Annotated in this window: 119 protein-coding genes, 1 tRNA gene, 1 pseudogene and 1 other annotated feature (2 of these 122 only partly in view); of the genes and pseudogenes, 33 read left to right on the top strand and 88 right to left on the bottom strand. The window is 47.4% G+C overall.

Features of this window, described 5'->3' with window-relative positions; all coding sequences use genetic code 11:
• The 27 genes from ileS to KTG14_RS01855 form a co-directional block, all read right to left on the bottom strand.
• Nucleotides 1-2,464: the 5' portion of an isoleucine--tRNA ligase gene (gene ileS / locus KTG14_RS01725; protein WP_216968809.1), read on the bottom strand. 299 nt of this gene lie to the left of the window's left edge; the window shows 2,464 of its 2,763 coding nt (coding positions 1-2,464); it begins with the start codon at nt 2,462-2,464; the stop codon falls past the left edge of the window.
• Between the two features lie 43 nt (nt 2,465-2,507).
• Nucleotides 2,508-2,716: a binding site (T-box leader), on the bottom strand.
• Nucleotides 2,717-2,765: 49 nt separating this feature from the next.
• Complete coding sequence (locus KTG14_RS01730; RefSeq protein ID WP_211654496.1) at nt 2,766-3,293, bottom strand: DivIVA domain-containing protein; 528 nt, start codon at nt 3,291-3,293, stop codon at nt 2,766-2,768.
• Nucleotides 3,294-3,382: 89 nt separating this feature from the next.
• On the bottom strand, nt 3,383-4,168 hold the full coding sequence (locus KTG14_RS01735; RefSeq protein ID WP_216968812.1) for a YlmH family RNA-binding protein: 786 nt from the start codon (nt 4,166-4,168) through the stop codon (nt 3,383-3,385).
• A 152-nt stretch (nt 4,169-4,320) separates the two neighbouring features.
• A complete protein-coding gene (locus KTG14_RS01740; protein ID WP_216968814.1) occupies nt 4,321-4,584 on the bottom strand; it encodes a YggT family protein in 264 nt (87 codons plus the stop codon).
• Nucleotides 4,585-4,602: 18 nt separating this feature from the next.
• A complete protein-coding gene (locus tag KTG14_RS01745; protein WP_216968816.1) occupies nt 4,603-5,106 on the bottom strand; it encodes a cell division protein SepF in 504 nt (167 codons plus the stop codon).
• Nucleotides 5,103-5,774, bottom strand: coding sequence for a YggS family pyridoxal phosphate-dependent enzyme (locus KTG14_RS01750; RefSeq protein WP_216968818.1), 672 nt, complete (start codon nt 5,772-5,774; stop codon nt 5,103-5,105). Before KTG14_RS01750 ends, KTG14_RS01745 begins: the two co-directional genes overlap by 4 nt.
• 205 nt (nt 5,775-5,979) lie before the next feature.
• Nucleotides 5,980-7,170, bottom strand: coding sequence for a cell division protein FtsZ (ftsZ, locus tag KTG14_RS01755; protein WP_058383516.1), 1,191 nt, complete (start codon nt 7,168-7,170; stop codon nt 5,980-5,982).
• 58 nt (nt 7,171-7,228) lie between these two features.
• Nucleotides 7,229-8,518, bottom strand: coding sequence for a cell division protein FtsA (gene ftsA, locus KTG14_RS01760; RefSeq protein ID WP_216968820.1), 1,290 nt, complete (start codon nt 8,516-8,518; stop codon nt 7,229-7,231).
• Nucleotides 8,519-8,622: 104 nt separating this feature from the next.
• Nucleotides 8,623-8,985: a small basic family protein gene (locus tag KTG14_RS01765; RefSeq protein ID WP_216968823.1), complete on the bottom strand. Its 363-nt coding sequence runs from the start codon at nt 8,983-8,985 to the stop codon at nt 8,623-8,625.
• A gap of 2 nt (nt 8,986-8,987) precedes the next feature.
• Nucleotides 8,988-9,704, bottom strand: coding sequence for a DUF881 domain-containing protein (locus KTG14_RS01770; RefSeq protein ID WP_216968825.1), 717 nt, complete (start codon nt 9,702-9,704; stop codon nt 8,988-8,990).
• A 2-nt stretch (nt 9,705-9,706) separates the two neighbouring features.
• A complete protein-coding gene (locus KTG14_RS01775) occupies nt 9,707-10,444 on the bottom strand; it encodes a DUF881 domain-containing protein (protein ID WP_216968827.1) in 738 nt (245 codons plus the stop codon).
• Nucleotides 10,422-11,204, bottom strand: coding sequence for a cell division protein FtsQ/DivIB (locus KTG14_RS01780; protein WP_216968829.1), 783 nt, complete (start codon nt 11,202-11,204; stop codon nt 10,422-10,424). The genes KTG14_RS01775 and KTG14_RS01780 overlap by 23 nt, the downstream gene beginning before the upstream one ends.
• Before the next feature lie 18 nt (nt 11,205-11,222).
• A complete protein-coding gene (murD, locus tag KTG14_RS01785) occupies nt 11,223-12,587 on the bottom strand; it encodes a UDP-N-acetylmuramoyl-L-alanine--D-glutamate ligase (RefSeq protein ID WP_216968830.1) in 1,365 nt (454 codons plus the stop codon).
• Complete coding sequence (gene mraY, locus KTG14_RS01790) at nt 12,588-13,556, bottom strand: phospho-N-acetylmuramoyl-pentapeptide-transferase (protein ID WP_216968832.1); 969 nt, start codon at nt 13,554-13,556, stop codon at nt 12,588-12,590.
• Nucleotides 13,557-13,593: 37 nt separating this feature from the next.
• Entirely contained in the window at nt 13,594-15,846 is a 2,253-nt protein-coding gene (locus KTG14_RS01795) for a penicillin-binding protein (RefSeq protein ID WP_254177915.1), read from the bottom strand.
• Between the two features lie 71 nt (nt 15,847-15,917).
• A complete protein-coding gene (gene ftsL, locus KTG14_RS01800) occupies nt 15,918-16,277 on the bottom strand; it encodes a cell division protein FtsL (RefSeq protein WP_068462971.1) in 360 nt (119 codons plus the stop codon).
• A 12-nt stretch (nt 16,278-16,289) separates the two neighbouring features.
• Nucleotides 16,290-17,228 carry a 16S rRNA (cytosine(1402)-N(4))-methyltransferase RsmH gene (gene rsmH / locus KTG14_RS01805; RefSeq protein WP_216968837.1) on the bottom strand — a complete coding sequence of 313 codons (939 nt, stop codon included), beginning with the start codon at nt 17,226-17,228 and terminating at the stop codon, nt 16,290-16,292.
• Between the two features lie 21 nt (nt 17,229-17,249).
• The gene (mraZ, locus tag KTG14_RS01810) at nt 17,250-17,681 is read right to left on the bottom strand and encodes a division/cell wall cluster transcriptional repressor MraZ (protein WP_216968839.1); all 432 of its coding nucleotides are present in this window, start codon (nt 17,679-17,681) and stop codon (nt 17,250-17,252) included.
• Nucleotides 17,682-17,828: 147 nt separating this feature from the next.
• A complete protein-coding gene (gene bshC, locus KTG14_RS01815; protein ID WP_216968841.1) occupies nt 17,829-19,448 on the bottom strand; it encodes a bacillithiol biosynthesis cysteine-adding enzyme BshC in 1,620 nt (539 codons plus the stop codon).
• Between the two features lie 75 nt (nt 19,449-19,523).
• Nucleotides 19,524-19,904, bottom strand: coding sequence for a DUF3397 family protein (locus tag KTG14_RS01820; RefSeq protein ID WP_216968842.1), 381 nt, complete (start codon nt 19,902-19,904; stop codon nt 19,524-19,526).
• Entirely contained in the window at nt 19,904-20,761 is an 858-nt protein-coding gene (locus KTG14_RS01825) for a ketopantoate reductase C-terminal domain-containing protein (RefSeq protein ID WP_216968844.1), read from the bottom strand. The genes KTG14_RS01820 and KTG14_RS01825 overlap by 1 nt, the downstream gene beginning before the upstream one ends.
• Before the next feature lie 109 nt (nt 20,762-20,870).
• Nucleotides 20,871-22,421 (bottom strand): acyl-CoA carboxylase subunit beta, encoded by a 1,551-nt coding sequence (locus KTG14_RS01830; RefSeq protein WP_216968846.1) that lies wholly within the window; start codon nt 22,419-22,421, stop codon nt 20,871-20,873.
• A gap of 28 nt (nt 22,422-22,449) precedes the next feature.
• On the bottom strand, nt 22,450-22,665 hold the full coding sequence (locus KTG14_RS01835; protein ID WP_121297770.1) for an acyl-CoA carboxylase biotin carboxyl carrier protein subunit: 216 nt from the start codon (nt 22,663-22,665) through the stop codon (nt 22,450-22,452).
• Nucleotides 22,662-24,011 carry an acetyl-CoA carboxylase biotin carboxylase subunit gene (locus tag KTG14_RS01840; RefSeq protein ID WP_216968854.1) on the bottom strand — a complete coding sequence of 450 codons (1,350 nt, stop codon included), beginning with the start codon at nt 24,009-24,011 and terminating at the stop codon, nt 22,662-22,664. The genes KTG14_RS01835 and KTG14_RS01840 overlap by 4 nt, the downstream gene beginning before the upstream one ends.
• A 162-nt stretch (nt 24,012-24,173) precedes the next feature.
• Entirely contained in the window at nt 24,174-24,926 is a 753-nt protein-coding gene (locus KTG14_RS01845) for an enoyl-CoA hydratase/isomerase family protein (RefSeq protein ID WP_216968856.1), read from the bottom strand.
• A gap of 103 nt (nt 24,927-25,029) precedes the next feature.
• Entirely contained in the window at nt 25,030-25,206 is a 177-nt protein-coding gene (gene rpmF / locus KTG14_RS01850) for a 50S ribosomal protein L32 (RefSeq protein ID WP_082799159.1), read from the bottom strand.
• A gap of 24 nt (nt 25,207-25,230) precedes the next feature.
• Nucleotides 25,231-25,767 (bottom strand): YceD family protein, encoded by a 537-nt coding sequence (locus tag KTG14_RS01855; RefSeq protein ID WP_216968858.1) that lies wholly within the window; start codon nt 25,765-25,767, stop codon nt 25,231-25,233.
• Between the two features lie 127 nt (nt 25,768-25,894).
• Between KTG14_RS01855 and KTG14_RS01860 the strand changes: the two genes are divergently transcribed.
• Nucleotides 25,895-27,109 carry a nucleotidyltransferase gene (locus tag KTG14_RS01860; RefSeq protein ID WP_216968860.1) on the top strand — a complete coding sequence of 405 codons (1,215 nt, stop codon included), beginning with the start codon at nt 25,895-25,897 and terminating at the stop codon, nt 27,107-27,109.
• Here the strand turns inward: KTG14_RS01860 and KTG14_RS01865 are convergent.
• From KTG14_RS01865 to rsmD, 3 genes are read right to left on the bottom strand one after another with little or no spacing between them, the layout of a single operon-like run.
• On the bottom strand, nt 27,082-28,107 hold the full coding sequence (locus tag KTG14_RS01865) for a SepM family pheromone-processing serine protease (RefSeq protein WP_216968862.1): 1,026 nt from the start codon (nt 28,105-28,107) through the stop codon (nt 27,082-27,084). The genes KTG14_RS01860 and KTG14_RS01865 overlap by 28 nt on opposite strands.
• A 55-nt stretch (nt 28,108-28,162) precedes the next feature.
• Complete coding sequence (gene coaD, locus KTG14_RS01870; protein WP_216968864.1) at nt 28,163-28,642, bottom strand: pantetheine-phosphate adenylyltransferase; 480 nt, start codon at nt 28,640-28,642, stop codon at nt 28,163-28,165.
• Complete coding sequence (gene rsmD / locus KTG14_RS01875) at nt 28,635-29,210, bottom strand: 16S rRNA (guanine(966)-N(2))-methyltransferase RsmD (RefSeq protein ID WP_216968872.1); 576 nt, start codon at nt 29,208-29,210, stop codon at nt 28,635-28,637. The genes coaD and rsmD overlap by 8 nt, the downstream gene beginning before the upstream one ends.
• Before the next feature lie 83 nt (nt 29,211-29,293).
• Between rsmD and KTG14_RS01880 the strand changes: the two genes are divergently transcribed.
• Nucleotides 29,294-29,674: a DUF7147 family protein gene (locus tag KTG14_RS01880; RefSeq protein WP_216968874.1), complete on the top strand. Its 381-nt coding sequence runs from the start codon at nt 29,294-29,296 to the stop codon at nt 29,672-29,674.
• On the opposite strand, the gene KTG14_RS01885 is transcribed toward KTG14_RS01880, so the two are convergent.
• Nucleotides 29,675-29,947, bottom strand: coding sequence for a YlbG family protein (locus KTG14_RS01885; protein ID WP_216968876.1), 273 nt, complete (start codon nt 29,945-29,947; stop codon nt 29,675-29,677). It abuts the gene before it with no gap.
• A 126-nt stretch (nt 29,948-30,073) separates the two neighbouring features.
• Here KTG14_RS01885 and KTG14_RS01890 point away from each other — a divergent pair, with 126 nt between their 5' ends.
• Nucleotides 30,074-30,988: a glycerophosphodiester phosphodiesterase family protein gene (locus KTG14_RS01890; protein ID WP_216968878.1), complete on the top strand. Its 915-nt coding sequence runs from the start codon at nt 30,074-30,076 to the stop codon at nt 30,986-30,988.
• A gap of 38 nt (nt 30,989-31,026) precedes the next feature.
• Here the strand turns inward: KTG14_RS01890 and KTG14_RS01895 are convergent, their stop codons facing one another.
• On the bottom strand, nt 31,027-31,473 hold the full coding sequence (locus KTG14_RS01895) for a YlbF/YmcA family competence regulator (protein WP_308461981.1): 447 nt from the start codon (nt 31,471-31,473) through the stop codon (nt 31,027-31,029).
• Nucleotides 31,474-31,574: 101 nt separating this feature from the next.
• A complete protein-coding gene (locus KTG14_RS01900) occupies nt 31,575-32,639 on the bottom strand; it encodes a CAP domain-containing protein (RefSeq protein WP_216968888.1) in 1,065 nt (354 codons plus the stop codon).
• Nucleotides 32,640-32,779: 140 nt separating this feature from the next.
• Here KTG14_RS01900 and KTG14_RS01905 point away from each other — a divergent pair, with 140 nt between their 5' ends.
• Complete coding sequence (locus KTG14_RS01905; protein ID WP_101190595.1) at nt 32,780-33,145, top strand: YugN family protein; 366 nt, start codon at nt 32,780-32,782, stop codon at nt 33,143-33,145.
• A gap of 87 nt (nt 33,146-33,232) precedes the next feature.
• Nucleotides 33,233-34,291 (top strand): sporulation integral membrane protein YtvI, encoded by a 1,059-nt coding sequence (gene ytvI / locus KTG14_RS01910; protein WP_216968890.1) that lies wholly within the window; start codon nt 33,233-33,235, stop codon nt 34,289-34,291.
• A gap of 51 nt (nt 34,292-34,342) precedes the next feature.
• On the opposite strand, the gene KTG14_RS01915 is transcribed toward ytvI, so the two are convergent.
• The 7 genes from KTG14_RS01915 to cyoE all read right to left on the bottom strand — a co-directional run bounded on the left by KTG14_RS01915 (nt 34,343) and on the right by cyoE (nt 40,849).
• A complete protein-coding gene (locus KTG14_RS01915) occupies nt 34,343-34,804 on the bottom strand; it encodes a DUF420 domain-containing protein (RefSeq protein ID WP_216968892.1) in 462 nt (153 codons plus the stop codon).
• A gap of 20 nt (nt 34,805-34,824) precedes the next feature.
• Nucleotides 34,825-35,751: a cytochrome c oxidase assembly factor CtaG gene (gene ctaG / locus KTG14_RS01920; RefSeq protein ID WP_216968894.1), complete on the bottom strand. Its 927-nt coding sequence runs from the start codon at nt 35,749-35,751 to the stop codon at nt 34,825-34,827.
• A gap of 148 nt (nt 35,752-35,899) precedes the next feature.
• Nucleotides 35,900-36,232: a cytochrome c oxidase subunit IVB gene (gene ctaF, locus KTG14_RS01925; RefSeq protein WP_216968896.1), complete on the bottom strand. Its 333-nt coding sequence runs from the start codon at nt 36,230-36,232 to the stop codon at nt 35,900-35,902.
• A gap of 1 nt (nt 36,233) precedes the next feature.
• Nucleotides 36,234-36,860 (bottom strand): cytochrome (ubi)quinol oxidase subunit III, encoded by a 627-nt coding sequence (locus KTG14_RS01930; protein WP_058383482.1) that lies wholly within the window; start codon nt 36,858-36,860, stop codon nt 36,234-36,236.
• A complete protein-coding gene (locus KTG14_RS01935; protein ID WP_216968898.1) occupies nt 36,847-38,760 on the bottom strand; it encodes a cytochrome c oxidase subunit I in 1,914 nt (637 codons plus the stop codon). The genes KTG14_RS01930 and KTG14_RS01935 overlap by 14 nt, the downstream gene beginning before the upstream one ends.
• 25 nt (nt 38,761-38,785) lie before the next feature.
• Complete coding sequence (gene coxB / locus KTG14_RS01940) at nt 38,786-39,877, bottom strand: cytochrome c oxidase subunit II (protein WP_216968900.1); 1,092 nt, start codon at nt 39,875-39,877, stop codon at nt 38,786-38,788.
• Nucleotides 39,878-39,931: 54 nt separating this feature from the next.
• Nucleotides 39,932-40,849 carry a heme o synthase gene (gene cyoE / locus KTG14_RS01945; protein ID WP_216968902.1) on the bottom strand — a complete coding sequence of 306 codons (918 nt, stop codon included), beginning with the start codon at nt 40,847-40,849 and terminating at the stop codon, nt 39,932-39,934.
• 346 nt (nt 40,850-41,195) lie between these two features.
• Here cyoE and KTG14_RS01950 point away from each other — a divergent pair, with 346 nt between their 5' ends.
• On the top strand, nt 41,196-42,113 hold the full coding sequence (locus tag KTG14_RS01950; RefSeq protein ID WP_302054918.1) for a COX15/CtaA family protein: 918 nt from the start codon (nt 41,196-41,198) through the stop codon (nt 42,111-42,113).
• Nucleotides 42,114-42,149: 36 nt separating this feature from the next.
• Here the strand turns inward: KTG14_RS01950 and pyc are convergent, their stop codons facing one another.
• From pyc to KTG14_RS01965, 3 genes are all read right to left on the bottom strand, one after another.
• Nucleotides 42,150-45,590, bottom strand: coding sequence for a pyruvate carboxylase (gene pyc / locus KTG14_RS01955; protein ID WP_216968904.1), 3,441 nt, complete (start codon nt 45,588-45,590; stop codon nt 42,150-42,152).
• Between the two features lie 15 nt (nt 45,591-45,605).
• The gene (locus KTG14_RS01960) at nt 45,606-46,772 is read right to left on the bottom strand and encodes an FtsW/RodA/SpoVE family cell cycle protein (protein WP_216968906.1); all 1,167 of its coding nucleotides are present in this window, start codon (nt 46,770-46,772) and stop codon (nt 45,606-45,608) included.
• Nucleotides 46,773-46,841: 69 nt separating this feature from the next.
• Complete coding sequence (locus tag KTG14_RS01965) at nt 46,842-47,123, bottom strand: Fpa/YlaN family protein (RefSeq protein WP_058383475.1); 282 nt, start codon at nt 47,121-47,123, stop codon at nt 46,842-46,844.
• A gap of 164 nt (nt 47,124-47,287) precedes the next feature.
• Between KTG14_RS01965 and KTG14_RS01970 the strand changes: the two genes are divergently transcribed.
• The 3 genes from KTG14_RS01970 to KTG14_RS01980 are packed head-to-tail and all read left to right on the top strand — an operon-like array spanning nt 47,288 to nt 48,458.
• Complete coding sequence (locus tag KTG14_RS01970; RefSeq protein WP_216968908.1) at nt 47,288-47,794, top strand: peptidyl-prolyl cis-trans isomerase; 507 nt, start codon at nt 47,288-47,290, stop codon at nt 47,792-47,794.
• Between the two features lie 11 nt (nt 47,795-47,805).
• The gene (locus tag KTG14_RS01975) at nt 47,806-48,009 is read left to right on the top strand and encodes a YlaI family protein (protein ID WP_216968910.1); all 204 of its coding nucleotides are present in this window, start codon (nt 47,806-47,808) and stop codon (nt 48,007-48,009) included.
• Nucleotides 48,009-48,458, top strand: a complete 450-nt coding sequence (locus KTG14_RS01980; protein ID WP_216968912.1) for a hypothetical protein — start codon at nt 48,009-48,011, stop codon at nt 48,456-48,458. The genes KTG14_RS01975 and KTG14_RS01980 overlap by 1 nt, the downstream gene beginning before the upstream one ends.
• Here KTG14_RS01980 and KTG14_RS01985 read toward each other — a convergent pair.
• Together KTG14_RS01985 and typA are read right to left on the bottom strand one after the other, a co-directional pair.
• The gene (locus KTG14_RS01985) at nt 48,452-48,781 is read right to left on the bottom strand and encodes a YlaH-like family protein (RefSeq protein WP_216968914.1); all 330 of its coding nucleotides are present in this window, start codon (nt 48,779-48,781) and stop codon (nt 48,452-48,454) included. The genes KTG14_RS01980 and KTG14_RS01985 overlap by 7 nt on opposite strands.
• A gap of 23 nt (nt 48,782-48,804) precedes the next feature.
• Nucleotides 48,805-50,652, bottom strand: a complete 1,848-nt coding sequence (gene typA / locus KTG14_RS01990) for a translational GTPase TypA (protein WP_216968916.1) — start codon at nt 50,650-50,652, stop codon at nt 48,805-48,807.
• Nucleotides 50,653-50,759: 107 nt separating this feature from the next.
• Here typA and KTG14_RS01995 point away from each other — a divergent pair, with 107 nt between their 5' ends.
• Nucleotides 50,760-50,969 carry a DUF5325 family protein gene (locus KTG14_RS01995; protein ID WP_216968918.1) on the top strand — a complete coding sequence of 70 codons (210 nt, stop codon included), beginning with the start codon at nt 50,760-50,762 and terminating at the stop codon, nt 50,967-50,969.
• A 162-nt stretch (nt 50,970-51,131) separates the two neighbouring features.
• Here KTG14_RS01995 and KTG14_RS02000 read toward each other — a convergent pair whose 3' ends face one another.
• The gene (locus tag KTG14_RS02000; protein ID WP_216968919.1) at nt 51,132-51,929 is read right to left on the bottom strand and encodes an inositol monophosphatase family protein; all 798 of its coding nucleotides are present in this window, start codon (nt 51,927-51,929) and stop codon (nt 51,132-51,134) included.
• A 90-nt stretch (nt 51,930-52,019) separates the two neighbouring features.
• Complete coding sequence (locus KTG14_RS02005; protein ID WP_216968921.1) at nt 52,020-52,214, bottom strand: hypothetical protein; 195 nt, start codon at nt 52,212-52,214, stop codon at nt 52,020-52,022.
• 154 nt (nt 52,215-52,368) lie between these two features.
• Here KTG14_RS02005 and KTG14_RS02010 point away from each other — a divergent pair, with 154 nt between their 5' ends.
• Nucleotides 52,369-53,013 carry a YktB family protein gene (locus tag KTG14_RS02010; protein WP_374939887.1) on the top strand — a complete coding sequence of 215 codons (645 nt, stop codon included), beginning with the start codon at nt 52,369-52,371 and terminating at the stop codon, nt 53,011-53,013.
• 12 nt (nt 53,014-53,025) lie between these two features.
• Here the strand turns inward: KTG14_RS02010 and KTG14_RS02015 are convergent, their stop codons facing one another.
• Nucleotides 53,026-53,301: a UPF0223 family protein gene (locus KTG14_RS02015; RefSeq protein WP_216969104.1), complete on the bottom strand. Its 276-nt coding sequence runs from the start codon at nt 53,299-53,301 to the stop codon at nt 53,026-53,028.
• Nucleotides 53,302-53,310: 9 nt separating this feature from the next.
• The gene (locus KTG14_RS02020) at nt 53,311-54,282 is read right to left on the bottom strand and encodes an NAD(P)H-dependent flavin oxidoreductase (protein WP_216968925.1); all 972 of its coding nucleotides are present in this window, start codon (nt 54,280-54,282) and stop codon (nt 53,311-53,313) included.
• Between the two features lie 188 nt (nt 54,283-54,470).
• Here KTG14_RS02020 and KTG14_RS02025 point away from each other — a divergent pair, with 188 nt between their 5' ends.
• Complete coding sequence (locus KTG14_RS02025; RefSeq protein ID WP_216968927.1) at nt 54,471-55,940, top strand: aminotransferase class I/II-fold pyridoxal phosphate-dependent enzyme; 1,470 nt, start codon at nt 54,471-54,473, stop codon at nt 55,938-55,940.
• 52 nt (nt 55,941-55,992) lie between these two features.
• Here the strand turns inward: KTG14_RS02025 and KTG14_RS02030 are convergent, their stop codons facing one another.
• From KTG14_RS02030 to KTG14_RS02055, 6 genes are all read right to left on the bottom strand, one after another.
• Nucleotides 55,993-56,868, bottom strand: a complete 876-nt coding sequence (locus KTG14_RS02030) for a polysaccharide deacetylase family protein (protein WP_216968929.1) — start codon at nt 56,866-56,868, stop codon at nt 55,993-55,995.
• Nucleotides 56,869-56,959: 91 nt separating this feature from the next.
• The gene (gene lpdA / locus KTG14_RS02035; protein WP_216968931.1) at nt 56,960-58,369 is read right to left on the bottom strand and encodes a dihydrolipoyl dehydrogenase; all 1,410 of its coding nucleotides are present in this window, start codon (nt 58,367-58,369) and stop codon (nt 56,960-56,962) included.
• Between the two features lie 5 nt (nt 58,370-58,374).
• A complete protein-coding gene (locus KTG14_RS02040; RefSeq protein WP_216968933.1) occupies nt 58,375-59,766 on the bottom strand; it encodes a dihydrolipoamide acetyltransferase family protein in 1,392 nt (463 codons plus the stop codon).
• Nucleotides 59,767-59,937: 171 nt separating this feature from the next.
• Nucleotides 59,938-60,915 carry an alpha-ketoacid dehydrogenase subunit beta gene (locus KTG14_RS02045; RefSeq protein ID WP_216968936.1) on the bottom strand — a complete coding sequence of 326 codons (978 nt, stop codon included), beginning with the start codon at nt 60,913-60,915 and terminating at the stop codon, nt 59,938-59,940.
• Between the two features lie 3 nt (nt 60,916-60,918).
• Nucleotides 60,919-62,031, bottom strand: a complete 1,113-nt coding sequence (gene pdhA / locus KTG14_RS02050; protein WP_216968938.1) for a pyruvate dehydrogenase (acetyl-transferring) E1 component subunit alpha — start codon at nt 62,029-62,031, stop codon at nt 60,919-60,921.
• Nucleotides 62,032-62,287: 256 nt separating this feature from the next.
• Complete coding sequence (locus KTG14_RS02055; RefSeq protein WP_216968940.1) at nt 62,288-62,932, bottom strand: YkyA family protein; 645 nt, start codon at nt 62,930-62,932, stop codon at nt 62,288-62,290.
• Between the two features lie 146 nt (nt 62,933-63,078).
• Between KTG14_RS02055 and def the strand changes: the two genes are divergently transcribed.
• Nucleotides 63,079-63,651 (top strand): peptide deformylase, encoded by a 573-nt coding sequence (def, locus tag KTG14_RS02060; protein WP_216968942.1) that lies wholly within the window; start codon nt 63,079-63,081, stop codon nt 63,649-63,651.
• A 64-nt stretch (nt 63,652-63,715) separates the two neighbouring features.
• On the opposite strand, the gene KTG14_RS02065 is transcribed toward def, so the two are convergent.
• Nucleotides 63,716-64,498 (bottom strand): Cof-type HAD-IIB family hydrolase, encoded by a 783-nt coding sequence (locus tag KTG14_RS02065; RefSeq protein WP_216968944.1) that lies wholly within the window; start codon nt 64,496-64,498, stop codon nt 63,716-63,718.
• 279 nt (nt 64,499-64,777) lie between these two features.
• Here KTG14_RS02065 and KTG14_RS02070 point away from each other — a divergent pair, with 279 nt between their 5' ends.
• Both KTG14_RS02070 and rnjA read left to right on the top strand, forming a co-directional pair.
• On the top strand, nt 64,778-64,993 hold the full coding sequence (locus tag KTG14_RS02070; protein ID WP_216968946.1) for a DNA-dependent RNA polymerase subunit epsilon: 216 nt from the start codon (nt 64,778-64,780) through the stop codon (nt 64,991-64,993).
• Entirely contained in the window at nt 64,993-66,660 is a 1,668-nt protein-coding gene (gene rnjA, locus KTG14_RS02075; protein ID WP_216968948.1) for a ribonuclease J1, read from the top strand. The genes KTG14_RS02070 and rnjA overlap by 1 nt, the downstream gene beginning before the upstream one ends.
• A gap of 38 nt (nt 66,661-66,698) precedes the next feature.
• Here rnjA and KTG14_RS02080 read toward each other — a convergent pair whose 3' ends face one another.
• Both KTG14_RS02080 and KTG14_RS02085 read right to left on the bottom strand, forming a co-directional pair.
• Entirely contained in the window at nt 66,699-67,358 is a 660-nt protein-coding gene (locus tag KTG14_RS02080; RefSeq protein WP_216968950.1) for a potassium channel family protein, read from the bottom strand.
• 69 nt (nt 67,359-67,427) lie between these two features.
• Nucleotides 67,428-67,724, bottom strand: coding sequence for a hypothetical protein (locus KTG14_RS02085; RefSeq protein ID WP_216968952.1), 297 nt, complete (start codon nt 67,722-67,724; stop codon nt 67,428-67,430).
• A gap of 359 nt (nt 67,725-68,083) precedes the next feature.
• Between KTG14_RS02085 and KTG14_RS02090 the strand changes: the two genes are divergently transcribed.
• The 6 genes from KTG14_RS02090 (at nt 68,084) to KTG14_RS02115 (ending at nt 73,723) form a co-directional block, all read left to right on the top strand.
• Nucleotides 68,084-68,623 carry a helix-turn-helix domain-containing protein gene (locus tag KTG14_RS02090; protein WP_216968954.1) on the top strand — a complete coding sequence of 180 codons (540 nt, stop codon included), beginning with the start codon at nt 68,084-68,086 and terminating at the stop codon, nt 68,621-68,623.
• 15 nt (nt 68,624-68,638) lie between these two features.
• A complete protein-coding gene (locus KTG14_RS02095) occupies nt 68,639-69,742 on the top strand; it encodes an ABC transporter ATP-binding protein (protein ID WP_216968956.1) in 1,104 nt (367 codons plus the stop codon).
• Nucleotides 69,735-70,559 (top strand): ABC transporter permease, encoded by an 825-nt coding sequence (locus KTG14_RS02100; protein WP_216968958.1) that lies wholly within the window; start codon nt 69,735-69,737, stop codon nt 70,557-70,559. The genes KTG14_RS02095 and KTG14_RS02100 overlap by 8 nt, the downstream gene beginning before the upstream one ends.
• A complete protein-coding gene (locus tag KTG14_RS02105; RefSeq protein WP_216968960.1) occupies nt 70,543-71,349 on the top strand; it encodes an ABC transporter permease in 807 nt (268 codons plus the stop codon). Before KTG14_RS02100 ends, KTG14_RS02105 begins: the two co-directional genes overlap by 17 nt.
• Nucleotides 71,346-72,422: an ABC transporter substrate-binding protein gene (locus KTG14_RS02110; RefSeq protein WP_216968962.1), complete on the top strand. Its 1,077-nt coding sequence runs from the start codon at nt 71,346-71,348 to the stop codon at nt 72,420-72,422. Before KTG14_RS02105 ends, KTG14_RS02110 begins: the two co-directional genes overlap by 4 nt.
• A 107-nt stretch (nt 72,423-72,529) precedes the next feature.
• Nucleotides 72,530-73,723: an MFS transporter gene (locus KTG14_RS02115; protein WP_216968964.1), complete on the top strand. Its 1,194-nt coding sequence runs from the start codon at nt 72,530-72,532 to the stop codon at nt 73,721-73,723.
• Between the two features lie 58 nt (nt 73,724-73,781).
• Here the strand turns inward: KTG14_RS02115 and KTG14_RS02120 are convergent, their stop codons facing one another.
• The 6 genes from KTG14_RS02120 to fadH form a co-directional block, all read right to left on the bottom strand.
• Nucleotides 73,782-74,897, bottom strand: coding sequence for an N-acetyldiaminopimelate deacetylase (locus KTG14_RS02120; protein ID WP_216968965.1), 1,116 nt, complete (start codon nt 74,895-74,897; stop codon nt 73,782-73,784).
• 11 nt (nt 74,898-74,908) lie between these two features.
• Nucleotides 74,909-75,622, bottom strand: a complete 714-nt coding sequence (gene dapD, locus KTG14_RS02125; protein ID WP_216968967.1) for a 2,3,4,5-tetrahydropyridine-2,6-dicarboxylate N-acetyltransferase — start codon at nt 75,620-75,622, stop codon at nt 74,909-74,911.
• Between the two features lie 66 nt (nt 75,623-75,688).
• Nucleotides 75,689-76,564 (bottom strand): transcriptional regulator CcpC, encoded by an 876-nt coding sequence (locus tag KTG14_RS02130; protein ID WP_216968969.1) that lies wholly within the window; start codon nt 76,562-76,564, stop codon nt 75,689-75,691.
• Nucleotides 76,554-78,032 carry an MDR family MFS transporter gene (locus tag KTG14_RS02135; RefSeq protein ID WP_216968971.1) on the bottom strand — a complete coding sequence of 493 codons (1,479 nt, stop codon included), beginning with the start codon at nt 78,030-78,032 and terminating at the stop codon, nt 76,554-76,556. Before KTG14_RS02135 ends, KTG14_RS02130 begins: the two co-directional genes overlap by 11 nt.
• Before the next feature lie 64 nt (nt 78,033-78,096).
• Nucleotides 78,097-78,540: a cyclic-di-AMP-binding protein CbpB gene (gene cbpB, locus KTG14_RS02140; protein WP_216968973.1), complete on the bottom strand. Its 444-nt coding sequence runs from the start codon at nt 78,538-78,540 to the stop codon at nt 78,097-78,099.
• A gap of 100 nt (nt 78,541-78,640) precedes the next feature.
• Nucleotides 78,641-79,408 carry a 2,4-dienoyl-CoA reductase gene (fadH, locus tag KTG14_RS02145; RefSeq protein WP_216968975.1) on the bottom strand — a complete coding sequence of 256 codons (768 nt, stop codon included), beginning with the start codon at nt 79,406-79,408 and terminating at the stop codon, nt 78,641-78,643.
• A 128-nt stretch (nt 79,409-79,536) separates the two neighbouring features.
• Here fadH and KTG14_RS02150 point away from each other — a divergent pair, with 128 nt between their 5' ends.
• The gene (locus KTG14_RS02150; RefSeq protein WP_216968977.1) at nt 79,537-79,998 is read left to right on the top strand and encodes a YkyB family protein; all 462 of its coding nucleotides are present in this window, start codon (nt 79,537-79,539) and stop codon (nt 79,996-79,998) included.
• A 33-nt stretch (nt 79,999-80,031) separates the two neighbouring features.
• Here the strand turns inward: KTG14_RS02150 and KTG14_RS02155 are convergent, their stop codons facing one another.
• Both KTG14_RS02155 and KTG14_RS02160 read right to left on the bottom strand, forming a co-directional pair.
• On the bottom strand, nt 80,032-80,901 hold the full coding sequence (locus KTG14_RS02155; protein ID WP_216968979.1) for an NAD(P)-dependent oxidoreductase: 870 nt from the start codon (nt 80,899-80,901) through the stop codon (nt 80,032-80,034).
• Between the two features lie 226 nt (nt 80,902-81,127).
• Nucleotides 81,128-81,316 (bottom strand): hypothetical protein, encoded by a 189-nt coding sequence (locus tag KTG14_RS02160; protein ID WP_216968981.1) that lies wholly within the window; start codon nt 81,314-81,316, stop codon nt 81,128-81,130.
• Nucleotides 81,317-81,453: 137 nt separating this feature from the next.
• Here KTG14_RS02160 and KTG14_RS02165 point away from each other — a divergent pair, with 137 nt between their 5' ends.
• A complete protein-coding gene (locus KTG14_RS02165; RefSeq protein ID WP_216968983.1) occupies nt 81,454-82,068 on the top strand; it encodes a CPBP family intramembrane glutamic endopeptidase in 615 nt (204 codons plus the stop codon).
• Between the two features lie 84 nt (nt 82,069-82,152).
• Here KTG14_RS02165 and KTG14_RS02170 read toward each other — a convergent pair whose 3' ends face one another.
• The 3 genes from KTG14_RS02170 to KTG14_RS02180 form a co-directional block, all read right to left on the bottom strand.
• Nucleotides 82,153-82,596, bottom strand: a complete 444-nt coding sequence (locus tag KTG14_RS02170; protein ID WP_216968985.1) for a MarR family winged helix-turn-helix transcriptional regulator — start codon at nt 82,594-82,596, stop codon at nt 82,153-82,155.
• A gap of 81 nt (nt 82,597-82,677) precedes the next feature.
• The gene (locus tag KTG14_RS02175) at nt 82,678-84,027 is read right to left on the bottom strand and encodes a TrkH family potassium uptake protein (protein ID WP_216968987.1); all 1,350 of its coding nucleotides are present in this window, start codon (nt 84,025-84,027) and stop codon (nt 82,678-82,680) included.
• Between the two features lie 223 nt (nt 84,028-84,250).
• Nucleotides 84,251-85,552 (bottom strand): anti-sigma-I factor RsgI family protein, encoded by a 1,302-nt coding sequence (locus tag KTG14_RS02180; RefSeq protein WP_441343186.1) that lies wholly within the window; start codon nt 85,550-85,552, stop codon nt 84,251-84,253.
• On the opposite strand from KTG14_RS02180, the gene KTG14_RS02185 reads away from it, so the two are divergent.
• A complete protein-coding gene (locus KTG14_RS02185; RefSeq protein ID WP_216968992.1) occupies nt 85,506-85,670 on the top strand; it encodes a hypothetical protein in 165 nt (54 codons plus the stop codon). The two genes, KTG14_RS02180 and KTG14_RS02185, sit on opposite strands and share 47 nt — an antisense overlap.
• A 49-nt stretch (nt 85,671-85,719) precedes the next feature.
• On the opposite strand, the gene sigI is transcribed toward KTG14_RS02185, so the two are convergent.
• The 7 genes and pseudogenes from sigI to KTG14_RS02220 form a co-directional block, all read right to left on the bottom strand.
• Complete coding sequence (gene sigI / locus KTG14_RS02190; RefSeq protein ID WP_216968994.1) at nt 85,720-86,466, bottom strand: RNA polymerase sigma-I factor; 747 nt, start codon at nt 86,464-86,466, stop codon at nt 85,720-85,722.
• A 187-nt stretch (nt 86,467-86,653) separates the two neighbouring features.
• Nucleotides 86,654-87,417, bottom strand: a pseudogene (locus KTG14_RS02195) (TerC family protein).
• A gap of 217 nt (nt 87,418-87,634) precedes the next feature.
• Nucleotides 87,635-88,714, bottom strand: a complete 1,080-nt coding sequence (locus KTG14_RS02200; RefSeq protein ID WP_216968996.1) for an SDR family oxidoreductase — start codon at nt 88,712-88,714, stop codon at nt 87,635-87,637.
• Nucleotides 88,715-88,812: 98 nt separating this feature from the next.
• Entirely contained in the window at nt 88,813-91,899 is a 3,087-nt protein-coding gene (locus tag KTG14_RS02205; RefSeq protein ID WP_216968998.1) for an efflux RND transporter permease subunit, read from the bottom strand.
• 191 nt (nt 91,900-92,090) lie between these two features.
• Nucleotides 92,091-93,659 carry a peptide chain release factor 3 gene (locus KTG14_RS02210; RefSeq protein WP_216968999.1) on the bottom strand — a complete coding sequence of 523 codons (1,569 nt, stop codon included), beginning with the start codon at nt 93,657-93,659 and terminating at the stop codon, nt 92,091-92,093.
• 146 nt (nt 93,660-93,805) lie between these two features.
• On the bottom strand, nt 93,806-95,269 hold the full coding sequence (locus KTG14_RS02215) for a UDP-N-acetylmuramoyl-L-alanyl-D-glutamate--2,6-diaminopimelate ligase (RefSeq protein WP_216969001.1): 1,464 nt from the start codon (nt 95,267-95,269) through the stop codon (nt 93,806-93,808).
• A gap of 17 nt (nt 95,270-95,286) precedes the next feature.
• The gene (locus KTG14_RS02220; RefSeq protein WP_216969003.1) at nt 95,287-96,336 is read right to left on the bottom strand and encodes a M42 family metallopeptidase; all 1,050 of its coding nucleotides are present in this window, start codon (nt 96,334-96,336) and stop codon (nt 95,287-95,289) included.
• 103 nt (nt 96,337-96,439) lie between these two features.
• Between KTG14_RS02220 and KTG14_RS02225 the strand changes: the two genes are divergently transcribed.
• Nucleotides 96,440-98,011 (top strand): ATP-binding protein, encoded by a 1,572-nt coding sequence (locus KTG14_RS02225; protein WP_216969005.1) that lies wholly within the window; start codon nt 96,440-96,442, stop codon nt 98,009-98,011.
• 53 nt (nt 98,012-98,064) lie between these two features.
• Here the strand turns inward: KTG14_RS02225 and KTG14_RS02230 are convergent, their stop codons facing one another.
• The 6 genes from KTG14_RS02230 to KTG14_RS02255 form a co-directional block, all read right to left on the bottom strand.
• The gene (locus KTG14_RS02230) at nt 98,065-98,565 is read right to left on the bottom strand and encodes a PepSY domain-containing protein (RefSeq protein ID WP_216969007.1); all 501 of its coding nucleotides are present in this window, start codon (nt 98,563-98,565) and stop codon (nt 98,065-98,067) included.
• A gap of 191 nt (nt 98,566-98,756) precedes the next feature.
• Nucleotides 98,757-99,473: a PepSY domain-containing protein gene (locus KTG14_RS02235; RefSeq protein ID WP_216969009.1), complete on the bottom strand. Its 717-nt coding sequence runs from the start codon at nt 99,471-99,473 to the stop codon at nt 98,757-98,759.
• 2 nt (nt 99,474-99,475) lie between these two features.
• Nucleotides 99,476-100,846, bottom strand: a complete 1,371-nt coding sequence (locus tag KTG14_RS02240; RefSeq protein ID WP_216969011.1) for a sensor histidine kinase — start codon at nt 100,844-100,846, stop codon at nt 99,476-99,478.
• Nucleotides 100,830-101,525, bottom strand: coding sequence for a response regulator transcription factor (locus tag KTG14_RS02245; protein WP_216969013.1), 696 nt, complete (start codon nt 101,523-101,525; stop codon nt 100,830-100,832). The genes KTG14_RS02240 and KTG14_RS02245 overlap by 17 nt, the downstream gene beginning before the upstream one ends.
• Nucleotides 101,526-101,593: 68 nt before the next feature.
• Nucleotides 101,594-102,982, bottom strand: coding sequence for an aldehyde dehydrogenase (locus KTG14_RS02250; protein ID WP_216969015.1), 1,389 nt, complete (start codon nt 102,980-102,982; stop codon nt 101,594-101,596).
• 18 nt (nt 102,983-103,000) lie between these two features.
• Complete coding sequence (locus KTG14_RS02255) at nt 103,001-103,921, bottom strand: Gfo/Idh/MocA family protein (protein ID WP_216969017.1); 921 nt, start codon at nt 103,919-103,921, stop codon at nt 103,001-103,003.
• Nucleotides 103,922-104,018: 97 nt separating this feature from the next.
• Between KTG14_RS02255 and KTG14_RS02260 the strand changes: the two genes are divergently transcribed.
• From KTG14_RS02260 to KTG14_RS02275, 4 genes are all read left to right on the top strand, one after another.
• Entirely contained in the window at nt 104,019-104,156 is a 138-nt protein-coding gene (locus tag KTG14_RS02260; RefSeq protein ID WP_216969019.1) for a hypothetical protein, read from the top strand.
• A gap of 143 nt (nt 104,157-104,299) precedes the next feature.
• Complete coding sequence (locus KTG14_RS02265) at nt 104,300-105,019, top strand: thermonuclease family protein (RefSeq protein WP_216969020.1); 720 nt, start codon at nt 104,300-104,302, stop codon at nt 105,017-105,019.
• A gap of 16 nt (nt 105,020-105,035) precedes the next feature.
• The gene (locus KTG14_RS02270; protein ID WP_216969022.1) at nt 105,036-105,542 is read left to right on the top strand and encodes a hypothetical protein; all 507 of its coding nucleotides are present in this window, start codon (nt 105,036-105,038) and stop codon (nt 105,540-105,542) included.
• A 97-nt stretch (nt 105,543-105,639) separates the two neighbouring features.
• Nucleotides 105,640-105,712 (top strand) — tRNA-Val (locus tag KTG14_RS02275).
• A gap of 121 nt (nt 105,713-105,833) precedes the next feature.
• Here KTG14_RS02275 and KTG14_RS02280 read toward each other — a convergent pair.
• From KTG14_RS02280 to KTG14_RS02295, 4 genes are all read right to left on the bottom strand, one after another.
• Nucleotides 105,834-107,867, bottom strand: coding sequence for a TRAP transporter permease (locus KTG14_RS02280; protein ID WP_216969024.1), 2,034 nt, complete (start codon nt 107,865-107,867; stop codon nt 105,834-105,836).
• The gene (locus tag KTG14_RS02285) at nt 107,860-108,384 is read right to left on the bottom strand and encodes a DUF1850 domain-containing protein (RefSeq protein WP_216969026.1); all 525 of its coding nucleotides are present in this window, start codon (nt 108,382-108,384) and stop codon (nt 107,860-107,862) included. Before KTG14_RS02285 ends, KTG14_RS02280 begins: the two co-directional genes overlap by 8 nt.
• A 76-nt stretch (nt 108,385-108,460) precedes the next feature.
• Nucleotides 108,461-109,438, bottom strand: a complete 978-nt coding sequence (locus KTG14_RS02290) for a TAXI family TRAP transporter solute-binding subunit (protein ID WP_216969028.1) — start codon at nt 109,436-109,438, stop codon at nt 108,461-108,463.
• A gap of 129 nt (nt 109,439-109,567) precedes the next feature.
• On the bottom strand, nt 109,568-110,152 hold the full coding sequence (locus tag KTG14_RS02295) for a phosphatidylglycerophosphatase A family protein (protein WP_216969030.1): 585 nt from the start codon (nt 110,150-110,152) through the stop codon (nt 109,568-109,570).
• A 107-nt stretch (nt 110,153-110,259) separates the two neighbouring features.
• On the opposite strand from KTG14_RS02295, the gene KTG14_RS02300 reads away from it, so the two are divergent.
• The 3 genes from KTG14_RS02300 (at nt 110,260) to KTG14_RS02310 (ending at nt 112,005) form a co-directional block, all read left to right on the top strand.
• A complete protein-coding gene (locus tag KTG14_RS02300) occupies nt 110,260-110,982 on the top strand; it encodes an alpha/beta hydrolase (protein WP_216969032.1) in 723 nt (240 codons plus the stop codon).
• A 75-nt stretch (nt 110,983-111,057) separates the two neighbouring features.
• On the top strand, nt 111,058-111,576 hold the full coding sequence (locus tag KTG14_RS02305; protein ID WP_216969034.1) for a YjcG family protein: 519 nt from the start codon (nt 111,058-111,060) through the stop codon (nt 111,574-111,576).
• On the top strand, nt 111,577-112,005 hold the full coding sequence (locus KTG14_RS02310) for a GNAT family N-acetyltransferase (protein WP_216969036.1): 429 nt from the start codon (nt 111,577-111,579) through the stop codon (nt 112,003-112,005). It begins immediately after the preceding gene.
• Nucleotides 112,006-112,049: 44 nt separating this feature from the next.
• Here KTG14_RS02310 and fabI read toward each other — a convergent pair whose 3' ends face one another.
• Entirely contained in the window at nt 112,050-112,820 is a 771-nt protein-coding gene (gene fabI / locus KTG14_RS02315; protein ID WP_216969038.1) for an enoyl-ACP reductase FabI, read from the bottom strand.
• A gap of 104 nt (nt 112,821-112,924) precedes the next feature.
• Nucleotides 112,925-114,295 carry a magnesium transporter gene (gene mgtE / locus KTG14_RS02320; RefSeq protein ID WP_216969040.1) on the bottom strand — a complete coding sequence of 457 codons (1,371 nt, stop codon included), beginning with the start codon at nt 114,293-114,295 and terminating at the stop codon, nt 112,925-112,927.
• An 87-nt stretch (nt 114,296-114,382) separates the two neighbouring features.
• Between mgtE and prpE the strand changes: the two genes are divergently transcribed.
• Nucleotides 114,383-114,777: the 5' portion of a bis(5'-nucleosyl)-tetraphosphatase PrpE gene (gene prpE / locus KTG14_RS02325; protein WP_216969042.1), read on the top strand. It continues 343 nt past the right edge of the window; only the first 395 of its 738 coding nucleotides appear in the window; it begins with the start codon at nt 114,383-114,385; its stop codon lies off the right edge, out of view.

Below are 114,777 nucleotides of genomic sequence, written 5' to 3' on the forward strand. Positions count from 1 at the left end.
CGATTGTTTTCGCTGCACGTGCTTCTTCCAAAGCTTTCAAGACATCGTCGCGGACGTCCATGAAACGGCTCCATTTTTCTTCTAGGTCCTTGAATTCAGGACGTTCTGCGGCTTCTGGGAAGTCCGTCAACTGAACGCTTTCTTCAGTAGCGGCTTCCAAGTATGACCACATTTCATCTGCCGTATGCGGAATGATTGGCGACGCAAGTTTCACAAGCGCCATCAAGCTATCGTACATGACCGTCTGCATCGCACGGCGATGTGGATGATCTGCACGTTCGATGTAAACGACATCTTTTGCGACATCCAAGTAGAACGAGCTGAGATCATTCGCGCAATAGCTGTTTAATGCCAAGTAAACTGACGAAAATTCATAATTCTCATAGCCTTTTGTTGCTGTTTTGATCAATTTATTCAATTTCATGACCATATACTGATCCATCTCGCGCATATCTTCAAATGCCACGCGGTCTTTTGTTTCATCGAAATCAGCCAAGTTGCCGTGAAGGAATTTCAGTGTATTGCGGATTTTGCGGTACACTTCGGAAACTTGTTTGAAGTTGTCATCCGATACGCGCACATCCGCTGTATAGTCGACTGACGACACCCAAAGACGCAGGATGTCCGCTCCCATTTGGTTCATGACTTTCGCTGGCACGATTGTATTGCCAAGCGATTTGCTCATCTTGCGCCCATTGCCATCCAATGTAAAGCCGTGGCTCAAGACGCCTTTATACGGAGCGATGCCGTTGATGGCGACGCTCGTCGTAAGCGATGAGTTGAACCAGCCGCGGTATTGGTCAGAACCTTCGAGATAAAGGTCAGCCGGGTATTGAAGGTCTTCACGCTCATCGAGCACTGCCTGATGGGACGAACCGGAATCGAACCAAACGTCCATGATATCCATTTCTTTCGTAAAGATGCCATTCGGGCTGCTCGGGTGCGTAAAGCCTTCCGGCAATAATTCCGCTGCCGTGCGCTCGAACCAGATATTCGATCCGTGCTCACGGAATAGGTCGGCGATATGCGCAATCGTTTCTTCTGTGATGACCGGATCGCCGTTTTCTGCATAGAATACAGGAATCGGCACGCCCCATACGCGCTGGCGGGAAATGTTCCAGTCGCCGCGGTCGCGCAGCATATTGTACAGGCGGGTTTCGCCCCATGCCGGAGTGAATTCCGTTTCGTCGATCGCTTTTAGGATCTGGTCGCGGAACGCATCGATCGATACGAACCATTGCGCAGTCGCACGGTAGATGACCGGTTTTTTCGTACGCCAGTCATGTGGATAGGAGTGGGTGATGAATGACAAGGCTTCTAGTGCGCCTGCTTCATCGAGCGCTTCAGTGATCGATTTATTCGCTTTGTCGTAGAACTCGCCCGCAAATCCTGGCGCTTCTTCTGTCATGACGCCACGCTCATCGACTGGACACAATACATCCAAACCATATTTTTTGCCGATCAAGAAGTCATCTTCCCCGTGTCCAGGAGCGGTATGGACACAACCTGTACCGGAATCGGTCGTAACATGGTCGCCAAGCATGACGAGTGACGTACGGTCATACAATGGGTGTTTCGCCTGGATATGCTCCAGTTCCTGGCCTTTCACTGTGCGGACCACTTCATAATCCGTCCATTCCAGCTCTTTCGCCACTTCTTCGAGCAAATCTTTCGCGACGACGAATTTCGAACCGCCGTGAGCGACTTCCACGTAATCCAGATCCGCATGTACAGAAATCCCAAGGTTGGCAGGGATCGTCCAAGGCGTTGTTGTCCAGATCACCAGCTTGACACCTTCATCCAATACGCCTTTTCCGTCTGTAACAGGGAAGGATACATAGATCGATGGTGACTTTTTGTCGTGATACTCGATCTCCGCTTCAGCAAGTGAAGATTCACTTGACGGGGACCAGTAGACCGGCTTCAAGCCTTTATAGATATAGCCTTTATTGGCCATTTTACCGAACACTTCGATTTGACGTGCTTCGTAAGACGGTTTCAACGTGACGTATGGGTTTTCCCAATCGCCGCGCACGCCGATCCGCTTGAATTGCGAGCGCTGGCTGTCAATTTGTTCGTACGCGTACTCTTCGCACAGCTTGCGGAATTCCGCCAAAGACAATTCTTTGCGGTTGACGCCTTTATTGGTTAATGCTTGCTCGATTGGCAAACCATGTGTATCCCAGCCCGGAACGTACGGGGCATGGAAGCCCATCATGCTGCGCGAACGAACGATCATGTCCTTCAATACTTTGTTCAATGCATGACCCATGTGAAGGTCACCGTTTGCATATGGCGGCCCGTCATGAAGCACGAAGAACGGACGGCCTTTTGTCCGGTCCTGGACTTTTTTATAGATATCCATTTCTTCCCATTTTTTTTGCATGTCAGGTTCCCGGTTCGGCAAATTGCCGCGCATCGGAAACTCGGTTTTTGGCATTAATAATGTATCTTTATAATCCATTTTCCATTCCTCCTGTAAGCATAATAAAAAGCCCCCATCCCTGGAAAGGGACGAGAAGCTCGCGGTACCACCCTTGTTGCAGCTGTGTGCTGCCAACTCTACACCGTAACGTGGCGGGGACGGGCCCGGTTACTTGCGTTCACCGGTCCAGCTCAGGAGTGATTTTCCAAGACGGCCCCGCGCCAGGCTTCCACCACCCCCGGCTCGCTCGATCGGATTTCCGTTTCGTACTGTCTCCATCAATGCGTTTATAAGTATGTCGTAATTATAGAAGCAGAATAGGCCTCCGTCAAGAGCGGGCTTATTCCTTCGCCGCGCTTCCGGATTCTTTCTTTTCGAGCTGGTCGATATTTTCTGTATCCAGGTCGTATTCGAGCAAGGTGTTCCAGTCTTCCGTTTCGATCAAGTCCAGCTGTGCTTCCACCAGCATTTTGAAACGATTGCGGAATATTTTCGATTGCTTTTTCAACTCTTCGATTTCAGTCGCGATGCGGCGTGCTTTGGCAAGCGACTCATTGACGATACGGTCTGCATTTTTCTCTGCTTCCTGGACGATCAAATCCGCTTCCTTTTGCGCGTTGCGGCGGACTTCTTCTGACGCTTCTTGCGCGACGAAGATGGATTTTTGCAAAGTCGTCTCAAGGTTTGTGAAATGGCCCATGCGCTCATCTGTCGATTTCATGCGCTCTTCCATTTCCGTTCTTTCTTTAATCACTTTTTCGTAATCTTTCATGATTTGTTCGAGGAATTCATTGACCTCGTCTTCTTGATAACCGCGGAATGCGCGGCTGAACTCTTTATTATGTATATCTAATGGTGATAAAGGCATCGTATCTCTCCTTACTCTCTGCATAGTTACACTCATTATACCGCTCATGGCGAGAAATTTCAGTAATATTCACCACATTCGCCGGTGTTTTATTTTTTCAATTCCAATTTGCCGACTTGCAGGCGAATTTTATCTTTTTTTGTGCGCCCTTCAATCGCGATGATTTGCACACGGCCAAAGCCTCTGGCTGAAATTAAATCGGATTCGTGCAATTCGAATGAGACGCTTTCTTGTGCTGTCCAATTGACTTTCACTTTTCCGCCATTGATCAAGGACGCGGCTTTTTGGCGGGAAATTTTATAGACTGAGCTCATGACTGTATCAAGCCGTAGCGAACTGACCGTATGCGCTTCTTCCGCCCACTCCTCAATAACTGGGAGATAGTCGATGGGATCGTCCACTTCTTCGAGTTGAACTTTCACTTTCCCCGCACTGGTGAAGTTTGCGCGCAAATACGGGGCGATTTCTGTCATCACTGCGAGCTGGACGGTGCCTTCGCCGATCCGGATGTCCCCAAATTTCCCTCGTTCCAAACCAAGCGACATAAGTGCACCGAGAATGTCCGGATGCTTCAAGGTGACGAATTTCACCGGATAGCGCAATTCGAACATGGTGACTTGGAAATCACTTTCTTCCGGCACATAATACGCGGGATGCAGCAAGACACGCTCTCGCTCTGCCTGGTTGAACAAGCCGGAAGCTGCCATTTCCACATCACGTGATCCGATCAGTGATTTAACGATAAAACGCTGCCGCGGGTCCAGAAAGTCAGTGAGCTTCGGTGCGTACATATCTTCTACATCTCGCAGCCAGTCGGATGCCTGCTCGATAAATTGTTGTTCGTCTTTGCGGAAATGCTGGAATATCTCTTCCATGGGCCGTTCCCTCCGGTTCTTGGATTCATTCGTTGTTTAACAAGCATTCTACAAACAGAAGAAAAACCCTCTCGCTGTTTGTCGCAAATAAAAAAGACAGAGAAATGGATTCTCCGTCTTCCTATATCAGCTGCTGTTGGTTCAGCTTCTTATCAGAGAAGGTACTCAGCCAATGTGAGGATTCCTTGGCTCGCGAGGCTCAAGAAGAAAATAGCCACAATAGGCGAGATATCGATCATGCCGATCGGCGGGATAAAGCGGCGGAAAATATCCAGATAAGGATCGGTGATGCGGGAAATGGCCTGCCCGAAAGCAGATTCCTTGATACTCGGCACCCAGCTCATGAAGACGCTGATGATCAGCAAATAGAAATAAATGTTTATAGCTCCAAGTAGTATATTGATAAGAAGAATCATTCGATTTTTAGCACCTTTCTATTGTTGATCGTCGTGATAATAATCGGAGATGGCGCCATCCACTTCGACCGTGTCCGGCACGCACAGGAAAATGTCAGTCCCAATGCGCTGAATGTCCCCGCCTAGTGCATAGACAGTGCCGCTCAGGAAGTCGATGATCCGGAGGCCCTGGTCCCGTTCAATGCGCTGCAAATTGACCACGACGGCCTGTTTTGTTTTCAAGCTCTCCGCAATATCCTGCGCTTCCGCATAGACACGCGGTTCCGCCAAGCTGACTTTTGATGAAGAAGCAGATGAATTCTGCAAATTGACTATATTCTGCACGGTAGGTTCCTCCAAATTCTCACGGCGTTCTTTCATTGGCTTTGGTGATTTTGGTGCTTTCTTCTGCGGCTGTTCGGCAGCTGCCGGGGCCGGCTTTTCATAACGCTGCACAGGACGCTGCTTGCGTTCTTCCTGGACAGGCTCTTCCTCGTACTCGTCCAGATAAAAGAAATTTTTGAATTTATCCTTCATGCTCATCTTTCCGCCTCACTTTCCGACCCTACCAATGCGGTCCCGACGCGGACAAACGTCGCGCCTTCTTCAGCCGCAATCAGGTAATCATTCGACATGCCCATCGACAATTCCGTACAGGGGGCGTGCGCCCATTTCTTGGCTGCAACTTGCTGCTGCAACTCTTTCAATCCTTTAAAAGTCGCTCTCAATAAAGCTTCATCTTCTGTGTTCGGCGCCATGGTCATCAAGCCGACCACACGCACCATATCGAATTCCTTCAAGGATTCGATAACAGCAGGAACTTCCTCAGGAGAAAAGCCGCTTTTGGAATCCTCACCGGAAACATTGACTTGGATAAAGCAATTGACAGGCTGATCTGCACGTTTTTGAATTTCTTTCGCCAAACTCATACGGTCCAGGGAATGAAGATAATCTATGAGACCGATCACGTCCTTGACTTTCCGTGACTGAAGCGTGCCGATATAATGCCAAACGACATCGCCTTTGATTTCTCCGTGTTTCAGCTTGAGGCCTTCCGGACGGTTTTCACCCAGGTGGCGGATACCCGCATCGACGGCTTCCTGTGTTCTGTCGATTCCAACTTGTTTTGTGACTGCGACGATTTCAATGCCACTATTGATTTCATTTAATGTATGGGCCATTTCTTCAAATATCGGTTTAATCGCTTTCATATACTCACAACTTTTCTATAGACGTTCACTTTATTGTACCAAGCTAAAGCTGATTTATCAATTCAGCCTTTCATGAAAACGATAAAGCTGCCTATTTTTCAACGAAATTATGAAGGATACGTGGCAGCTGGAGCTAAAAGCCAAGTAAAGATTTGTTCAAGCAAAAAAACAGCTGCCGGTTGGGCAGCTGTTTTCTTCACAATTATTAACGGCGTTTTTGTCTATTGCGCAGGAATGTCGGGATATCCAATGCGTCTTCACTTTGCTTATCCTGGCGTTGAGGCTCCTGGTTGTAGTAAGGAGTTTGCTCTTCGCGGCGTTGGGACTGTTCTTCGCGGCGTGCTTCACGGATGGAAGGAGCCGGGTTTTGCTGTTGGATCGATTGGATGCGGTTTGCGTTCAATCCAGATCCACGCGGTGCGCGTCCAGCAGGGTTCAATTGTTCTTCATTGAATCCAGTAGCGATGACCGTTACGACGATTTCATCTTTCAAGTTGTCGTTGATGACGGAACCGAAGATCATGTTTACTTCTTCATCTGAAGCGGATGCGACGATATCGGCTGCTTCTTGGACTTCATACAAGCTCAAGTTCGATCCACCTGTAATGTTCATCAAGACGCCTTTTGCTCCATCGACAGATACTTCAAGCAATGGGCTTGAAACAGCTTTCTTGGCAGCTTCAGCAGCTCGGTTTTCTCCAGAAGAAACACCGATCCCCATAAGTGCAGAGCCTTTATTTGACATGATTGTTTTCACGTCGGCAAAGTCAAGGTTGATGAGACCAGGAACTGCGATCAAATCAGAGATACCTTGTACACCTTGACGCAAGACATTATCCGCTTCACGGAATGCTTCAAGCATCGGCGTGTTTTTGTCGACGATTTCGAGTAGACGGTCATTCGGGATGACGATCAATGTATCGACTGATTCTTTCATCGTCGCGATTCCGCCGATAGCCTGAGTCGAACGCTTGCGCCCTTCGAATGTGAACGGGCGAGTAACGACGCCCACTGTCAATGCGCCAAGTTCTTTAGCGATGCCTGCGATGACAGGTGCAGCACCCGTACCGGTGCCTCCGCCCATGCCGGCAGTTACGAATACCATATCAGCTCCGCGCAAAGCTTCTTCGATTTGTTCTTTGCTTTCTTCTGCTGCTTTTTTACCGACATCCGGGTTAGCGCCGGCGCCAAGACCACGCGTCAATTTCCCACCGATTTGCAGTCGTGTTTCTGCTTTCGAAAGGTTCAAGGCTTGCGCGTCTGTGTTGACAGCGATGAATTCCACCCCTTGAACTCCATGTTCGATCATCCGGTTGACTGCGTTGTTTCCGCCGCCACCGACACCAATGACTTTAATTACGGCTAATGCATCGATATTTGTATCAAATTCCAACATTCTTTTTTCCTCCTAAAATTGCTCAGCTTTTGAACATAAGCCGGACACAATGATGATTTTATTCAAAAAAACGATCAAACATTTTTTTGGCTTTGCTTACGACACCTTCGTTATCCTGTTTCGGTTGTTTCGGCTGTTTTTGCTTTTTCGGCTGCTGCTCCACATACTCAGGTTTCTGCGAATGTGCAGCTGCTGAACTATGGCCAACGTTTCCGTAGAACAAATCTTCTGCGTAAGCGTATTGGATCAATCCAACCGCTGTTGTATATTGCGGCTCGCGAACTCCGATAAATTCAGGAGTGAACAGGCGCACCCGCGTTTGGAGAATGCTTCTTGCCAATTCAGGAAGGCCATCCATTTTGGCCATTCCGCCTGTCAATACGACACCGCCAGGTAATTCATCGACGCCGAGACGGTATAACTCATCCAAAATCAATTCGAAAAGTTCTTCCATGCGAACTCCGATTATTTCAGATATGTATTTTTGGCTGTATTGTTCTCTCGAATCCGAACCGATCACCGGCACTTCGAATACTTCTTCTTCAGAAGCGTCGTCGAAAAACGCGTGGCCATGTTCGAGCTTGATTTTTTCAGCTTGCTCTGTCGGGGTTTTTAAGACAATCGATAAATCTTTCGTCACATGGTCGCCTCCGACGGGAATGACCGATGCCGCACGAAGATGGCCATCGCGGAATACTGCGATTGAAGTCGATCCACCGCCAATATCGATGCAGGCCGTTCCGTGGTTCTTTTCATCTTCAGTCAACGCATAACCTCCGGCTACTAGCGGCTGGACATAAATCTCACGAATTTCAAGGCCCGCGCGTTCAACACAGCGAAGCACATTGTGCAAGACCGTTTTTGAAGTCGTCACCATTGTACCATCCATTTCCAAACGGATGCCGATCATGCCTCTAGGGTCTTTGATCTCGCCGAGGTGATCGACGACATATTCTTCAGGAATGATATTAACCAACTCACGTTCTGGTGGAATCGACATCACTTGTGCCGCTTCCAAAACGCGTTCTAGATCCTCATCCGTGATTTCACGATTCTCGCTGTTTACTGCAACGATTCCTTTAACCGGCTGCAATGCCACTTGATTGGCTGGAATGCCCAGCACGACTTCGTGGATTTCTTTGCCGATCATTCGCTCTGCCTGATCGACAGCTTTTTTGATGGACTGGACAGTTGCATCTATATCAACAATCGCACCTTTTTTAATTCCATTTGATTTGACGTTGCCGACGCCGATGACGTGCAACGATTTATTGGTCATTTCCCCGATTAATACTTTGACGGAGGAAGACCCGATATCCAAACTTACATATAATTCTGATTGACTCAACTCGTGGCACCTCCTTATAAAACTTCTCTACATTACATTCTATTGTAAAATACACACCTTGTCTAAGTAAAATAGCGAAACTTAGAAAATTTTCCTGCAATTCGTCAATTCGCCTCACCAAGCTTGTTTTTTTCGGTCCATTTCGAAAGCAAAATGCGGCGGATCACCGCAATATTCTGGAATAGCCGGACGCCGAACGCGAAAATAGCTGCCAAATACAAATCTACACCTAAATGGACACCGAGGAAAGCGAGGCCTGCGGCAAGAACAATATTGAAGAAAAAACCCGTAACAAAAACTTTGTCGTCGTATACTTGCTGCAAATGAGCCCTTATGCCGCCAAAAAGTGTATCCAAGGAAGCAAGTACCGCTATCGATAAATAACTGGCGTATTCAGGCGGTATTTGGATATCCGTCAACAAGCCAAGCGAAATGCCCAACAGCAATCCAAGAATCGATATCCACATCCTTAGTCCCCCTCCACAGCTTGAAGATGTTCCATGTTGATTTCTTCGTCAAAAGCCGGCAGCACCAATTCTTCTTGCAGCTCTGAAATAGTTATCGTCAAATCGTCTATGTAAAAATCATCATGAATTGTAGAAGCCGTCAAATAACTGAAAAGTTTCCGCGCTTGTTCCTTGTTCGTTGCCGTAATGCCGATCGTGAATGGCGGCGTCGAGATAGGGTCTGCGTTGACCGTTGTGTAGCCATTGATATCGCGTATTGCGGTTGTGTTGATGACACGCTCCCCTGCAATCGCTAACTCAATGCCGTCAAAGCGGTTGATTTCATTCACCAAACGAATCAATAAATCCGGTGGAATTTCGGTTATCTCGGTTCCAAGCGCAATCGCTTCAAGTGAGGGGCGGATCTCGAGTTCGATTCCAGGTCCAGTCACTTGCGAAAAACCAGCGGTGCCCCGTAAATCTGCAACCGTTTCTTTCAAAACCGCTTCTGGGTCCTGAGCCGCTTCGTCGCTATACTTGCCAAGTGTGTCTTCAAGCAAACTGATTTCTGACAGCAGTTCCGAGTGAAGTTGCTTTTCCCTAGATAATTGCTGGCGAATTTCCCAGGTATCGCGGGAATCGCGGCTATCATCCGTATTTACAGTATTGTATTGTGTCGCTGTCATAAAACCGATAATAAAAAGAATGACCGTAAAACGGCCCGTGATTCGTTTTTGCATCCTCATCCTCCTGCATCCAACTCCGACAAAAGTGTCGGCATGCGAATGACTTGTCCTAAATCAAGTGTAACAATGAGGTTATCGTTAACGAGCTGATCCTGAACGCCGCCTGATAGCTGCATGGAGGCATTCAACACCCCTGGGCTGCCAATCGCTTCGATGGTAAAAGGCGCAGGATGCTGGATGCCGTCGACTGTAATGACAGGGCCTGTGCAGACAATACGGGAATTGCCGTGAATCCGCTGCCCATTGACTGCAATCGCCTCGGCTCCGGAAAGATAGAGTTCGTTGATCACTTGGAACACATGGCTTTCATTGACAATATAATCGCTCGGATTTACATGGTCAGCCATGTAATCGCCGTCCTCAAGAGTCACTTTCAAGCCTTGCCCTTTAACCGGAACAAGCCCGAGGAAGCGTCTCAACTCTTCTGCCTCCCGGGCGTAAACCGTATAATTTTCCTCGCCATCCACCACAGAGCGCTCAAATTCCTGGACAGCTTTTTGCTTATCATCCAACTCGTCGCGCAATTCTTTATTGCGTTCTTGCTGTTCTATCAATTCTTTCCGGTATTGTTCTTTTTGCTCAAAAAAACTGGCTCCTGTGAAATCACTTTCCGCTTCCCGCTGGTTCGACAAACTATAGGAATAGGCCATGATAAATCCGAGAACCAAGAAAACGAGCGAGAAGACGATCGACTTACTAATGCTTTTGCGATCATTGTTCTTCGATGTTTTCAAGTTCCTCACCCGCTTCCGCCAATCCGAACACATCGTTATAGGAACGGAAATAGATGCCGACTTCCATATCGATAATGCCTTTGCGGTCTTCCAGTTGGGCGGTGACAGAAGGGTAATAATTAATCTTTTCTGCCAAGGTCGATAAAATCGCCTTGATCTCGTTTCCGTCATTCATATAAATCGTGAGGTAATCCGCACGTTCCTGTTCTGTATCCAAAATGACTTGAGAGATAAGATTTTGCACTTCTGGGTCAGTTTTGACCAACTGCTCAATTAGCGCTTCACGTTTCGCTTCATCTTCGAAATTCAAAAAGATCGGTCCTTCTACGACGCTGATTGGCTGATTGAGCACGACGCCATTCGACAAGACCACCTGGTAACTATTGCCTTGATCCAAATACCCCATCTCTACAAATTCCTCAACTTCGATTTCAACAGAGCTCAGCCAGTTCTTTTCGACAGTCGCCGATTCGACCCATTCGAGTGACTCGATTTCTTGTTCGATCTCCACGCTGTCAAATGACCACATCGAATCTCCAAGTGCCAAAGTGCTGGCCTGCTTGTAGCTCTCTCCATCGAATAATTCAGCGCCAGTGACTTTAATGTCCCGGATCTCGCTATAAGTCGACTGGCTGTATAAAAGAATGAACAGCAACGAAATAAAAACGGTCAATAAAGCCGCAAATTTGCGGTTCGACCTTTTTCTGCGACGCTCCCGGAGCGTTGGTATGCGTTCTTCGATGTCTATAACTTTGTCCATATCCGCCGCTCCTTCGCCTTATTCGTTCGCTTCTGTATATTTTTTGGCCGCTTCAATGAACGCATCGCCCCGGACTTCAAAACTTTCGTATTGATCCCAGCTCGCACAAGCAGGAGACAATAGGATCGTATCCTCTGGCGACGAATTGCTGACCGCTTTTTCGACAGCATCTTCCATCAATCCGGCTTTGATAATGTTCGGGACATGGCAGCTTTCTGCAAATTCAGCAAAACGGTCCGCCGTCTCGCCGAAAGTGACGAGCACTTTCACGCGATCCATGAATGGGCGCATTTCTTCTAAGGAATGCTGGCGCTCTAGTCCCCCCGCAAGCAAGATGATATTATCGTCAAAAGCTTCCAGCGCACTTTTGGTAGCAAGTTCATTCGTTGCCTTCGAATCGTTATAGAACCGTCTTCCTTGCCATTCCCCAACAAATTGTGAACGGTGCTTGACCCCAGTGAAAGAAGTCAGCACGCGGATAATGGTCTCTTTCGTGCCTCCGGAAAGAAGTGTCGCCGCAGTGGCGGACAAAATATTCTCGAGGTTGTGCTCACCCGCCAGCATGATCCGTTTGCGCTCGATTAACGGTTCGCCTTGCCAATAAATATATTCACTGTCTGCACTAATGCTTTCCTCAGTTCGGCCTTTCAACGTGAAAGGAACACCTTGTGCTGTAACTGTCTTGGCATGGTCCACGAGCATCTGCTGATCGGCATTGTAGATGAAATAATCTTCAGCCATCTGGTTTTCCGTGATTTTCTTTTTCGATCCGATATAATCTTCCAGCGATCCATGGTAATCCAGATGCGCTTCATATAAATTGGTGATGATTGAGATATGCGGACGGAAGGATTCCGTCCCTTTTAGTTGGAATGAAGAAAGCTCTGTGACGATGACGTGGTCAGCTGTCGCTTTTTCTGCCACTCCACTTGCCACCGTACCAATATTCCCCGCAATAAGCGGTGACTTGCCGTCCTGATTAAGCATATGAAACAGCAAAGTCGTCGTTGTAGTTTTACCATTCGATCCTGTAATGCCGATAAACGGCGCTTCGCTGATGCGGTAGGCCAGCTCAATTTCCGTCCATACCGGAATGCCTTTTTCTAATGCTTTCTGGATCAGCAGGTTTCGGTATGGAATCCCTGGATTCTTGATGACCAGTTCAAAACCTTCATCCATTAAATCTTCTGGATGGCGCCCGCAAATGACAGTAACGCCCAAATTTAATAACTCCTGGGCTTCGGGATTTTCTTCGAAGGGCTTGGAATCATTGACCGTTACGAATGCCCCGAGTTTATGTAAAAGGCGGGCAGCCGTAAATCCGCTTTTCGCTAATCCGAGCACAAGTACTTTCTTTTGATGCAATTGCGGCAAATCTTTCATTTACATGACCTCCAATAAAACGGCAACCGCGGCACTGATGAAACCGACACCCCAAAATACGGTAACCACTTTCCATTCAGACCAGCCGCTCAATTCAAAATGATGGTGGATTGGGCTCATTTTAAATATGCGTTTTTTCCGTAGTTTAAAACTTCCGACCTGCAAAATGACCGAAGCGGTTTCAATGACGAACACCAAACCAATCAAGAGCAGGAGCAATTCCTGTTTTAAAAGGATCGAGACCATGGCTAGCGCACCGCCAAGAGCCAAAGACCCTGTATCGCCCATAAATACCTTTGCTGGGTATTTGTTGAAGACGAGGAATCCGATCAACCCGCCTGCCACCGTAAACGTGAACAAGGCAATTCCGGTTTCCTGCTGGACAATCGCCAATATGCCGAAAGCAGCAAAAGCGATGGATGCCGTCCCTGCAACAAGTCCGTCAAGCCCGTCCGTCAAATTGACGGCATTCGAGAAGCCGACCAACCAGAATACGATGAACAAGACATATACCCATCCGAGTTCGATGGATGCATCCGTAAACGGAATGCCTAGCGCTGTATTAAATCCGTTTGCACGGAGCAAAAAAAATGATAAAACGGCAATGACGATTTGCGCCAGCAATTTCTGGAGCGAGGTCAGCCCAAGATTGCGCTTAACCACCACTTTGATAAAGTCATCCAAAAATCCGATCAATCCGTAACCGAATAGGACAATCAACAATATGACTACTTGAGTACTCAATTCACCATTGAAAGCGGCCACTATTAGTACCGTCACGATAATGGAGATCAGGAACACCAATCCCCCCATCGTCGGTGTCCCTGTTTTTTTCATATGCGATTCCGGACCTTCCTCGCGAATGCTTTGCCCGAATTTCATGCGTTTCAATAGCGGGATGAATACTGGCATCAATGCGATGGTCATGATCAATGCGATCCCAAATCCAAATATACTTATACCTTCCATAAATAGAGCTCCTTTAAAGACGAGTACACTCGTTCATTTATTCGTTTTCATTATTCACCGGTTGTTCCGGTTGTTCTGCTGCTGGTTCTACTGTTGCTTCTTCTGCTATTGGTTCTGTTGTGGGTTCAGCTGCTTCTTGGCTTCCCGCTCCAGCTGGATCCGTTTCAGGCTGCAGCTGTGCTTCTTCGGCATTCAGTAATTGCTCCGGATAAAAAACTTCGGGCGGCTGCAATTCGATGATAACAGATTCACCCTTTGCCGGCACTGCACCTTCAGCAACGCTTTGCGTCATGGCAAAGCCTTGCCCTGCGATTTCAAGCGGCAATCCACTCAGCGCTTGGAATGCCAAAAGTTCACGTTTTGACCAGCCAGTAAAATCTGGAATAGCTGTGGTGCCACCGGTTCTCAAAATAATATTTTCACCGGCCACCAATTTTTCACCAGCTTCTGGGTATTGATCACTTATTGGAGAATTATCACCAGCGATAACTGGATTCACTCCCTTAGCTTTCAGCTGTGAAACCGCCTCTTCCATCGTAAGCCCTTTATAGTCTTCAATTTCAACAGTCTTTGCTTCTACAGAATTCTCAGGTGCAATGTTCAAATACTTCAATCCGTTTTCCATGACAGATGTGAAGATTTTGGACACTGGAACAGAACCGTATTCATCTGCAGGCAATTGAGGCTGTTGCACTCCAATATAAATTAACAATTCCGGATCATCTGCAGGTGCCATGCCGAGGAACGAGAATAAATAATTATTCCTGCCTGTCATATAGCGGCCGTCTTCTCCAGGAACTTGTGCTGTGCCGGTTTTACCAGCGACAGAATAATCCTGCAATGCGAAGCCTTGCCCAGAACCGACTTCTGAAGTGACAGTGGAAGCCATGATTTCACGGACTTTTTTCGCTGTTTCTGCTGAGATTGGTTTACCTGCTTCTTGAGGTTCAGATTTCACAGTCACGTCGCCTGTATCAGGATTCTTGATTTGATCGATGATATACGGCTTCATCATCGTACCATCTCCAGCCAACGCGGTTGCTGCCTGGATCATCTGGATCGGCGTAACGGTCGATCCCTGTCCGTAGGCAGTAGTCAATTTATTGATCGGATATTGATCCAGAATCTTTCCTGCCGCTTCATTCGGTAAATCAATGCCGGTTTTTTCGCCGAAACCGAATGCATCGATGTAATTCATGAAATTATCCGCGCCAAGGCGTTCCAGCAAATAGCCCATCGATACGTTGGAAGAACGCTGGAAGCCTTCAAGGAATGTGATGCTTCCCCATCCACGGCCGCTATTGTGGTCGCCGATCGTGCGGTCCAACAATGTATAGGTTCCAGAATTATAATAAGCATTCGGATCCCATTTGCCTTCTTCGACAGCAGCTGCCAATGTGAAAACCTTCATCGGCGAGCCAGGCTCAATCGTTAGCTCAATGCTTTCATTCAACCAGTTATCTGATAAACCTTCGCGCGTATTTGGATTGAAGGTCGGGCGCTGAGACATGCCCAGGATCTCGCCGGTATCCGGATCAGCGATCACTGCGATCATGCGTGCCGGGTTGTATTCCTCCTGGACACTCGACATGGCATCTTCCAGAAAGTTCTGAAGCGTGCGGTCCAGTGTCAGTTGGAGATTGGACCCGTCAACAGCGGGAGTGACCGCTTCTTGGCTATTCGGCAATAGATAACCCCATTTATCGGTATCGAACTCCATCTTACCGTCTTTGCCTGTTAGGACTTCATCGTGGATCGATTCCAAGCCCATCTTGCCTTTGGTCTTGACTTGTCCATCCTCGAATTCTTCTTTCATGGCAAAGCCGATCAGATGGGAGGCGAATACACCGTTTGGGTAAAGACGCTTAAGGTCCTTGACGAACAATAAGCCCGGCAAGTCTTTTTCTTTCATTTCGAGCATTTGGGTATGGCTGATTTCGCGTCCAGCTGCGCCGAACTCCACCTGGTGACGGTCTTTTTCGATTCCATTCTCCAAAATGCTTAACAATTCTTCTTTTGGCGCACCCAATTGTTCAGACAAATACGCCGCTGTTTCCTCGGCATCGATTACGTGGTTCGGTTTTTCAGGATTCGTCGTCATCGATTCCTCTAACACAGCCACTAATCTATACGTCAATGTATCTTCTGCAATGATTTCCCCGTTGCGGTCCAAAATCTTCCCGCGTTCTGCGGTCAGTACTTCTTCCTGGCTGTATTTGGCGGCTGCTCTGGCTGCCAATTCCTGCCCTTCCACTTTGCCCGTCGCTTGAATTGTGATTATTCTGGCCATTAAAAGGAAAAAGAGCCCTGCAAATAGTAAAAATAGCAGAAAGGCTCCTCCTTGAAAACGAAATTTTTTCTTCATTGTCCCGGCACTACCTTTACATTTCGCTCATTTAATTTTAAGCCGTAATCCTTTGCTTTCGACCAAATGCGCTCATATGAAGACAGTTCACTTACTTGCACGGACAAATCGGTATTTTGTTTCGTTGTTTCATTGATTGAATTTTCAATTGTCTGGATTTCCTGCGTGGAAGCTTGGATTGTCGACTGATTTTGCAAGACCAGCAATGCACACAGGATGCAAACTGCCAGGAAAGCTGTGTAGAGGATCTTTTCGCCTTTGGTGATGCGTTTTTTCTTTTTTGCCGGCTGTCTATTCGGACTTTGCGGAACGGCCGGCTGCTGGATGTAGGTTTGGGTTCTCGCATTCAACGCCATTTAAACACGTCCTTAGAGTTTGATTTTCTCCGCAATCCGCAACTTGGCGGAACGCGACCGATTATTATGTGCCAATTCTTCTTCCGAAGGCAATATTGGTTTTCGTGTAATTAATTTCAATTTTGGTTCTAGCCCATCTGGGATGACCGGCAAGTTCGGAGGCAGTTCCGGAAGCGATGACGCTTCTTTGAACAGCGCTTTTGTCAAGCGATCTTCGAGCGAATGGAAAGTAATGACGCTGATTCTTCCGCCGATAGCAAGCATATCAATCGCATCCTGCAAAGAAGTTTCAGCAGCCCCGAGTTCATCATTAACTGCGATACGGATCGCCTGGAATACGCGCTTTGCCGGATGGCCGCCTTTACGCCTCGCTGGGGCCGGAATGCCGTCTTTGATGCATTCCACCAGCTGCGCCGTCGTTTCAATCGGTTGCTTGTCCCTGGCAGCTTCGATTTTTCGAGCGATTTGCTTGGAGAATTTTTCCTCCCCGTAGCGGTAAAAAATACGCACGAGGTCTTCAAAACGCCAGTCGTTTACAACATGATAAGCACTCAGCTCTGCGCTTTGATCCATGCGCATGTCAAGCGGTGCGTCGTGATGATAGCTGAATCCGCGTTCCGGTGTATCGAGCTGGGGCGATGAAACGCCCAGGTCGTACAAAATGCCGTCAACTTTCTCGATTCCGCGGTTTTCCAGCTCTTCCTTTAAATCTTTGAAATTTGCATGGATAAAAGTGATTTTATGTAAATGGTCTTTCAGTTTTTCTTTTGCATGTTCGATTGCTGTCGCATCCTGATCAAAGCAGTACAGATGTCCCTGATCGGATAGCTGCTGGACCAAATATTCACTATGGCCGGCACCGCCGAGTGTACAATCTACATATATGCCATCAGGACGAACGTTCAGCCCATCGACAGTTTCATGCAGCAAAACTGTAGTGTGATTGAACAACCCAGTCCCCCCGTTCGTTAGTTAAAAATCAAAGTCAGTTAAGTTTTCGGCAATTTCGTTAAAGGATTCTTCGGATTCTTCGAAATACGCTTCCCATGCATCTTTTGCCCATATTTCGAACCGGTTGGAGACGCCCAGAATGACGCATTCTTTTTCGATCTTCGCGTACGACAAAAGGTTCGCAGGTATATTGACGCGTCCTTGCTTATCAAGTTCCATTTCCTGGGCCCCTGAGAAGAAAAAGCGGGTAAATGCACGTGCATCTTTTTTCGTAACTGGCATTTCTTTTAATTTTTCTTCAATTTTATTCCATTCATTCATCGGATAACCAAATAAGCACTGATCCAGGCCCCGGGTGATCACAAAATGTTCACCCAGCAATTCACGGTATTTAGCAGGAACGATTAATCTGCCCTTAGCATCAACATTATGTTGAAATTCGCCCATGAACATGCCTTTCACCCCACTTATTATAATTAATGTACCACATTCCCCCACATGCCACCACTTGTTTTTGAAATATTTCACTATTGTTACAGCATTTCATCTCAAAGAGTTTACTTGACATAAAAAAAGCCTGCATAAGCAGGCTTTTCCAAGTTAAAGAATGACAATTTTGTGGGTGTTATCATATTTCATCGGTAGCGCTAATAGGTCTTCTACTAAAGCTTTGCCATATTGGTTCAAATAAGGGACCGGGTTATATATCCGCTCCTGCAACCCTGATTCGGGCAACAAGGCATTTTCAATCGCTGCGAGTTGGTTGAACTGCGTGCTGTTCTGGATCGCCATTTCATCTTGCAACTTGTGTTTCAGGAAGTCGAGCTGTTTCAAATGGATGCGTAAGTTCTTCTCGGCTAAAGGCGTAAGACCGGCACTGACTGCACTAAAACGATTGATCAGTTCTTCGTAGTCTTCAGACAAGCCTTGTTTGACTTTATCAATTTTCGCTTCTGTCTCGGCATCTCTTATGTGGTCGAATAGTTCATTGCGCAGCTGCGGGATTTTCCGCTCGACGACAACTTCTTCGAAACTTAAGTCTCGTTTCTCCAATAGCGACGCAGTCCGGCGGTCGACCAAACTGACACTGAGCCTTGGCATAACAATCGGCATTTCCATTCCCATGACTTCGAATGCGCCTTTTAACGCCGCCCAATATGCGATTTCGCCTGGCCCTCCGACAAAAGCGAGCACCGGAAAGACGAGATCCTGCATCAACGGCCGTGTCACAACATTATTGCTGAGTCGCTCCGGCTCAGTCTTGGCAATTTCCAAGAGTTCCTGTTGTGTGTAGGTGAGCGACGTATTCTTGACGACAAAACGGCTTCCGTCCCGCTCAAGCAATAGACGTTCGCCTTCGATCGTGATGAAGAGATGCGCCGCCTCCTCTTTGGCATCGATCCCTGCTGTATAGCCGTCCTCTTGAAGCGACGTTTCGGTTTCCACGACCGTTTTCGCTATCGCTTGGCTGTTTTCAACGATCTTTGAGAAAAATTTTGATTCATAGGCACGCAATTGTTCGTAGGCAGCGTCGATATAAAGCAGGCCTTCTTTTTCGAAGAAATGGTTGAGCAGACTCGCAAAAAATGCCGTAAATGTATCGGCTTTCTCCAGATGGGCAAATACTAAGGAATGAACTTCCTTTGTATGGGCGGTTTCAGGCAAGCTGCGGAAATATTCTTCCAAAAACGACTCGATTTCATCAGCTTTAAGCGGCGCGTGTGAAGCAGCGCATTTTCCGAGTTTGGCATGCGGGTAATTCAGTTTTTCGACACGCCCGTTCGTTTCACGGTATATATGGCAGATTTCCGCCAAATCATGATCTTCCCCGGCGATCCAGAACACCGGCACGACCGGTGTCTCCAATTTTTCAGAAGCTTCTTTCGCCAATAAAATCGCAGAAATCGCTTTATGCACCGTATACATTGGACCAGTCAAAAGGCCAGCCTGTTGGCCCGTCACGACGACCGATGCGCCTTCTTCAAAATACGCCAAATTTTGTTTGGACGCTTCAGATATACCGAAAGGCTCCATATAGTCTGAAATGATGGATGACAGTTTTTTTCGGTCGACCGGATGGCTTTCCAGGTTTTCAAGCCTTCTACAGGCTTGTTCCAAAGAAGGCTTATAGGAAAAGTATTGAACTATCTTTTGTTCTTCGTTCGTATAATCAGCCATCAATTTGGAGGATGGCGGTATGTATTTCTCCTCTAATTTCATGAAGTTGAATCCCCTTTTCGCTTTACATTCAAAGACTACTATAACAAAAGGAGGATTGCTTGAGAAAAAATCCGCCTAGCGGAATGATTGGACTGCTAAATAGATGAGCCCCGCTAGCCAAGTGGCGCCATAAATTGCAGATAAAGCCAAAAAACAAATGCGCCAGACTTTACGCAGGAACTTGACTACTTCCAGCTCTTTTTGAATCTTCCATTCACGGATTAGCAAAAAAATCGCAAATAAGAGCGCCGCCAGGAAGATGAAAGACTGGACTTCCAAGCCGAACAGCAATTCAATCGATGCGGGCACAGAGAAGAATAATAGAAAAGCCGTGACATCGGCCGCAATTCCGAGCGCCTTGCGTTTTTGGGATTTATAGGTCAATGCGTAGACAAATACAAATAAGATAAATGGGACGTAAAGCAGCACGCTCCCGGCGGTAGATATCCATTCCATCAGTTTTCCTCAACAGTTTTCAATAAATGATAGAACGCTTTGAATAATGGCAGATCCAGTTTCGAAATCTGCAGTATATACAGCATCAGCCCATCCACATCCATCGGGTCCCCGGCCATACGGTCTGCAAGCATGGAAGATATTTCTTCCGGGCGTGACGCGCAATAGGCAGCGACGCGCTCGATCGGCTGCAGGCTTTCAATTTGCGGAAACGCCAAATACAACTCGTTATATAAATTACGGAACAGTTCGTAGGCATTAGGATTGGTGATCAAACGGCCTTTTTCGATTTTCATCAACGCCGTTAACGGGTTAATGAGGCTGTCACGCAATAGCTGCTCGAACAGACGGTTCTCAATATCCGTGGTCCACTTCACAGTCATTTGATCCACTTTTGTGAGCGCTTTGAATTGCGCAGGCTCACCTTTCAATACGCCAAGGCTAAGCTGTGGCAATTTTGTGTAGTTAATTTCATGTGCATTGACTTTAACTGCATCACAATCCAGTGTAGCGGCCGCGATTTGGCGATGTGCCAATAAACGGGCTTTTTCGACATAGAGCATCCCTTGCTGGACAAAGACAAGCGGATTACTCGGCCGACGGATTTTCAACAGCCTTAATATAGGCGGCAACTCTTCTGAATGAACCGTAATAAATATATAAGCATCTGGGTCCACCTGTTCCAAATCGGTGTAGACGGGAATTTTCTGTTGTTCTTTTCCGCATATTAGCCCATGCGCGTTAAGGTCAGCAGCTTGTTCTTCGTTGGTGATGACGAGTTGAACATCACCTTCTTTTTTCAGTAAATGTGCAAGCAGCAATGCCTGGGCGTTTCCGCCGATAATTGCGAATTTCATGGAAACCCCTCCTTTTTCAGAGCAATCGTGGTAAGCAGACATCCATTCTCTTAGGCGTCTGCTAAAAAAGAAGCCTGCCTTATTAGGCAGACTCCACGTCTATTACTCATTATACAGGAATGATCGGATGTTTTCGATATGGCAATGGCAAATCTTTCGTCGCGTAAATCGACAAGCGCTTGGACAATTCCTCGCGAAGTGCATACGGCGCGACGATTTCATCGACAATGAGCTCCGATGCCAACCGATAAATATTAATTTCTTCCTTGTATTCCTGGTGTTTTTGTTGGACATAGGCAAGGCGTTCTTTCGGGTCTTCGATCGCTTCGATCTTGTTGGAGTAGACCGCATTGACTGCCGCTTCAGGGCCCATGACGGCAATTTGTGCTGTCGGAAGCGCAATGCATACATCCGGCTCAAAGGCAGGACCAGCCATTGCATACAAACCAGCGCCATATGCTTTACGCACGACGACTGAAATCTTCGGCACAGTAGCCGCACTCATTGCCGAGATGAATTTAGCGCCGTGGCGAATGATGCCTGCGCGTTCCACTTTGGTGCCGATCATAAATCCAGGCACATCTGCCAAGAATAAGAGTGGGATTGAGAATGCATCACATAAGTTGATGAACTTGGCGCCCTTGTCCGCAGAATCCCCAAACAACACGCCGCCTTTCACTTTCGGCTGGTTGGCGATGATGCCGACCGCTTGCCCGTCGATGCGTGCAAGGCCGGTGATCAATTCCGGCGCGAAAAGTTTTTTGATGTCGAAGAAGCTGTCTTCATCGATCAATTGGTCGATCAATTCATACATATCAAACGGCGCGTTCTGGTTTTCCGGAATGATGTCTTCCAGGCTGCGGCCCGCTTTTTTCGCTTTCGCTTCGATCACTTCAGGCTTGCCGGCAAAATTCGCCGGGAAGAATGCCATATAGCGGCGTGCTTCCGAGATCGCTTCTTCTTCAGTAGATACTAAGACATCACCGACACCGCTGACGGTACAGTGCATGCGGGCGCCGCCCATCTCCTCGAGCGACACTTTTTCACCGATGACTTTTTCCGCCATGCGCGGCGAACCTAGATACATCGATGCGTTGCCTTCAACCATGATGACGATATCGCAAAATGCAGGGATATAGGCCCCGCCTGCAGCAGATGGGCCGAACAATAAGCAAACTTGCGGCACCATGCCGGACATGCGTACTTGGTTATGGAAAATGCGTCCTGCACCGCGGCGGTTTGGGAACATTTCCAATTGATCGGTAATGCGGGCTCCGGCAGAGTCGACCAAATAGAGCATCGGCACTTGCATTTTTTCAGCCGTTTCCTGGATACGGATAATTTTCTCAACTGTCCGTGAACCCCATGATCCAGCTTTTACAGTAGAATCGTTCGCCATGACGCAGACAGTTTCGCCGTTCACTTTACCGATTGCCGTGACGACACCATCAGCAGGTAAATCACTCGCTTCAACGTTTGCGAAGCGTCCGTCTTCAATATAATCGCCGTCATCAAAAAGTAAATTCAAACGGTCTCTGACGAATAGTTTATTGCTTTCTTTCAATTTCTCATGGTATTTCTCCTGGCCCCCTGCGAAAATCTTGGAAAGTTTTTCTTCGAGCCGTGTATTATATCCCGTTGTTTCAGTCGTTTTCGTCATTTCTTCCACCCCTTTGGATTCAAATGCCTTATTCGCCGAGCGTCACCAATGTGTCTCCTTCGTTGACAAAGCTGCCAACTTCCACATCAACTTTTTCAACGTTTCCGCCAAATTCCGCTTCTACCGGAATCTCCATTTTCATCGATTCAAGGGTCATGACGGTTTGGCCCGCGGATACGGAATCCCCTTCGGATACTGCAATGTTCAAGACCGTTCCGGCCATAGATGCTGTTAGTTGTTTCATACTGTTTTTTCCTCCTTTTGTTGTGTAAGCCACTGAGCCAATACAGCGGTCGCATAATTTCCTTCTATAAATGATTTGGATTCAATGAATTGGTCGAAGAGCGGCAAATTGGTCTTCACGCCTTCAATCACCGTTTCATCAAAGAACTTCCTGGACTTCTCCAAGACCTCTTCTCGCGAAGCTCCTGTCAAAATCACTTTGGCGATCATCGGATCATAAAATGGCGTCACTTTATTGCCTTGTTCGTATCCCGTTTCAATGCGCGCCCCAGTGCCCCATTTCAAGATGGACAAGGTTCCTGGCGACGGGAAGAATGTTTTTGGGTCTTCCGCATAGATTCGGTATTCGATCGAATGCCCAGTCGTCTGGATGGTGTCTTGTGCCGGCAATGTTTCGCCCCTTGCCACATTCACTTGCCATTCAACCAAGTCGATCCCCGTCACTTCTTCGGTAATGGGATGTTCCACTTGCAGGCGGGTGTTCATTTCCAGAAAATAGAAATCGTTATTCTCATCGACGATGAACTCGACTGTTCCTGCATTTGTGTAACCGACCGCACGAGCCGCTTGAACAGCTGCTTCACACAACTTGGTTCTAGCGGATTCCGGCAAATCCGGAGACGGTGATTCTTCGATGACTTTTTGGTTGCGGCGCTGTACAGAGCAGTTGCGCTCGTACAAGTGGACAATATTGCCTGACTCGTCGCCGAAAATCTGAACTTCGATGTGGCGTGCATTAGCGATGAATTTCTCCAGATAGACGATGTCGTTTCCGAAGTAGGCTTTGGCACGGTTTTTGACCGAATCAAACTGTTGAGTGAGCGCTTGCTCATTTTCACACAGCACCATGCCGATGCCGCCGCCTCCAGCACTCGCTTTCAACATCAGCGGGTAGCCGATCTCTTTCGCTTCCATGACAGCCGCATCAATATCTGATACCCCCTCAGCTGTCCCTGGAACGACGGGCACGCCGGCTTGTTTCATTGTGTGCCGGGAGCCAAGCTTATCGCCCATCGTGTCGATGACTTCAGGATTAGGGCCGATGAAAATCAGTCCCGCTTCTTTGACTTTACGCGCGAAATCCGCATTTTCCGATAATAGGCCATAGCCTGGGTGGATCGCTTCAGCGTTGCGCTTTACTGCTTCTTCAATGATTTTATCTGCTTGTAAATACGATTGCGCGACCGGGTTAGGGCCGATCGCTGCCGCTTCTGTCGCTTCACTCACATATGGCAGTTCCCCATCCGCCTCGGAGTGGATTGCGACTGTTTCGATGCCGAGGCGGTCGCATGTGCGGATAATGCGCCGTGCAATTTCGCCCCGGTTGGCAATCAGGATTTTTTTCATGTATGAAATACCCCCTAAGTTTTCTCCCTTCTCTAGCATATACGAATTTTGTAAGCGATTTCAACTATTGAAAAAAATATTTTCCATAATGTTCCGTCTGTTCGGTTCTGTTACGCGGTGAAGCTGTTGTTGATCCATAAAAAATAAGCCCCCTCAGGAGACTTATTTTTTACTTTTGTTCAGGAATCCGTCCACGGCCTGATGATGAGCTTCTTCTGCCCACAATCTGGCGCACTCACGGATCTCCTGATCGACCCGCTGCTTTAAATTTACTTCCTGCCATTTACGTATCGCGATCTCTTTATAAGCCCGGTGTACGGACGGCAGTAAACGGTCCATTGATGCCAGGAATTGTTCGATATCCCCGTCCTCTTCGATGATGGCACTGGCCCAGCCGTTCTCAAGCAGTTCACCTGCCGAGTAGGCACGCGCATCGCTGAGCATTTTGAGTGCCGCATCATGCTTCAAAGTTTCAAAAAGATAGGTGCCGCCTCCCCAGCCGCTCGTGATGGCCAGCGTTCCTTGAATAAAGCCGCATTTGGCATGGCTCTTCACCAGCCGGTAATCGCACGCTGTCGCAATCTCACAGCCCCCACCGACTGCGGTGCCGTTGACGAGCGCGATGACCGGGACAGGAATCGTCTTGATGCGATACAAAGCTTCGCCCATGCGGCTGAGCATCGGCCAAGCCTGCTGTTCGGTTTTCAGTTTATGGAACACGGACAAGTCGCCGCCTGAACAAAATGCCTGCTCGCCTGTTGCCGTGATGATGACATAGCGGATGTCTTCTTCCCTGGCGCGGTTAGCTAGTTCTTCAAACCCTTCCATCACTTCGTTGTTGATGGCGTTGCGGATATCGGGCCGGTCGATCGTAAACGTCATTACCTGATTTTTCGTTTCGATTATGTATGCCATGTTTTGACTCACCTCTGGCTCTAGTTTACCTGTTTTTCGGCAAATGAAAAAGGTTATCCAGAGCCATGGCCTCCAGATAACCTTCTTCTAAGCAAATACTGTTTTATTTGCTAGCTACTACTTCTTTGCCTTTGTATGATCCACATGCTTTGCAGACATGGTGAGCCAATTTACTTTCGCCACAGCTTGGGCACGCTACCATACCAGGTACGGAAAGCTTGAAATGCGTACGGCGTTTTCTTTTAGCGGTTTTGGATGTTCTTCTGAACGGTACAGCCATTGGTGACACCTCCTTACAATGATTCTATTCATCTGTCTGATCGAAATACTTGGCTAAATCAGCCAGTCTTGGATCCGGTTTTGATTGTGCTTCTTCCTTCTCGGCCTGAACTTCTTCGTCTGACAAATAAGACCAGTCATTGCCGCCTTTGATGACGGTTTTTTCCGAGTCTTCCTTAAAGACCTGTATTGGGACTTCAAGGGCGATCAGCTCTTCTAAAATCGGCTGAAGATTAATGACTTCAGTCGTTACCGTGTGGACATATTCGTCCTCGCCTTCTTCACGGCCTTTTTCAGACCAATCGAAGATTTCCACAGTGTCGATGCTGATCGGGTATTCGACATCTTCCCAAGTTCTCGCACAGGGCAGCGTAAGCGTCCCTTCAAGATGAAGCATGCACGTCATTTGTTGCGAACCAATCGTACAGTGTCCTGTGACGTGTATGGGAGATACGGCGCGAATATCGCTATTGCGCTTTTTCGCCTCATCCAATTGAACATACTGGTCAATTGGCATCCCGTCATTACGATACTTTTGTAGCTGTTGAATCGCTATTTTCATAAGTAATCACCTCAAGACAACAAAGTTGATTATATAATGTAGAACAAACGATGTCAAGAAAAAATCTTGTCACCATAATTCGCTCATCGTTATACTAGAACTAATCATACCAAAAGAAGGTGCTGTAATGAAAGCGACAGGAATCGTTGTTGAATATAACCCTTTTCATAATGGACATTTGCATCACGCGGCGAAAGCAAAAGAACTGTCAGGCGCTGACGTAGTCATAGCTGTCATGAGCGGCCAATTCCTCCAGCGCGGCGAGCCGGCGTTTGCCGACAAGTGGACACGTACAGAAATGGCGCTGGCGGCAGGCGTTGATGTAGTGATTGAACTGCCCTATGCTTTTGCCACGGCCCAGGCTTCTGAATTTGCGCTTGGCGCTATCGCATTGCTTGACGCTGCTGGATGCTCTTCTTTTTGCTTCGGCAGCGAACAAGGCGACATCGAACCGTTCCTTAGCACCCTGGAACTATTGAACACAGAAAGAGAACAATACGAAAAAATCATTCATGAACGCATACAGACAGGAATCAGCTACCCGAAAGCGCTGAACGATGCTTACCTCGCCTTGACAAAAGGCGACTCCGGTTACGCCGACTTGACCAAACCGAACAATATTCTCGGCTATCATTATATCGAAGCGGCGCGCACGCTCAACAGCACCATGGCACCGCTGACGATTCAACGCATCGGCGCGGGCTATCATGACCTGCTAGAGCCAGGTGTTGCGATCGCCAGTGCGACCGGCATCCGCAATGCTTTTTTTGAAGGCGAAGAGCTTGGGGAGCTAGTGCCTTATCTTCCCCCGAGCAGCATTCGTTTGCTCGAGCGTGTCCATGCGGAACAAGAAGGCTTCGTCGATTGGCAACGTTTTTATCCCTTGCTGCGTTTCACGATTTTGCGTGAAGGCCCCAAAGCGCTTGCCCGTTTTGCCGAAGTGACAGAAGGGATCGAAAACTTGATCCATGAGTCGGCCAAGCGCTCGGAGACTTTCGATTTATTCATCAATCGGGTGAAAAGCAAACGCTTTACCCGCACGCGCATACAGCGCATGCTGACCCATATCTTCACAGGTTATACGCAACAGGAAGCGCAAGCTGTAAAACACCCTGAATACATGCGCTTGCTCGGCATGACACATAATGGCAGGCGTTATTTAAACGAACGAAAAAAAGCCATCCCACTTCCTGTTATCAGCCGCGCTGCGGATTTGACAGGACATATGGGACAGCTCGACATCCGCGCTTCAACACTTTACCTTCAAGCGCTTGGCGCACAATCATTAAAAAAAGAGTATACAACGCCGCCAATTTACTGCGGTGAAAGTTCCGATAAATAATCAAGAGCTGCATCAATGTCGGCAACAGGGACAATATCCATCTCGGTTCCGATTTCTTCTGCCGTTTCGACCGCGACATCAAAGTTACTCGGCCTTTCGGATTTATCGTGGTGATCTGGTGCGAAGAAAACATCGATGCCGGCACGGTCTGCCGCGATAACTTTTTGGTCGATCCCGCCGATTGGCCCGACCGTTCCGTCGCTTTCCATGGTTCCTGTTCCCGCAATGTCATACCCATGGGTAATATCTTCATCCAGCAATTGGTTCAAGATTTCCAAGGTAAACATCAATCCGGCGGACGGTCCGCCGATGGTGTCGGAATCGATCGAAACATCGGGTGTCGTTTCGATTTCTTTGTCTTCTACAAATGAAATGCCGATGCCTGCGCGTTCAGGCTCTGTCGGCAACGGGGCTAGTGTGACTGTTTGCTTAATCGTGCGGTTATCCCGCTCGATCACCAATTCCACTTTATCTCCCACCTTTTTGGTGCCCAAATACTCAAGGAAATCTTCCATCGAATCATAAGCTTGATCATCTATTTCCAACAAACGGTCGCCTGGCGACAATAAACCGGCAGCCGCCCCGTCTTCCAGCACGTTTAAGATGAATACCCCATTGCTAGACACTTCATATGGCTTGCCAGCTTCTTCGAAGGCTACTTGTAACGCATTGACCTGGGAGTCGGACATCAGCTTCAACTGCCTGACATTGTACTCTTCGTCACTTTCATGGGGGCTTCTCACTTGTTCTGGGTCAAGCACTTTATAGCCTTCTTGAAATTGAGCCATGATGTACAAAGCTGGAGTCGCATTGAACATCGTCACAGTCATCAAACTGAGCGTACCTTCGTCGCCTTCATCCCGTCCTTCGACCTCTACTAACGGCGATAGTTCGTATGCGTCGCCCGGTCGTGAAATGTAAGCATCCAACCGGTAGGAGCTGACAAACACGACGAGCGCCATCACCAGCACAAAAAACCATAGTTTTTTACTTTTCATCGGATATCCTCTCCTTTTCGTTCACACCACAACAAAAAGCCACGTGTCACGTGACTTATTTGAATTTTTCTATTAATGCTTTTTCCACAGCGTCCGGCACTAGCCCGGAAATATTGCCTTGATATTTCGCCACTTCTTTAACGATGCTTGAACTGAGGAACGAGTATTGATTATTGGATACCATAAACAAAGTTTCGATGTTTTCATTCAAGAAACGGTTCATGGACGTGATCTGCATCTCGTATTCAAAATCCGACACGGCACGCAAGCCACGGATAATCGCATTCGCTTTTGCTTCCACTGCATAGTCGATCAGCAAACCGGCAAACGAGTCGACCGTCACATTCGGAATGGCCTTTGTCACTTCGGCAATCAAAGCCATCCGTTCATCTACATCAAACAATGGATTTTTCGAGGAATTGTTCATGACTACCACTTTCACTTCATCGAAAATGGACGCTGCCCGTTTAACAATGTCCAAATGGCCCATCGTAATCGGATCGAAACTTCCCGGTACTACTGCAATTTTAGTCAATGCTTTCTCCCTCTTCCCCCTGGTAGCGGTAAATTGAAATAATTGTATTTCCATATAATTCCTTTTTATACCGAATACATCCTGCTGTTTCGTCTGGCAGCTCAATATCACGCTCATGTTCGCAGACGATGATGGCTCCATCTTCAAGAAGGCCGAGTTCGGCTGCTTTTGCCATTAGGCCATACGATTTTTCCATATGATAAGGCGGATCGAGAAACAATAAACGCGCCTTCACGCCATTTTTTTTCATGGCTTTCAAGCCGCGTTCGGCATCGGCCTTGTATACTTCCGCCGATTCTCGCAATCTAGTTTTTTCCAGATTTGCATGGATCGTTTCCACGGCTTTTTTGTCTTTGTCGGTGAAAATCACATGATCGATACCGCGGCTCAAAGATTCAATGCCAAGGCCGCCGCTGCCGGCAAACAGATCCACTGCCGTTCCACCGTCAAAAAACGGGCCGATCATATTAAAAATGGATTCTTTCACTTTGTCGGTCGTCGGCCTCGTTGAATTTCCCGGAACTGCTTTCAAAGGCAGGCCTTTCGCCTGTCCTGCTACTACACGCATACTATCGCCTCTTACTTTATCATTTTAGTACTGCAAGTGCCGCCCTTAATGTTAGAATGGATTCTGGAAAGGACGTGTTTTAAATGATACAACGTTTTATCGAGCTCGGAGAAGGGTACGGCGATATATATGAACTTCGCCAAATAATGGAGAGCAATAAAGAACGGTTTATGCATGGATTCGTTTTCGTTTCAAAAACGAAAGACGGCGAGCCCGTCGTTTCTGTTGCCGCTGCCTTCCAACCAGCACAAGAAGGCAATTTCATGCCGATCTATTTATGCCGAGAAGGCATTCCAGACGGATCGAAGCGACTGGCAGTATTCGAAGAGGCCGTTACACTGATGGGCCATGAGCCGATTCGTATGGACGTCAAGCATTCTTCGCAATACGCAGACACCAAACTTTATTTCGGACACCTTATCGCCATTCTCAGGCTCAACCATTATATTCCGCCGATGCAATGATCACAAGCCGATTTTATAATCGTATTCTTTCGCTTTATCGGGCTTGGCATTTTCATATTCCGTCTTAAGAAAAGGACGCTGGGATTCCAACACTTTCTTAACATACGGCAGTTTAGACAGTCTTTCTTTTGTGGCTTCAATTTTGTCCTGGTCCATATAGACGACGACATATTTCAATTTACGGGAAATAAAATGGACATGTCCATACTTCCGTAACGATTTTGCTTGTTTGAGCTGATGCACATAGACAATCAGACCTTGGCGATCATGCATATCTATCCCTCTTTTCTAAACTCTAGAATACCATAGGTCTAAAAAAAGCCGCAACCGAATAAACTGACAGCAAGTGAAGCCTTCCGCTATAATGTGGATACTACCAAAACAGGAGGTTATACATATATGGGTAAGAAAACGAAAATCGGCCTGGCCGCAGCAGCTGTTGGCGCAGCAGCGTGGGCCGGCTCAAAAGCATTTACAGAACCACAGAAACGCCCGCAAAAAGCCGTTCTCGATTATCAGCAACCGATCGTCCTCGCTCATCGCGGCGGCAGCTCGCTCGCACCGGAGCATACGATGGCGGCCTTTGACCGCGCCGCAGAACTCGGCGTACACGGGTTTGAAATCGATATTCGCATGACCAACGATGAAGAAATATTAGTTTTCCACGATGAGTTTGTCGACCGCACTTCCGGCTCAGCCGGCCGTGTAGCCGAAATGACACTCGAAGAATTGCGTGCGCTTGATCTCGGTTATCATTTCGTTGATGACAAAGGTGAAAATTCCTACCGCGGCAAAGGCGAAAAAGCCGTTTTGCTTCGTGAACTGCTGGAAAAATTCCCGCAGATGTACATCAATATCGACATCAAAGACGCACCTGATACGTACGAAGGCAGTTTAGTGCCTTCGAAACTGTGGCGCTTGATCGAATCCCTCGGTGCGGAAGACCGTGTCGTCGTCACCAGCTTTTACGATGAACAAATTGACCGCTTCAATTTATATGCCCAAAACCGTGTCGCTTTAGGCGCAGGGGAAAACGAAGTGCGCAAGGCTTTCACTTCTTTCAATAGCCAATTTGGGCATCTTTATACACCGCGTGCCGATGTTGTACAGATCCCCGTGAAGCATTCAGTGTTCCGCCTCGATTCTGCGCGATTCATCGCCTTTTTGGACCGCTTGAATATACCGGTTCATTACTGGGTTATCGATGACAAAGAGTCTATGGAAAAATTAATTGATGCTGGTGCGAAAGGCATCATCACTGACCGGCCTGATATCGCTATCGAAATGATTTCGGCAGTAGAAGAACAACGCTAATAAAAAAAGTGCAACCCCTTGAGGTTGCACTTTTTTTATTATGCGGAGCAAGAACAGCCGCCGCCTGTGCCGCAGCCGCTTCCGCACGAGGAATCCGATGAAAAGAACGGATTGCTCGAAGGAATCTTGACCGCTTCGGACACCGAACGGCCAAGGATGAAGCTAACTTGGTCCATCAAGTCCTGCAGTTCATTTTCCGCAAGACGCAGCTCCGCAACCTTTTCATTGAGGTCCAACCGGCGTTTGTCGACTCGGATCTGCTTCATCACCCGTTTGTAATCGGGATGGTATTTGCCGAAGCGCTGCACTTCCTCGTACAGCTCCTTCAGCCTTGCGAAGTCATGGATCTCCCTCGCCAATAGTTTATCGTTATAGACAGAGTCATAGGCATCGCGGTATGTCGCAGCCTGCTCTGATTTCAGTATCATTTCACTCAGCTCGTCCGCAGAGTCAGTTATACCGACCCATTCGTAGGTCATGATCACTTTGCATTCCTCCTCTACGCTTTCATCATAGCAGATTGTTTTCCAGATTCATACACCGTTTACTCCTGAAAATGGCTGAAAGTAAAGGCCAGCTCTTTCCCCTATTGGCTTTCATAAACGCCCGGATCCTGTTTTAATAGGATCTGGCTATAATACTTGCCAAATACGCCGACACCGACCTGGTTATACTGTGTGTTCAATAACGTTTCCCTGTGGCTTGGCGAGTTGAACCAGCCATGCAATGTCTCAGCTGCATCATAATAGCGTGAAGCCGTGTTGATGGCCGCCAAATCGAATAGGATATCCGCACTTTGCAGGCGTGCTTCCAAATCCGACACTTCCATCTCTGCGGAAGTAAATTCCATGCGCGCCATTTCCTCGCTTGTCTGCTCGGCCAATAAACTGATGCCGACATTCTCCTTAACCAAGGAACGCTGATGGCGAAGCCGGTAAACATTGGTCAAATCGACCAATTGTTTAGCGTTCGCATCATCAATTGATCTCTGCAAAGTCGATGATGGCCTTGGCGTCACCAATAAATCTCCAGAATACATCATATCGTAAGGCTGGTGGCGGATGAGCGTTTCTGCATCCATGAACCTGACTGCCTCTAGTTGCTGGTCTTCAGCGTCAATATACAATTGTACATAGAGATCTTCAAACCTGACCAATATCCGTTTGTCCATGTCCTGCTCGCTCAAATTAAAGGTATAGGTATTGGTACCGTATTTCACAGTGACTTCGTTCTCGACGATTGTGAACCTGTACAAATCGGCAAGCGTTTGCCCGATTGTGTAAGGCTCTACATCCGTAGACTCCCCAGCTGCATATACTTGGATAATGCGCCCTTCCTTCACCCCGACCATGACAAAATTGGAATATGCGGCATCGTATACCCACCACTCATATCCAAAAGCAGAGGGTTCGATGCGGTCGGGCTTTCCATGCTCTGCCAGCCACTCTTCCGACGGCTCTCCGATGTGAACGGAAAGCCCGCTTGTCGGCCGTTCAACATCAAGCCCCGATTCTGTCAAGTTATCAGCCGGCAAAGGATCCGCCGGACGCGGCGCTTCAAGCAATTCGTTTTCACTGATTGTCGGGTCCAAGTAAAACAGTCCAATCAGGACAATCGCCAAGAAAATCATGATGCGTAACAAGTCCTTCACTGAATCAGCTCCTGACACCCATTTTCCCCATTATAACAGCCGCCTGCATTCTGACACAATCTAGCCATTGCATGTACCTAAAATATGATCTATTATTAAAGGAGCATTCAGTCTTTTTTTGTTATAGAGGAGGAGATCCCATGTATTTTGAAAATACAGGACTAGAGAACATCGAAGTGGATATTACATTGCTTGAAGACATCATGAACAAGCATGGCTTAACGAAAGAAGGCCAGTGGGATTATGAGCGTGTCACATACGACCGCAAATTCATCGTCCGTGAAGGTACTTATTACTTGCGCGTTTTCGCTTACGCAATCGACGGAGATGTTGATGCCAACGATGCGACTGTTCGCGTCTTGAAACCGGTCATCGGCAAGCATTATTACCCCCACGGCATTGAATATGGTGAAGACGAACATTTCCCTGACCACCTATTGAAAACCGGCGCTGAAATTCTGGCTTCCATCAAAAAAGAAATTTCCGAGTTCGAAATCAAAGCGTAAAATTTCCGCAGTTCAATACGAACTGCGGTTTTTTTAAACAAATGCTTTGCCGTGGAATTTCACGCAGTCAATTGAAGGAGGTTTATTGTGGGCAAGTGGTTTAATAAGAAACTGGCGACCATACTGCTGGTCATCGCTATTGTCGTGTTAATCTCTATATACATATTGCCGATTGCTGTTCCGTTAATCATCGCATTACTCACCGCCATCTTCCTGGAGCCTTTTGTTAAATTCGTGCAGAAACGGTTCAAATGGGAGCGTAAAGGCGCAGTCATTACGGTGTTCATCCTATTCCTTGTCATCGCTTCTGGCTTGGTTTACTGGATCATCACGCAGTTGATTGGGCAAATTATCCAATTCTCAAAAATGGTTCCAGAGTATACAAATTCCCTCTCCCATATGTGGGGCGAAGTGGAAGCCTTCTTCCTGCGATCCACCGCCGAAATGCCGGTCGAAGTCGTCAATTCATTCGAAACGGAAATGATCGCTTTTGCAGAAGGCATTCGCGACTGGATCTTGACATTCGTCAACTACGATACGGTTACCAATTTATTGACGGGCATTCCTTCTTTTTTGGTCAGCTTTATCGTCTTCCTCATCGCCCTGTTCTTATTCATGCTTGATTTGATGGATTTAAAAGGCATGCTGTTCAACCGCTTGAAGGAATCTACGGCTGAGAAAGTACGTTTTATGAGCGCCCGGCTGAATAATGTCGTGTTCGGTTTCCTGAAAGCTCAATTCCTCGTCAGCTTGATTATCTTTGCGGTTTCATTGATTGCGTTATTCTTTATTGCGCCTGAATATGCCTTGGTTATGTCGCTCGTCATTTGGGTTGTCGACTTCATCCCGATTCTCGGTTCGATCATCGTATTGACCCCTTGGTTCATCTACATGTTCATCGTGGGCGATATCGTCCAAGGAACGCAGCTTGCCATTTTAGCACTGGTGCTATTGGTCATCAGAAGAACAGTCGAACCGAAAGTGATGGGCACCCAGATTGGGCTGTCCCCACTTGCCACATTGATCGCCATGTTCATCGGCCTTCAATTAATCGGCTTTCTTGGCTTCTTTATCGGGCCGCTATTGGTCATTCTCTTTACTTCGGCACGCGAAGCCGGCATTATCAAAATGGAGTTTAAAGTTTAAAGTTTAAACTAAACAAAAAAGCACTGAGCAAATTTTGCTCAGTGCTTTCTATTATCCACCCAGAATCGCTTTAAAGACCGAGGTGGTGTGTCCACCTTCATAGAAGACATAGAGCAATAAGTAAACCATTACTCCCGTAATCGCTGTAAAGAACCACACGACGCTCGTGAACGGGCCGATCTTGCGGTGTTTGTCGAGGCGGTTTTTCAAGCCCCAGTAGATAGTTACCAGCCCCATCACTGCACCGATCGTTGCGAGCGTGATATGGAAAATCAAAAAAACCGTATAATAGATTTTCAGCTCATCCGGCCCACCGAATGCCGTGTTTCCCACAAATAAGGTGCGCGAGACGTAAATGATAAAAAATGTCAGCGCAGCAGCCCCGGCACCAAGCATTACTTTTTTATGTGCTTCAATGCGGCGTTTTCGAATCAAGTTCCATCCGATCGCCACCAATATGGCGCTCAAGACGATAAAGAATGTACTAATGGTTGGCAATAGCGGCAAATTCATTTAATTAAACTCCTTTTGGGTCATTGCCCATTATGTCTGTAATACGCCATCTCTTTGCGATCCTGCAAAACTTTAGCGGTGATTTCATCTGCATTGGCTGTTTCATTTTTGAGCCATTCATGAAAGACCAGCCAAATAAATACTGTGAACACCAATTCCTGAATAATTTTCATTGTAATGCCGCCGGTACGTTGGTCTTCGATCAGCGACATATTCGTGAAGAGTTCAGGGCCGGACAAGTTCAGCTGAGCCAATGTCCCTGCAGGCACGCATAAAGCCATCGCCTGCATCCAAGCATCCCCGTCTGCATAGGTTGCATAAAATGGTGTCGTGCTGAAAATAATCAAAGCACATGCCGGCGTCATCAAGACGCTCAAGCCGAATAAATAACCCAATTTCTTCAATCCATGAAACTTATGCATGCCTTCTAGATTATTGACCACTGGCCACCAGTAAAGAAGTGCCGATACGAACAGCAAGGTGCTGACGATGCTGTGTATCAGCATGTCCTGCTTGACGAAATCGAAGACAAGCGGCAAATGGTAAACGGAAAAGAACAAACTGAATAGCAGCAAGGCAATCAACGGTTTTGTGAAGAACATGAACAGCGGGTTAATGACCGGCAACTCGATGAATGCCCGCCAAATATACGAAGGAATCCCCATAATGATAAGCGGGGCAGCCAATAATAAGAGCAACGCCATCTGAACCATGTGCATGGTCAAAGTGATATGGCCAAGCAAATCGACCGGCGAGCCTTTCAAAATGTAAATCAAGGCCATTCCAGAAACGAAAAGTAATGCTTGCTTAGTTTGCAGAGGTTCACTATCAGTGAATTTATGTCTCCACTTAGTGGTGACTAGAAAATATAAAAGCGTAATCAGTACGAGAAATCCAAAATACCAGGGGCTCCACAATGCCTCGAAGCCGAAAATGCTGATTGGCATTAGACCGTACCTCCTTTTTCCTTAAGTAACCTCATTATATAGGGGAAGCGTTGTCATATCAATGAACGAATCATGACATTTCCCTTATGGATACAGGTGATAGACATAAAAAAACTCCGGACTGTAAAAGTCCGGAGTTTTTTTCACTTTACCACCAAACGATGGTGACCATTGCTAGAACAATGGTAAAAGCAACAAATATGCCGCTGAACATGAAGAACGCCATCATGCCATGTCCTTTATTGCTCATGTGCATGAAGTTGTATAGCTGAAGCACTACTTGAACGGCGGCCAATAACAAGATAATCGGCACGATCAAGTAATTCGAAAAATCAGCTGCTACTAAAGTGAACGCGATCAATGTCAAGAAGATCATCATAGCAAATGATGTCAACTGGCCGCGCATCTCAGTAGCACGTTTTCTCTTGATAAATTCAAATTCTGTTCTAGATCTGTGAATATCGTGAGTATCGTGTGCCATATTAACCGATCACTCCCATCAAGTAGACTACAGTGAAGATGAACACCCAAACTACGTCAATGAAATGCCAGTAAAGAGCTGCGAGGTAGAACTTCGGTGCATTGTACATGTTCAAGCCACGTTTAGCGTTGCGGAGCATCAATGCGATGAACCAGCTAAGCCCGAAGACTACGTGAGCCCCGTGAGTTCCGACTAAGGTATAAAACGCGGAACTGAAAGCACTATTGGTATAGCCAAAGCCAAGATGTACATAATGATTAAACTCGTAAATCTCTAGGCCTAGGAACGCAAGCCCCAAAAGGACAGTGATTCCGAGCCAAGCTTGCATCGCCTTGAAATTATGATTCTTCATATGATACATCGCGTAAACACTTGTCAACGAAGATGTCAAAAGAATCATCGTCATGGCAAAAACTAGCGGCAGTTCGAACAAGCCGGAAGCAGAAAATTCCATTCCGCTCGGGCCTTTATCTTTCAACGCAAGATAAGTTGCGAAGAGAGAGGCGAAGGTGACAGTCTCAGCTGCTAGCAGCAACCAGAAACCAACGAACTTGTTCTTCCCTTCGAGCGTCGCCGTTTCAGGATGATCGGGCCAAGTTTGTGGGGTATATCGTTTATTTAAGTCCACCTTTTTTGCCTCCTTCCAGCGCTCTTGCTTCTCTTTGAATGCGTTCGTTATCCGCAATCAATTCTTCTTTTGTTACATGGAAACCAAGGTCATCTTTCAACGAACGGACAAGCATCGAGCCGAATGTGATCGCAAGGCCGCCAATCAATACCGGAAGTGCCCATGCATGCCCATCCATATGGTACATAGCGCCAAACGCTGCTGTAAACATACCGAGTGAAATGACAAACGGAATGATTGAACCGTTTGGCATGTGGATATCGCCAAGTGGCTCAGCGTAGACCATGCCTTCTTTATTGCCTTCCATTTTCTCGATCCAATATGGGTCAAGTCCACGGACAAGCGGTGTTTGTGCAAAGTTATAGAATGGCGGTGGTGATGGAATTGCCCATTCAAGCGTACGTCCGTCGCCCCATGGGTCGTTACCGACGCGCTCATTCTTAGCAACTGTCATGACGACGTTGACGAGAAGGATGATAACCCCGATCGCCATAAGCAAGGCACCTGCCGAACTGATTGCGTTAAAGAGATCCCAGCCTTGGTCTGCTCCGAACGTGTAAACACGGCGCGGCATACCCATTAGACCAAGGAAATGCTGGATAAAGAATGTCAAATGGAATCCGATGAAGAAGAACCAGAACGTCCATTTTCCAAGTTTTTCGCTCAACATCGTACCGAACATTTTCGGCCAGTACAAATGCGTACCTGCCAAAATAGCGAGAACAACGCCACCAACGATTACGTAGTGGAAGTGGGCAACGATGAAATAAGAATCGTGCAACTGGTAATCAAGCGGTGCAATTGCTTGCATAACGCCTGTTACCCCACCTGCTACGAACGACGGGATAAACGCGACTGCGTAAATCATTGGCACTGTGAAGGAAATATTTCCTCCCCAGATCGTCAAGAGCCAGTTAAAGATTTTAATCCCTGTTGGAACTGCGATAATCATCGTTGCAAGAGCGAACACTGCGTTAGCTGTCGGTCCAAGACCAACTGTAAACATGTGGTGAGCCCAAACCATGAATCCGTAGAAACCGATCAGGATTGTCGCAAAGACCAATGCCGTGTAACCGAATAGGCGTTTGCGAGAGAAGATTGCAAAGATTTCAGAGAAAATACCAAATGCCGGCAAGATCAAGATATAAACTTCCGGGTGACCGAAGATCCAGAAGAAGTGCTCCCAAATAATCGTATTACCGCCCATCGTTACATCAAAGAAATTAGCCCCGAACAAACGGTCGAATACCATGAAGAAAATACCGACAGTCAGTGGAGGGAACGCCAAGAGAATCAACGCAGACGCTACAAAAGTCGTCCAAGTGAAAAGCGGCATTCTCATGTACGTCATACCCGGTGCACGCATATTGATGATCGTAACAAGGAAGTTAATCCCAGCGATCAAAGTACCGAAACCGGATATCGTCAAACCGAGTGAGTAGAAATCGATTCCGTGTCCTTCAGAGGCAAGTGCCAAAGAAGCGTAGTTTGTCCATCCTGCATCCGGTGCCCCGCCTAGGAACCATGAAAGGTTTAGGAAGATACCACCGAAGAAGAATAGCCAGAACCCAAGTGAGTTCAAGAACGGAAACGCTACGTCACGTGCACCGATTTGCAAAGGTGAGACCGCGTTCATGAATGCCAAAAGAATTGGCATGGCTGCAAGGAAGATCATTGTTGTTCCGTGCATCGTTAAAACTTCGTTGTATGTTCCGGCACTGAGGAAATCGTTTCCGGCTTTCATTAGCTGAATCCGGATCATCATCGCTTCTACGCCACCGACTAGGAAGAAGAACCCGCCGGAGATCAAGTAGAGGATCGCGATTTTCTTATGGTCTACAGTTGTCATGTAGTCCCAAATTGTAGCGCCGAAACCCTTTTTCTGAGAGTTAGAACTCACAATAGTTTACCTCCTTTTTTAACGTTTACTCTTCAACTTTCAAGCTCATCAAGTATGCAGCAAGTGCATTGAGCTCTTGATCGGAAAGTTCTTCTCCATTATTTAATGAAGCTGCATTAGGCATCAAATTGCCTGGTTTGTACTGCTGAGGATCAGCAATCCAGTTTTTCAATGTTTCTTCGTCATGTTCCATGAAGCCGGCGATTGTTGTACGGTCGCCAAATGTTGTTAAGTTCGGGCCTTGGCCTGTGGCAGCGCCAGCGCTATTGACTGCGTGGCATGCGATGCAACTTAAACCATCTTGGCCAAACAAAGCTTCGCCTTCTTGAGCAAGAGTTTCAGTCGGCGCTTCTTGTTCTTCCTGCATTGCAGCTACCCATGCATCAAAGTCTTCGCGGTTGAGCGTTTTGACTTTGAAATCCATCAATGCGTGGGACGGTCCACAAAGCTCGGCACATTTACCGAAGTAAACGCCTTCTTCAAGTTCTGAAGATTCTTTATCGAATTCCAAATAGAAGGTGTTGACGTTTTCAGGGTTGACGTCGAGTTTACCGCCAACAGAAGGGATCCAGAACGAGTGCTTCACGTCTGCGGCAATCAAATTGAAGTAGACGCGCTCGCCAGTTGGTACGACGAGTTCCTGTGCAGTACGAATTTCCTGTTCAGGATACTCGAACTCCCACCAGTAAAGCTTACCGGTTACATTAACCGTCAAGTTCTCAGCTACGCCTTCTTCGTCCTGTGCGTCCATCGCCGTGACATCAGCCAGGTCGAATGTAGCGTAGACCGTCGGAACAGCAAGGATCAAAAGCAAAACGATTGGAATTGCTGTCCAGATAAACTCAAGACGCGCGCTTCCTTCGACTTGTTCAGGGATCATGTCCTCCCCTACTTTTGAACGGCGGAATTTAACAATTGCCAATACATAGATGATAGTAACGACGACGATAACGAACAACATGACAATGGATGACAAAATCAGCAAGTTGAACTGATCTTGTGCAACCTTACCAGCCGGTATCAGCGTCGAGATCTCTTCGCGTCCACAGCCTGAAAGAAAAACAAGCAATGTGGTCATCAAAGCGAAGAGGCGCCATTTCTTAGGTCCTTTCATCATAGCTTTTCATACCCCTCTCTGAATAAAATGTTTCACACTTAAGTAAAAAGAAATTTAGACGAATACTGCGAAAATGATCATCGAGACAAATAGAATCGTCATATAGTTCAACGAATAGATGAACATTTTCTTCGCCCATTTCAAATCATCAGCTGCTTTGAAGCCTTGGATCGCAAGAACAAGCCATCCGATATTCAACGCTGTAGCTAAGATGATGAAGCCTATCCCAAGTTCCATAAGCAGGAACGGCAATGGGAAAAGCAGTAAAACCCATGCAAGCATCGATTTTTTTGTCCGGTGAAATCCTTTGACCACCGGGAGCATCGGAATATTTGCAGCCCGATACTCTTCCGTCCGTTTCATGGCAAGCGCATAAAAATGCGGCGGCTGCCAGATGAACATAATCAGAAACAGTGCCCATGCGCCCATAACGATCGCCGGCTCCACCGCAGCCCAGCCGATTAGCGGCGGGATTGCGCCGGAAATACTGCCGACGATCGTGTTGCCGACATGCCGTCTCTTCGACCACATCGAATAGAGAACGACATAAGCTAAAATGCCAGCGATTCCAAACAGACCTGCTGAAACAGAAGCGGAAAACAAAAAGAGTTCGCCTATAACGATGAAAGAAATGGCGAGTGCCAAGACAGCAGATGGCTTGAACCTGCCCGTAACTGTCGGGCGGGCTCTCTTGCTAGCCATCAATGGGTCGATATCTGTGTCGATATAATTATTCATCGCCGCAGACCCCGCAATGATCAATGCCGAACCGACGATCGTGTAGACGAGAATATCCATGTGATCAAGGAAATTCTGATCCGAAAACTGGAAAGCGAGCCACAGTCCCGTAAAGACGGTAATTAAATTGGAATTCACAATCCCAATTTTAATAAGTGCCAGAAAATCTTTAGTGAACGTGCTCGATTCTACAGCATCGGTCGGTTCTGCAGGCAAAGACCGGCCGTTTGACATATAACTCCCTCCTTTCAAAGTTGTAAGCATATTCCGCTAACCATAACTATATCTAAATTCCAGCTTGTTTTCTACATATTACTGAAATTTCCTGATATAAATGATGATTTCACGCAATTGGTCTTACAAATATTCATCTCTAATGATACAGTAGCCCCCTCGCTATTTTAAGATAGAAAAAACGATGTTTTTGAACAGTTTGTGAAGGTCGTAATTATTATGTCCAATTCTTGAAAGTTTAGGTGAACGCCCATTTCTCGTTGTATTTTAAACGCAGTTTCGCTATCATCGAGTATGCAGGTAATCGTTAACGCTAAAAGTTTTTCTAAAAAAAGTAGGTGGCATTTTGAAAAGCAACATTTATATAAAAATATTCGGGGTTCTTGCGTCTGTCGGCATGCTGCTCATCCTCCTTGGCGGAGCTTTGGTGACTAAAACCGATAGCGGTATGGGCTGCGGCCGCAACTGGCCAGATTGCAATGGCAATTTGATTCCTCGCGAAATTACCCCTGAAGTGCTGATCGAATTCTCCCACCGCCTGGTAACAGGAGTGGTCGGAATTTTGATTGTGGTTTTGGCTGTCTGGGCTTGGCGCAAGTTTGGGCATGTGCGGGAAACGAAGTTCCTTGCCTTCATGGCTGTCTTCTTCCTCCTGCTGCAAGCATTGATCGGCGCTGCCCAAGTCCTGTGGGGCCAAGGCGATTTCATTTTAGCGCTCCACTTCGGGATCTCTCTCCTATCGTTCGCCGCTGTCCTGCTCTTGACCTTGCTCATTTTTGAAGTGGACCGCAAATTCGATGCGGACCGCGTGCAAATCGGACGCACTTTGAAATTCCATACGCTCGGCGTAGCGCTGTATTCTTATGTGGTCGTCTACACCGGCGCTCTTGTCCGTCATACAGAATCGAGCTTGATCTGTTCTGATTGGCCTTTGTGCCGCAACGACCAGTTCGCGCTGCCAAGCAATATGTATGAATGGGTCCAGATGGGCCATCGTTTCGCAGCTGCGCTCATTGTCATCTGGATCGGCGTCATTGCGCTCCACGCGTATCGCCATTATCGCGACCAGCGGGTCATTTTCTGGGGCTGGATCATCGCCTTTGCGATCGTGCTTCTCCAAGCCACATCCGGAATGCTCGTCGTCTTGACGAAGTTAAATCTAGCGGTCGCCTTGCTCCACTCCTTGCTCATCTCAATGCTTTTCGGACTGTTATGTTATATGGTCCTTCTTGTATCCAGAAGCAAATTCATCAAATCCAAATAAAAAAATCCGGTGCAATTCGCACCGGATTTTTTTATTTTATTTTGATTCCATTTCAATGAGCAGATCGCCCGTTGAAATGCCGTCGCCGGCTGTTACGTAAATTTCCTGGATTGTACCGTCAAACGGCGCTTGGACTGTTGTCTCCATCTTCATCGCTTCTGTGACAAGCAGATGGTCGCCGCGCTTCACCCTCAAGCCTTTCTCTCCGACTACTTTCAGGACAGTGCCAGGCATTGTCGCTGCAATATGATTTTCTTTTGTCGGATCTGCCTTAGGTTTTGCTGCTGAATCAGTTTCAACCGTCATATCTTGAATACTGATTTCACGCGGTTGGCCGTTCAATTCGAAATAGATGATGCGCGTGCCGTCTTTTTGCGGTTCGCCGATCGACACGAGTTTGATCATCAAGGTCTTTCCTTTTTCAATCTCGACTTCAATCTCTTCACTGAGACGCATGCCGTAGTGGAAGGTCAATGTATCAAGGACCGATACATCCCCAAAGGTCTGGTTCGTTAAGCTGTACTCTTCAAATACTTTCGGGTATAGCGCATAAGCGAGCACTTCGTGGCTTGTAACCGGCCGTTTCAGGCGTTTGAACAGTGTCTCGCGAATCGCGTCAAAGTCAGCAGGTTCGAGCAATTCGCCCGGACGTACTGTGATTGGCTCGCGTTCTTTTAAGATCACTTTCTGCAATTCTTTCGGGAAGCCGCCGTGCGGTTGACCGATATAGCCTTCAAAGAACTCGATGACCGATTCAGGGAAATCGATATTCTCTCCGCGTGTCAGCACTGTTTTTTCATCCAATTCGTTCTGGACCATGAACAAAGCCATGTCCCCTACGACTTTCGATGACGGCGTGACTTTTACGACATCTCCAAACAGCATGTTGACGCGAGAATACATTTCCTTCACTTCTTCCCAGCGCATGCCGAGGCCGACCGCTTTTGCCTGCTGCTGCAGGTTGCTGTACTGTCCGCCCGGCATTTCGTGGACATAAATCTCAGAATGCGGGCTGTTCATGCCACTTTCGAAATCATTGTAATACTTGCGGACATCCTCCCAGTAATGGGACATGGTCTCAAGAGACTCGATATCTGCCCTGATTTTGCGCTCGCCGCCGCTCATCGCATAATATAGCGAGTTGGCGCTTGGCTGCGATGTAAGCCCGGCCATTGTGCCAAGGGCCGTATCCACGATATCGACACCTGCTTCAATCGCTTTGGAATATAGATAAATGCCGTTTCCGCTCGTATCATGCGTGTGCAAGTGGATCGGCAAGGAAACCGTCTCCTTCAGTTCAGAAACGAGGCGGTACGCTGCTTCTGGCTTCAAAAGACCGGCCATGTCTTTGATTGCCAGGATATGGGCGCCTGCTGCTTCCAGCTCTTTCGCCATATCCTTATAGTATTGAACCGTGTATTTATCGCGGCTCGGGTCCAGAATGTCTCCTGTATAGCAAATCGCCGCTTCTGCGACTTTGCCGGAGTTGCGGACTTCATCGATGGCAACTTCCATTCCTTTGATCCAGTTCAGGCTGTCGAAAATGCGGAATACGTCGATTCCAGCTTCAGCGGAGGTCCGTGCAAACTCGCGGATAACATTATCCGGATAGTTTTTATAACCAACCGCATTCGCTCCGCGGAACAGCATCTGAAACAAGACGTTTGGAATGTCTTCACGCAATTTGATGAGGCGCTGCCACGGGTCTTCCTTCAAGAACCGGTAAGACACATCGAACGTCGCCCCTCCCCACATCTCCATCGAGAACAAATCACTTTGAAGGTGGGCAGTTTCTTTGGCGACTGCAAACATATCGTGTGATCGCATGCGCGTTGCCAATAGCGATTGATGGGCATCGCGTAAAGTCGTGTCCGTGAGTAGCACATCGTCTTGATCAAGTATCCACTTTGTCAATCCTTCTGGACCACGCTCGTCAAGGATTTGTTTTGTGCCTTGCGGAAGTTCCGTTATGATGTCGATTTCCGGCTTGCGCGGTGCAGCATAGATCGGTTTCTTTTTCTTCTCGATTCCCGGGAAGCCGTTCACCGTCACATTGCCGATATAGCTAAGCAATTTCGTTCCACGGTCTTGACGCACAGGGAATTTGAACAATTCAGGCGTGCTGTCGATAAAGCTCGTATCAAAATCACCGTTGATGAAATTTTGGTGTTTCACCACATTTTCCAGGAACGGAATATTCGTTTTGATGCCGCGGATACGGAACTCCTGCAAGTTGCGGTCCATTTTCGCTGCCGCTTCTTTGAACGTTGTTGCCCAAGTGGACACTTTAACGAGCAAAGAATCGTAGTAAGGAGAAATGACTGCTCCCTGGAAACCGTTTCCGGCATCCAGACGCACGCCAAATCCGCCTCCTGAACGGTAGACCATCAGCTTTCCGGCATCCGGCATAAAGTCATTTAATGGATCTTCTGTCGTTACACGTGACTGGATGGCAAATCCGAACAAAGGGATATCCTCTTGTTTCGGGATGGCGATCGTTTCGCTATGGAGCATATGCCCGCGGGCGATATGGATCTGCGCATGGACGATATCGATGCCTGTAACCATTTCAGTGATCGTGTGTTCAACTTGGATGCGGGGGTTCACTTCGATAAAGTAGAATTCATCTCCCGCTACCAGGAATTCAACTGTCCCGGCATTTATGTAATCGATGTTTTTCATTAATTTTACAGCCGCATCGCAAATTTCGTTGCGCAACTTATTGCTGATTGAGTTGGAAGGGGCGATTTCAACGACTTTTTGATGGCGCCGCTGAATGGAGCAGTCGCGTTCATACAGATGGACGACATTGCCTTCTGCATCGCCGAGGATCTGCACTTCGATGTGCTTCGGTTTGTCTACAAATTTTTCTACATACATTTCGTCGGAACCGAAAGCAGCTTTCGCTTCGGATTTTGCACGTTCGTAGGATGATGCTAGTTCACTGGCGTCTTTGACGATGCGCATGCCGCGCCCGCCTCCGCCGAGTGATGCTTTGATCATTAGTGGGAATCCGGCTTGTTCAGCGAATGCTTCCACTTCAGTGAGCGATTCGACTGGGCCATCTGTTCCTGGAATGACCGGGATGCCTGCAGCAATCGCCTGGTCGCGAGCTTTGACTTTATCACCGAACATATCGAGATGACGGGATGTCGGACCGATGAATACGATGCTTTCTTCTTCACAGCGCCGCGCAAAATGAACGTTTTCAGATAAAAATCCGTACCCTGGGTGAATGGCGTCCACTCCTGAGTCTTTTGCGATGCGAATGATGTCTTCAATGTCCAAATAAGCATCAATCGGCTTTTTGCCTTTGCCGACTAAATACGATTCGTCAGCTTTGTAACGATGAAACGAACCGCTGTCTTCCTGCGAATAAATCGCAACTGTCCGAAGATTCAGTTCTGTACAGGCGCGGAAGATCCGAATGGCAATTTCTCCGCGGTTGGCTACTAAGATCTTGTTAATCTCTTTCACTCCGACGCACACCCTTTACTTTTTCGTTTTTTCGTATTTATTGAACATGGAAACATTCATTAATACTCCCATAGCTAACGATAACAAAATTACCGAAGTTCCGCCATAGCTGATAAATGGAAGTGTTACCCCTGTCAGCGGAATGATACCCGAAAGACCGCCCAGATTGACGAAAGACTGGATGCCGATCATGCTGGCAACACCTGCTGCGAGCATGCGTGCCAGTGGATCGCTGGTTGTCATGGCGATCCACAGGCCGCGCAACACCACAAAGCCGAGTCCACCGATGACGAAGAAGACACCCAAAACGCCAAGTTCTTCAGCGATGACCGACATGATGAAATCCGTATGGGGCTCTGGCAAATAGCCGAGCTTCTGGATGGATTGGCCAAGGCCGAGGCCGCTGAGCCCCCCAGAGCCGATAGCCAAATACCCGTTGACGATCTGGAAGCCGAATCCGAGTTCGTCGGAAAATGGGTTGAAGAAGGCATCGATGCGCCCCATGCGCTTTTCAGTAAAAATAAGATCCTGTGCGAATACCATCATAGGCACAATGACCACTGCTGTTGCAGTGATGACAATACCTGCCAACTTTACAAAAGGCTTCAAGCGCACCCCAGAAGCTGCCATAACCGACAACCCGACTGCCCCAATAATGACCATAGAACCCAGGTCCGGTTCAAAAAACACTAAAATTAATACAGCTGTCAAAATGATAACAGGCGGGATGATCGATTCATTCAGTTTGTTGATGGACCCATTGCGGTATTTATTGGAAAACACCCCCGCCAAGTAAAAGATCAAACCGACCTTGGCAACTTCAGAGGGCTGGATATTAACAAAACCGAGGTCGATCCAGCTTTTCGCACCGCCTGCTGCGAAGCCGATAAAATGTACGAGGATGAGACCAGTAAAGATGACAGCAAGTACAGTCGCCATCATCCATTTTTTCTTGAAATGTTTATAGGGGAAAATGGCAGCGAGCAGGAATACAGGATAAGCGATGGCCAAATTGAGTAATTGCTGTATGTAGAAGCGGTCCGGTGAATCGTTATAATAGTTAACGGACCAGGCCATGCTGGAGGAGTAAATCATAATCAGGCCAAAAATGGTCAGCGCCAGGTATGCAAAGAGAAGCGGGTAGTCTATGTACTTGCCGTATTTCTTGATGTAGGATTTCATTGTTTTTATACCTCATTCAATTGGATTCATTAGTAAAAAAACTCAAACTGGAATCGTTTGAGTTTTAGGTTATTTATTTGTATACGCGTCATGAAGGATGGACAGTTTCTTCTCCAGCGTATCCATTAAATTTTTACCGGTCTCACGTTCGATCAAGCCGAGTTTAACGGCAAAATCAATTTCCCGTGATAAGCCAAACATTTGCGTATCAAGAACTTCTTCATATAAAGGGCAGGAAGGCAATGTAAGATGATCCATCTGCACCTTGATCAATTGCTCAATTTTCTCTGCATCAGCTTTAAGGAGTTCCAGCGCTTTTTCTTGATAAGTCTGTTCTTCTGTATGTTCCATGAGGACTCCCCCATCACTTGTATTTCTGCTCCATTAGCCTGTTTAAAGTGTATCTTTTACGCTGTTAAATTGCAAGTCTCTCTTGAAAGGGATTAAACCCTTTGGGAATTGTATGTGAACAGTTATACTGAAGAAGAGAGATACTATAATGGAGGGTTTTATTTATGGAATTCATCATACCGTTTAAAGGAGAAGTCACATACAAATTGACATTGGATCCGACCGTGTGGATTTTCGACGACCGCAAACTGGATCTTAAGACATTCTTCACAGAAGAACATGTCGACAAGGATGACCTGGAAGAATACAAACGCGGCATGGGCGAACATTGGTCGCGAGAAATCATGGAAGGTGCCACGGTTCCGCCAACCTTGAACTCTGAAAAGAAATACAAGCGCCAAGAAAAACAAGACATGCTGACGGGTACATTCGGCATGCGCTTCCAGCCTTTCCTCGACAATGCAGAGCCAGCTAATGGCGCATCGAAAGTTGTCTTTGAAACCACTTCAGGTGAACATGATTTCCCAATTGAAGATGCCAAGCAATTGATCTTTAAATTCAGCCAGGATGGAAAGCCTCTCCGTGAAGATGGACCGGTCCACATCTTATTGCCAGACGGCTCGAATGTTGATCAGCCGATTACCCACGTCTCGGCCATCCGGGTCGAATAGGAGGAATAGCTATGCGTGTTCAATGCGTTATTTGCGATAAGATCGAAGAATTGGAAGATGATACTCTGCAAGCCAAACGCTTGCGCAATCGGCCAATCCATACCCATATGTGCGAACAATGCCACGACCGGATCGCCAAACGGACTGAAGAACGGCTAGCGACGGGCCACTTCCATTTCTTCCGCAGTTCCCGCAGCATCGAGGATGATTTCTGATGAAGATCTTAAAAGGTTTGTGGATTGGTTTCTGGAGCGGCCTTATTCTTGGATTGTTGCTGAAGTGGATGCAGGCAGTGACCGGCGTCCGAAATTATGAATTGCTGTTGAATGTCGACTTTATCCCGCTAGTCAATCAAGTGAACTGGTCGGAATTGACCGAATTCGTATTTCATTTGATTATTTCACTGGTAATCGGCATCGTTTATGTGTATATCGCCAAGCGCCGACGCTATACGTTCGGCCAGTTGACAATCATCAGCTTAGTGCTGACATTGCCAACCTATATCCTGTTTTTCCCGCTGTCCATGCTGGCGGTAGAAGCCGACGTTCCGGAACCGACCGATATAGGAGCATTCCTTTATTGGATTCTGGCCCATCTGACATATGCACTGCTGTTGCCAATACTCTATAAAATGTTTGAACGCAAAAACGCTGCTTCTCATTGAGAAGCAGCGTTTTCGCGTTTTTCGCGCCATAGGCGAATTTTGTAAAGGATGAGAATCAATGCGGCAATAACCAAGCCCTCGACAACGGGCAGGAAAAAGGCCAAGAATGTCAGCCCTAATCCTCCCGCAGCCAAGAACAAGATAATGACTGCATTTTTTCCGATCGATAGTTTTTTGGCAAAGCCCAGTTTGTAAACGAGTGCCGATAGCAGGAAGATGACTGCAAACAATGCATATCCTGCTAAATCATAATTCGGCAAGTTTTGGTAAAGCACACGGGCTACCGGATACATATTTTCATAGACAAAAGCCTGCTCGTCCACGGATTATACATCCTTCCAGTTGTTTATTCTTCGATGGCAACTTTCTTTTTCTTCGCCATGCGCTCTCGCTCGTTTTTATCGAGAATTTTCTTACGCAAACGGATCGATTGAGGAGTGATTTCACAGTACTCATCATCGTTCAAGTATTCAAGTGCTTCCTCAAGACTCATCAAACGCGCTTTTTTCATCGTAGTCGTCTGGTCTTTGTTGGCTGAACGGATGTTAGTCGCCGCTTTGATCTTAACGATGTTAACTGTCAAGTCGTTGTCGCGGTTATGTTCACCGACGATCATGCCTTCATAGATTTCAGTTCCGACTTCAACAAATGAAGTACCGCGGTCTTCGATGCCCATCAAGCCATAAGTTGAAGATTTGCCGCGTTCCATGGAAACGAGAACGCCTTGACGACGGCCGCCTACGCGTCCTGATGCAACTGGCTGGTAGCTATCGAATGTGTGGTTGATGATTCCGTATCCACGTGTTTGCGTGAGGAATTCAGTTGTGTAACCGATCAACCCACGGGCAGGTACGTTAAATACCAAACGGACTTGTCCGCTTCCGTTGTTGATCATATCAAGCATTTCACCTTTGCGTTCACCGAGTGATTCGATAATAGCACCTGTGTATTCTTCAGGGACATCCACTTGGACGCGTTCAACCGGTTCACAGCGGACGCCATCGACCATACGGACGATAACTTCAGGTTTAGACACTTGAATTTCAAATCCTTCACGACGCATGTTTTCAATCAAGATTGATAGATGCAGTTCGCCGCGGCCCGAAACGACCCATGCATCTGGAGAATCCGTTGGATCAACGCGCAAGGAAACATCTGTCTCTAATTGAGCATCCAAACGCTCCTGGATTTTTCTTGATGTAATGAATTTACCTTCTTTACCGGCGAACGGGCTGTTGTTGACAAGGAATGTCATTTGCAGCGTTGGTTCGTCGATACGCAGAATTGGCAAGGCTTCTTGATGATCTTGAGGACATACCGTCTCACCGACGTTAATATCTTCTAGACCAGAGATTGCGATCAAATCGCCCGCTTCGGCTTTTTGGATCTCAATGCGCTTCAAGCCCATGAACCCGTGAATTTTTGTGATGCGGAAGTTTTTGACGGAGCCGTCCAGTTTCATCAAGGAAACGGATTGCCCGACTTCAATAGTTCCGCGGAATACGCGCCCGATACCGATACGGCCGACATAGTCGTTGTAGTCAAGAAGTGCCACTTGGAATTGCAATGGCTCGTCGCGGTTATCGATTGGTGCAGGTACATGATCCATGATGGCATCATAGATGACCTGCATGTTTTCTTCTTGGTCAGCTGGATCAGATGACAAGCTGGCCGTTCCGTTCATGCCTGATGCAAAAATAACCGGGAATTCCAATTGGTCATCATTTGCTTCAAGTTCGATGAACAATTCGATGACTTCATCGACAACTTCATCAGGACGCGCGAAATCGCGGTCAATTTTGTTGACGACTACAATCGGTTTCAAGTTTTGCTCAAGCGCTTTTTTCAATACAAAGCGTGTCTGTGGCATACATCCTTCGTACGCATCGACAACGAGCAATACGCCATCAACCATTTTCATAATACGCTCCACTTCGCCGCCGAAATCAGCGTGTCCAGGAGTATCCAAAATGTTGATTTTAGCGTCTTTATATTGAATCGCGGTGTTTTTCGCTAGGATTGTAATTCCGCGTTCTCTTTCAATGTCGTTTGAGTCCATCGCCCGCTCATCAACATGTTCATTCGATCGGAAGATTCCTGATTGCTGAAGCAACTGATCCACCAATGTCGTTTTGCCGTGGTCAACGTGTGCGATAATTGCAATGTTGCGTAAATCGTTTCTAAGGTTAGTCATACTTTCACTCCAATATTCTTTTTTCGAGCCTATAACTGTGCTAGTATAGCACATATAGGGGAAAAACCCTACGATTTTATTTTCTTGTATGCAGGAGGTTAGATGGGATGAAAGAAGCGATTGTAGAATCATGGCATAATATAAAATGGATTTTTGTCCTATTTTCATTGGCAGCAATTGGGGCGATGGTGCTCATCGGCGTCGCAGTCGCACTTCGCAGCATGATTGGTATTGTTCTCTCCATTCTGTTGTTATTGGTTATTATGGGCTTTGGGTTCAAACGAAAAAAAGAAATGCGAGAAGCAGGCGCATTATAAACACAAAAAGGGGCTGTCCAAAAAGTCATATTTCATGACTTTTTGGACAGCCCCTTTTTTTCATCTAAAAAACCAAGCAGAACATTGTGCTTTCTATCAAATGTGTATTGCCATACCACCACAGATCGAACGGTTTGCATGGGTAGTGAGTTTTCAGATTTATTATTTGTGCTTGGGTTTGATGTATTCCTGGAGCAGTTTTCCGTGGATGGACGGATTGGCAGCTACGAAGGTGTCTGACTTCAGAAGGTTTGCCGCTTCGCCAGAGAAATTACTCGCGATAGCGCCCACCTCATTTGCCATAACCAATCCTCCTGCAATATCCCATGGCGACAGCCGCATCGAAATATACGCGTCGAGGCGCCCGCTTGCAAGATAGGCGAGTTCAAGCGCCGCAGAACCATAAGAACGCATGCCGCGCGCCTCATGTACGAGGCGGATTGTCGCTTCATGATCTACATGCCGGTTCGGCGTTGCCCACATGGTGTTCATGCCGATGATCGATTCGCTGATATCTGTCTCGATCAACGGCTTCAGCCGTTCATCGTTATAATAAGCTCCGCCGCCTGCAATTGCATGGTATAAATCGTCATTGATGACGTCATAGATATACCCCATCTTTCCTACACCATCTTCATAAATACCGAGAGAAATGGCGAAATTGCGTCGTTGGTGCACAAAATTCATCGTGCCATCTATTGGATCGAGCATCCATACAGTGCCGCTCAAATCCTCGATTTGATCTCCAAAACCTTCTTCACCGAAAACCCGGTGGCCCGGAAAATCTTCCCGGATATGCTGGATGAAAAACTTCTCCACTTCTTTGTCTACATTTGTGACTAAATCGTTTGCGTGAGCTTTCGTATCCACTGAAATATCACTAAGAAATGAATTTCGGATCCGGTGCCCCGCCTCTTTGATCATAGATTTTATGTAACGATCCATTGCGTGCTGGTCCATGTATGAGCACCTCCTTGTTTCTTTACAGTATAACGAAAAAAGCATCCACTGTCTTTTATCAGCAGATGCTTCTACGGTATAGGTCTTTTTTTACAATGCATGAAGAGCCTCCAGTTCTACTTGTATTTCTGTCAGCCGTTTCTTGCTCTTATCCTTCTGGCTGCTGTCGTTTTGCTGCATGGCATCGTACAAGGTGGCCAATTCGTAATCAAGCTCTAGCTTCAACGTATTGATATACTCTTTTTCTACATCCGCTTTCCGGATAATCTGTATCATCTGCTTCATAAGTGAGCTCCCCCTTCCCTCATAATCGGAATATTCCGATTGCGATGTATTACACATCTTTACCCCGTTTTTTCCGCCTGAAAACTTATTTATATTCATTCTTCATAAACTTCGTTAAAATAAAACCTGATGATTATTAAAGGAGGGGATGTCCGTGAAGTCATACTGGACTGAACAGGATTTTGAAGTATTCGAAACCCCAGGGCTAGAGGCACGTATGGAAGCATTATCGACACATGTACGGCCGAAATTCCAAGCATTGGGCCAAGACTTTTCCGCTTATTTCTCTGGGGAAACCGGAGATGAATTTTTTCCACATGTCGCAAAACATATGCGACGGACTGTCAATCCGCCAAATGACAGCTGGGTTGCATTTGCGCCTTATAAACGCGGCTACAAGGCCGTCCCGCATTTCCAGATTGGGCTTTGGGAAAGCCATGTATTTGTCATTCTTGCTGTCATTTATGAAGCGCCCGGCAAACCAAAAATGGCAAATCAACTGCTATCCACGCAAGCATTAGCCGATTTGCCAGGAAAATTTGTCGTTTCGGGTGATCATATAAAGCCTGAAGCCGATTCCATTGCATCGCTAGGCGAAGAGGGCATCGAAAAGCTGCTCACGAGACTGCGCGATGTCAAAAAAGGGGAACTCGTCATCGGCAGGCATTTAGCGCGGGCTGATGCTGCCACGCTCGACCAAGACGGCTTTTATGCCTTTGCAGAAGAAACATTCCGCGAGTTGCTTCCGATTTACCGGAAGTTGCTCCAAGTAAACGAAAAAACCGCCGTTCAGCGATGAACGGCGGTTTTTTTACCTTTTGATGCGGATCAATTCATCGCCTGAAGCTTCTTTCATCTTCTTGACGACCTGAAAACTGACATAGCCGCTTTCTTCTTCAAATTCACGGAAGTATGTCTTTTCTTCCGCCATCGATGGAACGACTTTTTTGAACTTGCGGTATTTGTCCATCAGTTCCTGTCGATTGACTCCTTTTTCATAGGCTTTTTCTATTGCTTCGAAAAATTCCACGACATCGACGATCTCTTCGGTCGTCCAATCGATGGAAAATGGATATGAATATTCCATGGTCTTCACCTACCCTCTTTCAATAATACCCCAGCGTTTACGGATTTCTTCTGTTTGCCGGATCATCCGGTCGAACAATTCCTGGACAGTCGGCACATCCTGGATCAAGCCTGTCACTTGCCCAGCCCAACCGAATCCTTTTTCTCGCTGCCCGTCATAGATATAGCGTTTATTGGCCGTGCCGCTGATATAATCTTTCAGCGCTTCATAGCTCGGTGTCTCTTTTTCGATCTCCAAGATGCGATCTGTCCATGTATTGGACAAAGTACGCGCCGGAGCACCGATGCTGCGCTTGATAATAACTGTATCGTTTTCTGTGCTGTCAATCAACTGCTGCTTATACAGCTGGGAGGCGTGAGTGCATTCTTTCGTTGCAATGAAGCGCGTGCCCATTTCAATTCCTTCTGCTCCGAGCGCATGCGCCGCCATCCATCCGCGGCCATCGCCAATGCCGCCTGATGCGATCACCGGTATCGTCACCGCATCGACCACTTGCGGGATCAGAACCATCGTTCCGATATCATCACGGCCGAGATGCCCGCCGCCTTCATGCCCGACGACCATGACCGCGTCTGCGCCCAATTTCTCCGCCTTTTCAGCTTGACGCCTTGCAGCCACCAACACCAACTTTTTGATATCGGTGCCTTCCAATTGCTCAAAGATCGGCGTCGGATTGCCGCCAGTCATCGACACCACAGGTACCCGTTCTTCGATTGCGACATCCAGCATATGCGAAAATGCCCGTCCATGCTCGCCGATTGCAAAGTTCACGCCGAACGGCTTATCTGTCAATTCCCGGACTTTGCGAATTTCTTCGCGCAACTCATCAGGTCCCGGAAGGCTCATCGCAGTAATCTGCCCGAGCCCTCCGGCATTCGAAAGTGCTGCCGCTAGATCCGCATATGCCAAATATGCCAGTCCTCCTTGGATGATCGGGTAGTCGATTCCAAGCAGTTCGGTGATTCTTGTCTTAAATGCCATAATCCCACTCCTTTTTTGTCCTCTGTTTGTCTATTCGCTTCTATCAAGAAATTTCCTTTTCACTGCGGGTAACTCGTGCCGCATGGATGAAATAAGTCAGACATCCCTGCCATAAGTATAGTAACGAAGCGTCTTGCATGCTATAATTTCTCTTGTTTTCATTTTGATAAAGTGAGGTGCACGTCCCATTGTCACAACTCGAAACTCCGCTCTTTGATGCTTTATTGAAGCATCGGAATCGGCATCCTATACAATTTCACATTCCCGGCCATAAAAAAGGCCAGGGAGTCGATCCGGCTTTCCGGGAATTTGTCGGCGATAACATCCTGTCGATCGACTTGATCAATATTGCCCCACTTGACGATCTGCATTCTCCGAAAGGCGCCATCAAACAAGCACAGGAGTTGGCAGCGCAAGCTTTCGGCGCAGACCATACCTTCTTTTCGGTGCAAGGAACGAGCGGCGCCATCATGACGATGATTTTGAGCGTCGTCGGGCCGAACGATAAAATCCTCGTTCCGCGCAATGTCCATAAATCGATCATGTCGGCCATCGTTTTTGCGGGTGCCATCCCCGTCTTTATACATCCGGAAGTCGATCCGGAACTCGGGATTTCTCACGGCATTTCCCCTGAATCGGTGGAGAAAGCTTTGGTCGAATATCCCGATGCCAAAGCAGTGCTCGTTATTAACCCGACTTATTTCGGCGTGGCTGCTGATTTGAAGCGCATTGTCGATATTGCCCACGACAAATCCATTCCTGTGCTAGTCGACGAAGCGCATGGCGTCCATATTCATTTCCATAAATCATTGCCGGTTTCTGCCATGGCAGCTGGCGCAGACATGGCGGCCACATCTGTCCATAAACTGGGCGGTTCCATGACACAGAGTTCCGTGCTGAACGTGCGTGAAGGCTTAGTGTCACCTAAGCGTGTCCAGGCAACTTTATCGATGCTGACGACGACATCCACTTCCTATCCGATATTGGCATCGCTCGATACCGCACGGCGCCAGCTTGCCATCCACGGTTTTGATTTGATCGATCAGACGATCAGGCTAGCACAGGATGCACGCAAACGGATCAATAAGATCCCACATCTATTATGCGTCGGAAAAGAGCTGCTCAATTCTTCTGCGACATATGATATGGATCCGACTAAATTATTGATCAGTGTCAAGAATCTCGGTATCACCGGCCATCAAGCAGAAGAATGGCTGCGTGAGAACGCCAATATTGAAATCGAACTATCAGATTTGTATAATATCCTCTGTCTTGTCACGCTCGGCGACAGCCGGAAAGAAATCAACTTGCTCGTCAATGCCTTGCAGCGCATGAGCGAAGCCTTGGAGACTGAGCACGCAGTGTCGGAACCGATTGTCTTATTGCCTGAAATTCCACGGCTTGCGATGACGCCTCGTGATGCTTTTTATGCAGAGACGGAAATTATTCCAATCGACGAAGCGGTTGGACGCATCTCGGCCGAGTTCATCATGGTCTATCCACCGGGTATCCCGATTTTCATCCCGGGGGAAATCATTACCGAGGAAAATATCTCTTATATCCATACAAACGTCAAAGCGGGACTACCAGTTCAAGGACCTGAAGATGATTCACTCCAAACACTTCATGTCATCAAAGAGCATCATGCATTCCGTTAACGGTATACAGCAAAAAAGTTCCGGCGCAAAATGCGCCGGAACTTTTTTAGGATTATACTCCTTCTATTTCATCGGGGTCCACAAATTCATAGCCTTTGTTGCGCAGTCCTTCGATAATTTGCGGTAGCGCTTTATTCGTCCACTCCCTATCATGCATCAGCAGATTCCCTCCACTATTGAGTTCAGGGGCGTTGACCATGATTTCCGTCAAAGCTTCCGAATCCATATAGCCTTGCATGAAATCATAGCCGTACGTCCAGTTCATGCGTACCATGCCCTGTTCTTGGACAAGTGCTTTGCTGAACTCAGTGTTTACGCCAAACGGGGCACGGAAAAACTTCGGCGCCTCTCCGATGATCGCTTCCACATGCTCATTTAATGAGACAATTTCATCTTGCTGAACGCTTTCTGTAGATTGCTTCAAATTCACATGGGTGTTGGTATGATTGCCGATAGCAAAGCCCATCTCGTGAATTTTAGACAAGGTCTCTTGCTCTTCTTCTGTACCCAAGAAATGCCCATTGACAAAAAAGATCGCCGGTACATCAAGTTCTTTCAAGGTTTCGGCCATTTCAAGTGAATATGTATCCGGTGCATCATCGATCGTGATTAAGACTGCTTGTTCATTCGCATCCCCAATCGGTTCAACTTTTGAATTTTGCGGATTAATGCGATAGCGCGGCTCGGTCGCCTTTTCGCTGTCTTCTTCCGATGTTTGCTCTTCCTCGTTTTCCTGCTCGTCTATTTCTGCTTGATCGGATGAATCGGATTTTTCACTTGCGGATTGCTCTGATGCCACATCTTCCTCAACATCCTTTTGCGCAGATTGTTCTTGTGCTGAATCTTCCGGCTCTGAAGCAGTCTCATCAGAACAAGCCCCAAGCAGAAATACGGTACATGCTGGCAGCAGCCAATTTTGTTTTTTCATAATCAACCTCCTTATGTGAAATTTTAACATAAGTAGAGCATGCAAAGAATAGAAAAAAGGACCGCATTTTGCGGTCCTTCTAATACTGGTATTATTTGATGATGTGAATCGGCGTGCCTAGAGCTACTTCTGCCGCTTCCATTGTAATCTCAGCCAATGTCGGGTGAGCGTGGATCGTCATTGCGATGTCTTCCACAGTCATGCCCGCTTCGATTGCCAAGCCAATTTCTGCAACCATGTCAGAAGCGCCCGCTCCAACGATTTGTCCACCTAGCAACAAACCATCTTCTTTACGGGATACCAATTTCACAAAGCCTTCAGAAGAGTTCAATGACAAAGCACGGCCGTTTGCGCCAAACGGGAATTTCGCCGCTGTCACTTCAAAGCCTTCTTCTTTAGCTTGTTCTTCCGTCAAACCAACACTTGCAAGTTCAGGGTCTGTAAAGCAAACCGCTGGAATCGCCATGTAGTCAACTTCTGATTTTTCACCGGCAATCGCTTCAGCAGCAACTTTGCCTTCATAAGATGCTTTGTGCGCCAATTGAAGGCCAGCGACAATATCACCAATTGCATAAATGTTCGGGATGCTTGTACGGCATTGCTTGTCGACTTCGATAAGCCCACGCTCGCCCATTTTGATGTTGAGCTCTTCAAGGCCCATTTCATCTGTGTTTGGACGGCGGCCGACAGTTACCAATACGTAGTCCGCGTCGATTGTTTTCTCTTCGCCGCCTGCTTCGTATGAAACCGAAACGCCTGAATCTGATTCTTCTACGCCTTTAGCAGATGCTTTTGTGATGACTTCAACGCCTTTTTTCTTCAAGCCTTTTTTGACGATGGACGTCATTTGCTTTTCGAATCCAGCAAGAATGTCTGGTGCGCCTTCAAGGATTGTTACTTCAGAACCCATATTGGCATAGGCCGTTCCAAGCTCAGTTCCGATATAGCCGCCGCCGATGACGAGCAGTTTTTTCGGTACTTCTTTCAAAGCCAATACGCCAGACGAATCGATCACGCGCTCTGAATACTTGAATGTTGGAATTTCAACTGGGCGTGAACCCGTTGCAATAATCGCGTTTTTGAACTTATACGTTTGAGCAGAATCCGCGTCCATGATGCGGACAGTGTTTTCGTCTACGAAATATGCTTCGCCGCGGACGATTTCCACTTTATTGCCTTTTAGCAAGGACTCAACGCCGCCAGTCAATTTCTTAACGACGCTGTCTTTGAACGATTGCGCTTTTTCGAAGTTCAAAGAAACTTCTTTTGCCACGATGCCCATATCATCAGAATGCTGGGCTTCTTCAAAACGGTGGCCGACAGAGATCATCGCTTTTGAAGGGATACAGCCGACGTTCAAACAAACGCCGCCGATGTATTCTTTCTCAACGATGGTCACTTTTTGGCCAGTCTGTGCTGCACGGATAGCTGCGACATAGCCGCCAGGGCCTGAGCCGATGACGAGCGTGTCTGTTTCGATTGGGAAATCTCCTACTACCATAAGTTTTACGCCTCCATTAATAGTAATTCTGGTTCACTTAACAAACGCTTGATGTGATTTAATGCATGCTGTGCAGTTGCTCCATCGATCATACGGTGATCGAAGCTCAAGGACAATGCTAACACAGGAGCTGCTACAATTTCACCATTTTTCACTACCGGTTTTTCAGCAATGCGCCCGATGCCCAAAATAGCAACTTCCGGGTGATTGATGACTGGCGTGAACCATTGACCGCCTGCAGATCCGATATTCGTAATCGAGCATGAAGCGCCTTTCATTTCAGCAGAGGACAATTTGCCATCACGCGCTTTTGTTGCCAATTGGTTGATTTCGTCTGAAATCGCGAAAACGGATTTGCGGTCTGCATTTTTGATGACCGGAACAAGCAAGCCTTTATCCGTGTCTGCAGCAATCCCGATATTGAAGTAATGCTTGTGGATCACTTCTCCGGTTTCATCGTCGAACGACGTGTTAAGTGCCGGGAATTCACGCAATGTGCTGACCAAAGCTTTGACCACATATGGCAAATACGTCAGCTTGATTTCTTTTTCTGCAGCGATGTCTTTGAACTTTTTGCGGTGTGCAACGAGTTCGGTTACATCGACTTCGTCCATCAATGCAACGTGCGGAGCCGTGTGTTTCGAATGCACCATCGCTTTGGCGATTGCTTTACGCATACCGGACATTTTTTCGCGAGTTTCTGGGAATTCGCCTTCTGGAGCAGCTGCTGCAGGGGCTTCTTTTGTTTCTGTTGTTTCTTGTGAAGCTGTTTCCTGCTCTGCTGCAGGAGCTTCTTGTTCCTGCCCGCCTTCCAAGAACGCTTCGATATCTTGCTTCATGATGCGGCCGTTGTCTCCAGACCCTTTGACTTTCTTGATATCGACTTCTTTTTCACGAGCAAATTTACGCACAGATGGCATCGCGATGACGCGTTTATTCGGATCGCTGTCAGCTTCATCGGCTTGAGGCTGGTCGCCTGCGCCAGTTTCTCCTTCTGGCTTGCTTTCAGGAGCCGGCTCTTTTTCGACGTTTTCGCCAGATTCAGCTGTGCCTGCCTGAACCTGCTCTTCTGTCTCTTCCTGCGTTTCCTCTTGTTTTGCTTCCGGGGCAGGTTTTTCCTCGTCGTCTTTTCCGCCCTTGAAGTGGACGTCATCTGCATCCGGAGAATCGATCTTCACGAGTACATCCCCGACGACTGCGACTGTTCCTTCTTCTACAAGCACTTCTTCGATGGTTCCTGAAACAGGAGACGGGATTTCTACGACCGCTTTATCATTCTGTACTTCACACAGAATATCATCTTCTTCGATCGTGTCTCCGGCCTTGATAAACCATTTTACTATTTCACCTTCGTGGATACCTTCACCGATATCCGGCAATCGAAATTCAAAAGCCATTCTAGTCACCCTTTCTATTGTACATTCGATACGGCGCGCCATAAGGAATGCTGCTATTTAGCAATGATTCAGCACCGGCTTTCACAATACGAAAGCCAGTTCAACTGAATTCAGGCTGTTTTTCTAATTTTGCACGGGAAAGAGCGGCGTTTTAAAGCCGCTATCTAGCAATTAGAAATTCAGTACTTTTTTCGCTGTTTCTACTATATCCTTTGCATTCGGCAGCCAAACTTGCTCAGCTTGCGAGAATGGGAAGACAGAGTCCGGCGCTGTTACGCGGAGAACAGGAGCTTCAAGGCTCAAGATTGCGCGGTCGTTGATCTCAGCTACAACATTCGCTGCAATTCCAGCTTGTTTTTGCGCTTCTTGCACAACGATTGCACGGTTCGTCTTTTCAACAGATGCGATAATCGCTTCGATATCAAGTGGCTGAACTGTGCGTAAATCGACGACTTCCACTGAATGCCCATCTTTCTCCAATTCTTCAGCTGCTTTCACGCTTTCTTGTACCATCGCACCGTAAGTGATGATGGAAAGGTCTGTACCTTCACGCTTTACGTCCGCTTTACCGAGTGGAATCGTGTATTCTTCTTCCGGCACTTCTTGGCGGAATGAACGATACAACTTCATGTGCTCGAGGAAAATGACAGGATCGTTATCGCGGATCGCTGAAATCAACAAGCCTTTTGCATCGTATGGTGTTGATGGGATGACTACTTTCAAGCCAGGTTGTGAGGCCATGAGCCCTTCCAAAGAATCAGCGTGCATTTCCGGCGTGTGGACGCCGCCGCCGAATGGAGAACGGATTGTTACCGGCGATGTCAATGTGCCCCCGCTGCGGTAGCGCATACGTGCCATTTGACCACTAATGGAGTCCATGACTTCGAATACGAAACCAAAGAACTGGATTTCTGGAACTGGGCGATAGCCTTGCAATCCAAGGCCGATCGCTAGACCGCCGATTCCTGACTCAGCGAGTGGCGTATCGAATACGCGGTCTTCGCCGAATTCTTTTTGCAAACCTTCAGTTGCGCGGAATACACCGCCGTTATTACCTACGTCTTCACCGAAAACCAGAACATTTTCATCATTTTTCATTTCTGTTTTCAGAGCGTCCGTAATCGCTTGGATCATCGTCATTTGTGCCATGGCTTACTTCGACTCCTTTGCTTTATAGATATCGAGTTGTTCCTGTACGTTAAATGGAACTTCCTCGTACATAATTCCGAGAAGGTCGGATACTTTTTGCTTCGGCGTGCCATCTGCTTCTTTGATCGCCGCTTTGATTTCTTCTTTGGCTTTCTCGATCACTTCATTTTCTTTTTCTTCGTTCCATAGCTTTTTAGCTTCAAGGTATTTACGGAAACGTACAAGCGGATCTTTTTTCTCCCACTCGCTGTCAATATCCGAAGTACGATAGCGCGTCGGGTCATCCCCTGCCATCGTATGCGGCCCGTAGCGGTAGCACATCGTTTCGATCAATGTCGGCCCTTCCCCTTTTACAGCACGCTCACGCGCATCGCGTGTTACTGCGTATACTGCAAGCGGGTCCATGCCATCAACGAGAACCCCTGGGATCCCTGCTGAAACAGCTTTTTGTGCAATTGTTTTAGCGGATGTCTGCAATTCACGCGGTGTTGAAATCGCGAATTGGTTATTCTGTACAATAAAGATTGCTGGTGCGCGGAATGCGCCGGCAAAGTTGATACCTTCGTAGAAATCACCTTGTGAAGAACCGCCGTCGCCTGTGTAAGTGACTGCGACTGCCTCTTTTTTGCGTTTCTGCATGCCAAGCGCAACACCTGCAGCCTGGATGAATTGTGCGCCGATGATGATTTGAGGCGGCAAGATATTCAAGTCTTCAGCCATCTGGTTTCCTTTGAAATGCCCACGGGAGAACAAGAACGCTTGGTGCAGCGGCCATCCGTGCCAGATCAATTGCGGTACATCACGATAGCCCGGCAATATGAAGTCTTCTTTTTCCAATGCGAAATGAGACGCCAATTGAGACGCTTCCTGTCCAGCAGTCGGTGCATAGAATCCAAGACGCCCTTGGCGATTCAATGAAATGGAACGCTGATCCAAAATACGCGTGTAAACCATACGCTTCATCAATTCTTCCAATTGCTCATCGGATAGATTCGGGTCGTAATCCTTATTAACAATTTCGCCTTCTTCGTTCAATACTTGAACCATTTCAAACTTTTCTTCGATCGCTTGAAGTGTTTCCACCGGATCGAATTGCTGATTCTTTTTCGCAGCCATAAAAGCAACTCTCCTTTATCTGTATTAAAATTTTAACACTAGCTTAGTGATACAATCGCCACATTCTTTTTCAGTATACGCCACCGCAATATTACGGTCAATCATTGAAGAACAATACATTATACGTGTATACCCATTTTGGTAAATCTTAAAAAACACATGTAACTGTACTACAAACAAAACACCACCTGTATTATAATACAGTGAAACTCCATAACACTTTTATAGCACAGAAAAAAGCAGCCATAGCGGCTGCTCAGTCGTTTTCTGCATTCATTTTTTCAATGGTTTCGTTTTTCAGTTCATTGAACTGTTCCGTCTGTTTATTAAAGGCTGTCACGGCTTCTTGTACCAACTCATTCTGTTCATTTACTTCATTGGTCTTGTCTTGAAGAGTCGCAAGTTCCATATCTTCTTCTGCCACCATTGCATACAACTGTTTCTGATGCTCGATTAATGTCTGATAAGCATCCGTGAATTCCCCGTGTTTTGCAAAGCGCTCATCCATTTGCTCTTTCAGCGCTTCGAGATCCGACTGGACTGCTTCATCTTCCGTTTCTTCTATCAATTCATCGATTCCGGCAAACTCTTCTGCCGCACTTTGCATCGATTCGCGTTCTGTCTCCAATAGTTCAAGCCGCTCATCGGCGGAAGCGATCGCTTCTTGAGATTTCTCTTCCACTTCTGCCTGCTGTTCTTTGGTTAAGGCCATAATCGACTCGAAGATCTCTTGTTCTTTCTGTTCACGGCTTTGCAATTCACTTTGTACATCTCGGTATTCGGCTTCCTCTTCGAAAGTCGTCTCCAGAATTTCGTTCAGCTGTTCTTCTGTAGACGCCCCTGAACATGCCGAAAGAAAGAGTGTGCCGGTCAAAACTATGGCGATGGCTATTTTCTTCACAATAAAGTCCCCCTTGATTTCCATGAATTAACTATAGAATGAATTCCAACAAAATACAATAACTGAAAGAGCTTTTTCTTTTTTCAAAAATGGCATCATACGCTACAATAGGGATAATAGAGAGCACCATGAAAGGATGAACATACGTGATTTTGATGAATGACATTATTCGCGAAGGGCACCCCACTCTTCGCAAGAAAGCCGAAGAGGTTAAGCTCCCGCTTTCCAAAGAAGACCAACAGCTCGGTGAAGAGCTGCTGGAATATGTAAAGAACAGCCAGGATGACGAGCTAGCTGAAAAATACGATTTGCGCCCAGGCGTAGGAATCGCTGCCCCCCAGATCGACATCTCCAAACGGATTTTCGCTTTGCATTTTGACGAACATTCCGGAGAGAATTTGAGCCTGGTGGCAGTGAATCCGAAAATCGTCAGCCATTCTGTGGAGAAAGCCTATTTATCGGGCGGCGAAGGGTGTCTGTCCGTCGACCGTTCGGTTCCGGGATATGTCCCGCGTTATGCCCGTATCACCGTCAAGGGATACACGCTTTCCGGCGAACCGTTTAAGATGCGTTTGAAAGGCTTGACCGCAATTGCCTTCCAACATGAACTCGATCATTTGAACGGCATCATGTTCTACGACCATATCAATCCGAACGACCCGTTCCAGGAAGTCGAAAATGCTTCGGCCATCGACCTTCAAACCGAAACCGTGGAATGACAAAACCCCGCCGCCCAATTTTGGGGAGCGGGGTTTTGTATGGGAATTTCAACTCCTCCACTAACTAAAAAAGTTGACGGCTCAAGCCGAGAAATTCGAACGCACTCGCGAGCCCGCCTTCGTTTACATGCCCTGTGATATGGTTCGCGCGTTTCTTCGTTTCTTCGTGGCCGTTCGCCATCGCAACGCTGAAGCCAGCGATTTCCATCATTTGAAGATCATTCAATCCGTCGCCGAATGCAATCGTATCTTCCAGGCGATGGCCAGTCGCACGGATCAATTGTTTAATGCCCTCCGCTTTGCTGCCGCCTTTCGGGAGAATATCGCATGATACACGGTGCCAACGGACAAAATCGACGTCACCGAATTCTTCACGGTATTGGCTTTCTTCATGCTCTTCGCAGAATACCAGCGCTTGGTACACATCGTTCGTGCGGTAAAAGTCTTTATCCATTTCCGGATGCGGGAACTTCAAGCTCTTGATGCTTTCGTCGATGTCCGGATGAAAATCGGTGGATGACACCATTTTATGTTCATTCAAGAAGACCAACGGATGGTTGCGCTGCTCTGCAAATGCCAGCACTTTCTCCAAGGTTTCGGCACCGATTGCCTGTTTGTGCACCGCTTCATTTTCGAACGCGATGTACTGGCCATTGAACGTGATATACGTATCAATCGATAATTCCTCGAGCAACGAGCCGATCATGAACGGTGCACGGCCCGTCGCAATGGCTAAATGGTGGCCATTCGCACGAGCTGCAATCAATGCTTGTTTTGTCGCTTCAGGCAGTTGCTTATTCGTATCAAGCAAGGTGCCATCGATATCCAATAATAATAATTTTGACATATTTCTATCTCCAATCTTTTGAGGTGTTTGCTGATACGACCTCTTTTCTTTTGTCAGAAAAAACAGTATACTATACATAAGGAGTGGTGGGCCATGCTGAAACGGTTGAAACGCAGACTACTCAGACAGCTCAACGGCATTATGAACAAAAAGAAGATAGCATAAGGTTTGTTTCGGCCCTTCTTAATAAATAGGAGGGCTATTCTTTATTTTAAAACAATGACATGATAATATAAAGAAAGTGCATTTATATTGAACGTGGAAAAAGGAGAGCAAAATATGATTTATAAAGTATATTACCAAGAAAACCGTTTAGAAGTACCAGTTCGTGAAAACACAAAAAGTTTATATGTAGAAGCTTCCACCGAGCGGGAAGTCCGTCACCACCTGAAGGACCGCAACTTCAATATCGAGCTCGTGCAGCTTTTGGAAGGCCAGCACCTCGAATATGAACAAGCCTCCCAAGATTATCAAGTGGAGTCTATCGAAGCCTAATGAAATTTGTAAAAAATGATCAAACAGCTGTTTTCGCGCTCGGCGGACTGGGCGAAATCGGCAAAAATACTTATGGCGTCCAATTTCAGGATGAAATCATCCTTATTGATGCTGGCATCAAATTCCCGGAAGACGATTTGCTCGGAATCGATTACGTCATCCCGGATTACACTTATCTAGTCAAAAACGCTGATAAAATTAAGGGCCTATTTGTCACTCATGGCCACGAAGACCATATCGGCGGCATCCCTTACTTGCTCAAGCAAGTTAACATGCCGGTCTACGGCGGTAAGCTAGCACTTGGCTTGTTGCGTAAAAAACTGGAAGAACACGGCTTGTTGCGCCAAACGAAAATGATTGAAATTGAAGAGGAAGATGTCATTAAATTCCGTAAAACTTCGGTCAGTTTCTTCCGCACGACCCACAGTATCCCAGATTCATTCGGCGTGGTCGTCAAAACACCGCCCGGCAGCATCGTCCATACGGGTGACTTTAAATTCGATTTCACTCCAGTCGGCGAGCCGGCCAATCTCTTGAAGATGGCCCAAATCGGCAGTGAAGGCGTTTTATGCCTATTGTCCGACTCGACAAACGCAGAAATCCCTAATTTCACCATGTCCGAACGCAAAGTCGGCGAGACCATCAAAGACATAATGAGGAAAGTCGAAGGACGCTTAATTTTCGCAACGTTTGCTTCCAATATTTACCGACTGCAACAAGTGACGGATGAAGCGGTGCGTCAAGGCCGTAAAATTGCCGTTTTCGGCCGCAGTATGGATAATGCCATGACGATTGGCCGTGAACTCGGCTATATCACGGCACCTGAAGATGCATTTATCGATACGCAAACCTTGAACCGCATGCCTGCCGATAAAGTCGTCATCCTATGTACTGGTTCCCAGGGCGAACCGATGGCTGCGCTGTCACGGATCGCCAACGGCACCCACCGCCAAATCCAGATTCAACCGAATGATACGGTCGTCTTCTCGTCTTCCCCGATTCCGGGCAATACGAGCAGCGTTAACCGCACCATCAACCTATTGTTCCGTGCAGGGGCTGATGTCATCCATGGTTCATTGAATGATATCCATACTTCCGGGCACGGTTCACAAGAGGAAAACAAATTGATGCTGCGTTTGATCAAGCCGAAATACTTCATGCCGATCCACGGTGAATACCGTATGCAGGCTCAACATGCAGAACTCGCAGTAGATTGCGATGTTCCGCGTAAAAACACCTTCATCATGGAAAATGGCGATGTTTTGGCTCTTGGCCAAGACGAAGCTTCTGTTGCGGGCCGCATTCCTTCCGGTGATGTTTACATCGACGGCAGCGGAATCGGCGATATCGGCAATATCGTCCTGCGTGACCGCCGTGTGCTGTCTGAAGAAGGACTGGTCATCGTCGTTGTCAGCGTCGACAAGAAGAAAAGCCGCATGGTTTCAGGACCTGACCTCATTTCACGCGGGTTCGTCTATATGCGCGAATCCGGCACGATGATTTACGAGGCACAGCAAATGCTGAACCGCCACTTGAATAAAAAAATCCACAGCAAAAATACTGACTGGGCTGAACTGAAGACCGAAATTTCAGATGTTCTTGGGCCGTACCTTTACGAAAAAACAAAACGCCGCCCGATGATTCTCCCAGTCATCATGGAAGTATAAAAAAGAAGCCCTCAGCGGCTTCTTTTTTTTTGCCTTATTTAGTTCATGACCTTCTTTTCGAAACGATTGATGTCGGCATCGGATCCGATGATGATCAGGATGTCATCCCGCTCGATTTCCATATCGGCCTGCGGCGAAACGATGATATCGTCGTCTCTTTTGATTGCGACGATATTGATGCCATATTTGGCGCGGATATCCAACTCGATCAAGGTATAGCCCGCCAATTTATCGTTCGCTTTGATCTCCATGATCGAATGCTCGTCGGACAGCTCCAAATAATCGAGCACATTGTTCGAGAGGATGTTATGGGCGATCCGGATACCCATATCGCGCTCCGGATGCACGACTTTGTCCGCCCCGATTTTATGCAGCACTTTGGCATGGTAATCGTTCTGGGCTTTGACGGTGATTTTCTTGACGCCAATTTCCTTCAGCATGAGCGTCGTTAGGATGCTCGCTTGAATATTTTCGCCGATTGCGACGATGACCTGCTCAAAGTTGCGGACCCCGAGGGATTTTAATACCGATTCGTCAGTTGTATCGGCAACGACAGCTTGTGTAGCGATAGAAGCGAATTCATCCACCCGCTCATGGTCTTTATCGATAGCCATCACGTCAGCGCCTTGTTCGATCAGTTCCCGGACGATGCTTCCGCCGAAACGCCCTAAGCCTATTACCACGAATTCCTTTTTCATGTCCATCCCCCATCTTCTTGTTTGCTCTTCTTCATCATATCCTTCTTTCGCCTATAAAAAAACCCCCGCTTATTTGCGGGGATCTAATGGACGTTCAGGTCGATTCTCGCAGTATTCGCAGCTGATGTCGCTGCAGCGCTCTTCGCGCCACTCGTTGCAGCTTGCGCAATAGCTTGCGTCGAATTCATTGTCGAAAGTTAGTGGGTCCATACATGTATGGCAGAAGGTATGGACATCCATCCAATTGATGAACTTCTTTTCGGCTAATAGATAAAGCCCTTTTTCGTCTTGTTTGTAATTCATGATGGATGGTTTTTGTGCTACCCGATTTTTCGGGTCTAGGAAAAAATTCATCTTTCCGTTCAAGTTGATCACTCCCGTAGTTGGTTGGGCTTTTATATCCCTGTCATCTGTCAATTTTGCACAACCGAAAACTTCTATATCAGTCTTTGTGGACTTTTTGGCTTTTGCACTTTCTCTATAATAGTAATTGCTTTAGCTGATTGCAATAGATTCGGATTCATTTTGCAAAGTTTTTTCCCCTTGAATTCCAACGATAGTTTTGTATAATGAATAAATACTTTAACTAAACTAAAAGTATATTTTAACTAAACTAATTTTCTTCATCTACTCAATTCGCCTGTATATCTATTGCTTGAGAAGGCTCAGACAGCCCTTTACTCCCACTTTATATTGTACCATTACTAAAGAATCGAGGAGACTTTATGCAAATCGGCAAAAAAATCAAGAATTTGCGGCTTACTAATGGCTTGACCCAAGAAGAGCTCGGCTCGAGGACAGACTTGAGCAAGGGCTTCATTTCACAGCTTGAACGCGACATGAACTCCCCATCCATCGAAACGCTATTTTCGCTTCTTGAAGTTCTCGGAACGACTCCAAAAGAATTTTTCACAGACGCCGAGGAAGCAAAACTCGTCTTCAAGGAAGAAGATCATACGGTCCACATCGACCGCGAAGCCGGTTATGAAATCGACTGGCTCGTCCCGACATCGAATAAAAAGGAAATGGAACCGGTTTACTTAACTTTGGAACCGTCCGGGAAATTCAAAACATTTGAACCTTCAGCATCCGAAACCTTTGTCTATGTCCTAGAAGGCGAAGTCCGCCTGGATATCGGCAGCCGCTCCTATACAGCAAAAGCCGGTGATTCCATTTACTATAGCGCGGAACATGAACATCAATTAGCGAACCATTCGACGGGCCGTGCAGAAATGATCATTGTCGCGACGAAATCTTATTTATAATCCAGGAGGTATATTATGACGGACCAAGCGATCATCCGCTTTGATAATGTTGTCCAAACTTTCGAAGGCGCGGGCAATGTATTGAACAATATCAGTTTTGAAATGGAAAAAGGGAAATTCTACACCTTGCTCGGTCCTTCCGGCTGCGGCAAAACAACGATCTTGCGATTGATTGCCGGCTTTAACCAGCCAACCAGCGGCGATATCTACATCAAAGGCAAGAAAGTCAATAAAATACCGGCAAATGAGCGGCAAGTGAATACGGTATTCCAGGATTATGCGCTGTTCCCTCATTTAAATGTATTCGAAAATGTCGCATTCGGCTTGCGCATCAAGAAAATCAAGAAAGCGGAAGTCGAACGCCGCGTCAAAGAAGCTTTGGCTTTCGTCAACTTGAGCGGCTATGAAAACCGCGAAATCCACGAAATGTCCGGTGGCCAGCGCCAACGCGTGGCTATCGCACGGGCGATCATCAATGACCCCGAAGTGATCCTGCTCGATGAACCGCTATCTGCGCTCGACTTAAAGCTGCGCACCGAAATGCAATATGAATTGCGGGAGCTCCAGCAGCGCCTCGGCAAGACTTTTGTTTTCGTCACACACGATCAGGAAGAAGCGCTTGCGATGTCCGATGAAATTTTCGTCATGAATGCCGGGGAAATCCAGCAAAGCGGCACCCCCATGGATATTTACGATGAACCGATCAACCGCTTTGTCGCTGATTTCATCGGGGAGTCAAATATCGCTGAGGGCGTCATGGTCGCTGATTACCGCGTGCGTTTTGCCAATAAGGAATTCGAATGTGTGGATAGAGGATTGAGCCCAAATGAACAAGTGGAAATCGTCATACGGCCGGAAGATTTGGAAATTACCCAACCCGAAACCGGCAAAATGGCGGTGCAGGTCGACAGCCAATTATTCCGTGGCGTCCATTACGAAATCTCCACTTATGACGAAACAGGCAATGAGTGGCTGGTGCATTCAACAAAACGCGTGGAAGTCGGCGCACAAATCGGCCTTGATTTCGATCCGGAGGCGATCCACGTCATGCGCTTGAACGAATCCGAAGAAGCCTTCGATGCAAGGCTCGAATCATACGGAGCCGTTCTTAATGATTAATCGCTCATCACGCCCATGGTATTTGGCGCCTTATTATATATGGATTGTGTTATTTGTCATTGCCCCAATTGCACTCGTTGTCTATTTTTCGTTTCTCGATCTAGCCGGTGATTTCACTTTGGAAAACTACGCGAATTTCTTTTCATCGACTTATTTCCGCATGACACTCAGCTCGTTCTGGTATGCCTTTCTCATCACTTTCATTTCGGTGCTGATCGCCTATCCGACAGCTTATTGGCTGACGAAAACCAAGCATAAGCAATTATGGCTGCTGTTGATCATCATCCCCTCGTGGATCAACCTATTGCTGAAAGCCTATGCGTTCATCGGCATTTTCGGGCTGTACGGGCCTGCCAACCAATTGATCCAGTTTTTCGGTGCAGGACCGCTTCAGATCCTGTTCACCGACTTCAGCTTTGTGTTTGTCGCAGTGTATATTTTCATCCCGTTCATGGTACTGCCGATCTTTAACTCGCTCGATAAAATCAACCCGGCTTTGATTGATGCATCGCGCGACCTCGGCGCTTCCCAGTGGACGACATTCCGCCGCGTCATTTTTCCGCTGGCGATCAACGGCGTCAAATCCGGCGTGCAAGCCGTTTTCATCCCGGCCTTGTCATTATTTGTTATTACACGCCTTATCGCCGGCAATAAAGTGATCACGCTTGGCACCGCCATTGAACAGCAATTCCTGGTTACGCAAAACTGGGGCATGGGATCGACGATTGCCGTGTTCTTGATCCTCTTTATGATCATCATTATGTTGCTCACAGGCCCGAAAGAGAAAGGAGGGGCATTGAATGGCAAAACTAAGTAAACCCGCCAAAATCTATTTGGCATTGGTCTTTTTTGTTCTCTATGCCCCAATCTTCTACTTGATTTTCTATTCCTTCAATAGCGGAGGCACTATGTCCGGCTTTGAAGATTTCACATGGGAGCATTACGCAGCTGTTTTCAATGATACCCGTTTGCTCATCATTGTCTTGAACACTGTTATCGTCGCCTTGCTGTCCGCACTCATCTCGACAGCAATCGGCGTACTCGGCGCGATTGGCATCATTTTTCTGCGCAACCGGAAGATGCGCAACGCCGTATTGTCCTTGAACACCGTGTTGATTGTCAGCCCGGACGTCATCATCGGTGCATCGTTTCTGATTCTCTTCACAATGGTCGGTGTCAAGCTCGGCTTCGCTTCTGTCTTGGTGTCGCATATAGCCTTCAGTATTCCGATTGTCGTCATCATGGTGTTGCCAAAACTGCAGGAAATGAGCTCAAGTTTGATCGACGCGGCGACTGACCTTGGGGCATCTCAGCGTGATATTTTGACGCGAGTCATCATCCCTTATATCAAACCGGGAATATTCGCTGGCTTTTTCCTGGCGCTGACGTATTCACTTGATGATTTTGCCGTCACGTTTTTCGTCACCGGCAACGGCTTTGCGACATTGTCCGTTGAGATCTATTCGATGGCACGAGCAGGCATCACGCTAACCATCAATGCCTTGTCTGCTTTGATTTTTGTTGTGACACTCGGCCTTGTCCTGGGGTATTATTTCTTTAATCAGCGCTCCGGGGCAAACGCAGGAACAGGAGGGACACGACCGTGAAAGGCATTATGAGAGCAAGTGCAGCCATCGTCATCATTTCCGCCGTCCTATTCTATGCGGTGCATCTGCTAGAGAGTAGCTCTGCCACTACCGGAAGCGGCTCGATCTCTGTTTATAACTGGGGCGAGTACATCGATCCGGAAGTAATCAGCCAATTTGAAGAAGAAACAGGCATCCAGGTCGTCTATGAGACTTTTGCTTCAAATGAATCGATGATGACAAAAATCGAGCAGGGTGGTACGTCCTATGATGTGGCTATGCCATCGGAATACGCCATCGAAAAAATGAAAGAAAATGATTTGTTGTTGCCGATTGACCACAGCAAGCTCCCGAATCTCGAAAACATCGATCCATATTTCTTGGATTTGCCCTTCGATCCTGGCAATGAATATTCGATTCCGTATTTTTGGGGTACTGTCGGCATCGCCTATAACCCGACTCTTCTTGAAGAACAAACTTTCGAGAGCTGGAATGACCTGTGGAACCCGGCACTCGAGCAGGAAGTCATTCTTGTCGACAGCGCACGCGAAGTCATTGGCTTGGGATTGAACAGTCTCGGCTATTCGCTGAACTCCACCGATCTTGGAGAATTGCGTGAAGCAACCGATAAGCTGAAAACACTTGGCCCGAACGTCAAAGCAATCATCGGTGATGAAATCGTCGAAATGATGCGCCGCGAGGAAGCGGCGGTTGCGGTCACTTGGTCCGGGCAAGCTGCGGATATGATGTGGGTTAATGAAGACATCGATTATGTAGTACCGGAAGAAGGCTCCAATCTTTGGTTCGATAATATGATTATTCCGTCGACAGCCGGCAATGTCGACGGTGCGCATCAATTCATCAATTTCATGCTCGACGCGGAAGTGGCTGCAAAAAATGCGGAATACGTTGGCTATTCTTCCCCCAATGCAGCCGCACTCGAGTTGATGGATCCTGAAGTGACAGGTGATGAGCGATTTTACCCGACAGAAGAAATGCGCGACCGCCTCGAAGTCTATGAAAACCTCGGGCTCGAAATGCTTGGTGTCTACAATGAACTGTTTTTGGAATTCAAGATGGATATGGAAAAGTGACAGGCAGAACTTCTGCCTGTTTTTTTCTGTTTAAATAAGGTATAGTAAATAAGTTCACAACACCGAAATTTAGCCACACGAAATAAAAACGAGGGAAGGTTAGCCTCATGGCCGTCAAATCATCAAAATTCGCCTTATATATTCTCATGTTCAATATGTTCATCGCCATGAGCGGAATCGGCCTCATCATCCCGATCATGCCTGCATACCTGGAGACATTCGGTGTCGCAGGACAGGCGCTTGGCACCTTGATCGCCACTTTCGCTTTTGCTCAATTCCTGTTTTCGCCGATTTCGGGCGAACTCTCCGATAAATATGGGCGTAAGAACTTGATCATTTTCGGACTGATCGTATTCGGCTTGTCGCAGCTGCTGTTCGGCATGGCAACCGAATTATGGGTTCTCTATCTCGCCCGTTTCTTCAGTGGTGTTGGTGGTGCATTCCTAATCCCGCCAATGATGGCTTTTGTGGCCGACATCACGACCTATGAAGAACGCGGCAAAGGAATGGGGTTGCTCGGCGCTTCGATGTCTCTTGGTTTCATGATCGGGCCAGGCATCGGTGGCTTTCTCTCTGAAGTCAGCTTGCAATTCCCTTTCTATGTCGCAACCTCTGTTGCTTTATTATCTGCCCTGCTGTCCTTCTTTGCCTTGCCGAATGTCAAACCGGCGGTGCAGGCTGTGGACTATAAACGAGAAAATCTATACCAACAGATGAAGCGCTCTGTCTACACACCGTATTTCGTCATGTTGCTAGTCATGTTCATCTTTGCGTTCGGGTTGTCGAATTTCCAATCGACAATTGCCTTGTATGTTGATAAGCAATTCCAATTCACGCCGAAGGAGATTTCGGTTGTCATTACTGTCGGCGGCTTTGTCGGCGTCATCGTCCAAACTTTCGTCATCGACAGCTTGTTCAAGCGGTTCGGCGAGATGCGCGTCATCCTCGTCAACTTAATTGTTTCAGCCGCAGCGATGATCGGTATTCTCTTCGTCAATACCTTCTGGACGATCCTGTTCGTGGCAGCTGTCTTTTTCACAGCCGCCTCCCTCCTGCGCCCAGCGATTAATACACTCATTTCAAAACTCGCTGGCGACTCGCAAGGGTATGCGGCCGGGATGAACAATGCCTATATGAGCCTTGGCAATATGATCGGTCCAGCGCTTGCCGGGATTCTTTTCGATATCGACATGAGCTTTCCGTATATTACAGGAACTTTCATCTTGCTCGTCTGTTTCTTCATCGCCTTTAACTGGTCGGCGAGAAAAAAAGAGCTGCTGCAGGAAAGCCGCAGCACCTGATTCACCGATTAATCTAAATGCAAAAAAGCGAGACGCCATAGCGGCATCTCGCTTTTTTTTATCGTTGCTTGAAATAATCATAAAGGAATCTAGGCATGACCGACAAGAGCCGCTCGTCAGGCGCCAACTTGGCATGGTGCAGGCCGTATTCCGACGCGGCCCCGGCCCAAAACATCAAAGACGGCAGCCGTTCGGTGAAGTAACCGAAATCCTCACCTGTCATGGCCGCTTTGCTGCGGACAGCTTGTACATCCAGAGCGTCTTGTGCATAGCGCAAAAACGACTCGGCGAGCTGTTCGTCGTTGTCCACTTGGCGATAGTTTGCCCCGTAATCGATCGAAACTTGGCATTCATAGCCTTCTTCAATCGATCGGCACAGCGATTCAATGCGTTTTTTCACGCTTTCCATCGACTCGGGCGTCAATGTGCGAATCGTCCCTTCCAGGCGTGCCCGTTCAGCAATGATGTTCTGGACAGTCCCGGCAGACATCTTCCCGACCGTCAAAACGGCCGAATCCATCGGGTCGACATTGCGGCTGACGACTGTCTGCAATTGCATCAATAAAGCCGCTGCGGCCACTGCCATATCACGCGTCTGATGCGGGTAAGCGGCATGGCCGCCTTTGCCGTGCAGATCGATGAATAATTCAGAAGTATTGGCAAACAAAAGCCCAGGCTTTGTCGCAACAGCGCCAACCGGCAGTTCCGGTGCGATGTGCAGTGCGAAGAGTTCATCCGGCAAGAGATCCGGACGCTCTTTTTCCAGCCATTCCAAAAGCGGATATGCACCGCCAGGCCCCTCTTCTGCAGGTTGGAACAAGATCACTACATCGTTATCAAGCGGATGTGAAATCAACTGTTCCAGCAAGCCGAGCGCCACCGTCATATGGATATCATGCCCACAAGCATGCATGAATCCCTCATGACGCGAGGAAAACGGCAGGCCGGTTTCTTCGCGAATCGGCAAACCGTCGATGTCCGTGCGCCAGCCGATTGTTTTTTCAGGCGAGCGCCCTTTCACTTTAACAACGAGGCCGGTGCGCCATTCAGCCAGCTCAATGCGCTCAGACGCCAGCTGGGAGATGATTTTTTTCAAGTAACTTTGCGTTTTAACTTCCTGGAACCCGATTTCCGGAATTTCGTGTAATTCTCTCCTGATTTGAATAAGATCCATTGAAGGGCCTCTTACAACTGGCGGAGTTCTTGCTTGATTTCCGTTTTTGAACGGGTCTTTGCATCCATCAGTTTCAATACGCGTGCCGGTGTACCGCCGACGACTGCATTTTCAGGCACATCTTCGATCACGACAGCACCTGCAGCAACAACGGAGCCTTTGCCGATGCGGACGCCTTCCAATACGACTGCGTTCGCGCCGATCATGACATCGTCCTCAACGATTACCGGTGTGGCAGATGCAGGCTCGATTACGCCTGCCAGCACAGCACCAGCGCCGATATGGCAGTTCTTCCCGACTGTCGCACGGCCGCCCATGATGACCCCCATGTCGATCATCGTGCCATCGCCGATAACCGAACCGATATTGATGACAGCGCCCATCATGATGATGCAATTGCTGCCGATTTCTACGTTTTCACGGATAAACGCACCTGGTTCAATGCGGGAATTGACGTTCTTCAGATCAAGCATTGGGATTGCTGAATTTCTGCGGTCGTTTTCCACTACAGAATCTTCGATGACTGAGGCGTGCTGTTGTAATGCTTTCTCCACTTCAGCCCATTCGCCGAATACTGTTGCATGATTGCCTTCTCCGAATACTTTCGAGTCTTCGCCAAAATTGAGCGCAGCTACGCCTTCACCTTTGACATACACTTTTACAGGTGTCGACTTCTTCGCATTCTGTATGTACGAAATAATTTGATTTGCATCCATTTGTTCCATTGATCAAAACCTCTTTCTCTCGTGTAATGGTGTTATTATATCTGATTCAGTATAATAATACATCCTTTAGCTTAACAGAGTGGCATGTTTTTTGACAATATCGACAAATGCCTCGACCTGCCGAAGCTGGAAAGATGATTCATAGCCGATCAGCCATGTATCTCGGGTCAACTCAAGTTCTTGTTCGTTATTCGTCAACGGCATCGTATGGACATCCTCTGCGCCTGTCAGGGTAATGGACGGCAAGATTGCATAGCCGATGCCATTGACTGCCATCTGCTTACAGGTTTCAATCTGGTCGACCGTAATTTGGCGTTTTGGATTGGAAGCGAAATGCTTTTGCCACCATTGCTGAATTTCTTCATAATAGGTAGAGTCGCTTTTGAATTGGATGAACGGCCTTTCGGTCTTCATGACTTCTTCCAGCGAGCTGATTTCTTTATCGACCAAGTACAAAGTGTCTTTGAACAAATGAATTTTCGGGCCTTTCCAGTCGGTCTGGCCTCGAACGATGCCGATATGCGCTTCTCCGTCGTACAAGGCACGGACAATTTCAGAACTCCAGCCTGTAATCAATTGCACTTTCGCTTCCGGATACAAAGTGATGAAATCTTTTAGTACTTTCGGGAGCCAGTTCTGGCCGATGATCGACGCACAGGCGATCTTCAAGGTGCCATGCACTTTTTCACTTAAAGTATGCAGCTGTTCGAAAATCTCTTCTCGGCGTATTACCGCTTCCTTTGCGTACTGAATGACCAATTCACCAGCCGGAGTCGGCGTCAGCCCTTTTTGTGAGCGCACGAACAATTGCTGACCCCACTCCTTTTCAATCGATTGCAGCCGCTGGGACAAGGCAGGCTGCGACAAGAAAAGCCGCTCTGCCGCTTTTCGCATATTGCCTTCTTCAGCGAGTACTTTAATGATCATTTCTTCATTTGACATCCGGTTTCACTCCTTTCAATCCGCGCAATCCGAAAATCAGCAGGAAACTGACCAAAGCGCAGAGAAATGCAATGCTGTAAACATTGCGCAGCCCGAAAGCCAAGGCTTCCTGCAACACCAGCTTATCGGCTTCCGGAAGCTGCAAGCGGCTATCGATGCTTAAAATTGAGTTGACGGATTCAAGCGATAAATTATTGCCCGAATCATCCAGACGGCTCAATAGCGAGCTATTTAATATGCTGCCGAGAAGCGCTACGCCGATTGTACTGCCAAGATTGCGCATAAACATATTCGAAGCAGTTGCCGCTCCCCGCTTGTCGTAAGACACTGCGGATTGGATCGAGACGATAAAGGCAGTACTGGTCAATCCCATACCGATACCCACGAAAAAACTCGACATCCCTGCCCACAGCGGCCCGAATCCGGGCTGCATCATGATAAACAACGCCGTTCCGAGCAAAAGGAACGATCCACCCAGAAGCGAAGTACGGAAATAGCCGATACTGATCAAGAGCCTTCCAGATAGGACAGAAGCGATTGGCCATCCTATTGACATTGTCGTTAACGTGAATCCGGCGATGGCTGCTGGCTGCTCCATGACACCCGTTACATAGGCCGGAAGATAGCTGGAGATGCCGATCAAAATAATCCCAGTCGCAAGCGAAACCAAATTCGCATAAAGAATCGCACGGTTTTGCCAAATTTCAAACGGCATCATTGGATCGCTCGACGCGCGCTCTGCTTTGATAAACCAAAACATGAACAAAGCGCCGATAGTGACGAGCAAATAAGAAGGAGCCGAGAGCCAGCCAAAAGACACTCCCCCTTCGATAAGCAGATACAAAACGCTGCTAAGTGCAATCGTCAAAAACAAGGCACCACGGTAATCGACTTTAGCCCGCTCCATGCGCACCGGTTCTTTCAAATAGATCAGGATGCCAAGCAACGACAACATCCCGAGGGGCAAGTTAACCCAGAAAACATATTGCCAACCAATTGTCGCCACCAAAACACCGCCGATGGCAGGGCCGGCGATGGCCGAGATGCCCCACACGCTGGACAAATATCCTTGGATCTTTGCCCGTTCTTCAGGAGAATAAATATCCCCCACAATAGTCGACGCTATCGGCATGATAGCCCCCGCTCCCGCTCCTTGAATAAAACGGAAAGCGATTAATTGCTCCATCGAATCCGCTAAACCGCAGAGTCCAGAGCCAATTAAAAACAACAGCATGCCAAAAGCAAAAATCGCTTTCCTGCCGACAAGATCCGCTAATTTCCCGTACAACAGCACCGTCACCGTACTCATCAGCAAATAAGCGGAAAACACCCAACTGTATTTCGAAAACCCGCCGAGGTCTGCGGCAATGCTCGGCATTGCGGTCGAGACAATGGTCGCTTCGACCGCAGCAACGAACATCGCCAACATGACTGCAATCAGGATGAGCGGGCGTTTTGTTTGTTCCATATCGATTCCTTCTTTCAACCAGCAGAAAAAAAGGCCTCAATAGATGAGACCTTTTTCAGGGCAATTATCGTTTGAACTGGTAAAGTTGTTTTTTCAATTGCTTCAAGACAATGCGTCTTGTCAAAATCCCCATGAACATTCCATCGTCATCCACTACACAAAGGAAATTCTGGTCGATCACCAGATCCAAAGCTCTTTGGAAGCGGTCATTCAAATGGATCAATGGCAGGTCAGTCTGCATAATCTCTTCGACTCGAATATTGCCTAGTTTCTCGTATTCTATATGGTCCATTCCAAGAATGGCATCTGTGATGCGCTGGGCATTAATCAAGCCGTGAAACCGGTACTTCGCATCCAAAACCGGGATGGCTGAATAGCCGGTCTTCGTCAAAACCAATAAAGCATGCTCTGCACTATTGCCGATTTGGACATGTGCTACTTTTTCGGACGAGATGACAAATTCTTCGATCGGGGTTTCAAGAAAATCTTTGCTCGGTAATGAAATCATGTGCTCTACTCCTTTTGCATCGCATGGTCTGATGCCAAAACACTTCGATTACATCATAACATAACACGATTCCCGAAACTATTTAATTGGGTGTTTTGGCTTAAAAAGGGAATTTATTTAACCACTGGCCACCGTCTAAGGTCACGATTTCCCCATTCATATAAGCCGCTTTCTCTGACATGATAAACGCTGCCAGCTCTGCCACTTCTTCCGGTTTTCCGAGCCGGCCTAAAGGGACAGATTTCAAGGTCCGCTGCATCGCTTCTTGAGACTCAAAGAGTTTATCTGCGCCCCCAGTGCGTTCGATCGGGCCAGGAGCAATCCCGTTGACACGAATGCCGTATTGCGTACCCCATTCAACTGCCAATGTACGAGTCAAAGACATGACCCCCGCTTTAGCGGCGGCGGAATGAGCTACCCCGGCTCCGGCATTCCAGGCATACGTTGCCAGCATATTAAGTATATTCCCCTTTGTGCCATTTTCAATCCAATAATTACCGACCGCATGAGAACAGAAAAACGTCCCGTTCAAGACAATGTCAATAACAGAGCGCCATCCATTCGGCGATAATTTTTCAGCATGGACAATGAAATTACCTGCCGCATTATTGACAAGACCGTCGATCCGTCCGAATTTCTCATGCGCGAAATTGACCATTGCCTTTGCATGTTCAGGTTCACGCACATCCATCTGGAATGCTTCCGCCTGTCCCCGCAGCCCAGATAACTTCGTCAATGACTCATTCAGTTTTTCCATATCCCGCCCCGTAATGATGACGTTCGCCCCTTCAGTTGCAAATTTTTCTGCCATATGAAAGCCCATTCCACTGGAGCCTCCGGTCACGATTATTGTTTGTTCACTCAACATTTCAACATCCCCTTTTTTTGAATCATTTTCAACAGCCTGGCACTGGATTCGGTTGATGTACAGTGACTGAAAATTTTGATATGATGATCAAAGACTGATCAATCCATTATTGCGAAAGGAATGAGCCCATGTCCTTGACGAAGAAAGATTCTGAAATCGCCCAAGCTATTTTCACTGTCAACCGCCACGCTAAGACTGCTCCTGACAATCAGTTTCTGTATGCATTAAAAAAGCAAGCATTAAATTTGATGATCCAACAAAAACGGGCGCAAAAGCTTGGCCTACACTTCAGTAAAAACCCCCGGAAAAGCCAACAACAATCCTCTGTCCTCGTGAAATGCGGAAATTACTATTTCCATATGCTCCCCCAAAAGGAAGATTTCCATTCACTTGAGCATTTTGGAGACTTGGATGAATCCTATCGCAATCCGCCGAGCCGCATGAACTTGAAGCATGCGAAAGAATTGCTTCAAAATTACACTGGGCTGGAGGCGCCGGAAAAAAAGCCTGCCATCTCGGCTTTTTCCAAACGCTACGAACCGAAAGAAATGAATCGTTTCTATTCACCGAAAAAGTCCTATTTTGATTGACCCGGCGGCCCTTTACTGCCGGTTTTTTTCTGCTTATTTTTCCATAAAATCGAAATGGCGGATTAATGCCTGAGTGCCAAGGTCCCCATCCCCTGCACGTTCCAATTCCTCATAAATCCCAAGCGATAATTTCAGGCCGGGAAGGTCCAAGCCCCACCGCTCGGATTCCTCCACCGCTATTTTCATATCCTTGATGAAGTGCTTGACGTAAAATCCTGGACGGAAATCGCCTTCAATCATTTTCGGCGCTAAATTCGATAAAGACCAAGATCCGGCGGCACCCGCCGAAATAGAGCGCAATACGTTCTCTGGGTCGAGACCTGCTTTTTTCGCATATATAAGGGATTCACAGACGCCCAACATATTATTCGCGATATTGATCTGGTTGCACATCTTTGTATGCTGGCCGGAACCCGCCGGTCCTTGCAGAATAATATTGCCCGCAAACAAACGAAATAGCGGAAGCAGTCGATTGAAAATGTCTTCTTCGCCCCCGACCATTACAGACAGCACTGCATTTTTGGCTCCGATGTCTCCTCCAGAGACCGGTGCATCCAGTGCATGTAAGCCTTTAGCCTGTGCAGCTTCAGAAATTTCCTGCGCCAGTTTTGGCTGGGAAGTGGTCAAATCGATGAGCACCGTTCCTTCGGCGGCATTTGCCAGCAAGCCATTTTCCCCGAAATAGATTTCTTTCACATCCGTCGGATAACCGACCATCGTAAAGATCACTTCTGCATCTGCCGCCAGTTCCTTCGGGTTGTTTTTCCAGGATGCACCTTGTTCCAGCAAATCCTCAGCTTTCTTTGCAGTTCTGGTGAAAACAGAAAGTTCATGACCGCCTTCAAGCAGATGACGCCCAATGCTATTGCCCATGACCCCTGTACCGATAAATCCAATTTTCATTTGATTGCCTCCTCTATAATTCCATAATAGCAAAAATCATCAGTCTATTCACTCTTCTTTTTGGCATAAAAAAAAGGCCGGTCCATTAAGGGCCGGCCACAAAAGGGGGAAATGAGAATGTTGCTGTGTTCAAGTATACTATGCCCCCTCTAAACCTAGACTAAACCTTTTTTCAAAAAAAATTCATGGCACGCTTGTAACTACTCAGTTACAGCAATATGCAAGCTTATTTAGACGGTTCTACCGTATATTCATATTGCGTTTTGCCATGATGGAAAGCCGTCCCCCTAAAATGTTTAAAATCTTCCCTTTCCGTTAGTATTCTGCGGAACTCAAGAAATTCTTCTTTCGGTATATCCAACGTGTCGATCTCGCCAACTTTCAATCGCTCCAGTTCATTCGCATAATCAGTCATGAAATGTTCTCCTTTCCTTTCGTGTTGTTAAAATCCTTCTGTTATAATACTATACGGACGAAACCATAGCCGTCCAGCCACATTGTGCTTTGTCCCTAACATGGGCAGCCTTTGTTGATTTTAGGAGGATTTTTTCTATGTTTACTCTATTCAAGCGCCATACGCTAATTTGGCTATTGCCGCTTTCGCTATATTTGTATCATCTGGCATTCGAAAATACAGCCATCTTCTGGTATATGTATACATTTGCCATTTTGGTGCTGATGTCAATCGCAATCGTCAATTATTCTGTATTCGACGAATTAAAAACCTGGAAATCATTAGTATACGGTTTGTTGTTCGGTAGCCTTATCTATACCGTCCTGGCATTCGGTTACCTAGTCCTTGATGTCCTTCCGGTTAATGTAGAAGGCCCGGTTTCTGCCCTTCAAACCTTATTTGCCCCAACCAGCATTTGGCATTACCTATTGTTAATGTTCGTCATCGTTCCAGGTGAGGAACTTTTCTGGCGCGGCTTCATCCAACAACAATTGAAAAAATACATGAAGCTGCCGTTCGCCATTCTCGGTGCATCACTCTTATTCGGCATTGCGCTCGCCTTTAGCGGCTTTTGGCCGGGTATTGTGGCAGGCGTGGTAGCAGGCGCGTTGCTCGGCATCCTTTATGAATGGAAGCGCAGCATACCACTGTTGATTATTACTCATTTGGTTGTCTTGGTGCTCTTATTTATCGTCATGCCGCTGCCATTTTAGAATAAATGGCGGCTTCATCCAAATGTCCCGAACGATCGAACATATTGCAGAAATAAAAAGATCCTCCATAGCGGAGGATCTTTTTTAATAGGACAAATCTTTGATCGACAAGCCGATTTTCTTCATCAATTCGATAGCCTGCTCTTTTTCATCCGAAGATAAAGCAGCCGTCAGTTCATGAATTTTTTGTTCGTGCGCCGGGAAGATGTCTGCCATAAAGGCTTCCCCGTCTTCCGTAATTTCCGCATAGGTGATGCGGCGGTCAGTCGGGCAATTGACACGCGTGATAAACCCGCGCTTCTCCAACTTGTCGATGACATAGGTGATCGATCCGCTGGCAAGTAAAATTTTACCGCCGATTTTCTGCAACGGCTGCCGCCCTTTATGATAGAGCAGCTCCAACACCGCAAATTCTGTTGGATTAACGCCGTTTTCCTGGAAAAATTGGTTGGTTTGTTCTGAAATCGCTTTATGTGCACGGGACAAAACGATAAACAGTTTCAATGACTGTTTGATGTCTTCATTCATTTTCGTTCACTCATTTCCGCTATGATTACTCGATTATTTCAATTATATCCCTTTGACAGCCGAATAGCACGTGCAGTCGACTTATCCGATAATCACGCGTTCTTTCGGATAATGGAATTTCGTCGGATCCGTCTTGCCGCCGATGGTGAACAAGAAGGAAATCAAGCCGACTCGCCCGATGAACATCAGGACCATGACGATTACTTTGCCGATCGAGGATAATTCACTCGTCAGTCCGAGCGACATGCCGCATGTGCCGAATGCTGAGGTGATCTCAAAGAGAATTTCCACGATGGATGCGTTCGGTTCAGTGATGATCAACAGCATCGTCGCGACGATGACCATTGTGCCTGCAAGGAACAGGACCGCAAATGACCGGAACACATCAATCAACTCGATTTCACGGTTGAAAATCTGGATCGTGTTCTTGCCTCTCGCAAAATTAATCAAAAACAGGATAGCGATTGCAAACGTGGTCGTCCGGATACCACCTCCTGCAGAACTTGGCGAGGCTCCGATGAACATAAGCGCACTCATGAATACATTGGTCGCGTCGCTGAACTGGGTGATATCGATGGTGACCAACCCGCCGGAGCGAGATGACACAGAATGGAACAGGGCCCCGAAAAAGGTCTGATGCCACGACATCCCCTTAAAGGCATTGACCGACTCCAAAATCAAGATCCCGACCGTGCCGACGACCAACAACATGCCGAAGATGCTCGTCGTAATCTTGGTGAACAGCGAGAACCGGAAATTTTTTGTCTCGTTCGACAAAAACTCTTTCAACTCAATCAATACCGGAAAACCGATCGCACCAAGGATAATCAGCAGCATATTGACGATCTGGACAAAATAGTCATCAACATAAGGCTGCAGGGATGCTCCCGTGATATCGAATCCACCATTAGTCGTGGCCGTGACCGATCCGAAAACGCCGTGCAACAGAGCTTCGCTGAAACTATAGAAGTACTGCGTGAAATAGACGGTCAATATGAGTGCGCCAATCGCTTCGATCAACAACAGGATCTTGACGATTTCAGTGATCAATTTAACGACTCCGGACATGCTCGATTGGTTATGGTCGACCATGATCAATTGGCGCTCTCTCAGCCCGATCCGTTTACCGAGCAGAATCCAGAAGAATGTCCCAATCGACATGATGCCGATGCCCCCGAATTGAAGGATGACCATCAATACAATAATTCCAAACACCGATAATGTCTGTGACACATCTATGACGGTCAGGCCGGTGACGCTGACGGCGCTGACGGCGGTAAATAGAGTATCGATATAGGTCATGCTCACCCCAGGTTGCAAAACACCTGGAAGCCTTAGGAGCAAAAAGGAAAAAGCAATCGCTACGAAATAATACGCCACGATTGCCTGTGCAGGTGTAAGATTTCGGACACGTTGAAATGATTTATTCATAGACGTAAAATTCCCTTCCGCAACTGACTCTCTTCCCATTCTATGTAAAGTACCGTGAAAAGAAAAGGGCTTTTTTGTAAAGCACAGTCCACTATCACTATTCTGATGCAAAAGATCACTTTTTTGCTGTCTTATTTTCCACTGACACAGAATAAGCGCTTATTCCTTTAGGCTACGCCGCTGAATGCGGATCTGAAGGAATAAGCGTCATTCATGGAAGGCATTATGGAATTTTCTTCTCTTTCTTCTCTTTCTTCTCTTTCTTCTCTTTCTTCTCTTTCTTCTCTTTCTTCTCTTTCTTCTCTTTCTTCTCTTCCTTATCAGCTTTCGGTTTTTTCTTTTCTTCTGCTTTGGGTGAAACCGTGGCGCCCTTTTCCCTCACAGGAGGCTTGGCTTGTTCAGCTTTCAAGTCTTTCGGTTCCGCTGACTTCGTCCCATTCGCTTTGGAAGAATTGCCATTATTGTTGCTGTTGCTGTTGCTGTTGCTGTTGCTGTTGCTGTTGCTGTTGCTGTTGCTGTTGCTGTTGCTGTTGCTGTTGTCTTTTTTACTGTCCTTTTCTTTCGGCTTGCCCTGAACTGGATTGCCTTTGTTCTTATTGTCTTTTGGCGGCTGTTCGGCTTTGTTTTTCCCTGAAGATGGATTTTCTTTTTTAGGTTTTGTTTCAGCTTTTGAACTTCCTGAATTGTTGCCTTTGCCTGCGTTCGGATTTTTCGGTTTGACAGGCTCAGCCTTTTCTGGCTTTTTCGGTTGTTTTTGTGGTGTTGGAGCTTTTGGAGCCGGTTCTTTTGGCTTAGTGTCAGTCTTTTTTTCTGGAACAGGTTTCTTTTCTGGAACAGGTTTCTTTTCCGGGGCAGTTTTTCTCTGAGTATCCGACTTCTGTGTTTTTTCCGATTTGCTATTGCCTGAAGATGAAGGCTCGTTTTTCGGTTGGGCCTTGGGAATGGCAGGATCTTCAGCTTTCGAAGGGGCCTCCTGGCTATCCGAGGCTTTTTTTCCCTGCGTATTTTTTTCTTCATTTTGCGCAGGCTCCACACCATTATCTTGTTCATGCGGCGAAGTGAAAGTTCGGTCTTTTTCGATTAGCGTCGCGACTGGCACTTGTTGTTCTTTTGCCTCGCGCCATTGCTTTTTATTCGCTTCTTTCAAATGCACCCGCAACTTTTTATTGCTGCCGGCAAACAGTGCCGCCAATGCGATCTGTTCCACGTTGATCGCGGCATCCGATTCTCCATCTCCTTGCACCGTGGTAATCGTCACATGCTCTGTATCTTCATCCACGGATAAGGCAAGCACGTTCTCTAAAACCACTTCGAGTTCACGATTTTCCCAATCGGTTAATTGAGCAATCAATTTTTTGCCGTCCTCATTCAGCTCCCTCAGCGAAATGACGTGCCATGCCTCGTCTACGCCGAGTTCGATTCCCGGGTTTGATTCGACTTGCACGTATCCATAAGCTTCTTCGGCGGGGAGCAGCCATGTGGAAATCAGCAAAAAAAGAGCCGCGACCGACGCAATGAGCGGCATGGTAAACGGCTTGAAACGGCGGTTCGAAGCTTTTACGGATTCGAAATATGCCTCTTCTCCCACTACCGTGCTCCCTGTCGGCCTGCCGGTTACAAAGCTGCCATCTGCAAGCATGTAGACAGAACGGTCTCCATCAAGTTCCATACATATGCCTTTTTGCATTCGCATCAGTTCAACCGCTCCTTTAAATAATCTTTTAAATAATGCAATTCGCTCATCATTAATAATGCCATTGCAATTATGTATTTCCGGTTCCTCTCAATGGTTTTTCTTGAGACCTGGACAAGTTCCTCAATAGGCTTGACCGGAAGTTTTTTCTTATCAAGCAAGAAGTGTTTGTATTCATCCGTTTCCGCTACCAATTGCGCGATTTGGATTGCATTTCTCCTGGCATCTTCATGTGCAGGAGAAACTTTGGCGATCATTTGGAAAGTTAAGCCGAACTCTGAGAGAATTTCTTCGAATTGGGCAATCTCTTCACGCCGTTTGGCAACCTGTTCCTGTGCCGAATGGAAAGCCGATGATGCCCGGTCGCCGATATGGTTATGATGGTCTTCATTCGGGGAGGCTGTGAAATCGTGGCTGAATTCCAGCCGTTTACTTTCTTTCCGGATATGGTCGATTACTCTGCGCCTGATTACCATATGCGCAAAAGTCAAAAACGATGCATCATGTCCCTCGCGGTAATGGCGTATTGCTTCATGAAATGCCAAGAGTGCGATGCTGAATTCATCCTGATTATCATCGATGAATCGCTTGCATACTTGTGCGGCGGTTTTTTTCACGAACGGGATATGCGAAGAAATCAATTGTTCTTCGGCGTCTTCATCGCCTTGTTGTGCGAGTTTCACCAATGTTTCAGCGGGCATTTCTGCTCCATATCCAAACAAACCGCCCAAAGCAGTCAATAGCATGCAACTCACCCCATTTCAATTCCTATTTCTCTATTGTAGCTTTCAGACCAGGAATTTGGAAGATTGAGGGGGGCTGCTACGTATTACATTCGTGTAACAGTGAGTGTTTTTGTCCGTCTATTGGAATATCAAAAATAGCCTTATGGCAAAAATTCTCCACAAGGCTATATAACTATTGTTTATGCTCTTAAGCATTTTGGTGCTTATTTTTTTTAAGGCCCGTAAATACACCAGTTAAGACGATACCTAGCAGGACAAGCCAGAAGGTGATTGTCCACGGCGTCGAGTGTGGAAAATCATGAGGCAAGACGCCAAGTTTGTCGTGGGATAAAGTCAAAACAACTAATTTGACCCCTACCCAGCCGACCACGACGAATGCCGCTGTTTCAAGCTGCGGATATTTTTCCAACAGCCGGACGAATTTATGTGCTGCAAAACGCATAATAATCACGCCGATCAACCCGCCAGCCAGCATGACGCCGAATTGGCCGCCATTGATGCCCCCGATATCGAAATCACCGAGATGCGGCAATGTCACCGCGAGCGCAACAGCCGCGAGCATTGAGTCGATGGCAAAAGCGATATCTGCCAGTTCCACCTTCAAGACAGTCAGCCAGAAACCCGATCCTTTTGTCGTCTCGGGTTCGATCGTATGTTCTTTGCCTTTGCGCTGGTCATAGATGTGCTTGACTGCGATAAATAGCAGATAAGCTGCGCCAAGTGCCTGGATTTGCCAAATGTTCACCAGGAACGTAATCATGAATAAAGCTGCGAAACGGAAGATGAAAGCACCTGCCAAACCATAGAACAAAGCTTTCTTCTGTTGGGTTGGGGCTTTGGCAAATGCTTGACCATGACAGCCATCACCACCGCATTGTCTGCAGCGAGCAAACCTTCCAGCCCAATGAGCACCAGCAGCACCCAGGCGTATTCTAATAAGATAGTATCCATAATTCCCCTCCAGTTTTTCCCCGACAAAAAAGACCCATGCCTAATAAAAGGCAAAGGTCTTGCTAAGCGTCGTGATATGCCGCTATCACAACCGATGGCCAGAAGCCACGTCTTGACGGCTGTGAAATAGGTTTCCCTATAGCTACTCCCCTTTGTCGAGAGTTTGTATTATTGCTCTGTAGAAGTATTATAGCACTTGTGCCGTAAGTGTAAACATCTAGACAATTGTTACTTGGTATTTTGGGTCTCCCTTATGTTCATTGTAGAATGCAATCATCGCCGGAATCGTTTCCAGAAAATCTGCTGGCCGGATGCCGCTCCCTTCCAATAAAGATTGAGCGTTATGCGTATCGAATTGCGCTTGCCAATCCATATAATCCAAAGTCTCGGCTTCGACACCCAGATATTTACGGATTGCCGATGCCTTCATCGATAGTGCCGCAATTTTTTTCGGGATCCGTCCTTTCGGATACTTTCCGGTCAGTTCGTAGACCATTGTCCGGTATACTTCTTCTACAGGATGGGGATTGGGGTCGGTCAAATGCACGGTTGCAGACTCGGCTCTTTCAAGGCCGCTCAAATAAATGGAAGCTTCCAAGATGTAATCAACCGGTACGACATTGATAGTTGCGCGTGAGCGTCCGATATACGGAATGGCAGGCAACTGCCTCATCCGGTCGATCATATTCAAAAAGAAATAGGGCCCGTCGAATTTAGAGGTCTCACCACTTTTAGAATGGCCTCTGACAATTCCGGGTCGGATGATGGTCGTCGGCACTTCCTTTTTCAATTGTTCAACGAGAAGTTCTGCTTCAAATTTTGTTTCTTCGTAATGGTTCTTGAATGTCTGTGGACGGATAAGTTCATCTTCGAGTAATAAGCCCTCTCTTCTGCCCGCCACATACGCCGTACTGAAATACATATAGCGCTCCAGCTGATCAAGTGTCTTGACTAGATCGTTAACGTTTTGTGTACCCAGGATGTTGACTTTTTTCGCGATATCTTCTGGCACCGCCAAATCATAGATGGCTGCCAAATGCCAAAAGATAAGCTGCTGGTTTTCTAGCCAAGACCGGTCTTTCTGCGAAAGCGCCAACCCTTCTACCGTAATATCTCCCGGCAACAGCCGAATCCGCCCACAGCCTGTATTTTCCTCGATGTTGATTGCCTGCTTTTGCGCTTTCTCCATTTCACCGGGCAGTACGATTGCCGCCAATTCCCAGCCTTTTCGGGCACATGATTCCAATAAACGTGTTGCGATAAATCCGGGAAACCCGGTAAACACCATCGTCTTCATTCATTCACACCCCTTTTCTGTATTCTACTAAAAAATGGATAGCTGTGTCCTTGAAATATATAAAAAAATCCTGTGCAGAATCATCTGCACAGGAAGGGTCATTCCTCTGTTTTTGCTTGTTTTCTCTTCTTGCTGTTCATGAAACGTGTTTTACGGTCAAATAAACTGTAGACTACTGGCACCACATATAAGGACAAGAAGGTCGAACTGATCAATCCGCCAATGACAGCAATTCCCATCGGCTGGTTGATTTCCGTCCCTTCACCGATGCCAATGGCTAACGGCAAGAGGCCTAGAATCGTTGTCAGGGCCGTCATCAAGATCGGCCTTCTCCGGTCATGGACCGCCGTTACAATCGCATCAAAGGAATCTAATCCATCCGCTTTGCGCTGATTGATGTAATCGACGAGCACGATTCCATTATTGACAACAATCCCGACGAGCACCAGCACGCCGATGACAGCAGTAATACTGATCGGTGTTTGTGTCACAAATAGAGCGATCGAGACCCCGATGACCATCAATGGCACTGTGAACATGATGACAAGCGGGTATTTGAACGATTCAAACTGCGCTGCCATGACGATGTAAACAAGCACAATGGCAAGCACGACCGCCAACAGCATATCGTCAATCGCATCGTCGAACAGCTCTCGGTCACCGCCGAAAGAAACTTCCGTCTGTTCTGACAAATCAACATCCGCTATAGCTGTGTCGACAGCTGTCGACATATCGCCCAAAGTCTGGTCGGATGGATATTGCAATGTAAAGGATACACTTTCTGCCTGATCGACGCGGCTGATCGAAACAGGACCTTGTGCAACTTCGATGTCGGCCAGTTCCTGCAATTCAACAAATGCGCCGGATGGCGTGCGAAGCGTCAATTCACGCAAACTTTCTACGCTGTTGCGCTGTTCTTCATCATAGGAGACGAAAACGCTGAGCACTTCATCTTGTTCATCGATGACTTGTGTCGCGAGGACACCACGCGTGATGTTATTGACCGTTTGGGCGATTTGCACCGGCGCCAGGTTATTTTCAGTCGCCGCTTCACGGTCGATTGTCATCTGGATTTCATCGATGGTCTCTTGCCGATCGTTCGTCAATTCGATCACATTCGGCAAGCTCGACAATTCTTCATCAATTGAAGCTACTGCTTCATCGAGACGTTGTTTATCAGTGTCCGTCACCGTAAAGCTTAATGTATTCGGTGTAGAGCCGGCTGCTGTTTGAAGATTAAAGCTGACAAGTGCATCGTCGCCGATTTTCTCCAGTACTTGCGGCTGTACATCATCCACAAATTCAAAGACTGACCGATCGCGTTCATCCAGCGGCAATAATTTCACGTAAATTTCTGCCGTATTGGATTCCGCACTGCCTTGCGCCTGTCCTTGTTGAGTCGTACCGATTAAGCTGACGTACACATCAACATCCTCTTCAGCCTTCAATTCTTCTTCTATACTCTGGACCACTTCATTAGTCGCAGACGTCGAAGAACCATTTTCGAGTTCGACGGTAACGCTGACAAATCCTTCATCCGTTGCCGGCAAGAACTCAGTTCCCACTTGGGAAACGCCGTACGCGCCAATTCCGAGGAACACGAGTGCCGTTAAGAGCACTAGAATGCGGTGGCGCAGCGCCCACAAGACACTCTTTTCAAAGCGCTGGACGCCCTTGGAATCCGCCTTCACCGGCTTTTGTACGCCATCTTTCTGGCCGAGCATCCTTGAGGCCATCATCGGTATGACGGTCAAGGCGACAGCGAGCGAGGCGATCAAGCTGAACGAAATCGTCAATGCGAATTCGAAGAAAATCTCTCCAATCAAACCCGAGATGAAAATGACTGGTACGAATACGGCGATGGTCGTCAATGTCGAAGCGGTAATCGCACCGGCTACTTCACGAGAACCGTCGGATGCCGCCTTTTTCGGCTTCTTGCCCATCGCTAAATGCCGTTCAATGTTTTCGATAACGACAATGGCATTATCGACGAGCATCCCGATGCCAAGCGCCAAAGCACCGAGCGTCAAGATATTCAAAGCGAAATCGGCAAAGAACATCAACACAAAGGTCACAATCACCGAATATGGAATCGCCACTCCGATGATAATCGGGCTCTTGATCCCGCGAAGGAAAAAGAACAGGACCAGCATGGCGAATATGCCGCCGAGGATCAACGTCTGGCCAATATTATTGATGGCGAGTTTAACGTAATCCCCTTGGTCGAAGAGGATGTCAGCTTCTACTGCCGAAAAACGCTCTTCGGCAAGCAATTCATCCAGGCGCTCCTGGAATGCCGTCGAAACGTCTGCTGTATTGCCTCCAGACTCCTGCAGCACCGACAGCAAAACGGCAGGCTCTTCATTGGCACGCGTTTCGCTATTGGTTTCCCGTTCTGTCACCGCCACTTCAGCTACGTCAGCCACTGTAACATTGTCTCCGGACATCGGATCAACCGTCACGATGAGGTTTTCAATGTCTTCTACACTTTCCAAAGTGCTGACGATGCGCGTCGTCAAATTGCGGCCGTCTTCTGTTTCAATCGGATCGCCCGGCAAGGAAATATTGTTCGCTTGGATCAGCTGGACAATATCCGCCTGCTGCAAACCACGCTCTTCCAGTTCTGCCGGATCCAGCTTGATTGAAATATCTTCAATCAACGAGCCCGAAACATTTACGCTCGCCACGCCATCCGTCTGGCGCAGCTGTGTTTCCAATTCCTCTGCAATGACCCGGACGTCCTGCTCTGCGTCAGTCGCCCGCAAGGATAATTGGATGATCGGGAATTGCGAAGGGTCGAACTTCAAAAAACGTGGGTTATTCGAGTCGTCTGGAATCGGTGTCTGATCGATTCGCTGGGTGACTTCCGCCTGGACATCATCGATATCCGTGTCCCATCCGAATTCCAGCAAGATAAAGTTCGTGCCTTCCTGGCTGTTCGACTGAATCGATTCGATTCCCGGCAATGTTGCCAAGCTCTCTTCCAGCGGTTTTGTCACTTTTTCGTTCACTTCCGTCGGGCTGGCCCCTGGATAGTTTGTGACCACTACGCCGATCGGCGGATTCAACTCGGGAATCAAGGTGACAGGTATACGGAGAAATGACACTGCCCCTAAAATGATGACCAACAGCATTGTGACAATGGTCAATACTGGTCGTTTAATGGAAAAATCGCTTAGTTTCATCTGTTCAATCCCTCTCTATGCCTAGTCCCTTTATCATAAGAAAAAATGCCCTATACCGCAAACTTCAGAGCTCCAGTTCACAAGAACGCCATGTTTTCCAGTTCCATTAAAAGGAAGGTGGGTCACGGTAATATGTCCGCCAAATGTAAAAACAGCCTGCTGGTAAAAGTAGGCTGTTTTTGATTCCATTTTTATAGCAGGCTGTAAAGGCGTATTTCTGGATTCTTATCTTGGAACCAGCGCGTGGCAAAATCATTTTCGAATAAGAACACCAGATTGTCGTAACGGTCTTTGACCAGCATCGAGCGTCCGCTTGACATCGACTCTTTGACGTCTTCTTCGTTTTCGATCCAACGTGCAATTTTATTGCCGACAGGCTCCATTCTTACATCGACATTGTACTCGTTTTTCATTCGATGCTCGAACACTTCAAACTGAAGCTGACCGACCGCACCAAGAATAACTTCTTCTAAGTGTAACGTTTTATAATACTGAATAGCCCCTTCTTGCACGAGCTGCAAAATCCCTTTGTGGAAATGTTTCTGCTTCATGACGTTTTTCGCCGTCACTTTCATGAACAATTCTGGGGTGAACTGAGGCAAAGCCTCGAATTCGAATTTCTTGCCGCTTGTGATGGTGTCGCCAATCTGGTAATTCCCAACATCGTGCAGCCCGATAATATCACCAGCGACGGCTTCAGAGACCATTTCCCGGTCATCCGCCAAAAATTGTGTCGTCTGGGATAACTTAAACGATTTACCAGTTCTGGATAGGGTAACGTTCATGCCGCGGTCGAATTTCCCTGAGACAATCCGGACAAAAGCGATGCGGTCGCGGTGTGCCGGGTTCATATTGGCTTGGATTTTAAAGACAAATCCTGAAAACGGCGTTTCAACCGGGTCAACGATGTCTTCTTGCTTCGTCAAGCGCGGCTGTGGCTGCGGTGCAAATTGCAGATATGTCTCGAGGAAGGTTTCCACACCAAAATTGGCAAGTGCGGAGCCGAAGAAGACCGGCGTTAATTCCCCTTTTTTCACGCGGTCGATGGAAAAGTCGTTTCCTGCTTCTTCCAGTAATTCGATATCTTCAAGCGCTTGTGTGTAATAGGAAGTTTTCGTCATTTCATGCTCACCGATGAGATGCCCATTCTCATCAAGATCCATGAAACGGTCGCCATCCGTGCGGAACGGTTCCACGCGTTTATTATAGCGGTCATAAATCCCCATGAATTCTTTCCCCATGCCGATCGGCCAGTTCATCGCGTAGGACTGGATGCCAAGCACTTCTTCCAACTCTTCCATCAACTCAAGCGGCTCTTTCCCCTGGCGATCCATTTTGTTGATGAATGTAAAAATCGGGATGCCACGCATTTTACAGACTTTGAATAATTTTACGGTCTGTGCTTCGATCCCTTTAGCGACATCAATGATCATGACAGCACTATCGACTGCCATCAGCGTCCGGTAAGTGTCTTCACTGAAATCCTGGTGTCCAGGAGTATCGAGGATGTTGACGCGGTGCCCTGAATAATCGAATTGCATGACAGATGAAGTAACGGAAATGCCACGCTGCTTCTCGATTTCCATCCAGTCGGATGTGGCGAATTTCCCGGTCTTTTTCCCTTTGACTGTACCGGCATCGCGGATTGCGCCGCCGAACAGCAAAAGTTTTTCCGTTAACGTCGTTTTCCCGGCATCCGGGTGGGAGATGATGGCGAAGGTTCTTCTGCTTTCAATTGCTTGTTGTAATTGGTCTGACATTATATACGCTCCTTTAATTTCCTCTCTCTATCTTAGAGAAGGGACGTGCAAAAAACAAGAACTATCGCCTAGAGTTGCGGAAAGCGGCATCGGTAAAAATACAAAAATGAACGGAGAAAAATGCTTTAATTTTTCTCCGTTCCATTTTACGATCCGAATTTTCGCTGGGCTTCGTTTTCTGCTATTTCCTTGTCGCTATGCGGATATTTCGTATTTTCGATGATTTGGTAATCTTCGTGCCCTTTACCAGCCAAAATGATGATATCGCCGGCTTGCGCTTGTTGCACTGCGTGGCGCACCGCTTGTTCACGGTCGCCGATGCACGCATAATGGTCATGCTGCATGCCCGCCGCTAAATCATTTAAAATGCTGTCATACGGTTCATAGCGCGGGTCGTCTGTCGTCAACACGACGTAATCTGCGACTGAAGCTTTTTCTGCCATGATTGGCCGCTTCGTCTTATCGCGGTTGCCTCCTGTGCCAACCAAGAAAATAAGACGTCCGGTCTTGAAATCCTCAACAGCAGCAATGGCTTTTTCAATGGCGTCCGGTGTGTGTGCGTAATCGATGAAAACTGATACCGGGGCATCGATTTCCGCTTTTTGCATGCGGCCTTCGACAGGTGAAATGGCTTCAAGCACTGCAATCACCTGCTCGATTGGATAGTTTTCAGCAGACAATGCCGCAATGGCCGCCAGCGCATTGTAAACGTTAAAATGGCCAAGTAATTTCATCCTAACCGAAAATTCACCATGCGGGCATAATAATGTAAAGGACGTCCCTTTCGCTTCTAACCGGATATCAGCGGCACGGAACATTGCTTCATTCTTCAAGCCATAAGTATAGACGGGAAAAGGTGTCATGGCTGCAAATTTCTCAAACCATTCATCGTCTGCATTCAGTACCGCCCGCTTGTTCTTCGTCAAATCCTGGCCAAGCTGAGAGAACAGCAGCCCTTTGGCATGGCCATATTCTTCCATCGTTCCGTGGAAATCCAGATGGTCATGCGTTAAGTTCGTGAAAATCGCCGTATCGAATTCGACACCGGCCAAGCGGCCCAACACGAGCCCATGGGAGGAAACTTCCATCGTCATGTGGGAACTGCCTGCCTCTAAAGCACGGCTGATCATTCGCTGGGTGGTCAGTGCATCGCTCGTCGTATTCGCGGACGGATGCAATTCCCCGTTTAGATTAAAGCCGATCGTGCCGGTCAAAGCCGATGTTTCCCCAAGTTCCATGAGCATTGCGTGCAGCATGCCGGCGACGCTGGTTTTGCCGTTCGTCCCCGTCACGCCGATCATATTCAACTTTTGGGAAGGGTGTCCGTAAAAACGCGCCGCTAGAATACCGAGCGCACGGCTCGTATCCGCTACCGTGACGACAGCTGCCCCTTTTAAAACCAGTGGTTTTTCCGCCAATATAACTGTTGCGCCCTGCTTGACTGCTTGCTCAGCAAAATCATGTCCATCGACTGTATAGCCTTCGATACAGACAAAAAGAGAGCCTGGGACAATCTCCCGGGAATCCATCGTCATATGCGAAATGGATTGCGGCAATTCTCCTTTTAGGGATGAAATGGGAATATTAAAAAATAGTTGCTTGCTGTCCATCTGAAATCCTCCTAGTATTATGACCCGAGCGGTGAGTAGATATACGCGTGAAGAAGCGCTGCCGTCGCTTTCAATGAATCGGTATGCGTCCGTTCATACGCATGGGATGCTTCGATTCCAGGGCCGAACAAAGCGTGTTTCACATCTGCACCTGCCCCGATTGCTGCAGAAGCGTCGGATCCATAATACGGGTAAATATCCACTTTATAATCGATGTCCTGATCTTTAGCCAATGCGATCAACTGGCGCGTCAGTCCATAATGGTAAGGGCCGCTTGAATCTTTTGCGCAAATGGAGACAGTGAATTCATCGGAAGCCTGTCCGTCTCCGATTGCCCCCATATCGACAGCAATGTATTCTTCGGTCTCTATTGGAATATTGGAATTGCCGCCATAGCCAATTTCTTCATTATTGGAGATGTAGAAATGGGTCGTCTGAGGCAATACTTCGCCATTTGCCGCTTGCTTTGCCAATTCTAGCAAGAGTGCCGTACTCGCCTTATCATCCAGATGGCGCGATTTGATAAACCCGCTTTCCGTTTTGGTGAAGCGCGGATCGAATGAGACGAAATCGCCCACTTCGATGCCTTGTTTGCGGACCTCTTCTGCGGAACCGCATTTGAGATCCAAGCGCACTTCCATGTTATCCGCGGAACGCTCCGCCGTTCCAGAATCGCGGTACACATGGACTGTCGTCTGATGAAGCAGGATCGTGCCGGTGATGATTTCGCCGCTAGCTGTATGAATCAGGCAATTTTCGCCTTCAATGGCATTGAATTTGAATCCGCCGACAAGCGACAGTTTTAAGCGACCCGAAGGTTTGATTTCCTTCACCATTGCGCCAAGTGTATCGACATGTGCCGTTAGCAGGCGATGACGCTTGTCGTCTTGTCCTTTGATCGTGGCGATAACACCGCCTTTATTGCTCGTTATGTATGAAATAGTTGCCTGATCAAAAAAACTCGTGACGAAATCCATCACTTGCATGGTGTATCCTGAAGGACTTGGAATTTTCACCAGTTTCTCCAACGTGCTGATCGTTTCTTGTTCTTTCCAGTTAAAAGCCAATTAAATCACTCCCTAATTTTTTAATCATATCAAAAACTGCCATTTTCGCACAGTCCCGACTATAGTAAGATGAGTAAGACTCTTAGCATGATGAGGTGCAATTATGGAACGCTCACTGACAATCCGCAAGCGCAATCAATTATTTATCCATCTGTTCGGCTTTGGCAGCCTTGCCCATGTAGTGCTGAATTATTTCGTCGATTTCAACGCTTCGATTATAGCACCGATCTTTGGCATGCTTGCCTACTCGGTGCTATTCACTCTACTATATACGAAATTACCCCCTTCACGGTTGCGTTTTGCCATATTATTTGCATTAAATGCCTATATTTTAATTTTGCAATTCGAATCGCTGTCCTTTGTCACAGCCATTTACTTTATTATCCCGATTGTTGCCGCTTCGCTTTATAACGATACCCGGTCCATCATTGCACTCTCGCTCCTGACCATCATTGAAGTGGCTCTTTTGACATTTGTTTTCGACCGTTTTCAAACGAGCGGTTCGTTAGAGTATATCCATGTTTCGATGTTGATGTTTTTCGCCCTGATCATGATGCTGACGATCTTGCATAGCTTTTATTTCAGCAATTATTGGCGACAACTGGAACTCCGCAATGCTTCGATGGAAAAAGCGCTGACTTCAAAAGAAGGCTATCTCGACTTGTTCTTTCAAGCCGCTAAAGACGCGATCGCCGTATTTGATTTTGAAGGGCGCATCATTGCGATCAATCCCGCTTTTGTCCAATTATACGGCTGGACTGCAGAAGAATGCCTCGGAAAAATACTTGCGCTTTATCCACCGGAACATGCAGAAGCGGCGGAATTGCGCGGCGAAAAAGTTCGACAAGGCGAAAGTTTCACGCTCGAAACGGACGATGTCAAAAAAGATGGCACCCGTTTCCCGGCACAAATCACGCTCTCCCCAATTTTCGATTCACAAGGGCAGGTCATCGCGACGTCTGTCATTTCCCGCGACATCAGTTACCGGAAGGAAACCGAACGGATGCTGTTGCAAACGGAAAAACTGAAAATGGCGGGTGAAATTGCGGCCGGTGTGGCACATGAAATCCGCAATCCGATGACCGTCATTTCTGGTTTTGTCCAAATGATGCATAACGACCCAAACCACCGCTACCCAAGCTATACGTCATTGATGCAATCAGAACTCGACCGAATCAATTTGATCATCAGTGAATTCCTGATCCTTGCCAAACCGCAAGCATCCCAGAAGAAACAACTCGATATCGGTAAAATTCTCGACGAATGCATTTTCCTGTTCGGGCCCGAATTCGTTCTCCATGATATTACGGTCAAAGCCGAAGTCTCAGGCCCGTTTATCGCAGAAGGCGAAGAACATCACTTAAAGCAAGTGTTCATTAATATATTGAAGAACGCAATCGAAGCGATGGAAGACGGCGGCACCTTGAGAATAACTGCCATTCGCAATGCAGAGAAACTGAAGATCCACTTCCAAGATGATGGTCCCGGCATTCCGCCTCAACTGGCAGAACGCGTATTCGAACCGTTCTACACGACAAAAGCTACAGGAACCGGCCTTGGCTTATTGATCTCCCAAAAGATCACACAAGAACATGGCGGCAGCCTGGCAGTCGACAGCACGGAGGAAAAAGGCGCCTGTGTTATCGTCACTTTGCCGCTATTGCCGGAACAATGAAATCTAAGAACCTCCCGCCCTCAAAATCAGGCGGGAGGTTCTTAGATTTTACATCAATCGTCATCGTCATGATCATCGTCATCATAGTTGTCGTCGTTGTCGTCGTTGTCATCATCGTAGTTGTCATCATCATCATCATCATCATCATCCGCTTCTACCGACACTACAGTCCCATCTGCTGCGTCCACAATGACATCGTAATCGGTTTTTCCATCTTCAAGCTCTACTTCGTAATACACCCAGCCGCCTTCGTTCTCACGTTCTACCTCTTCCACTTTTCCTGGGGCCGCGCTTTGTGCAGCTTCGATCGCTTGCTGTTTTTCGATGAACTGTTGGCCGTTCTTTTCAGCTTGCTCCATGTCGCTAGCTTCTGCCTTCATAACGCCTGATGACGATTGACTGCTCGAGCTGTCTGCTGCAACATCCTTGAATAGCTGTTCACTTTGCACATTTTGCTTTTCCAACTTTTCTCCAGTGTCATCTGTACCAGCGAGAGCCAATCCGCCGAACGCCAAAATGCCTGCTGCTGCTGAAATATAGATTAGTTTTTTCATCTTAATCTCCTCCTATTCTGTGATTACTTTGAATATAACCAGCTAAGCTTAAGCTGCGCTTAAACAAAGATGAGAAATTCATGAGAATAGAAAAGTTCAACAACATCCATAAAAAAAGCGTCTTCAACTCGAATCATAGCTGATTTGCTATCAACCATGATTCCATGAAAACGGTATTCCTTCAATTCTTCTCAATCATCCCATTCCACAGTCATCGTCTCTCCGCGAATGGCATGGATTTGAATCGTCACTTCCCGATCGGATGCGTCATCATCCATTTCAACCAAATAATAGCCGCCGTCTGTTGTTTGGACAAATTCGACTTCGTCGACTGTTCCATCCAAAGTCTCTTTTGCGATAGCGATGGCTGCATCCTGGCTAATGATGCGTTTCGGTTCTTGTTGTGCAGGCGCTGAATCCGGTTCAGGCTCAGCCGAGGTTTCCAGCGCTTCTGTTTGGACATCCATTACTTCCCCGGTCTCTGCGGAAATGAACAAGATTTTCCGTTCCGTCTCACTGTGGATTTCCACTTCGTAAAGATTATCCGATTCTATATATTGGGTTTCTTTTATTTCCCCTGGCTCCGCTGCTCTGGCTGCTTCGCTTGCTTGCTCTTCAGATAGTACTTTTGCAGGTCCGGTTTTCTCCAGCAATTCAAGTGATTCGACTTGTCCATCGGCGCGGTTGATGGTCGCTAAATACGTTCCATCTTCACGCTTGAATTCGATCTGGTAAAACCCCTCCGTTTCAGTAGCCTTTTCAATCGCACCGCCGTAAAGCTGTTCAATCGATTGTGCCGCTTCATCCATCGTTACAGAATCAGCAGCCGTTCTCGGAAACAGGAAAAAAGCCAGCGCCGCGATGGAAAAAACAGTGATGACGATTCCGATAGCCCACCATTTTCGCATGATCATCCCTCCTGTCCTGATTGTAACTCCACAACATTAAAATTCCCTGAGAAAACGATTGTTACCGTCGTCCCCAATTGTTCAATGCTGTCGATTTCGAGACGCAGGTGAAGTGAATCAGCCAATTCCTTGGCGAGTGAGAGGCCAAGCCCAAATCCCCCGGTCTCGCGGCTTCTCGCCTTGTCTACGCGGTAAAAGCGCTCAAACACATGAGGCACCGATTCTTTTGGGATGCCGACACCATAATCACGGATTTTGATATATACCGCCCCGTCCTTGCCCGCTTCCATATCAATACCGTCTTCACTATATTTCCTTGCATTATCTAGCAGGATATAGAGCAATTGCTTGAGTTGCTGGACATCGGTTTCGACAATCAGCGGCTGCTGTGACTGCAGGCGGAACTCCCTGTCATAGGATGCGTTCATTGCCGTCATGACTTGACTCAGCAGCGGCTCCAAGTCGGTTTTTTGCCAATCCATTTGGGCTTGGCTGCGCCTTGCGATATGCAATAATTGTTCAATCAGCTGGCGCATTCGTTCCGTTTCAGCGCGTATCGCCGTCAAGGCTTCTTCCTGCAGTGCCGGGTCTTGCGAACCCCTGCGCTGCAATAAATCGGCATAGCTTGAAATGACCGTGAGCGGCGTTTTCAGTTCATGGGAGGCATTGGAAACGAATTCTTCCTGTTTGCGGTAATTTTCTTCCAATAAACCGATCATTTCATTGAAGGTGACGCCCATTTGGCTTAGTTCATCCCGCGACTCTCCAGCGACGGGCAACTTCTCGAAGGAACCGTCACGCTGGATGCGCCGCATCGTCCCGGTAAGTCCTTCGATCGGGCGGGTCAATACTCGGCCAAGCAATGCACTTGATAGAAAAATCGGAATCATCGAGAGCAGCGTGACGGAGATGAGCACAAGCCGCAAAGCCGCGAGGTTTGCTGTCACTTCCTTGAGCGATTGGGCGACGATCAATTCCACCACTTCACCGCCAGGCCAGATCACGGGTGCCGTGACGTAGGCAAATTGTTCTTCTGCAACAGCCATTCTTCCCGAAGTACCTTCGACATCATTTGGAAATTCTACACTGACTGATGGATCCTGGATAATTGTATTCAGCAAGCCGCTGCTTCGGTTTTTCTCCTTGATCAATCCGTCGACCGGCACGTAGGCGCGCAAAATATTATCCGGCGATTCTTCATTATTATTGGCATTGAACTTCGCAACCATCACTTCCACTTCCGACTCTAGCCGCTCGACTTCCGTTTCATAAGCCAGACTGCTAAAAGAGTAGTAGATGACGACCGCCAGGATCAGCAGCACGAAGAACATCAACAAAGTCGAGGACAAATGAATTTTATGCTTGAGCTTCATGCGCTTGCTCCTTCAAGACATATCCGACGCCCCGCACGGTCTGCAGGTAAGTGGTTTCTTCGCCGAAATCGATCTTTTTGCGCAAATAACGGATATAGACGTCGATGACATTCGTGTCGCCGTAATAATCATAGCCCCACACCGCATTCAGTAATTGTTCACGGCCCAACACTTGTTTTGGGTGGCGCATCAAGTACAATACCAGATCAAATTCACGAGGCGTCAATTCAATCTGCCGCCCCGCCCTTTCGACTTCCCTCGTGCTTTCATTGAGCGTAAGTTCTTCAAAACGGTGTAAGTTTTCATCAGCTGAGTGTTTTCCCCTTAAATTGGCACGGATTCTGGCAAGCAGCTCCTCGATTTCAAAAGGTTTCGTCACGTAGTCATTGGCACCTAAGTCAAGTCCAGCCACTTTGTCTTTGACATCGTTTTTAGCGGTCAGTAAAATGACCGGCAACTTGGCATCAGATGCACGGATCCGTTTTAAGACATCGAGCCCTTGGATTTCCGGCAGCATCAAATCGAGCAGCACTAGATCCCATTCCTGCTCCCGGAAATGGATCAAGGCTTCCGAACCTGTCAAAGCGACCGCAGTTTCATAGCCTTCGAATTTCAGTTCCAACTCCAGGACACGGGCGATACTTTTTTCATCTTCCACGATCAAAATGCGCTCCGTCATCTGCACACTCCCTTTTTTCCTTAATCATAGCAGGTTCAAAAAGAAAAAAGCGACCTAAAGGCCGCTTTCTACTTCAAGACTGTCCGGATCCATTTTGCTTTATTTTTATAAGGCGGGAACGTCAAGTTGGTCGACAGTTTCGTGGACTTTTTGACGATCGATTTGGCATGGGTAAAGGTCTCAAAGCTTGATTTTCCATGATACGAATTCATGCCCGATGGCCCAACGCCACCAAATGGCAAGTAATGGCTGCCAACATGTGAGACGGTGTCGTTGATGCAGCCTCCGCCGAATGGCAATTGGTCTAGGAAGAACCGGATGGCCCGCTCATTCTCAGAGAATAGATAGGCAGACAGCGGCTTCGGCAAACGCCGGATATCACGCAGCAATTTTGGCAAGTCGTTATAAGTGATGATCGGCAAAACCGGCCCGAACAATTCGTCTTCCATTGATGGGCTGTTCCAATCGATGTTGTCGAGCAATGTCGGTTCAATATAACGATCGGCTCTATCGAAGTCGCCGCCATAGACAATATGGACTTTTTCTTTTTCAATGATTCCAGTCAGCCGGTCATGATGTTTTTCATTGACGATGCGTCCGTAATCTGGGCTATCCTGGGCGTTGTCGCCATAAAACTTACGGATCGTCTGGATAAAGATTTTCATGAAGTCCGCCTTTACCGACTCATGGACACAAAGGTAATCCGGGGCCACACAAGTTTGTCCGGTATTCATGAATTTGCCCCAGGCGATGCGTTTGGCCGCAAGCTCCAGGTTGGCCGTTTGGTCGACAATTACCGGGCTCTTGCCGCCGAGCTCCAAAGTAATCGGGGTCAACCGTTCGGATGCCGCTTTCATGACCACTTTCCCGACCGGCACGCTGCCGGTAAAGAAAATATAATCAAACGAAGCATGGATCAGTGCCGTCACTTCCTCGCGCTCACCTTCGACCACTTTGACGTAATGGGGCTGAAAACATTCCTCTAGGACCGTGCGGATGACGCTTGCGACGTTCGGCGTCGCTTCAGAGGGCTTGACGACGGCGCAATTGCCGGATGCCAGTGCGCCGATGAGCGGTTCCATGGCCAATTGGAACGGATAATTAAACGGGCCGATGACCAGCACTGAGCCGTACGGTTCACGGATGACGAAACTTTTTGCAGGCTGCAGGTGGATTGGTGTTTTTACTTGCTCAGGCTTCATCCAATCCTCAAGATGCTTCGTCATATGGCCGATACTGTCGAGCACAAAACCTACTTCCGTCGCATATCCTTCAAACTCACTTTTTCCAAGGTCTAATTGCAGTGCTTCGATAATATCATCTTCATGTGATTGAATCGCCGATTTTAAGCGCTGCAGCTGCGCAACGCGGAAATCCGCCGATTTTGTCACGCCTGTAAAATAATAGCCTCGTTGATCAGCTATCATATCCTCTACATCATTCGCTGTAAAATTCATTGTGAAAACCTCCTGTGGTCATTTCAATAATTGGTCGATATAACGCTGGACGACCAAGCCTTCGTCAAAACCGACGAGGAACGTCGATTGTTCTTTCATTTCATCAAATAGGGAACGCACTGATTTTTCCGTTTGCACCTCTTCACGTGTTTCCCCTCGTTCTTCCCGGTACAAACGCGACCAGTTTTCAAGCGTCAATACACCGTCTTCGCCATACACTTTAAATTGCAGCAACTCGTTCTGCCCTAAACCGCTCATGCCAGACAGTAAAAACGGCGAACCTTGCTGCGTTTTGCCGTGGGCGATGATTCCGGTTTCACATTTTTCAACGTCTTCCGGGAAATCCACTTGGTGTGCGGAAATCTCCAATGTGCCAAACAAGCGATGCATTAACTGCAAATAATGAGGAAAGACTTCCCGTACAAATCCGCCTTGGTCCCTGGAGGCAATCCACGGATTTTGCTGCCATGCCCTCGGCCACTCCGGAAACACCGTATGCAACTCGATGCGGCGAATTTTTCCGATGTCTCCCCCTTTGATGCGCATCGCCATGTCGCGGACGATCGGCGAATACATCAACGGAAAATGCATGGCAGTGTGGATCCGGTTGTTCGTCGCGGACTCTGCCATCGCCTGTGCCGCCTGTGAGTCATGGGCAAGCGGCTTTTCGCACAATACATGCAAGCCCCTTCTTGCTGCAGTTTCTGCAAGCTCTGCATGGCTGTTGGGCGGTGTGCCGATGTAGACCCAATCGATGTCAGCTTGGAACAGTTTGTCCAAGGAGTCGGTGACGGCTACGCCGTAGTGCTCTTGGATGTAGTTTAGCCGATTCCTGTCCGTGTCATAAACCGCTTCGATTTGTGCTGCATCATCTTGTTGGATTTGCTTGATGATGCGCTCCCCGACAATTCCCGCACCAATAATTCCAATCGCTATCAAAACCATCGCCCCTTTTTTGTTTCATTGTTTATAAGTGTAACCTTCCGGGGTATAGAATAGTCAAACAATTACATTCAGAAGAATAGGAGGAAACAACATGAATGAGCAGAAAAACTGGTGGGAGCCGATCTTTACGGGAACATTGGAAATGGGCGTCGATAAAGAAAAGTTAGAAACCATTAACGAAGACAGCCTATTGTACTTCGGCGACACAACCAGCACCTTGGAGCAATAAATGATGCCTGTCCTTCACACCTATACATAGCAGCGCTTGATCCGGACTGATGCGGAGCAAGCGCTTTTTTTATGGAATCCAGGCCGCTTATTGTCGACCGCACTTGTTTTCGCTATAATTCGAAATAGAAAGCAGGGATTGCCATGAAGTCACTCGTCTTATTTTTGATCAGCCTGCTGTTTTTGGCAGGCTGCACCTTTCCTGGCACCACCGATACAAGCGGCACTGACGACAGGACAGCTGTAGAAGTCACCGAAGTCATCGATGGGGACACGGTGAAAATCATCTATGACGGCAAAGAAACCACGGTCCGTTATTTATTGGTCGATACTCCGGAAACAAATCATCCGAGGTTCGGCAAGCAGCCGCTAGGACCTGAAGCGACAGAACGCAACCGCGATCTGATCGAACAAGCACAGCAAATCGAGATAGAATTCGATGTCGGCGACCGGTTTGATGACTATGACCGCCTGCTCGCTTATTTTTACGCTGATGGGAAAAGCATACAAGAGCAATTACTTGAAGAAGGCTTTGCCCGAGTTGCCTATATCTTCCCGCCGAATACACGCTATGTAGATGAATTCCGCGACGCTGAGGCCGACGCGAAAGATGCTGAAATCGGTATTTGGGAATACGAAAATTATTCGACAGACCGCGGATTTAATGCAGATGCTTACGGGCAAACTGAAGTAGATGGCACCGATACCGCTGATGACTGCCGCATTAAAGGCAATATCAATCGGAGCGGCAATAAAATTTATCACATGCCCGGCTCTCCTTCCTATGAAGAGACCAATCCTGAACAATGGTTCTGTACGAAGCAGCAAGCAAGAGATGCTGGTTTCCGCAGTTCCGGCCAGTAAAAAGAGGAGGAATACGATGCAATTGCTTGTCCTGCGCCTTGACTACCGCAGCTCCACAACGATCGAAAGCCTTCAAAGCCAGCTTCGCCAGCCGAATTCCAAACTGGCCTTGCAACTGCCGCACATCCCGCTGCTGGCATATGAAAATACCGCTCCGCTTCATTTGAAGGCAGCACTGGAACCGATTGCCCAAAAAACCCCTGCCCCTTCTTTTCATGCCAGCGATATCGGATTTTCCAAAGACGGCGCTCGATTTTACTTGCAGGTCCATCCAAATGAAGCACTCGGTGAACTATACAGCTCACTGAAATTGGCAGCACATGAATTTCCCACTGGCGCTGATGCGCAGTGGCAGCCGCATATTCCGCTCATCGGCAATGTTCCCGCTCCATTTTGGGGCCCGTTATTTTCAAGATTAGCGCTGGAATTTAACTCTTTGGATGGAAGTGGCGCCGCTGTGGAATGCTGGTCCGTAATCGGCGATCGCACGACAATTGAATGGAGCCTGTTTTTGGACAGCTGAAAAATAATGCCGGTTTTAAAAAGCTGAAAGTTTTTTTACAAAAACTATTGTCTTTTTTTAAACTGGCATATATAATAATAAATGTCCTTGAGATTGCGATTCCTTAGCTCAGCTGGGAGAGCGCTACCTTGACAGGGTAGAGGTCGCTGGTTCGAGCCCAGTAGGAATCATCAAGTGTATGCTGCGCGCTGCACAAAACACCATCCGGTTTTCTGGATGGTGTTTTTTTATTATTCCCCTAAACTGTCCGAAATAAAAAAGATGGAAGCCCGCGGGCTTCCATCTTTTTTATTATGCAGTTTGAGCTTTGCCTGTCTTTTTCTCTCTCGACATCCATTGGATCGCGAACAAAATGATAAATACAGCCGCCCCGATAAGATCCGTAAATCCTTCCGGGTAGATCAAGGCAATCCCTGTAACAAATGTGATGATTCGCTCAATCCAATTGAGCTTGCGGTACCAATAACCGATCAAACCGGCACCGATCGCGATCATTCCAGCGATAGCCGTAATCAACACCCAGATCAATTCGGTCCAGGTCGTGTCAATCATCAATAGTTCAGGCGACAAGACGAACATATACGGAATGATAAATGCCGCAATGGCTAGCTTCGCCGCATTGAACCCAGTGCGTATCGGCTCCCCTCCGGAAATCCCGGAAGCTGCGAAGGCAGCGAGCGCGACCGGCGGGGTGATATCTGCAATAATCCCGAAATAGAAAACGAACAAATGCGCAGACAACGCGACAACAATCGGAACAGCTGCGCCAGCAGGCTCATCGACCATCAGCAAAGTGATGATGGCAGGAGCAGCAATGGTGGACGTGATGACGTAGTTTGCCGTTGTCGGTGATCCCATGCCGAGCACAATCGCTGCAAGCATAGTGAAGAACAATGTCAATAGGACGTTCCCGCCAGATGCGGAAACGAGCCCGTTTGCCAAGGACAAGCCAAGCCCGGTTTTGACGACCACCCCGACGATGATTCCTGCCGTTGCTGTCGCTGCTGCGACCGCAAGTGCAGTTCTGGCCCCGTCTACAAGGGCGTGGATAATATCTTTAAAGCCAAGGCGTGTTTCTTTATTAAAGGCACTGACAAAAATCGTCAGCAAAATACCGTATAAAGCCGCTTGCATCGTTGGTATTCCGACCAGCAAGAATAAGATAATTGCAAGAATCGGTGTCAACAGATAGATTTTTTTCAATACTTCCTTGCGGTCTGGCATTTCTTCCGGCGACAGGCCTTTCAAACCGATCCGTTTCGCCTCGAAATGCGTCATGATCCAAACGCCTGTAAAGTACAGGAGTGCTGGAATGGCGGCCGCTTTGGCAATTTCCCAATATGTGACGCCGCCGATGAATTCGACCATCAGGAACGCTGCCGCCCCCATGATCGGAGGCATCAATTGGCCACCTGTCGAAGCTGCGGCTTCAACGCCGCCAGCAAATTCTTTCTTATATCCCAGCTTTTTCATCATCGGAATCGTGTAAGACCCGGATGTTACTACGTTCGCGACCGAGCTTCCTGAGATGGTCCCTTGCAGAGCACTGGAGAAAATCGCCACCTTTGCCGGTCCGCCTGTCAAGTTTCCAGCTAACGACACGGCGAGGTCATTGAAATACTGCCCTACCCCAGTCTTGACCAGGAAAGAACCGAATAACAGGAAGGTAAATATGAATGTTGCAGAGACCCCAATCGGTGTACCGAGAATCCCGTCCGTCGTGTAGAACATCAACTGGATCAATGACTCCAGGTCCTGTCCGCGGTGACGCAGAAATCCTGGGAAATAGGGGCCGAAGAAACCGTAGGTCAAAAACAATATCCCAATGATCGTGATCGGCATTCCGACGGCCCGCCGCGTTGCTTCAAGTGTTAAAATGACGGCTATAATCCCGACGATTAAATCGAGCTCGGTAACACGCCCGATGCGGAAGACTAAATCGTCATACATGATCGGCCAATAAGCACCGACTCCGACAGATAATAAGGCAAGTATGTAATCGTACCAAGCCACTTTATGGCGCGCGCCTTTCCGGCGGCGCATCGGGAACAAGATGAAAATGAGCGATAATGCAAACCCTAAGTGAACAGAGCGCTGTATGTACGCTGTGTATTGGCCGAAGATGGCCGTATATAACTGAAACAGTGAAAAGGCCAATAGCCCAAAAAACACGACATGTTTGATTATGCCTGACAAATCTCGGGTGTTCGACTCCGGATCGTACTTTTGGAGAAGCTCTTTTTGCTGCTCCTCTGAAAAATGGTTTTCGTCTTCTGGAGGAAGCTTTTTTTGTTCTCTTTCTTCTGGCGATAATTTATCACTCATAATAGATGTTCACTCCTTCTAATTGCTGATAAATGGATAGGCGCTGGGCACGGAATGTGTAAATCTTGCCTCTTTCTAAACTCTTCTTTAAATCGAGTTCTTTTCCTGCGAATAGGAAAGCGAGTTCCGCGTCCACGTCCCCGACTAGCAACCGGAATTCGGGCAGCTTCCGCTTCATATCCTTAATAAAGTATTTCCCGTCTTTTTCGACAAAACGCTCCCCTTCTCCTGCATTCGACGGCATGCCGATATTGAAATCTTCGTACTCAAGTTCCGTCAGCACTAATTGCCCCTCATCATCAAGGCGGTAACTTTCGATCACATCCGATAGATGGATCGAATGTGTATAGCGGATCTTGAAGCGGTCTTCTACCACTGGAACGCGCGCTGCAATTTCGTTTGATTCCGAATCGATGAAGACGAAGTGTTTCTTATATGGAATGAAGAAAAGTGCGGAGCAGATAAGGATGAGGATGGTTAATATAAGAAGGACTTTGAGAATCCTATTATTCCGCAAGATGATCCCCCTAATTACAAAAAATAAATAACGACGATAAAGCTTATGCTTTATCGCCCGTTATTCTGATCAATTCTTATTGGTTTACTTCATCGAAGTAACGCTGAGCGCCAGGATGGATGTCGATTCCAATACCGTCTAGAGCTGTTTCAGCCTTGATGAAATCAGCTTTAGCGTGTTGGATTTGATCCGTGTTTTCATAAATAGCTTTTGTGATGTCATAGACCGTATCTTCCGAAATGTCGTTTTGGACGACAAGCATAGCCAGAACAGACACTGTCTCAACTTCTTCAGTCAATCCGTACGTACCGGATGGAACAACATCTTCCGCATAGTATGGGTATTTCTCGATCAGTTCAGCTGCTTTATCTGCTGCAACAGGGACAATATTAACATCAGAAGTTGCACTCAAGCTTTCCACTGCGCCAGTAGGCGTTCCAGCTGTGATGAATGCTGCATCGATTTGTCCGGATTGCAAGCTTTCCTGTGACTCGCCAAAGTCCAAGTTCTGTGCATCGACATCATCCATCGTCATCCCGTGGATTTCAAGCAATTGCTCAGCATTGATATAGGTACCTGAACCAGGTGCTCCGACAGATACCGATTTACCGGCCAAGTCTTCAAATGCCGTGATGCCAGACCCTTCAGTCGTGACGATCTGGATCGTTTCTGGGTAAAGAGCCCCGATAGCGGAGACGCTGTCGATGACTTCCCCTTCGAACATGTTCGAACCTTCAGATGCGTAGAAAGCCGTGTCTGTCTGCACAAAAGCGATCTCGCCCGTGCCATCAGCAAGTGATGTCATGTTCGCTGCAGATGCCTGGGACACTTCGGCAGTCGTATCGATGCCTGTCTCATTCTCAATGATCGTCGCCATCGCTCCGCCAAGCGGATAGTAAGTACCTGTTGTTCCACCAGTCAATACACTGATGAATTCCGGCTCAGCTGCTCCGCCGCCTTCTCCATCATTTGCTGCATCGTCTCCACAGCCTGCTAGGAATACGGATCCGGCCAAAGCGACAGTCGCATAGAATCCAAACTTTTTGTTTAACATAAATCGGCCTCCCTTTATCTATAGTTTCTTTCACCCTTCATATTACCATGACTTTCTGTCCAGCTGTCAATTTAATTTTTTCAAATGGAATCGGTTTCAAACCAAATTTATGGCAATAAAACCCTTTTTTTATATTTCCGCTCCAGGTACATGAGTTTCAGGCGCTGTCTCTTCAGGAGTGAGGTCTTCGAAGCTTCTGCCTTCCTCTTCCAAGTCTCGTGTTCTGTGGGCAATACGGGCTGAGGCACACGCCGCGATGCTCGAAACCAAGTCGTCGAGGAATGTATGGACATGCTCTCCATATTTCGTATCGAGCTTATGGATGATACCGGTTTTGTTTTTATCCAAATGACCAAATGTCGTCACGGCAATGCTGCCATAAGTGAGTACTGCGCCGAGGCCGATCATTTCATCAACGCCGAACAAGCCTTCATCCGACCCGACGATCTGTTGAAGTGGCTGGGACAATTTGCCTTGCTCCGCCAGTTCATCGAGTTCAATCCCGACTAGGAGGGCATGCTGCATTTCCCGCTTGCGCAATACGCTTTCGACAGACTCGATGCAATGGTCCAGCGTCAATCCTTCATTAAAAGGCAATTGCATTTCCAACACAATTTCTGCGATATCTTCTTTCGTAACGCCCCTTCTTTCCAAAGCTTCATGCGTCGCTTTCGTCACTTCTTCTGAATGCACACGGAAACGTCCTCCATCCATGATGCGATCCCCTCTCTCTATTTGGATTTGTCTTCTTGTCCATTATACCTTGCATAGTGGAATATGTTACAATTTTTGTACAATAGATTTTAGAAGGAGGCAACATCATGAACAAAGGAAGCGTAGAAGATTTCACGCTTTACAGCGATGCCTTGGGAGAAGACGTGCAAGTGCTCGTCCACTTGCCGGCAAATTATTCCCCCCTCTATAAATACAGCCTCGTCATTGCATCAGATGGCAAGGATTATTTCCAGCTCGGCCGTGTGCCGCGCGTCGTTGATGAATTGCTGGAAAACCAAGAAATTGAGAACATCATCTTCGTTGGTATTCCTTACAAAAGCGTGGAAGATCGCAACCGGAAATACGAGCCGACCGGCGAACAGCATGCCGCTTATTTGCGGTTCTTAGCCCATGAGCTGACGCCTTACCTCGATGAGAAATACCCGACCTACCAAGTCGGCATGGGCCGGACATTAATCGGCGATTCGCTGGCAGCCACCGCTTCCTTGATGGCTGCACTGAAATACCCGAATATTTTCGGGCGCGTCATTCTCCAATCGCCGAAAGTGGGACCGGAAATGATGCAAGCTGTTGAGAAGTTTTCGATGAACAATTCGTTCACCGTCTATCACGTCATCGGCTCGGAAGAAACCGAAGTCAAATTGACCAACGGGGAAACCGCCGACTTTCTCACGCCGAACCGCGAGTTGAATGAGTTGATGAAAAATAAAGGGTTTTCGCTGTTTTACGAAGAATTCAAAGGAGACCATACATGGAAATACTGGCAGCCTGACCTGAAACGGGCATTGCTAATGAATTTCGGCATGTAAGCCTTAAGGAAACAAATTGAACAATTTGATATAATTGAATAGCAAGCATTTATTAGATGAGGAGGTCTATTGATTATGAAATATGGCATTGCAGCATTTCCATCAAAAAAATTACAAGACTTGGCGAATTCCTACCGGAAGCGCTATGACCCGCATTACGAGTTGATCACGCCCCATATTACATTAAAAGGGCCTTTCGAAGCGGATGACTCGGAAGTTAAAGCGATGGCAGAGGAGCTCGGCAACATCGCCAAGCGCCAAAAGCCTTTCCGTATCCACGCAACGCGCGTCAGCACGTTCACCCCGGTGACGAACGCTTTGTACTTCAAGATTGAACCTTCAAAAGAGCTGATGGATCTTCACGAAGACCTCCACTCCGATTTTCTTGGCGGTATGCCGGATCATCCTTTTGTGCCCCATATCACTATCGCCCAGAAATTATCGGATTCCGAACACGCAGATGTTTATGGGCAATTGAAGATGGCTGGCATCGACCACGAAGAGGCGATTGACCGTGTCCACTTGCTTTATCAATTGGAAGATGGTTCGTGGACAGTCTACGACACATTCCGATTAACAGGAGATGAAGCTTAATTGCAGAAAGTCAAAATTGTTGAAACCGAACTCGAAAAAGAACAGGCTTTTGAAATCCGCCGAAAAGTTTTCGTCGATGAGCAAGGCGTCGCCCTTCATGTAGAAATGGATGAGCACGACGACAGCGCCACTCATTTTATCGGTTATGAACTGGAACAGCCGATTGCCGCTGCACGCATACGAGAATACGAGCAAGGCGTCGGTAAGGTCGAACGCGTCTGCGTCTTGCCTGAATACCGCGGCCACCATTTTGGTGCAGGGATGATGGAACAACTCGAGGAATATGCCCGCTCAATCGGCTATTTCCGCTTGCAGCTCAATTCTCAAAGCCATGCCATCCCGTTTTACGAACGGCTTGGCTATGATGTGGTCTCTCCTGAATTCATGGACGCCGGCATTCCCCACCGCCAAATGGAAAAAACCCTATAATAAAAACCTTCCGGTAAACTCCGGAAGGTTTTTATTATAGGGTTTTATAAGACGTGATAACCGCTGTCGACGTGCAAGACTTCGCCCGTGATGCCGCGTGACATATTGCTGAACAAGAAGACGGCCGTCTCGCCAACCTCTTCCGGTGTCGTGTTGCGGCGAAGCGGTGCTTTTTCTTCGATTTCACGCAAAATCGAGTTGAAGTCGCTGACGCCTTTAGAAGACAATGTGCGGATTGGGCCGGATGAAATCGCATTGACGCGGATATCGTGCTTGCCAAGGTCCGCTGCCAAATAACGGACAGACATTTCAAGCGATGCTTTGGCAACGCCCATGACATTGTAGTTCGGCATGACGCGCTCTCCGCCGATGTAAGTCAGCGCTACGATGCTTCCGCCTTCTGTCATCAACGGTTTTGCATATTTCGAAACGATCGTCAGTGAGTACGAGCTGATGTTATGCGCGAGCAAAAAGCCGTCGCGCGATGTATCGGAAAAGTCGCCTGACAATTCTTCGGTTTTTGCGAACGCGATGCAATGTGCCAGCCCGTCGATTTTTCCAGCGCTTTCTTTGATCGTGTTGAAGCATTTCTCTACGTCCTCGTCACTGGTCACATCACATGGCAAGATCTGCTCATGATTGCCATCGAGTGTCGCGACCAAATCACGCACCGACTTTTCAAAGCGCTCCCCTGCATATGTAAAGATCAAGTTCGCTCCAGCCGCGTCCAATGAACGCGCAATTCCCCATGCGATGCTGCGCTTATTGGCGACCCCCATGATGACGTATGTTTTATCTTTTAATGAAATCGACATATATATACCTCCTAAGATTATTACCTGGTACTAATATTACCCCATAAAAAAAGAAAGTGCAATTGCACTTTCCGGGATCTTGCTTCATTTATCTGTTTAACGGCTTATAAATTCGTCAGGAAGGTCGTCGCCAAGCCCAAATAAATGAGGATGGAAATGATATCGTTCAAAGTCGTGATGAACGGCCCAGACGCGACGGCAGGGTCGATCTTCATCCGATGGATCAATAACGGGATAAATGAGCCGGCCAAGGTCGCGACGAAAATCGAGCTGGCGACCGCAGTGCCGACCAACATCCCGATCAGCAGTTCAGACTTCCAAAAATAAACCAGTCCCACGACCACAATGCCGCAAATGACGCCCGTGATCAAGCCTGTCCCAGCCTCGCGGAACAACAGCTTCATCTTGCTTTCTTCTTCGATATCGCCCGTTGCAATACCGCGTACGGCAACCGCGAGCGCCTGCGTGCCGCTATTCCCCGCCATTCCGGCTATTAACGGGATAAACACGGCGAGCAGCGCCACTTGGTCGAGCGTCGCTTCGAACATGCCCATCAAGTTCGCTGTCAGCATGCCAAGGAAGGTCAGCAAGATGAGCCATGGCAAGCGTTTTTTCGCTGCTGTCAACGGGCCGCGGTCAAAGGTATCCATATCGGAGACGGCGGCCAATTTGGAGTAGTCATCAGACGCCTCTTCATCCAACACGTCGATGATGTCATCGACTGTGATGATGCCGAGCAGATGGTCCTGGAAATCCACGACTGGAAGTGCGAGAAAGTCATAGTCTTTGATCATGCGCGCGACTTCTTCCTGGTCTTCGCTTACTTGGACACTGACGACGCGGTCGTTCATGATTGCTTCAATCAAGGTATCTTCATCTGCAACAATCAAATCACGCAATGTCACGATGCCTGATAATTTGCGGTCTTCGTCGATGACAAAGACATAATAGATCGTTTCGGCATTCGGTGCGGCATTGCGCAGGATGTTCATTGCTGAACGCACTGTCGAATTTTTCGGGATCGCGACAAATTCCGTCGTCATGATGGAACCTGCCGTATACTCCTCGTAATGCAGCAAGTCTTTAATCTGCTGAGCGGATTCTTTGTCCATGATCGTCAAATAGCTGGCGACCTGGTCTTTGTTCAGTTCGTTGAGCACATCGACTGCATCATCGGTGTACATATAGGACAAGATATCGGATGCATAGCGTGTGTCCATTTCCTTGAACAAATCTTCGTACTCGTCATCGTCCACTTCAATGGCTTCAAAAATATCCGCCATTTCTTTCGGAGAGAGATACTGATAGAGCAATTGCCTCGTTTCCCCGTCCGCTTTCTCGTAAAAGCTTGCTTGGTCGTATGGATGGTGGGACAAAAATTCTTCTCGGAATGCTTCGACATCCCCTTTTTTCAGCAGTTCGTGCAATAACTCTTCATTCAGTTCCTCGTCACGGATCTTCGTTTCGTCCATCATGTATACTCCCTCCTTTCAATCATTTCTGCTTTATTCCAGATATGCGTTACACTGAAATCAGTATATAGCTTATAGGAGCTGAAGAATATGAATTATGATGTCATTGGTGATATCCATGGTTGTTTTGATGAGCTGATCAAATTGATCGAACAGCTTGGATACCAATTCGAAAATGGCCTTCCCGTCCATCCCGAAGGCCGTAAGCTTGCATTTGTCGGCGATGCCATGGACCGCGGACCGAAATCCCTCGACGTCTTGCAACTATTATTCGCCATGGAGGACGCAGGCATCCTCTATTATTCCCCTGGCAATCATTGCAATAAACTCTATCGTTTTTTCAAAGGCAACCCGGTTGAGCTCCTGCACGGCTTGGAAATGACCGTAGCGGAATGGCGCCAGCTTGAACAAGGCGCGCAGCAACAGTTCAGGAAACGGTTTATCCGGTTTTATGAAGAGCTTCCGCTTTATCATCGATTACACAA

The organism is Planococcus sp. CP5-4_YE, assembly GCF_019042655.1.
Classification (GTDB): domain Bacteria; phylum Bacillota; class Bacilli; order Bacillales_A; family Planococcaceae; genus Planococcus.

Excerpts from the sequence above, each read along its gene's own strand:
- KTG14_RS01750 (WP_216968818.1), bottom strand. The coding sequence starts at position 5,774 with ATGAAAGCGATTAAACCGATATTTGAAGAAATGGCCCATACATTAAAT.
- KTG14_RS02115 (WP_216968964.1), top strand. The coding sequence starts at position 72,530 with ATGGCCGTCAAATCATCAAAATTCGCCTTATATATTCTCATGTTCAAT.
- KTG14_RS01845 (WP_216968856.1), bottom strand. The coding sequence starts at position 24,926 with ATGGCATACATAATCGAAACGAAAAATCAGGTAATGACGTTTACGATC.
- rsmD (WP_216968872.1), bottom strand. The coding sequence starts at position 29,210 with ATGCGTGTAGTAGCAGGACAGGCGAAAGGCCTGCCTTTGAAAGCAGTT.
- fabI (WP_216969038.1), bottom strand. The coding sequence starts at position 112,820 with ATGTCGATTTCATTAAAAGATAAAACATACGTCATCATGGGGGTCGCC.
- cbpB (WP_216968973.1), bottom strand. The coding sequence starts at position 78,540 with ATGATTTCATTACCGAGCAAAGATTTTCTTGAAACCCCGATCGAAGAA.
- KTG14_RS02090 (WP_216968954.1), top strand. The coding sequence starts at position 68,084 with ATGCAAATCGGCAAAAAAATCAAGAATTTGCGGCTTACTAATGGCTTG.
- lpdA (WP_216968931.1), bottom strand. The coding sequence starts at position 58,369 with ATGGTAGTAGGAGATTTCCCAATCGAAACAGACACGCTCGTCATCGGC.
- ftsZ (WP_058383516.1), bottom strand. The coding sequence starts at position 7,170 with ATGTTGGAATTTGATACAAATATCGATGCATTAGCCGTAATTAAAGTC.
- KTG14_RS02020 (WP_216968925.1), bottom strand. The coding sequence starts at position 54,282 with ATGGCATTTAAGACAAGAATCACCGAACTGCTTGGAATCGACTACCCG.
- KTG14_RS02120 (WP_216968965.1), bottom strand. The coding sequence starts at position 74,897 with ATGGATCTTATTCAAATCAGGAGAGAATTACACGAAATTCCGGAAATC.
- KTG14_RS01735 (WP_216968812.1), bottom strand. The coding sequence starts at position 4,168 with ATGGAAGAGATATTCCAGCATTTCCGCAAAGACGAACAACAATTTATC.
- KTG14_RS02000 (WP_216968919.1), bottom strand. The coding sequence starts at position 51,929 with ATGGACCAGCACGCAATGGATCGTTACATAAAATCTATGATCAAAGAG.
- KTG14_RS01770 (WP_216968825.1), bottom strand. The coding sequence starts at position 9,704 with ATGCAAAAACGAATCACGGGCCGTTTTACGGTCATTCTTTTTATTATC.
- KTG14_RS01745 (WP_216968816.1), bottom strand. The coding sequence starts at position 5,106 with ATGAGCATGAAGGATAAATTCAAAAATTTCTTTTATCTGGACGAGTAC.
- KTG14_RS01740 (WP_216968814.1), bottom strand. The coding sequence starts at position 4,584 with ATGATTCTTCTTATCAATATACTACTTGGAGCTATAAACATTTATTTC.
- KTG14_RS02015 (WP_216969104.1), bottom strand. The coding sequence starts at position 53,301 with ATGGAATATTCATATCCATTTTCCATCGATTGGACGACCGAAGAGATC.
- cyoE (WP_216968902.1), bottom strand. The coding sequence starts at position 40,849 with ATGTCAAACGGCCGGTCTTTGCCTGCAGAACCGACCGATGCTGTAGAA.
- KTG14_RS02150 (WP_216968977.1), top strand. The coding sequence starts at position 79,537 with ATGTCCTTGACGAAGAAAGATTCTGAAATCGCCCAAGCTATTTTCACT.
- KTG14_RS02155 (WP_216968979.1), bottom strand. The coding sequence starts at position 80,901 with ATGAAAATTGGATTTATCGGTACAGGGGTCATGGGCAATAGCATTGGG.
- ctaG (WP_216968894.1), bottom strand. The coding sequence starts at position 35,751 with ATGCCAATCAGCATTTTCGGCTTCGAGGCATTGTGGAGCCCCTGGTAT.
- KTG14_RS01880 (WP_216968874.1), top strand. The coding sequence starts at position 29,294 with ATGATACAACGTTTTATCGAGCTCGGAGAAGGGTACGGCGATATATAT.
- KTG14_RS01835 (WP_121297770.1), bottom strand. The coding sequence starts at position 22,665 with ATGAAACAACTAACAGCATCTATGGCCGGAACGGTCTTGAACATTGCA.
- fadH (WP_216968975.1), bottom strand. The coding sequence starts at position 79,408 with ATGTTGAGTGAACAAACAATAATCGTGACCGGAGGCTCCAGTGGAATG.
- KTG14_RS02210 (WP_216968999.1), bottom strand. The coding sequence starts at position 93,659 with ATGTCAGACCAATTACAACAAGCAATTGAAAGCAGAAGAACCTTCGCC.
- KTG14_RS02095 (WP_216968956.1), top strand. The coding sequence starts at position 68,639 with ATGACGGACCAAGCGATCATCCGCTTTGATAATGTTGTCCAAACTTTC.
- KTG14_RS01860 (WP_216968860.1), top strand. The coding sequence starts at position 25,895 with ATGAAAGCGACAGGAATCGTTGTTGAATATAACCCTTTTCATAATGGA.
- KTG14_RS01995 (WP_216968918.1), top strand. The coding sequence starts at position 50,760 with ATGAAAGAAGCGATTGTAGAATCATGGCATAATATAAAATGGATTTTT.
- bshC (WP_216968841.1), bottom strand. The coding sequence starts at position 19,448 with ATGAAATTAGAGGAGAAATACATACCGCCATCCTCCAAATTGATGGCT.
- KTG14_RS02305 (WP_216969034.1), top strand. The coding sequence starts at position 111,058 with ATGAAATATGGCATTGCAGCATTTCCATCAAAAAAATTACAAGACTTG.
- murD (WP_216968830.1), bottom strand. The coding sequence starts at position 12,587 with ATGAAAGATTTGCCGCAATTGCATCAAAAGAAAGTACTTGTGCTCGGA.
- rnjA (WP_216968948.1), top strand. The coding sequence starts at position 64,993 with ATGAAATTTGTAAAAAATGATCAAACAGCTGTTTTCGCGCTCGGCGGA.
- KTG14_RS02005 (WP_216968921.1), bottom strand. The coding sequence starts at position 52,214 with ATGAAGCAGATGATACAGATTATCCGGAAAGCGGATGTAGAAAAAGAG.
- KTG14_RS02130 (WP_216968969.1), bottom strand. The coding sequence starts at position 76,564 with ATGTCAAATGAAGAAATGATCATTAAAGTACTCGCTGAAGAAGGCAAT.
- dapD (WP_216968967.1), bottom strand. The coding sequence starts at position 75,622 with ATGGAACAAATGGATGCAAATCAAATTATTTCGTACATACAGAATGCG.
- KTG14_RS01765 (WP_216968823.1), bottom strand. The coding sequence starts at position 8,985 with ATGTGGATATCGATTCTTGGATTGCTGTTGGGCATTTCGCTTGGCTTG.
- KTG14_RS02160 (WP_216968981.1), bottom strand. The coding sequence starts at position 81,316 with ATGACTGATTATGCGAATGAACTGGAGCGATTGAAAGTTGGCGAGATC.
- KTG14_RS02240 (WP_216969011.1), bottom strand. The coding sequence starts at position 100,846 with ATGAAGCTCAAGCATAAAATTCATTTGTCCTCGACTTTGTTGATGTTC.
- mraY (WP_216968832.1), bottom strand. The coding sequence starts at position 13,556 with ATGGAAGGTATAAGTATATTTGGATTTGGGATCGCATTGATCATGACC.
- KTG14_RS02175 (WP_216968987.1), bottom strand. The coding sequence starts at position 84,027 with ATGAATAAATCATTTCAACGTGTCCGAAATCTTACACCTGCACAGGCA.
- KTG14_RS02215 (WP_216969001.1), bottom strand. The coding sequence starts at position 95,269 with ATGGACAGCAAGCAACTATTTTTTAATATTCCCATTTCATCCCTAAAA.
- KTG14_RS02080 (WP_216968950.1), bottom strand. The coding sequence starts at position 67,358 with ATGAAAAAGGAATTCGTGGTAATAGGCTTAGGGCGTTTCGGCGGAAGC.
- KTG14_RS02295 (WP_216969030.1), bottom strand. The coding sequence starts at position 110,152 with ATGGATGGAGGACGTTTCCGTGTGCATTCAGAAGAAGTGACGAAAGCG.
- KTG14_RS02250 (WP_216969015.1), bottom strand. The coding sequence starts at position 102,982 with ATGAATTTTACAGCGAATGATGTAGAGGATATGATAGCTGATCAACGA.
- KTG14_RS02135 (WP_216968971.1), bottom strand. The coding sequence starts at position 78,032 with ATGGAACAAACAAAACGCCCGCTCATCCTGATTGCAGTCATGTTGGCG.
- KTG14_RS01830 (WP_216968846.1), bottom strand. The coding sequence starts at position 22,421 with ATGACGAAAACGACTGAAACAACGGGATATAATACACGGCTCGAAGAA.
- KTG14_RS02180 (WP_441343186.1), bottom strand. The coding sequence starts at position 85,552 with ATGCCGCTCATTGCGTCGGTCGCGGCTCTTTTTTTGCTGATTTCCACA.
- mgtE (WP_216969040.1), bottom strand. The coding sequence starts at position 114,295 with ATGATGGACGAAACGAAGATCCGTGACGAGGAACTGAATGAAGAGTTA.
- KTG14_RS02100 (WP_216968958.1), top strand. The coding sequence starts at position 69,735 with ATGATTAATCGCTCATCACGCCCATGGTATTTGGCGCCTTATTATATA.
- KTG14_RS01975 (WP_216968910.1), top strand. The coding sequence starts at position 47,806 with ATGCGTGTTCAATGCGTTATTTGCGATAAGATCGAAGAATTGGAAGAT.
- KTG14_RS02235 (WP_216969009.1), bottom strand. The coding sequence starts at position 99,473 with ATGCGAAAATGGTGGGCTATCGGAATCGTCATCACTGTTTTTTCCATC.
- sigI (WP_216968994.1), bottom strand. The coding sequence starts at position 86,466 with ATGCTATTGACTGCTTTGGGCGGTTTGTTTGGATATGGAGCAGAAATG.
- KTG14_RS01730 (WP_211654496.1), bottom strand. The coding sequence starts at position 3,293 with ATGCCTTTATCACCATTAGATATACATAATAAAGAGTTCAGCCGCGCA.
- KTG14_RS02270 (WP_216969022.1), top strand. The coding sequence starts at position 105,036 with ATGCAATTGCTTGTCCTGCGCCTTGACTACCGCAGCTCCACAACGATC.
- KTG14_RS01890 (WP_216968878.1), top strand. The coding sequence starts at position 30,074 with ATGGGTAAGAAAACGAAAATCGGCCTGGCCGCAGCAGCTGTTGGCGCA.
- KTG14_RS01865 (WP_216968862.1), bottom strand. The coding sequence starts at position 28,107 with ATGAAAAGTAAAAAACTATGGTTTTTTGTGCTGGTGATGGCGCTCGTC.
- pdhA (WP_216968938.1), bottom strand. The coding sequence starts at position 62,031 with ATGGCTGCGAAAAAGAATCAGCAATTCGATCCGGTGGAAACACTTCAA.
- KTG14_RS01980 (WP_216968912.1), top strand. The coding sequence starts at position 48,009 with ATGAAGATCTTAAAAGGTTTGTGGATTGGTTTCTGGAGCGGCCTTATT.
- KTG14_RS02105 (WP_216968960.1), top strand. The coding sequence starts at position 70,543 with ATGGCAAAACTAAGTAAACCCGCCAAAATCTATTTGGCATTGGTCTTT.
- mraZ (WP_216968839.1), bottom strand. The coding sequence starts at position 17,681 with ATGTTCATGGGCGAATTTCAACATAATGTTGATGCTAAGGGCAGATTA.
- KTG14_RS02280 (WP_216969024.1), bottom strand. The coding sequence starts at position 107,867 with ATGAGTGATAAATTATCGCCAGAAGAAAGAGAACAAAAAAAGCTTCCT.
- KTG14_RS02205 (WP_216968998.1), bottom strand. The coding sequence starts at position 91,899 with ATGAAACTAAGCGATTTTTCCATTAAACGACCAGTATTGACCATTGTC.
- KTG14_RS01970 (WP_216968908.1), top strand. The coding sequence starts at position 47,288 with ATGGAATTCATCATACCGTTTAAAGGAGAAGTCACATACAAATTGACA.
- KTG14_RS01885 (WP_216968876.1), bottom strand. The coding sequence starts at position 29,947 with ATGCATGATCGCCAAGGTCTGATTGTCTATGTGCATCAGCTCAAACAA.
- KTG14_RS01905 (WP_101190595.1), top strand. The coding sequence starts at position 32,780 with ATGTATTTTGAAAATACAGGACTAGAGAACATCGAAGTGGATATTACA.
- KTG14_RS01820 (WP_216968842.1), bottom strand. The coding sequence starts at position 19,904 with ATGGAATGGATATCTACCGCCGGGAGCGTGCTGCTTTACGTCCCATTT.
- KTG14_RS02260 (WP_216969019.1), top strand. The coding sequence starts at position 104,019 with ATGAATGAGCAGAAAAACTGGTGGGAGCCGATCTTTACGGGAACATTG.
- KTG14_RS01965 (WP_058383475.1), bottom strand. The coding sequence starts at position 47,123 with ATGGAACATACAGAAGAACAGACTTATCAAGAAAAAGCGCTGGAACTC.
- KTG14_RS02300 (WP_216969032.1), top strand. The coding sequence starts at position 110,260 with ATGAACAAAGGAAGCGTAGAAGATTTCACGCTTTACAGCGATGCCTTG.
- KTG14_RS02200 (WP_216968996.1), bottom strand. The coding sequence starts at position 88,714 with ATGAAGACGATGGTGTTTACCGGGTTTCCCGGATTTATCGCAACACGT.
- KTG14_RS02265 (WP_216969020.1), top strand. The coding sequence starts at position 104,300 with ATGAAGTCACTCGTCTTATTTTTGATCAGCCTGCTGTTTTTGGCAGGC.
- KTG14_RS02065 (WP_216968944.1), bottom strand. The coding sequence starts at position 64,498 with ATGTCAAAATTATTATTATTGGATATCGATGGCACCTTGCTTGATACG.
- KTG14_RS02225 (WP_216969005.1), top strand. The coding sequence starts at position 96,440 with ATGGAACGCTCACTGACAATCCGCAAGCGCAATCAATTATTTATCCAT.
- typA (WP_216968916.1), bottom strand. The coding sequence starts at position 50,652 with ATGACTAACCTTAGAAACGATTTACGCAACATTGCAATTATCGCACAC.
- KTG14_RS02165 (WP_216968983.1), top strand. The coding sequence starts at position 81,454 with ATGTTTACTCTATTCAAGCGCCATACGCTAATTTGGCTATTGCCGCTT.
- KTG14_RS01780 (WP_216968829.1), bottom strand. The coding sequence starts at position 11,204 with ATGGACAAAGTTATAGACATCGAAGAACGCATACCAACGCTCCGGGAG.
- KTG14_RS02040 (WP_216968933.1), bottom strand. The coding sequence starts at position 59,766 with ATGGCTTTTGAATTTCGATTGCCGGATATCGGTGAAGGTATCCACGAA.
- coxB (WP_216968900.1), bottom strand. The coding sequence starts at position 39,877 with ATGATGAAAGGACCTAAGAAATGGCGCCTCTTCGCTTTGATGACCACA.
- KTG14_RS02030 (WP_216968929.1), bottom strand. The coding sequence starts at position 56,868 with ATGAAAAAACAAAATTGGCTGCTGCCAGCATGTACCGTATTTCTGCTT.
- KTG14_RS02245 (WP_216969013.1), bottom strand. The coding sequence starts at position 101,525 with ATGACGGAGCGCATTTTGATCGTGGAAGATGAAAAAAGTATCGCCCGT.
- KTG14_RS01825 (WP_216968844.1), bottom strand. The coding sequence starts at position 20,761 with ATGAAATTCGCAATTATCGGCGGAAACGCCCAGGCATTGCTGCTTGCA.
- KTG14_RS02290 (WP_216969028.1), bottom strand. The coding sequence starts at position 109,438 with ATGTTAAACAAAAAGTTTGGATTCTATGCGACTGTCGCTTTGGCCGGA.
- KTG14_RS01840 (WP_216968854.1), bottom strand. The coding sequence starts at position 24,011 with ATGAAAAAAATCCTGATTGCCAACCGGGGCGAAATTGCACGGCGCATT.
- ctaF (WP_216968896.1), bottom strand. The coding sequence starts at position 36,232 with ATGGCACACGATACTCACGATATTCACAGATCTAGAACAGAATTTGAA.
- KTG14_RS02070 (WP_216968946.1), top strand. The coding sequence starts at position 64,778 with ATGATTTATAAAGTATATTACCAAGAAAACCGTTTAGAAGTACCAGTT.
- KTG14_RS01915 (WP_216968892.1), bottom strand. The coding sequence starts at position 34,804 with ATGAATTTGCCGCTATTGCCAACCATTAGTACATTCTTTATCGTCTTG.
- KTG14_RS01795 (WP_254177915.1), bottom strand. The coding sequence starts at position 15,846 with ATGGCCAGAATAATCACAATTCAAGCGACGGGCAAAGTGGAAGGGCAG.
- KTG14_RS02230 (WP_216969007.1), bottom strand. The coding sequence starts at position 98,565 with ATGAAAAAACTAATCTATATTTCAGCAGCAGCAGGCATTTTGGCGTTC.
- KTG14_RS02170 (WP_216968985.1), bottom strand. The coding sequence starts at position 82,596 with ATGAATGAAGACATCAAACAGTCATTGAAACTGTTTATCGTTTTGTCC.
- KTG14_RS02045 (WP_216968936.1), bottom strand. The coding sequence starts at position 60,915 with ATGGCACAAATGACGATGATCCAAGCGATTACGGACGCTCTGAAAACA.
- ftsL (WP_068462971.1), bottom strand. The coding sequence starts at position 16,277 with ATGGCGTTGAATGCGAGAACCCAAACCTACATCCAGCAGCCGGCCGTT.
- rpmF (WP_082799159.1), bottom strand. The coding sequence starts at position 25,206 with ATGGCTGTACCGTTCAGAAGAACATCCAAAACCGCTAAAAGAAAACGC.
- KTG14_RS01960 (WP_216968906.1), bottom strand. The coding sequence starts at position 46,772 with ATGAAATCCTACATCAAGAAATACGGCAAGTACATAGACTACCCGCTT.
- KTG14_RS01855 (WP_216968858.1), bottom strand. The coding sequence starts at position 25,767 with ATGAAAATAGCGATTCAACAGCTACAAAAGTATCGTAATGACGGGATG.